Annotated in this window: 108 protein-coding genes, 2 tRNA genes and 1 other RNA gene (1 of these 111 cut by a window edge); 60 read left to right on the top strand and 51 right to left on the bottom strand. The window is 68.1% G+C overall.

Annotated features, from left to right (window positions below; genetic code table 11):
* Positions 1 to 1162 carry the 3' portion of an SDR family oxidoreductase gene (locus HYG95_RS11820; RefSeq protein WP_181698018.1) on the top strand. The gene continues 605 nt to the left of window position 1, outside the view, so only the last 1162 of its 1767 coding nucleotides appear in the window; the start codon falls outside the window, past its left edge; the stop codon is at positions 1160 to 1162.
* A 4-nt stretch (positions 1163 to 1166) separates the two neighbouring features.
* Here HYG95_RS11820 and HYG95_RS11815 read toward each other — a convergent pair whose 3' ends face one another.
* Complete coding sequence (locus HYG95_RS11815; RefSeq protein WP_067487148.1) at positions 1167 to 1673, bottom strand: hypothetical protein; 507 nt, start codon at positions 1671 to 1673, stop codon at positions 1167 to 1169.
* Between the two features lie 599 nt (positions 1674 to 2272).
* Between HYG95_RS11815 and HYG95_RS11810 the strand changes: the two genes are divergently transcribed.
* The 3 genes from HYG95_RS11810 (at position 2273) to HYG95_RS11800 (ending at position 4556) form a co-directional block, all read left to right on the top strand.
* Positions 2273 to 3277 (top strand): zinc-binding dehydrogenase, encoded by a 1005-nt coding sequence (locus HYG95_RS11810; protein WP_181698017.1) that lies wholly within the window; start codon positions 2273 to 2275, stop codon positions 3275 to 3277.
* 280 nt (positions 3278 to 3557) lie between these two features.
* Positions 3558 to 3631, top strand: a tRNA-Ile gene (locus HYG95_RS11805).
* Positions 3632 to 3929: 298 nt separating this feature from the next.
* Positions 3930 to 4556, top strand: coding sequence for a GNAT family N-acetyltransferase (locus HYG95_RS11800; protein ID WP_181698016.1), 627 nt, complete (start codon positions 3930 to 3932; stop codon positions 4554 to 4556).
* Here the strand turns inward: HYG95_RS11800 and HYG95_RS11795 are convergent.
* Positions 4542 to 5018, bottom strand: a complete 477-nt coding sequence (locus tag HYG95_RS11795; RefSeq protein WP_181698015.1) for a hypothetical protein — start codon at positions 5016 to 5018, stop codon at positions 4542 to 4544. The two genes, HYG95_RS11800 and HYG95_RS11795, sit on opposite strands and share 15 nt — an antisense overlap.
* 232 nt (positions 5019 to 5250) lie before the next feature.
* Here HYG95_RS11795 and HYG95_RS11790 point away from each other — a divergent pair, with 232 nt between their 5' ends.
* On the top strand, positions 5251 to 6477 hold the full coding sequence (locus HYG95_RS11790) for a VWA domain-containing protein (protein WP_181698014.1): 1227 nt from the start codon (positions 5251 to 5253) through the stop codon (positions 6475 to 6477).
* Between the two features lie 6 nt (positions 6478 to 6483).
* Here HYG95_RS11790 and HYG95_RS11785 read toward each other — a convergent pair whose 3' ends face one another.
* Positions 6484 to 6861: a MerR family transcriptional regulator gene (locus tag HYG95_RS11785; protein ID WP_181698013.1), complete on the bottom strand. Its 378-nt coding sequence runs from the start codon at positions 6859 to 6861 to the stop codon at positions 6484 to 6486.
* 65 nt (positions 6862 to 6926) lie between these two features.
* Between HYG95_RS11785 and HYG95_RS11780 the strand changes: the two genes are divergently transcribed.
* Together HYG95_RS11780 and HYG95_RS11775 are read left to right on the top strand one after the other, a co-directional pair.
* Complete coding sequence (locus HYG95_RS11780; RefSeq protein WP_181698012.1) at positions 6927 to 8027, top strand: alkene reductase; 1101 nt, start codon at positions 6927 to 6929, stop codon at positions 8025 to 8027.
* A gap of 133 nt (positions 8028 to 8160) precedes the next feature.
* Complete coding sequence (locus HYG95_RS11775) at positions 8161 to 8649, top strand: FBP domain-containing protein (protein WP_067487172.1); 489 nt, start codon at positions 8161 to 8163, stop codon at positions 8647 to 8649.
* A 163-nt stretch (positions 8650 to 8812) separates the two neighbouring features.
* Here HYG95_RS11775 and HYG95_RS11770 read toward each other — a convergent pair whose 3' ends face one another.
* On the bottom strand, positions 8813 to 9103 hold the full coding sequence (locus HYG95_RS11770; RefSeq protein WP_067487175.1) for a hypothetical protein: 291 nt from the start codon (positions 9101 to 9103) through the stop codon (positions 8813 to 8815).
* A gap of 204 nt (positions 9104 to 9307) precedes the next feature.
* On the opposite strand from HYG95_RS11770, the gene HYG95_RS11765 reads away from it, so the two are divergent.
* Entirely contained in the window at positions 9308 to 9601 is a 294-nt protein-coding gene (locus HYG95_RS11765) for a hypothetical protein (protein WP_067983960.1), read from the top strand.
* Here HYG95_RS11765 and HYG95_RS11760 read toward each other — a convergent pair.
* Entirely contained in the window at positions 9598 to 11274 is a 1677-nt protein-coding gene (locus HYG95_RS11760; RefSeq protein ID WP_181698011.1) for a TerD family protein, read from the bottom strand. The genes HYG95_RS11765 and HYG95_RS11760 overlap by 4 nt on opposite strands.
* Before the next feature lie 240 nt (positions 11275 to 11514).
* Between HYG95_RS11760 and HYG95_RS11755 the strand changes: the two genes are divergently transcribed.
* Complete coding sequence (locus HYG95_RS11755) at positions 11515 to 12300, top strand: carbonic anhydrase (RefSeq protein ID WP_181698010.1); 786 nt, start codon at positions 11515 to 11517, stop codon at positions 12298 to 12300.
* A 54-nt stretch (positions 12301 to 12354) separates the two neighbouring features.
* On the top strand, positions 12355 to 12840 hold the full coding sequence (locus tag HYG95_RS11750; protein WP_181698009.1) for a hypothetical protein: 486 nt from the start codon (positions 12355 to 12357) through the stop codon (positions 12838 to 12840).
* On the opposite strand, the gene pabB is transcribed toward HYG95_RS11750, so the two are convergent.
* Complete coding sequence (gene pabB / locus HYG95_RS11745) at positions 12837 to 14888, bottom strand: aminodeoxychorismate synthase component I (protein ID WP_181698008.1); 2052 nt, start codon at positions 14886 to 14888, stop codon at positions 12837 to 12839. The genes HYG95_RS11750 and pabB overlap by 4 nt on opposite strands.
* A gap of 39 nt (positions 14889 to 14927) precedes the next feature.
* On the opposite strand from pabB, the gene HYG95_RS11740 reads away from it, so the two are divergent.
* The 3 genes from HYG95_RS11740 to HYG95_RS11730 all read left to right on the top strand — a co-directional run bounded on the left by HYG95_RS11740 (position 14928) and on the right by HYG95_RS11730 (position 17798).
* Positions 14928 to 15968 carry a phosphotransferase family protein gene (locus HYG95_RS11740; RefSeq protein WP_181698007.1) on the top strand — a complete coding sequence of 347 codons (1041 nt, stop codon included), beginning with the start codon at positions 14928 to 14930 and terminating at the stop codon, positions 15966 to 15968.
* A gap of 71 nt (positions 15969 to 16039) precedes the next feature.
* Positions 16040 to 16564 (top strand): DinB family protein, encoded by a 525-nt coding sequence (locus tag HYG95_RS11735; RefSeq protein WP_181698006.1) that lies wholly within the window; start codon positions 16040 to 16042, stop codon positions 16562 to 16564.
* 103 nt (positions 16565 to 16667) lie between these two features.
* On the top strand, positions 16668 to 17798 hold the full coding sequence (locus tag HYG95_RS11730) for an NDMA-dependent alcohol dehydrogenase (RefSeq protein WP_181698005.1): 1131 nt from the start codon (positions 16668 to 16670) through the stop codon (positions 17796 to 17798).
* On the opposite strand, the gene aztA is transcribed toward HYG95_RS11730, so the two are convergent.
* Positions 17777 to 18475, bottom strand: coding sequence for a zinc ABC transporter ATP-binding protein AztA (gene aztA, locus HYG95_RS11725; RefSeq protein ID WP_181698004.1), 699 nt, complete (start codon positions 18473 to 18475; stop codon positions 17777 to 17779). The two genes, HYG95_RS11730 and aztA, sit on opposite strands and share 22 nt — an antisense overlap.
* Positions 18476 to 18523: 48 nt before the next feature.
* Here aztA and aztB point away from each other — a divergent pair, with 48 nt between their 5' ends.
* The 3 genes from aztB to aztD all read left to right on the top strand — a co-directional run bounded on the left by aztB (position 18524) and on the right by aztD (position 22823).
* Complete coding sequence (aztB, locus tag HYG95_RS11720) at positions 18524 to 20497, top strand: zinc ABC transporter permease AztB (RefSeq protein WP_181698003.1); 1974 nt, start codon at positions 18524 to 18526, stop codon at positions 20495 to 20497.
* A 233-nt stretch (positions 20498 to 20730) separates the two neighbouring features.
* On the top strand, positions 20731 to 21639 hold the full coding sequence (gene aztC, locus HYG95_RS11715) for a zinc ABC transporter substrate-binding protein AztC (protein WP_370465762.1): 909 nt from the start codon (positions 20731 to 20733) through the stop codon (positions 21637 to 21639).
* A 23-nt stretch (positions 21640 to 21662) separates the two neighbouring features.
* Complete coding sequence (gene aztD, locus HYG95_RS11710) at positions 21663 to 22823, top strand: zinc metallochaperone AztD (RefSeq protein ID WP_181698001.1); 1161 nt, start codon at positions 21663 to 21665, stop codon at positions 22821 to 22823.
* A gap of 90 nt (positions 22824 to 22913) precedes the next feature.
* On the opposite strand, the gene HYG95_RS11705 is transcribed toward aztD, so the two are convergent.
* A complete protein-coding gene (locus tag HYG95_RS11705; RefSeq protein WP_181698000.1) occupies positions 22914 to 24110 on the bottom strand; it encodes a serine hydrolase domain-containing protein in 1197 nt (398 codons plus the stop codon).
* Positions 24111 to 24141: 31 nt separating this feature from the next.
* On the opposite strand from HYG95_RS11705, the gene HYG95_RS11700 reads away from it, so the two are divergent.
* On the top strand, positions 24142 to 24957 hold the full coding sequence (locus HYG95_RS11700; RefSeq protein ID WP_181697999.1) for a serine hydrolase: 816 nt from the start codon (positions 24142 to 24144) through the stop codon (positions 24955 to 24957).
* 101 nt (positions 24958 to 25058) lie between these two features.
* The gene (locus HYG95_RS11695; RefSeq protein WP_181697998.1) at positions 25059 to 25586 is read left to right on the top strand and encodes a DUF3145 domain-containing protein; all 528 of its coding nucleotides are present in this window, start codon (positions 25059 to 25061) and stop codon (positions 25584 to 25586) included.
* A gap of 71 nt (positions 25587 to 25657) precedes the next feature.
* Here HYG95_RS11695 and HYG95_RS11690 read toward each other — a convergent pair whose 3' ends face one another.
* Entirely contained in the window at positions 25658 to 25915 is a 258-nt protein-coding gene (locus HYG95_RS11690; RefSeq protein ID WP_181697997.1) for a hypothetical protein, read from the bottom strand.
* Positions 25912 to 27384 carry a DHA2 family efflux MFS transporter permease subunit gene (locus HYG95_RS11685; protein WP_181697996.1) on the bottom strand — a complete coding sequence of 491 codons (1473 nt, stop codon included), beginning with the start codon at positions 27382 to 27384 and terminating at the stop codon, positions 25912 to 25914. The genes HYG95_RS11690 and HYG95_RS11685 overlap by 4 nt, the downstream gene beginning before the upstream one ends.
* A gap of 108 nt (positions 27385 to 27492) precedes the next feature.
* On the opposite strand from HYG95_RS11685, the gene HYG95_RS11680 reads away from it, so the two are divergent.
* On the top strand, positions 27493 to 28209 hold the full coding sequence (locus HYG95_RS11680) for a TetR/AcrR family transcriptional regulator (RefSeq protein WP_181697995.1): 717 nt from the start codon (positions 27493 to 27495) through the stop codon (positions 28207 to 28209).
* 24 nt (positions 28210 to 28233) lie between these two features.
* On the opposite strand, the gene HYG95_RS11675 is transcribed toward HYG95_RS11680, so the two are convergent.
* From HYG95_RS11675 to HYG95_RS11665, 3 genes are all read right to left on the bottom strand, one after another.
* Positions 28234 to 29898, bottom strand: coding sequence for an ATP-binding cassette domain-containing protein (locus HYG95_RS11675; RefSeq protein ID WP_181697994.1), 1665 nt, complete (start codon positions 29896 to 29898; stop codon positions 28234 to 28236).
* Positions 29899 to 30123: 225 nt separating this feature from the next.
* Entirely contained in the window at positions 30124 to 31011 is an 888-nt protein-coding gene (locus HYG95_RS11670) for a ribonuclease Z (RefSeq protein WP_181697993.1), read from the bottom strand.
* A gap of 66 nt (positions 31012 to 31077) precedes the next feature.
* Positions 31078 to 31251 (bottom strand): hypothetical protein, encoded by a 174-nt coding sequence (locus tag HYG95_RS11665; protein WP_181697992.1) that lies wholly within the window; start codon positions 31249 to 31251, stop codon positions 31078 to 31080.
* Positions 31252 to 31372: 121 nt separating this feature from the next.
* On the opposite strand from HYG95_RS11665, the gene HYG95_RS11660 reads away from it, so the two are divergent.
* The 3 genes from HYG95_RS11660 (at position 31373) to HYG95_RS11650 (ending at position 33104) form a co-directional block, all read left to right on the top strand.
* A complete protein-coding gene (locus tag HYG95_RS11660; RefSeq protein ID WP_181697991.1) occupies positions 31373 to 32134 on the top strand; it encodes a class I SAM-dependent methyltransferase in 762 nt (253 codons plus the stop codon).
* Positions 32135 to 32284: 150 nt separating this feature from the next.
* Positions 32285 to 32842 (top strand): RNA polymerase sigma factor, encoded by a 558-nt coding sequence (locus HYG95_RS11655; RefSeq protein ID WP_181697990.1) that lies wholly within the window; start codon positions 32285 to 32287, stop codon positions 32840 to 32842.
* Entirely contained in the window at positions 32835 to 33104 is a 270-nt protein-coding gene (locus tag HYG95_RS11650) for a hypothetical protein (protein ID WP_181697989.1), read from the top strand. Before HYG95_RS11655 ends, HYG95_RS11650 begins: the two co-directional genes overlap by 8 nt.
* A 33-nt stretch (positions 33105 to 33137) precedes the next feature.
* On the opposite strand, the gene HYG95_RS11645 is transcribed toward HYG95_RS11650, so the two are convergent.
* Positions 33138 to 34040 carry an aminoglycoside phosphotransferase family protein gene (locus tag HYG95_RS11645; protein WP_181697988.1) on the bottom strand — a complete coding sequence of 301 codons (903 nt, stop codon included), beginning with the start codon at positions 34038 to 34040 and terminating at the stop codon, positions 33138 to 33140.
* Between the two features lie 84 nt (positions 34041 to 34124).
* Here HYG95_RS11645 and HYG95_RS11640 point away from each other — a divergent pair, with 84 nt between their 5' ends.
* Positions 34125 to 34553 (top strand): hypothetical protein, encoded by a 429-nt coding sequence (locus HYG95_RS11640; protein ID WP_181697987.1) that lies wholly within the window; start codon positions 34125 to 34127, stop codon positions 34551 to 34553.
* A gap of 78 nt (positions 34554 to 34631) precedes the next feature.
* Positions 34632 to 35606: a non-homologous end-joining DNA ligase gene (ligD, locus tag HYG95_RS11635; protein ID WP_370465761.1), complete on the top strand. Its 975-nt coding sequence runs from the start codon at positions 34632 to 34634 to the stop codon at positions 35604 to 35606.
* Between the two features lie 23 nt (positions 35607 to 35629).
* Here ligD and HYG95_RS11630 read toward each other — a convergent pair.
* From HYG95_RS11630 to HYG95_RS11615, 4 genes are all read right to left on the bottom strand, one after another.
* Positions 35630 to 35701, bottom strand: a tRNA-Val gene (locus HYG95_RS11630).
* Positions 35702 to 35732: 31 nt separating this feature from the next.
* The gene (locus HYG95_RS11625) at positions 35733 to 36197 is read right to left on the bottom strand and encodes a peroxiredoxin (protein WP_181697986.1); all 465 of its coding nucleotides are present in this window, start codon (positions 36195 to 36197) and stop codon (positions 35733 to 35735) included.
* Positions 36198 to 36271: 74 nt separating this feature from the next.
* Complete coding sequence (locus tag HYG95_RS11620) at positions 36272 to 36694, bottom strand: DUF3052 domain-containing protein (protein WP_067487242.1); 423 nt, start codon at positions 36692 to 36694, stop codon at positions 36272 to 36274.
* Positions 36695 to 36812: 118 nt separating this feature from the next.
* A complete protein-coding gene (locus HYG95_RS11615; RefSeq protein ID WP_181697985.1) occupies positions 36813 to 37370 on the bottom strand; it encodes a hypothetical protein in 558 nt (185 codons plus the stop codon).
* 216 nt (positions 37371 to 37586) lie between these two features.
* Between HYG95_RS11615 and aceE the strand changes: the two genes are divergently transcribed.
* The 7 genes from aceE to HYG95_RS11580 all read left to right on the top strand — a co-directional run bounded on the left by aceE (position 37587) and on the right by HYG95_RS11580 (position 46565).
* Positions 37587 to 40448 (top strand): pyruvate dehydrogenase (acetyl-transferring), homodimeric type, encoded by a 2862-nt coding sequence (gene aceE, locus HYG95_RS11610; RefSeq protein WP_370465763.1) that lies wholly within the window; start codon positions 37587 to 37589, stop codon positions 40446 to 40448.
* A gap of 44 nt (positions 40449 to 40492) precedes the next feature.
* Positions 40493 to 41794 (top strand): CdaR family transcriptional regulator, encoded by a 1302-nt coding sequence (locus HYG95_RS11605; RefSeq protein ID WP_181698045.1) that lies wholly within the window; start codon positions 40493 to 40495, stop codon positions 41792 to 41794.
* Positions 41795 to 41921: 127 nt separating this feature from the next.
* Positions 41922 to 42836, top strand: coding sequence for an ACP S-malonyltransferase (locus HYG95_RS11600; protein ID WP_067487246.1), 915 nt, complete (start codon positions 41922 to 41924; stop codon positions 42834 to 42836).
* 82 nt (positions 42837 to 42918) lie between these two features.
* Complete coding sequence (gene acpM / locus HYG95_RS11595) at positions 42919 to 43218, top strand: meromycolate extension acyl carrier protein AcpM (protein ID WP_019046010.1); 300 nt, start codon at positions 42919 to 42921, stop codon at positions 43216 to 43218.
* A gap of 11 nt (positions 43219 to 43229) precedes the next feature.
* Complete coding sequence (locus tag HYG95_RS11590) at positions 43230 to 44480, top strand: KasA/KasB family beta-ketoacyl-ACP synthase (protein WP_067487248.1); 1251 nt, start codon at positions 43230 to 43232, stop codon at positions 44478 to 44480.
* 106 nt (positions 44481 to 44586) lie between these two features.
* A complete protein-coding gene (locus HYG95_RS11585) occupies positions 44587 to 46032 on the top strand; it encodes an acyl-CoA carboxylase subunit beta (protein ID WP_067487425.1) in 1446 nt (481 codons plus the stop codon).
* 77 nt (positions 46033 to 46109) lie between these two features.
* The gene (locus HYG95_RS11580; protein ID WP_181697983.1) at positions 46110 to 46565 is read left to right on the top strand and encodes a helix-turn-helix domain-containing protein; all 456 of its coding nucleotides are present in this window, start codon (positions 46110 to 46112) and stop codon (positions 46563 to 46565) included.
* A 76-nt stretch (positions 46566 to 46641) separates the two neighbouring features.
* On the opposite strand, the gene HYG95_RS11575 is transcribed toward HYG95_RS11580, so the two are convergent.
* Both HYG95_RS11575 and HYG95_RS11570 read right to left on the bottom strand, forming a co-directional pair.
* Positions 46642 to 47331: a nitroreductase gene (locus HYG95_RS11575; RefSeq protein ID WP_181697982.1), complete on the bottom strand. Its 690-nt coding sequence runs from the start codon at positions 47329 to 47331 to the stop codon at positions 46642 to 46644.
* Between the two features lie 195 nt (positions 47332 to 47526).
* Positions 47527 to 49338: a VWA domain-containing protein gene (locus HYG95_RS11570; protein ID WP_181697981.1), complete on the bottom strand. Its 1812-nt coding sequence runs from the start codon at positions 49336 to 49338 to the stop codon at positions 47527 to 47529.
* Positions 49339 to 49603: 265 nt separating this feature from the next.
* Here HYG95_RS11570 and HYG95_RS24820 point away from each other — a divergent pair, with 265 nt between their 5' ends.
* Complete coding sequence (locus HYG95_RS24820) at positions 49604 to 51598, top strand: N-6 DNA methylase (RefSeq protein WP_255495224.1); 1995 nt, start codon at positions 49604 to 49606, stop codon at positions 51596 to 51598.
* Here the strand turns inward: HYG95_RS24820 and HYG95_RS11555 are convergent.
* Both HYG95_RS11555 and HYG95_RS11550 read right to left on the bottom strand, forming a co-directional pair.
* The gene (locus HYG95_RS11555) at positions 51592 to 52209 is read right to left on the bottom strand and encodes a TetR/AcrR family transcriptional regulator (protein WP_181697980.1); all 618 of its coding nucleotides are present in this window, start codon (positions 52207 to 52209) and stop codon (positions 51592 to 51594) included. The two genes, HYG95_RS24820 and HYG95_RS11555, sit on opposite strands and share 7 nt — an antisense overlap.
* A gap of 313 nt (positions 52210 to 52522) precedes the next feature.
* Positions 52523 to 53038: a gamma carbonic anhydrase family protein gene (locus tag HYG95_RS11550; RefSeq protein WP_067487266.1), complete on the bottom strand. Its 516-nt coding sequence runs from the start codon at positions 53036 to 53038 to the stop codon at positions 52523 to 52525.
* Positions 53039 to 53223: 185 nt separating this feature from the next.
* Here HYG95_RS11550 and HYG95_RS11545 point away from each other — a divergent pair, with 185 nt between their 5' ends.
* Complete coding sequence (locus tag HYG95_RS11545; protein WP_181697979.1) at positions 53224 to 53823, top strand: hypothetical protein; 600 nt, start codon at positions 53224 to 53226, stop codon at positions 53821 to 53823.
* A 60-nt stretch (positions 53824 to 53883) separates the two neighbouring features.
* Positions 53884 to 54996 carry an alanine dehydrogenase gene (gene ald / locus HYG95_RS11540; RefSeq protein ID WP_067642215.1) on the top strand — a complete coding sequence of 371 codons (1113 nt, stop codon included), beginning with the start codon at positions 53884 to 53886 and terminating at the stop codon, positions 54994 to 54996.
* Here ald and HYG95_RS11535 read toward each other — a convergent pair.
* The 3 genes from HYG95_RS11535 to sigJ form a co-directional block, all read right to left on the bottom strand.
* On the bottom strand, positions 54993 to 55487 hold the full coding sequence (locus HYG95_RS11535) for a nuclear transport factor 2 family protein (RefSeq protein ID WP_181697978.1): 495 nt from the start codon (positions 55485 to 55487) through the stop codon (positions 54993 to 54995). The genes ald and HYG95_RS11535 overlap by 4 nt on opposite strands.
* A gap of 51 nt (positions 55488 to 55538) precedes the next feature.
* The gene (locus HYG95_RS11530) at positions 55539 to 56399 is read right to left on the bottom strand and encodes an SDR family NAD(P)-dependent oxidoreductase (RefSeq protein WP_181697977.1); all 861 of its coding nucleotides are present in this window, start codon (positions 56397 to 56399) and stop codon (positions 55539 to 55541) included.
* A 198-nt stretch (positions 56400 to 56597) separates the two neighbouring features.
* Entirely contained in the window at positions 56598 to 57536 is a 939-nt protein-coding gene (gene sigJ / locus HYG95_RS11525) for an RNA polymerase sigma factor SigJ (protein WP_181697976.1), read from the bottom strand.
* Between the two features lie 110 nt (positions 57537 to 57646).
* Between sigJ and HYG95_RS11520 the strand changes: the two genes are divergently transcribed.
* Positions 57647 to 58564: a cobalamin biosynthesis protein gene (locus HYG95_RS11520; RefSeq protein WP_181697975.1), complete on the top strand. Its 918-nt coding sequence runs from the start codon at positions 57647 to 57649 to the stop codon at positions 58562 to 58564.
* A 3-nt stretch (positions 58565 to 58567) separates the two neighbouring features.
* Here the strand turns inward: HYG95_RS11520 and HYG95_RS11515 are convergent, their stop codons facing one another.
* Together HYG95_RS11515 and HYG95_RS11510 are read right to left on the bottom strand one after the other, a co-directional pair.
* Positions 58568 to 59425, bottom strand: a complete 858-nt coding sequence (locus HYG95_RS11515) for an SURF1 family protein (RefSeq protein ID WP_181697974.1) — start codon at positions 59423 to 59425, stop codon at positions 58568 to 58570.
* Positions 59425 to 59928 (bottom strand): low molecular weight protein-tyrosine-phosphatase, encoded by a 504-nt coding sequence (locus HYG95_RS11510; protein WP_181697973.1) that lies wholly within the window; start codon positions 59926 to 59928, stop codon positions 59425 to 59427. Before HYG95_RS11510 ends, HYG95_RS11515 begins: the two co-directional genes overlap by 1 nt.
* Positions 59929 to 59972: 44 nt before the next feature.
* On the opposite strand from HYG95_RS11510, the gene cobC reads away from it, so the two are divergent.
* The 5 genes from cobC (at position 59973) to HYG95_RS11485 (ending at position 65355) form a co-directional block, all read left to right on the top strand.
* On the top strand, positions 59973 to 61154 hold the full coding sequence (gene cobC, locus HYG95_RS11505; RefSeq protein ID WP_181697972.1) for an Rv2231c family pyridoxal phosphate-dependent protein CobC: 1182 nt from the start codon (positions 59973 to 59975) through the stop codon (positions 61152 to 61154).
* Between the two features lie 95 nt (positions 61155 to 61249).
* Positions 61250 to 62365 (top strand): Nif3-like dinuclear metal center hexameric protein, encoded by a 1116-nt coding sequence (locus HYG95_RS11500; protein WP_181697971.1) that lies wholly within the window; start codon positions 61250 to 61252, stop codon positions 62363 to 62365.
* Positions 62366 to 62474: 109 nt separating this feature from the next.
* Positions 62475 to 63212, top strand: a complete 738-nt coding sequence (locus tag HYG95_RS11495; RefSeq protein ID WP_181697970.1) for a zinc ribbon domain-containing protein — start codon at positions 62475 to 62477, stop codon at positions 63210 to 63212.
* Positions 63213 to 63229: 17 nt separating this feature from the next.
* The gene (locus tag HYG95_RS11490) at positions 63230 to 64552 is read left to right on the top strand and encodes a bifunctional RNase H/acid phosphatase (protein WP_181698043.1); all 1323 of its coding nucleotides are present in this window, start codon (positions 63230 to 63232) and stop codon (positions 64550 to 64552) included.
* 98 nt (positions 64553 to 64650) lie between these two features.
* Positions 64651 to 65355, top strand: a complete 705-nt coding sequence (locus HYG95_RS11485) for a S1 family peptidase (RefSeq protein ID WP_243749924.1) — start codon at positions 64651 to 64653, stop codon at positions 65353 to 65355.
* A 62-nt stretch (positions 65356 to 65417) separates the two neighbouring features.
* Here HYG95_RS11485 and HYG95_RS11480 read toward each other — a convergent pair whose 3' ends face one another.
* Entirely contained in the window at positions 65418 to 66305 is an 888-nt protein-coding gene (locus HYG95_RS11480; protein WP_181697969.1) for an alpha/beta hydrolase, read from the bottom strand.
* Between the two features lie 36 nt (positions 66306 to 66341).
* Here HYG95_RS11480 and rnpB point away from each other — a divergent pair.
* An RNA gene (gene rnpB / locus HYG95_RS11475) (RNase P RNA component class A) lies at positions 66342 to 66750 on the top strand.
* Between the two features lie 61 nt (positions 66751 to 66811).
* Here rnpB and HYG95_RS11470 read toward each other — a convergent pair.
* Positions 66812 to 67177 (bottom strand): hypothetical protein, encoded by a 366-nt coding sequence (locus HYG95_RS11470; RefSeq protein WP_181697968.1) that lies wholly within the window; start codon positions 67175 to 67177, stop codon positions 66812 to 66814.
* Positions 67178 to 67571: 394 nt separating this feature from the next.
* On the opposite strand from HYG95_RS11470, the gene HYG95_RS11465 reads away from it, so the two are divergent.
* Both HYG95_RS11465 and HYG95_RS11460 read left to right on the top strand, forming a co-directional pair.
* Positions 67572 to 67904 (top strand): hypothetical protein, encoded by a 333-nt coding sequence (locus tag HYG95_RS11465; RefSeq protein ID WP_067487308.1) that lies wholly within the window; start codon positions 67572 to 67574, stop codon positions 67902 to 67904.
* A gap of 19 nt (positions 67905 to 67923) precedes the next feature.
* Positions 67924 to 69381, top strand: a complete 1458-nt coding sequence (locus HYG95_RS11460) for an RNB domain-containing ribonuclease (protein WP_181697967.1) — start codon at positions 67924 to 67926, stop codon at positions 69379 to 69381.
* A 156-nt stretch (positions 69382 to 69537) separates the two neighbouring features.
* On the opposite strand, the gene HYG95_RS11455 is transcribed toward HYG95_RS11460, so the two are convergent.
* The 4 genes from HYG95_RS11455 to panB all read right to left on the bottom strand — a co-directional run bounded on the left by HYG95_RS11455 (position 69538) and on the right by panB (position 72744).
* Positions 69538 to 70386, bottom strand: coding sequence for a CHAD domain-containing protein (locus tag HYG95_RS11455; protein ID WP_181697966.1), 849 nt, complete (start codon positions 70384 to 70386; stop codon positions 69538 to 69540).
* Between the two features lie 3 nt (positions 70387 to 70389).
* Complete coding sequence (gene pip, locus HYG95_RS11450) at positions 70390 to 71352, bottom strand: prolyl aminopeptidase (RefSeq protein ID WP_181697965.1); 963 nt, start codon at positions 71350 to 71352, stop codon at positions 70390 to 70392.
* Positions 71352 to 71726 (bottom strand): hypothetical protein, encoded by a 375-nt coding sequence (locus tag HYG95_RS11445; protein WP_370465760.1) that lies wholly within the window; start codon positions 71724 to 71726, stop codon positions 71352 to 71354. Before HYG95_RS11445 ends, pip begins: the two co-directional genes overlap by 1 nt.
* 160 nt (positions 71727 to 71886) lie before the next feature.
* Positions 71887 to 72744 carry a 3-methyl-2-oxobutanoate hydroxymethyltransferase gene (gene panB, locus HYG95_RS11440; RefSeq protein WP_181698042.1) on the bottom strand — a complete coding sequence of 286 codons (858 nt, stop codon included), beginning with the start codon at positions 72742 to 72744 and terminating at the stop codon, positions 71887 to 71889.
* 143 nt (positions 72745 to 72887) lie between these two features.
* Here panB and HYG95_RS11435 point away from each other — a divergent pair, with 143 nt between their 5' ends.
* The 3 genes from HYG95_RS11435 (at position 72888) to HYG95_RS11425 (ending at position 79016) form a co-directional block, all read left to right on the top strand.
* Positions 72888 to 74489 (top strand): alpha/beta hydrolase, encoded by a 1602-nt coding sequence (locus HYG95_RS11435; protein WP_181697963.1) that lies wholly within the window; start codon positions 72888 to 72890, stop codon positions 74487 to 74489.
* Positions 74490 to 74602: 113 nt separating this feature from the next.
* Positions 74603 to 75943, top strand: a complete 1341-nt coding sequence (gene glnA / locus HYG95_RS11430; protein ID WP_181697962.1) for a type I glutamate--ammonia ligase — start codon at positions 74603 to 74605, stop codon at positions 75941 to 75943.
* 61 nt (positions 75944 to 76004) lie between these two features.
* Positions 76005 to 79016, top strand: coding sequence for a bifunctional [glutamine synthetase] adenylyltransferase/[glutamine synthetase]-adenylyl-L-tyrosine phosphorylase (locus HYG95_RS11425; protein WP_181697961.1), 3012 nt, complete (start codon positions 76005 to 76007; stop codon positions 79014 to 79016).
* A gap of 59 nt (positions 79017 to 79075) precedes the next feature.
* On the opposite strand, the gene HYG95_RS11420 is transcribed toward HYG95_RS11425, so the two are convergent.
* Positions 79076 to 79279, bottom strand: a complete 204-nt coding sequence (locus HYG95_RS11420; RefSeq protein WP_056821080.1) for a cold-shock protein — start codon at positions 79277 to 79279, stop codon at positions 79076 to 79078.
* Positions 79280 to 79500: 221 nt separating this feature from the next.
* On the opposite strand from HYG95_RS11420, the gene HYG95_RS11415 reads away from it, so the two are divergent.
* Entirely contained in the window at positions 79501 to 80496 is a 996-nt protein-coding gene (locus HYG95_RS11415) for a hypothetical protein (protein WP_181697960.1), read from the top strand.
* A gap of 115 nt (positions 80497 to 80611) precedes the next feature.
* The gene (locus tag HYG95_RS11410; RefSeq protein ID WP_181697959.1) at positions 80612 to 83128 is read left to right on the top strand and encodes a DUF262 domain-containing protein; all 2517 of its coding nucleotides are present in this window, start codon (positions 80612 to 80614) and stop codon (positions 83126 to 83128) included.
* Here HYG95_RS11410 and HYG95_RS11405 read toward each other — a convergent pair.
* On the bottom strand, positions 83125 to 83382 hold the full coding sequence (locus HYG95_RS11405; RefSeq protein WP_181697958.1) for a hypothetical protein: 258 nt from the start codon (positions 83380 to 83382) through the stop codon (positions 83125 to 83127). The genes HYG95_RS11410 and HYG95_RS11405 overlap by 4 nt on opposite strands.
* A 94-nt stretch (positions 83383 to 83476) precedes the next feature.
* Between HYG95_RS11405 and HYG95_RS11400 the strand changes: the two genes are divergently transcribed.
* Together HYG95_RS11400 and HYG95_RS11395 are read left to right on the top strand one after the other, a co-directional pair.
* Positions 83477 to 84427: an endonuclease/exonuclease/phosphatase family protein gene (locus HYG95_RS11400; protein WP_181697957.1), complete on the top strand. Its 951-nt coding sequence runs from the start codon at positions 83477 to 83479 to the stop codon at positions 84425 to 84427.
* Between the two features lie 74 nt (positions 84428 to 84501).
* On the top strand, positions 84502 to 85953 hold the full coding sequence (locus HYG95_RS11395; protein ID WP_181697956.1) for a metallopeptidase: 1452 nt from the start codon (positions 84502 to 84504) through the stop codon (positions 85951 to 85953).
* Position 85954: 1 nt separating this feature from the next.
* Here HYG95_RS11395 and HYG95_RS11390 read toward each other — a convergent pair whose 3' ends face one another.
* From HYG95_RS11390 to HYG95_RS11380, 3 genes are read right to left on the bottom strand one after another with little or no spacing between them, the layout of a single operon-like run.
* Positions 85955 to 86416 (bottom strand): 6,7-dimethyl-8-ribityllumazine synthase, encoded by a 462-nt coding sequence (locus HYG95_RS11390; protein ID WP_181697955.1) that lies wholly within the window; start codon positions 86414 to 86416, stop codon positions 85955 to 85957.
* A 24-nt stretch (positions 86417 to 86440) separates the two neighbouring features.
* Complete coding sequence (locus tag HYG95_RS11385; RefSeq protein ID WP_181697954.1) at positions 86441 to 87274, bottom strand: alpha/beta hydrolase; 834 nt, start codon at positions 87272 to 87274, stop codon at positions 86441 to 86443.
* A complete protein-coding gene (locus HYG95_RS11380; protein WP_370465759.1) occupies positions 87271 to 88722 on the bottom strand; it encodes a M20/M25/M40 family metallo-hydrolase in 1452 nt (483 codons plus the stop codon). The genes HYG95_RS11385 and HYG95_RS11380 overlap by 4 nt, the downstream gene beginning before the upstream one ends.
* Before the next feature lie 100 nt (positions 88723 to 88822).
* Here HYG95_RS11380 and HYG95_RS11375 point away from each other — a divergent pair, with 100 nt between their 5' ends.
* Complete coding sequence (locus HYG95_RS11375; protein ID WP_067487348.1) at positions 88823 to 89569, top strand: DUF4191 domain-containing protein; 747 nt, start codon at positions 88823 to 88825, stop codon at positions 89567 to 89569.
* Between the two features lie 52 nt (positions 89570 to 89621).
* Here the strand turns inward: HYG95_RS11375 and HYG95_RS11370 are convergent, their stop codons facing one another.
* Positions 89622 to 90005 (bottom strand): YrdB family protein, encoded by a 384-nt coding sequence (locus HYG95_RS11370; protein WP_181697952.1) that lies wholly within the window; start codon positions 90003 to 90005, stop codon positions 89622 to 89624.
* A 39-nt stretch (positions 90006 to 90044) separates the two neighbouring features.
* Complete coding sequence (locus tag HYG95_RS11365) at positions 90045 to 90497, bottom strand: RDD family protein (protein ID WP_181697951.1); 453 nt, start codon at positions 90495 to 90497, stop codon at positions 90045 to 90047.
* Between the two features lie 253 nt (positions 90498 to 90750).
* On the opposite strand from HYG95_RS11365, the gene glnA (HYG95_RS11360) reads away from it, so the two are divergent.
* Both glnA (HYG95_RS11360) and HYG95_RS11355 read left to right on the top strand, forming a co-directional pair.
* The gene (gene glnA, locus HYG95_RS11360) at positions 90751 to 92187 is read left to right on the top strand and encodes a type I glutamate--ammonia ligase (RefSeq protein WP_067487357.1); all 1437 of its coding nucleotides are present in this window, start codon (positions 90751 to 90753) and stop codon (positions 92185 to 92187) included.
* Between the two features lie 185 nt (positions 92188 to 92372).
* Entirely contained in the window at positions 92373 to 94025 is a 1653-nt protein-coding gene (locus tag HYG95_RS11355; RefSeq protein WP_370465758.1) for a CocE/NonD family hydrolase, read from the top strand.
* On the opposite strand, the gene HYG95_RS11350 is transcribed toward HYG95_RS11355, so the two are convergent.
* From HYG95_RS11350 to HYG95_RS11340, 3 genes are all read right to left on the bottom strand, one after another.
* Positions 94022 to 95731 carry an alpha/beta fold hydrolase gene (locus HYG95_RS11350; protein ID WP_181697949.1) on the bottom strand — a complete coding sequence of 570 codons (1710 nt, stop codon included), beginning with the start codon at positions 95729 to 95731 and terminating at the stop codon, positions 94022 to 94024. The genes HYG95_RS11355 and HYG95_RS11350 overlap by 4 nt on opposite strands.
* 73 nt (positions 95732 to 95804) lie before the next feature.
* The gene (locus HYG95_RS11345; RefSeq protein ID WP_181697948.1) at positions 95805 to 96359 is read right to left on the bottom strand and encodes a TetR/AcrR family transcriptional regulator; all 555 of its coding nucleotides are present in this window, start codon (positions 96357 to 96359) and stop codon (positions 95805 to 95807) included.
* A 38-nt stretch (positions 96360 to 96397) separates the two neighbouring features.
* Positions 96398 to 97351, bottom strand: a complete 954-nt coding sequence (locus HYG95_RS11340) for a nitronate monooxygenase family protein (protein WP_181697947.1) — start codon at positions 97349 to 97351, stop codon at positions 96398 to 96400.
* Positions 97352 to 97485: 134 nt separating this feature from the next.
* On the opposite strand from HYG95_RS11340, the gene HYG95_RS11335 reads away from it, so the two are divergent.
* A complete protein-coding gene (locus HYG95_RS11335) occupies positions 97486 to 97782 on the top strand; it encodes a hypothetical protein (protein WP_181697946.1) in 297 nt (98 codons plus the stop codon).
* Here HYG95_RS11335 and HYG95_RS11330 read toward each other — a convergent pair.
* The gene (locus HYG95_RS11330; protein WP_181697945.1) at positions 97715 to 98296 is read right to left on the bottom strand and encodes a TetR/AcrR family transcriptional regulator; all 582 of its coding nucleotides are present in this window, start codon (positions 98294 to 98296) and stop codon (positions 97715 to 97717) included. The genes HYG95_RS11335 and HYG95_RS11330 overlap by 68 nt on opposite strands.
* Before the next feature lie 98 nt (positions 98297 to 98394).
* On the opposite strand from HYG95_RS11330, the gene HYG95_RS11325 reads away from it, so the two are divergent.
* Positions 98395 to 99057: a class I SAM-dependent methyltransferase gene (locus HYG95_RS11325; RefSeq protein WP_255495220.1), complete on the top strand. Its 663-nt coding sequence runs from the start codon at positions 98395 to 98397 to the stop codon at positions 99055 to 99057.
* Positions 99058 to 99128: 71 nt separating this feature from the next.
* Positions 99129 to 99770 (top strand): HD domain-containing protein, encoded by a 642-nt coding sequence (locus tag HYG95_RS11320; protein ID WP_181697944.1) that lies wholly within the window; start codon positions 99129 to 99131, stop codon positions 99768 to 99770.
* Between the two features lie 2 nt (positions 99771 to 99772).
* On the opposite strand, the gene nagB is transcribed toward HYG95_RS11320, so the two are convergent.
* The 4 genes from nagB to HYG95_RS11300 form a co-directional block, all read right to left on the bottom strand.
* Positions 99773 to 100552 carry a glucosamine-6-phosphate deaminase gene (gene nagB, locus HYG95_RS11315; protein ID WP_181697943.1) on the bottom strand — a complete coding sequence of 260 codons (780 nt, stop codon included), beginning with the start codon at positions 100550 to 100552 and terminating at the stop codon, positions 99773 to 99775.
* The gene (locus tag HYG95_RS11310; protein ID WP_181697942.1) at positions 100552 to 101835 is read right to left on the bottom strand and encodes an N-acetylglucosamine-6-phosphate deacetylase; all 1284 of its coding nucleotides are present in this window, start codon (positions 101833 to 101835) and stop codon (positions 100552 to 100554) included. Before HYG95_RS11310 ends, nagB begins: the two co-directional genes overlap by 1 nt.
* Positions 101836 to 102681: 846 nt before the next feature.
* Complete coding sequence (gene ptsP / locus HYG95_RS11305) at positions 102682 to 104346, bottom strand: phosphoenolpyruvate--protein phosphotransferase (RefSeq protein WP_181697941.1); 1665 nt, start codon at positions 104344 to 104346, stop codon at positions 102682 to 102684.
* Positions 104347 to 104352: 6 nt separating this feature from the next.
* On the bottom strand, positions 104353 to 105678 hold the full coding sequence (locus HYG95_RS11300; RefSeq protein ID WP_181697940.1) for a PTS transporter subunit EIIC: 1326 nt from the start codon (positions 105676 to 105678) through the stop codon (positions 104353 to 104355).
* Between the two features lie 174 nt (positions 105679 to 105852).
* On the opposite strand from HYG95_RS11300, the gene HYG95_RS11295 reads away from it, so the two are divergent.
* From HYG95_RS11295 to HYG95_RS11285, 3 genes are all read left to right on the top strand, one after another.
* Positions 105853 to 106083 (top strand): glucose PTS transporter subunit EIIB, encoded by a 231-nt coding sequence (locus HYG95_RS11295; RefSeq protein WP_067487390.1) that lies wholly within the window; start codon positions 105853 to 105855, stop codon positions 106081 to 106083.
* Positions 106080 to 106529 carry a PTS glucose transporter subunit IIA gene (locus HYG95_RS11290; protein WP_181697939.1) on the top strand — a complete coding sequence of 150 codons (450 nt, stop codon included), beginning with the start codon at positions 106080 to 106082 and terminating at the stop codon, positions 106527 to 106529. Before HYG95_RS11295 ends, HYG95_RS11290 begins: the two co-directional genes overlap by 4 nt.
* 223 nt (positions 106530 to 106752) lie before the next feature.
* Positions 106753 to 107808, top strand: a complete 1056-nt coding sequence (locus HYG95_RS11285; RefSeq protein WP_181697938.1) for a class I SAM-dependent methyltransferase — start codon at positions 106753 to 106755, stop codon at positions 107806 to 107808.
* Here HYG95_RS11285 and HYG95_RS11280 read toward each other — a convergent pair.
* Positions 107790 to 111134 carry a DEAD/DEAH box helicase gene (locus HYG95_RS11280; protein WP_181697937.1) on the bottom strand — a complete coding sequence of 1115 codons (3345 nt, stop codon included), beginning with the start codon at positions 111132 to 111134 and terminating at the stop codon, positions 107790 to 107792. The two genes, HYG95_RS11285 and HYG95_RS11280, sit on opposite strands and share 19 nt — an antisense overlap.
* Before the next feature lie 78 nt (positions 111135 to 111212).
* A complete protein-coding gene (locus HYG95_RS11275) occupies positions 111213 to 111467 on the bottom strand; it encodes a hypothetical protein (RefSeq protein WP_181697936.1) in 255 nt (84 codons plus the stop codon).
* A gap of 146 nt (positions 111468 to 111613) precedes the next feature.
* On the opposite strand from HYG95_RS11275, the gene HYG95_RS11270 reads away from it, so the two are divergent.
* Positions 111614 to 112231, top strand: a complete 618-nt coding sequence (locus HYG95_RS11270) for a hypothetical protein (protein ID WP_181697935.1) — start codon at positions 111614 to 111616, stop codon at positions 112229 to 112231.
* A gap of 12 nt (positions 112232 to 112243) precedes the next feature.
* On the opposite strand, the gene HYG95_RS11265 is transcribed toward HYG95_RS11270, so the two are convergent.
* Complete coding sequence (locus HYG95_RS11265) at positions 112244 to 112822, bottom strand: vancomycin high temperature exclusion protein (protein ID WP_181697934.1); 579 nt, start codon at positions 112820 to 112822, stop codon at positions 112244 to 112246.
* Between the last annotated feature and the right edge of the window lie 453 nt (positions 112823 to 113275).

Genomic DNA, 113275 nt, shown 5'->3' with positions numbered 1-113275 from the left:
GAATGTGAAGCTCGGTCCGACCTTCCGTCGCGACATGGTCGACGGGCTGCTCATCTACCGCGCCAATATCGTGCAGCGCCTGCTCGCCCCGCGCGAGCGTCGCACCACCGTGCCGGTCCAACTCATCGTCGCGGGCCGCGATGTCGCCCTGCGCCCGGCCGGTTACGACGACTCGCACAAGTGGACCGACCGGCTGTGGCGGCGCGACGTGCCCGCCGGGCATTGGGTGCCGTTCTCCCATCCCGAATTGCTGGCCACCGCCACCACCGAACTCATCGATGCTCTCTCCGGTGCCGGTATCTCGCGTGGGCTGGCGCGCGCCGAAGTCGGCCGCACGCGGAGGGAATTCGACGATCACCTCGTGGTTGTCACCGGTGCGGGCAGTGGCATCGGCCGCGAGACCGCGCTCGCCTTCGCCCGGCTCGGCGCCGAGCTGGTGCTCTCCGACATCGACGAGCTCGGCGCCAAACGGACCGCCGAACTGGTCGCTGCCGAAGGTGGTGTCGCCCACGCTTATCCGCTTGACGTGTCCGATGAAGACGCCGTGCGGGAGCATGCCGAGACGGTGATCGCGGCGCACGGTGTGCCCGACATTCTCGTCAACAACGCCGGTGTCGGACAGGCGGGCGGGTTCCTCGACACCCCCACCGAGGAGTTCGACCGGGTGCTGCGGATCAACCTCGGCGGCGTGGTGAACGGCTGCCGCGCCTTCGGATCGGCCATGGCCGAACGCGGCCTCGGCGGGCACATCGTGAACCTGTCGAGCATGGCCGCCTACAGCCCGCAACGCGATATGAGCGCCTACGCGACGAGCAAGTCGGCGGTGTTCATGTTCTCCGACTGCCTGCGTGCGGAACTGGCCGATCGCGGAATCTCCGTGTCCACCGTCTGCCCTGGCATCGTGCACACCAATATCGTTGCCACCACTCGCATCTCGGGTGTCTCGGCCGACGTGGAGGCCGCGACTCAGCGCAAGTTCGACAAGCTCTACGAACGGCGCGGCTACACCCCGGACAAGGTGGCCGATCAGATCGTACGTGCCGTGCGCGAGCGCCGCGACATCGTGCCGGTGACCCCGGAGTCGTGGTTGCAGTACCGGGTGAACCGGATCGCGCCCGGTGCGGTGCGTTTCGCGGCGCGCCGGATGAAACTGGTCAAGTAGGGGCTCACGCCCGGTGCAGTTGCCGCTCCACTGCGGCGACGTGCCGGGCGTCCACACCCCACGGGTTCTCCACACCGACCTGGCGGTCCAGATCCCACAGCACGCACGGCTCACCCGGTGCCGCGACCATCGACCACGCCACCACCGTTCGCCCGAGCTGTTCGAGCATCGGTCCCGCGTCGGTCGGTGTGTCCGCGGCGACGCCGTCGGGGAAGTGGTGCAGGAACCGGCCGTAGGCCCGATCGCAGAACCGGGCGTAGAGCTGGGTGCACAGGATGAAACCGTGCCACGCCTCGTCGACCGCGTGCGAGGGCATACCGATCACCTGATCGTCGCGCAGCGCGGCACCACAGCACCGCAACCATTGGCGCAGACCGGTTTCCACCAGATCGCGCGGCTGCCAAGGGCAGGTCTTGAAGATCGCGTCGGGAAAATCGAGGTCGGCGACGGTCCGATCGACCGTCGCCAGATCGACCGGTCGCCGACGAAGTCCGGGGATCGTGATGGCCATGCTTCACTGTAAGGCCCCTGGGCGTAGGGCTGCCGGGAACATTCCGGCGGGTTAGCCTGCACGTATGACCGTCCTGATCGTCCTGTTCTTCCTCGCCGCCGGCATCGGGCTGGTGGTGACGACGGTGGTCGTGCTCGTGCGGAAGCTGAGTCCGCCCCGGATCGACCCCCACGACCCGCGCTGGGTCGCCGGTGCGGCCGGTGCGGCGGGATTCTTCGACGGGACGCCTGGTCAGACGTGGACGAACAGTGGGTCGGGGTGTTCGGCCGGCTGGCCCGGGGATCCGGGTTCCGGGGGCGGGGGTTGCGGTGGTGGCAGTAGTAGTGGATTCAGTGGGGGAAGTAGCAGTAGCTGCAGTGGCGGAAGCAGTAGCAGCTGCGGTGGCGGTAGTAGTAGCAGTTGTGGCGGTGGGAGCAGCAGTAGTTGTGGCGGCGGTAGTTAGTGCCGGGTGATGCGCAGGCATCCGCGGCGTCGAGCGCCAGCTGTCGTCCAGTGTGGGTCGACAGTGCGTTATGTGACAGCGGTCTCAGCACCTTGACCTGAACTCTGCTTCAGGTTCGAAGCTTGTGGTGTCCCGGTGAACACCACAAGGAGTCACGATGCGTGCAGTGCAGGTCAAGGAATTCGGCGGAGTCGATGTGCTCGAGGTGCGCGAATTGCCCGCGCCGCGGCCCGGCCCGGGTGAGGTGCTCATCGATGTCGACGTGGCCGACGTGATGTTCCTCGATACCCGGCTGCGGGCGGGCTGGGGACAGGACTTCTTCCCGTTGAGCCTGCCGTACATTCCCGGCGGCGCGATCGGCGGTGTGGTGCGTGCGGTCGGCGCGGAGGTCGATCCCGCGTGGGTCGGCAAGCGCGTCGTCACTCAGACGGCGGCCAGCGGGATCGGTGGCGGCCTGCCCATCGGCGGGTACGCCGAGCAAGCGCTCGCACGGTCGGCCACGCTGGTGGAGATCGTCGACGGGCTCAGCACCGTGCAGGCGGTCGCGCTGGCCCACGACGGCCGTACCTCGCTGGCAGTCTTCGATCATGCAGGGGTGCAACCGGATTCGTGGGTGCTCATCACCGCGGCGGCCGGGGGCCTCGGCACACTGCTCACCCAGTTGTCCGTCGCGGCCGGTGCGAAGGTCGTCGCGGCCGCCCGTGGAACCGAAAAGCTGGCTCTCGCACAGCGACTGGGTGCCACCGCTGTTGTCGACTATTCCTCCGACGGCTGGGCGGAGCGGGTTCGCGAGATCACCGGCGGGGGAGCGGCGGTGGTCTTCGACGGTGCCGGCGGTGACATCGGTGGTCACGCGCTGACCGCGACCGCCGGCGGCGGCTTGTTCCTCGGATACGGCTCGGCCGCAGGCGACTTCGCCAACGGCGACACAGCGGCGGCGAGTGTGCGTCACGTCACGATTCGTGGCCTGTTCGACATCGTCGGCGGCGAAATCGACTGGCAGTCCATCGCCCGCCGCGCACAGTCGGCAGTGGCCGCCGGTGAGCTGGAAGTGGTGGTTGGCCAGGCATTTCCACTCGAGGAGGTCCGCCGGGCGCACGCCGTCATCGAGGACCGTTCCGCCCTCGGACGTACCGTATTGACGATCGGCGCGACAGTGTAACTTACCCTGCAGCACAACGGAATACACGTTAAGTTCAATATGTGCAGGGAATAATTGTCGCCGGGGTGACAGTAGCGGTCTTGTTGTTGGTAATCGGAGTCATCAAACTCGCCAGCAGTCCAGGGGGAAGTGTCAAGCAGCGCGACCGTTCGGACCGCGCACGCAGCGAACGGGAGAAGGCGAACCGGTCCTGACCGGTCCGGTCCGCCACCCCCCGCACGAGTGGTCAATCTCGCAACCCACCGGGTACCATGCGACTCGCCCGCGGAGACCGCGGTCAGGGGCGGTAGCTCAGTCGGTTAGAGCCGCGGACTCATAATCCGCTGGTCGTGGGTTCGAGCCCCACCCGCCCCACATTTGGTCCTTCACCAGCGGTTATGCTGCCTGGGACACCTGTTTGCGCGGACCGTGCCGGATGAGTTCTCGGCTGGGATCTGCAAGGTCCGACCTCGTCGAATATCGTTCGCGCATGTTTCCCCTGTGGCGAGTCGCGTATGTCAGAGCGGCCGTTCAGCAAGCGCCCTGGCATTCCGTCGCTCTCGGGCTGGCGAGTTGGATCGTCGTAGTCGGAGCGCCGGCGGTGTTCGTCGGGATCGTGTTGACGATCGAATCCGTTGCCGCTGCAAAGGGATTCGCTATAACCCTATGGGCGGTGCTCGTGGTGGGCGTCCTGCTTGTCGCGGGCGGGCTGTGGGCGTGGCGGGTCAGTGGGCTCGTCGACAAGGAAGTCCGGGCGCGCCACCACGGGCTGCGGGAGGTCGAGTCCGAGCGGCTGCTGGTGCGCCGACCGGTACCGCAGGACGCGGTTGCGCTCGCCGCCACGATCGATGCGGAGATGATCGCCGGCAACGGGTGGACCGAACGCGAGGCTCGGACAATGGTGAAGTCAGTCCGGTCGGGGCATCCGGTCGCGGGGCTGTTCGTCTTCGAGTCGCGGTCGGACCGGGCCCTGGTCGGTGGCGCGACCGTGCACCCGAGTGACAACGACCCGTCGTCGCGAACCCTCGGTTGGTGGATCGGGCCACGGCACCGGCGCGCGGGCTACGCGAGCGAAGCGGTGGCCGCGCTGGTCGAGGCGATCCATGACGCCGGTTTCGCCACCGTCGAGATCGGTACCTCCGAGTCGAATCTCGCGGTGCGGCGAATCTGCGACAAGATCGGCGCGACGGAAAAGTACCGGCGAGCACAACGGTTGCCGAACGGATCGCTCGTCCCGTCGATCTGGTACGAGCACCGTCAGGTGGTAACAGACGAGCCGTCTGTGTCACCCGCCGGATGACACACCCTCGCCCGTGACGGGATCGACGCCGTCGACAGCGCGCGTCAGACGTTGCGCCGCCTCGCCGGGATCGTGCACCGCCAACGCCTGGTTGACGATCAGCCAGTCCGCGATCTCCTCACCCGAGACATATTTGCGGAAGCAGTTGTAGATCGCGTAGTAGGCGAACTCGACCGGGTCGGGGAAGGCCAGATCGTCGTCTTGCAGCGCGGTAATGGGCTCGAGATAGCGGCTGCTGATATTCGCGAAGTCCACGCCGGCCCGAGCAGCCCCAAGGGCATCGATCGGAAGCTCGACGTCTACGTGGTGGCGCATCCCGACCACCGAGTCGCGGTAGCGAAGCGCGGAAGGCTTGCCTCGAACATAATCGGTCCACGTCGGAAGGACATCGGCACACAGCGACAGATGAACCTGCCGCCGGTGATCGGTTCCCAGCCGGAGGAAGCGCTCATTCGGTGTCATGATTCAGCCCGCGCCGTCGCCAGCAGCTCCCGCCACCGCACCATCAGCAGTTCGGTGTACTGATCCGCCGCGATCCGGACCGGCGTATTGCAGGTACGCGATGGTGAAATCCACCCTGCGCCTCCCGATCTCGAGGTCGAGTACTCATTCTACGTGCGTCGGCGGACCTCGTCCGTGGCTGACGGGTTTGGCCTAGGGTGTGGGGCATCGGGTGCGAGATGAGGGGCGTGCGATGGCTGCTGTGCTGGTGAAGGGGCAGAACCTAGGGCTGGCGGCGGGGGAGGTGGTGCTGTCGGTGCGTGGTGGTGTGGCGGCGGATCTGTCGGCGCTGCTGGTCACCGAGGTGGGCAAGGTTCGAACGGATGCCGACTTCGTGTTCTTCAATCAGCCCCGGGCCCAAGGGGTCCGTTTGGACGGGGCGACACTCCACGTCACGCCGGCCCAGGTGCCGGGTGACATCGCGCAGATCCGGGCGGTGATCACGGCCGACGGGCAGACCTTCGGGAGCGGATCGGCACCGGTCGCGGTTGTCGCCGATTGCGCTGGAAATACTTTGTGCGAGTACGTGATCGAAGGCCTGGATCGGGAAACGGTGGTGATCGCGCTCGAACTGTATCGCCGGGGTGAGCAGTGGAAGGTGCGCGCGGTCGGGCAAGGGTATGCCGGCGGATTCGCCGATCTGGTCACCGATCACGGGGTGAGTGTCGACGACGAACCGGAAGTCGTCGCGGCGCCGAGGACGGTGCCCGGCGAGCACGCGCTGTCGTTCGAGAAACGGCAGAAGCTGGATATGCGTAAGCAGGAAGTCGCCAAGATCCTCATCGACAAGAGCGCGTTCGGAACGCGGGCGCGGGTTGTGCTGGTGATCGACAAGACCGGCAGCATGCAGAAGATGTATCGCGCCGGGACCGTGCACCGGGTGGTGGAGCGAATGATCCCGGTCGCCACCCAGCTCGACGACGACGGCACCCTCGAGGCCTACCTCTACGCCCTGTCCTACGCGAAACTCCCGGACATCACCGTGGCCGATGCCGAGCGCTGGACGCAGACCTATCTGCACCTGAACGGCACCCACGACGGTATCGACTACGGCAGCCTCGGCGGACGCAACGACGAACTGCCGATCATGCGCGCGGTGATCGACACCCTGCACGGCAGCACCCGGCCCACACTCGTCCTGTTCTTCACCGACGGCGGCTTCGCCAAGAAACGCGAGATCGCCGCGCTCATGCGCGAGGCCGCCCACCTGCCCGCGTTCTGGCAGTTCATCGGACTCGGCCCCGCCAATTTCGGTGTGCTGCGCACCCTGGACGAACTCGACGGCCGGGTGGTCGACAACGCGGGCTTCTTCGCCGTCCCCGACATCGACCAGCTCGACGACGCCGAGCTCTACCGACACCTGCTCAGCGAGTTCCCGGACTGGCTGCGCGCCGCCCGAGCGGCCGGAATCGTCCGGTAACGGTGACTATTCCGCGGCGACGGGAATGTCCTCCGAGGCTCGGGCGATGACGTCGTCGAGGACGTCCCTGGAGCGGATCAGGTCGGCGATCGTACGGTCGATCCGGGCTCGTTCGGTGCAGAGTTCATCGATCAGTTCGGGCGTGGCGTTCTCGTTGGCCCGGCCGTCGGCGTCGCGGATGCAGCACAGGATCTGACCGATCTTCTTGCTGGTCAGCCCGGCCGCGTAGAGCTCCTGGATGTGGATCACCCGGTCCACGGCGAGATCGGGGTAGTCACGGTGGCCGCCCGGGGTTCGGTCAGAGGCAAGCAAACCCTGCTCCTCGTAGTAGCGAAGTGACCGTTCGCTGACGCCGGTCCGCGCCGCGAGCTCCCCGATTCGCATGCGCCACCAGGCCTTTCACACATCGACTTGAACTTCACACCAATGTCAAGTTTTACCGTATCCGCATGACGAAGAACGCAGTACCCAGCCTTTTCGATGCGGCCGTTCTCGGTGCTCTCGAACTCCCCAACCGGCTCGTGATGGCGCCGATGACGCGCAACCGGGCGGCCGAGGACGGTAGCCCGACCGAACTGATGGCGACCTACTACGCCCAGCGCGCCGACGCGGGTCTGATCATCGCCGAGGCGGCCAGCCCCAACCAGGTGGGCATCACGTTCGCGGGCATCCCCGGCATCTACACCGATGCCCACATCGCCGGCTGGCGCGGGATCACCGAGGCGATCCACGCGGCGGGCGGGCGGACCTTTTTGCAAGTGCAGCACGGTGGTCGCGTCGGGCATCCGGACAACAGCGGTGCCGTCCCGGTCGCCCCTTCACCGGTGCGGCTGTCGACGCCGATCCGCACCGCGGCGGGCTCGCAGGACGCGGTGGTTCCCCGGGAGCTGAGCATCGACGACATCCACGGCACCGTCCAGGATTTCGCCCAGGCGGCCCGCAACGCGATCGCGGCCGGGTTCGACGGCGTGGAGGTGCACAGCGCCAACGGCATGCTGCTGCACCAGTTCCTGTCCGACAACACCAACCAGCGCACCGACGAATACGGCGGCACCGTCGACAACCGCATCCGATTCACCGTCGAGGTGGTCGAGGCCATGGCCGCGGCGATCGGACCGGAGCGAGTGGGGGTGCGCGTCGCGCCCGGCGTCGGCGCCAACGACATCGTCGAATCCGACACCGAGGAGCTGTACACCGCGCTGGTCGCCGCACTCGGCGGTCGCGGCCTGGCCTACTTGCACGTGGTGTTCGCCGACCCACGGACCCCGGTGTTCGAGCGGATCCGGGCGGGCTGGGACGGTGTGCTGATCGCCAACCCGGTGCTCGGCTGGGGTTCGCCGTTGCCCGCCGACGGTGGCAGGTCCGCGGCCGAGGAACTGCTCGCCGCGGGCGCCGACCTGGTCTCGCTCGGCCGGTCGTTCCTGGCCAACCCCGACCTCGTCGCAAGGTTGCGCGACGGCGCGCCGATCAACCAGTTCCGTGAGGACTACTTCTACGGTGGCGATGCGACCGGCTACACCGATTACCCGGTCCTCGAATCCGTGGCGTGACCGGGCGGATGCCCCGGCGGCCGGATCGCCGCCGGGGCACGGAGGCCGTGTGAGCTGGAGAAACTCGGTTGTCAGCAGGTCGGCAACTCGTTAGCGTGGCTACGTTTTGTGTTCGACTACCGAGAGGAATGCGATGGAACCCATCACCGAACGCGAGATCAGAGCGTCGTTCGTCAACTGTTCGAAAGGCGACGCCAAACGTCTCAATGTTCCCCGTGACCTGGCCGAACGTCCGTGGGAAGATCTCGACTTCCTCGGCTGGACCGACCCCTCCTACGCGGGGCGCTGCTACATCGCCGTGCCGCGTGACGGCAAGCTGGTGAGCATCGCGCTGCGCCACGAGACGGGTGGTTCGGGCAAGACACAGATGTGTGCGCTGTGCCTCACCAGCCACACCGGCGGCGGGGTCTCGCTGATGACGGCGAACAAGGCCGGGGAATCGGGGCGGCGCGGGAACACGATCGGCAGCTACATGTGCACCGATCTCGCGTGCTCGCTGTACGCCCGTAACAAGAAGAAGCCCTCGATGGGCAGCCGATACCGCGAGGATCTGACCGTGGAGCAGAAGGCCGAGCGCGTGGTGGAGAACCTCTACGCGTTCGTCGACAAGCTCTACACCTAGCCACCCCGCCCGGCTGACAGAAAGGAGGTTGCTGCCATGTGCCGACACAGTAGAGCCCAGCTGAAGCGACCCGGGTCCTGTTGAACCACAACAGAACCCGGGTCGGGAATCCTTGCCGGTCGAGGCGGCCCGGTTCATCCGGACCGGCCCGAGCGGACAGGAATCAGATCATGGCGTTCATGATGGTGCCGCCGCTGGTGGCGACCACGCCGCCGATCATCGCGCCCGCGACCATCCGCGGTGACTGCATCGCGCCACCGGTCCACTTCTCCCAGGCGAACTTGCCACCCGCGTAGGTGATGGCGATGATGCCCGAAAGCAGCACGAACCACGTGAAGTAACGCACCATCTGCAAGAGCTTCTCCGACAGCGGCGGCGCCTCGGGTGTCGGATTGCCGATCTGGGCCAAGGTATCGGTGAAGACCAAGGTATCGGCGACAGCGGCCAGAATCATGTTTGCTCACTCGGTAACTCGGGGGAACGGCGATGAACTGCTGTGGCCGATGGTATCCCGTCCGGCGCGGCGTCGCAGCCACCCCCTCGACAGAACCGATCGGTTTTGTTGGTGCGCTGGGGGTTCGCGGCCGTATCCTGGAACTCGTCCGAATACGGCAGCGCTGGAACGTAGTTCGCTATACGCGGAAAAGGGGAGCAGGCTATGAGCATCATTCTGACGTCGATGGCCGACACCGTCACGACGTTTGCGCAGGTCGGCAACCCTACGCCGGAGGCGCCGCCGCTCTCGGACAAGATCATGCAGATGGTCCAGTACCTCACCTGGTTCATGATTCTGTCGGGCATTCTGGCCATCACCGTCGCGGGCGGAAAGTTTGCCTGGGAGAAGTGGAACGGCAGCGCCATGGAGTCGCCCAAGATGATCGCGGGCGCGATGATCGGCGGTGTGGTGGCCACCAGCGGCGGCACCATCATGAACGCGGTGCTCGGCAGCTAGATCCGCGCGCCCTTGGCCCGGTTGCAGGCCCGGCACAGGATCTGCAGGTTCGACGCGCTCGTCGCGCCGCCCCGGCTGAGCGGGATGATGTGGTCGAACTCCAGGTAGTGCCGGTCGCCGCATTCCACGCAGGCGCCACCGTCGCGCTGCCACACCAGGGTCTTCACATCCTGGGGAATGCTGCGGCTGTCGCGCTGACCCGGCGTGAGGACCAGGCGTTTGGCCACGCGCAACGCGCCTTCGAGCGCGGCCGCCACATAGTCGGGGTCGGCCACGCCGAAGGTCGCACCGCCGCGCGCGGAGGTCGCGGCCAGGACGACGGTGCCGTGTTCCGGATGCACCGAAACCACCCGGGACCAGGGCAGTTCGACGCCGGTGCCGTCGCCGACGAAGCGCAACTTCTTGGAACTGCCGATCAGCCTGCCCTCGGAGTGGCGTGGACCGCGCGCGAGCATCCGGATGTGCACGGCGGGCAGGTCCAGGTGGACGCGTTCGTCCGGGTCCAGGTGCAGGCCCGGTGTGTCGACGGCAGGCAGCTCGCCCGCACGCAGTCGTGACAGGGTGCGGCCCCGGTGCATTCGCCTGCGCAGATCGTCGACGATGGGGCCGCCCAGGTCGAGCTCACCGACGACGTGCTCGAACGCGTCCAGTTCGTCGGCGAACACCTCACCGTCGGCGAACGCGAACGCGACCATCCGCTCCACCTGGGTGAGGCCGTCCTCGCGCAGAAACGCCCTGCCCTGTTCCTCGTCGATGCGCTGGAACCGCAGTGACGCCCACACCTGTGTCCACTCCGGTGATCGGGTACCGGGGCCGGTGAGGACCCGCACGGCTCGGTTGCGCCAGTGGGTGAGGAACTCGTCGATCTCGGCGGCACACGTCTTGCACGGAGCGTGACCGCCGAACAACTTGCGGCGCAGCGTATTACCGCACCGGGTGCAGTGGCCCCTGGTCGGCGGGAGATGGGGGCGAACGCTCGATGTCCACTCGTCGCCGTCCCACCAGCGCAGGCGGTCGGGTGCGTCCGGGTCGGGATGCCAGTCGGCCAGGTCGGGGTCCGCCGGTGGCGGCGGCGGGGTATCGATGACGCGGCGGGTCAGGGCGGGCGCGCCGGACAGTTCGGCACCGGTCCGGCCGGTGCGGCCTTCGTCGGCTCTGCCCACGGAGGCCGGTTCGTCGACCGTGACGCCGAATTCGACGGCCAGCCCTCGCAGCCCGCCTGCCCAGCCCTGGCCGATCGCACGGAAACGCCAGCCACCGTCGCGCCGGTAGAACTCGCCGAACATCATCGCCTGGACGTCCTCGATGCTGTCGACGGCGAAGCGGGCGACCGGACCGTCGGCGGCGTGCACGGTGAGAGTGAGGTCGTCGAGGCGATCGAAGGTGGTGTCGTCCACTGATGCCGTGACGACGATGCGGGCGATATCGGCTTCGGTGCGGGGCAGGGAGATGCTCAGCCGAGCCGTACCCGGTTCGGGTTCCTGGTCGAGCGTGACCGCCTGCGAGGCGTGGCGAGGGGCGTTGAAGAAGACGAAATCGCGGTCGGTGCGGACCAGACCGGATTCGGTGACCAGGAGTGCGTGGGCGTCGACAGCCTGCGCTCCCCGCCATGAAACAACCACGGCGAGAAGCGATGTCGGTACCGGCGAATTCGCGCCCTTGCGTAGTTCCATGGTCCTCGCATGATGCCACGGAGGTCCGACACGGTTTGCCGGAGCGCCGCTCCGGCCACCTCGGTGAGTGTGAGCCATCTCGCAGGATCGGGCCTGGTTTCACCCATCCTCAGAGGTTTAGCGTTGGGGTCCGCTCGATAACGAAATCCGTTGTGATATAGGGATATTCGGTGCAAAGCGGACATTTTGGGGGCCGCCGCGTTCGGTGCCGACGGCCGAGCTGACGAGGAGCTGGTCGGTATGTCGAATGGTCACTTACTCACCCGACGGGGAGCACTTGCCGCGCTCGCGCTGCTCGCGGTGGCGGGATGCGGTGGGTCGGGGCAGGCAGCGCGCACTGACGTGCACTGGGATTACGACGCGGAAGGGCCCGACCACTGGGCCGATCTGGACAGCCGGTTCGTGACCTGCCGCAGCGGGCACGCGCAGTCGCCGATCGATCTGCCCGCCCATACGGAACTGCATCCCGACGAGCACATCGACATCGAGTACCGGCCGATGTCCTCGGTGCAGGTGGTGAACAACGGGCACACGATTCAGGCGAACGTGGCGTCCGGCTCGGGTAACCGCATCGTCGTCGACGGGAGCGCGTTCGAGTTGACCCAGTTCCATTTCCACCTGCCGAGCGAGCACACCGTCGACGGGGCGGAAGCGGCGATGGAGCTGCACTTCGTGCACGCGGACCGGGCAGGCAGGCTCGCGGTACTCGCGGTGCTGTTGCGCGCGCAGCCGGACTCGGCGCCGCTGGGGACGGTACTCGCGGCGGCACCGGATCGGATGGGTGCCACCAGGACGGTGACGAGCATCGATCCGCGCGGGTATCTGCCGACCGGGTTCGCCCAGTTCCGCTACGAGGGTTCGCTCACCACGCCGCCCTGTACCGAAGGGGTGCGCTGGATCGTGCTGCGCGAACCCGCGCCGGTCGCGATCGCCGATGTGGAGCACTATCGCGCGCTGTTCCCGCACACCAACCGCCCGGTGCAACCGCGATTCGGCCGACCGGTCGTGCTGGCCGGACAGAACTGACGGACACGGCGGCTCCTCCCTGCGCACGCGGCCGCCGTGGGGCACAGTGGAGACATGACGAACCCGAAGAAGCGGGGGCGCACGCCGCAACCACCACCGGTGCCGCCGCAGGCGCGCAGGGTGCCGGGCGCCGATCTGCTGTCGGCGGCGCAGGCGGCGGTCGGCGCGGCACAGTCGGCGGCGGGGCAGGCCATCGACGCGGCGCAGCAGACGGCGGGTTACGCCTTCGACGCGGCGGTACGGCTGCCACCGGCCTCGGCGCAACTCGCCGCGCAGCTGCCGGATCTGGTGGAGAACCTGTCGATCGCGGTCGACCGGCTCAACAGCACCATCGACCGCCTCGATCGCACGCTCGCCCTCGCCGACCCGGTGTTCGCCACCTACGACCGGTTGCTGCCCCGCCTCGAGGCGATGATCTCGCTGGGTGAGGACCTGTTCGGCGCCCTCGCGAAACTGCCGGGTGTGGGTCTGATCGGCCGCTTCACCGGGCGCGGCGGCGAGGAACCACCACCGGAACCGGAGAAGCGCCGACGTCGCTAGAGTGCGCGGAAGGTCGCCGCGGCCTTGAGGACCATCTCGGCGTACTCGTCCTCGGCGTCGGAATCGAGCACGATCGCCCCGCCGGCGCCGATGGTCCACTCGTCGCCGTGGCGCACCGCGGTGCGGATGACGATATTGAGGTCGGCGGTTCCGCCGAGCCCGAGGAAGCCGATGGTGCCCGAATAGATCCCGCGCGCCCGGGTTTCCAGCTCGTCGAGGATTTCCATGGTGCGCAGTTTCGGCGCCCCGGTCATCGACCCACCCGGAAAACAGGCGCGCACGCAGTCGACCACACCCGCACCGGGACGCAGAGTGCCGCGGACGGTCGACACCAATTGGTGCAGGGTGGAATAGGTTTCGGTGACCATGAGCGCGGGCACGTGCACCGAACCGATCTCGCACACACGCCCGAGATCGTTGCGCAACAGGTCGACGATCATCAGGTTTTCGGCGCGCGTCTTCGGGTCGGCGGCCAGCGCGTCACGCAACCGCGCGTCCTCGGCGGGTGTCCGGCCGCGCGGTGCGGTGCCCTTGATCGGCTTGCTCTCCACCATCCGGTCCCGGTCGACCTTGAGGAATCGCTCCGGCGACGAGCACGCCACCTCGAGACCGTCGAACCGCAGGTAGGCGGCATACGGCGCGGGATTGCAGCGGCGCAGGCGGCGGTAGAAGGCCAGGCCGTCGTCCTCGCCCGCCGCGACCACCACCGCATCGGTCAGGCAGATCTCGTACGACTCACCCGCGCGCAGCCGCTCCTGGCACACCGCGATATCGGCCAGATAGCGGTCGCGGCCGCGCACGAGATGCGCCTGGACCGCGTCGGGATCGGCGCGCACACGCAGGTCGACGGGATTCTTCCAGGTCGGCAGGTCGGCGAGGGCGGACTCGGTGGTACCGAGCCAATCCGCACCCGCCGCTTCGCTACCCGGATCGGTGAGAGCGAGTAGATGGGTGCGGCCCGCCACGTGGTCGACCACGACCAACCGATCGGCGAAAATCCACTGTGCGTCCGGGGTAGGGGAGCGGTGCACGGCCCGCGCCCCGCAATCGGCCTTCACCTCGTAGCCGAGATAGCCGACATAACCGCCCGCGAAATCGAAAGGCAGCAACGGTGTTTCGCAGTGCCTGGCGCGCAGTTCGCGGTCCAGGTAGTCGAGTACGGTGCCCGCGACGGTTCGGGTGCCCGCGCCATCCGTCACCGTGACGGCGCCGTCGCCTACCCGGTATCCGACGATCTCGGCGTGCGGTCCCGCCGCGTCCCCGAGGAAGGAGAACCGGTCCAGGCCCGGTTCGACGTGCTCGCTGTCGAGCCAGAACGCGGTCGCCGAGTCGCCGTAGCAACGCAGGAAGATCGCCTCGGTATCGATCGCCCGTTCGATCACCCTGTGCCGCAACACGAACCGTCTCGTCGGCGGATCCGACGGTACCTCGGGCCCTCGCACGACGACCGGCGCGGCCGCCGGGGTCCGAGCCTTGGTGAGATCGGCGAAATTGCGCAACAGCGCGGCCCCGAACTCGCTGGACACCGACTCCGGATGGAACTGCACACCCCACTGCGACCGCTCGCGGTGCCGCACACCCATCACCACACCGTCGCCCGTCGTCGCCGTCACCTCCAGCACGTCGGGCAGCGGGCGCAGCGCGGCCAGCGAGTGGTATCGCACCACCGTGAAGTCCTGCGGCAACCCGGCGAACAGGTCCCGGTCGTCATGAGCGACCCGATCGAGGTAACCGTGGCGCGCCTCGGGGGCGCGACCGACCTGTCCACCCGCGCCGATCACGATGCCCTGATGCCCGAGGCATACCCCGAGTAACGGCAGCTCGGCCTGCTCGAGCACCGCCGTCGAAATCCCCATGTCCCTGGGCCGATCGGGACGGCCCGGCCCCGGCGAGATCACGACATTGTCGAATCGGTCGAGGCCCAGTTCGCCCACGCTGCCCACCTCGTCGTTGCGCACGACGACGGGCTCGCTCCCGTTGACCTCACTGATGAGCTGGTAGAGGTTGTAGGTGAACGAGTCGTAGTTATCGATCAACAGCGTGCGCATCGTGGCCAAAACCCTACGCCGGACGCGGTTCGGGGCAGAATGTGCGCCATGGCTGTTTCGCAACCGGATCCCGCGGCGCTCGGACGTTGGATGGACGAGCAGGGCTTACCCGGCGACACGATCGGGGAGGTCAGCCCGATCGGCGGCGGCACCCAGAACATCATGATCCGCTTCACCCGGGGCGGCCGCGAATACGTCCTGCGTCGTGGACCCGAACACCTGCGGGCCAAGAGCAACGAGGTGATCGCCCGCGAATCCCGTCTGCTCACCGCGCTGGACAGCACCGAGATCCGCGCCCCACGGGTGATCGCCGCCTGCACCGACCCCTCGGTACTCGGCGCGGTCTTCTACCTGATGGAACCCATCCGCGGCTTCAATCCGCAGACCGAACTACCCGAGCCGCATGCGAACGACCCGGAGATCCGCAGGCGGATGGGGCTGTCGGCGATCGAGGCCATCGCGCGTCTCGGCACCGTCGACTACCTGGCGCTCGGCCTGGCCGACTACGGCCGCCCCGAGGGCTTCCTCGAACGTCAGGTGCCGCGCTGGCTGCGCGAACTCGACACCTACGCCGCCAACGAGGGCTACCCCGGCCCGCAGATCCCCGACGTGGAGCGGGTCGGCGACTGGCTCGACCGCAACCGTCCCGCCGACCCGTCACCGGGCATCATGCACGGCGACTGCCACCTGGCCAACATGATGTTCGACTACGACGGCCCCGAGGTGGCAGCCATGGTCGACTGGGAGATGTCGACCATCGGCGACCCCCTGCTCGACCTCGGCTGGCAACTGGCGACCCGCCCCGAACCCGGCACCGTCGGCGCCGGGCTGATGGGCACTCTCGGCACCGTCGGCGGCCTGCCGACGCCCGAGGAGATGATCCGCCACTACGCCGAATTCTCCGATCGCGACCTGCGCGCCGTCACCTGGTACGAGGTGCTGGCCTGCTTCAAGCTCGGCATCGTGCTCGAAGGCACCCACGCCAGGGCCTTCGCCGGCAAGGCGCCCAAGCAGGTGGGCGACTTCCTGCACGCGGTGACCCTCGAACTGTTCGAGAAGGCACGCAAGCTGATCGACTGATGCCCGGATCTCGACGATCATTGACTGAATATCAATGGACGTCAAGATTGCGACGCCATAGCCTTGGCGACATGATCGTGCCTGATACCAAGGACTGGACCTGGGTCCTCGAAAAGCCCTGCGAGGAGTGCGGTTACGACGCCGCGTCGATCGCGTTCGAGCAGGTGCCCGACCGGACGCGGGCCGCTGCCGCCCACATCGCGTCGGCGCTGAATCGCGACGACGTGCGCGCGCGGCCCGACGCGCAGACCTGGTCGGTTCTCGAATACGCCGCCCACGTGCGCGATGTCTGCCGCATCTTCGACACCCGGCTCGCGCTGATGCTGGACGGCGACGGCGCGACGACGCCGCGATTCGAGAACTGGGATCAGGACGCCACCGCCGTCGCCGACCGCTACAACGAGCAGGACCCGGCGGCGGTCGCGCAAGAGTTGTCCGCCGATGCCGAGCAGGTGGCCGCGGCCTTCGCCGCCGTGCCCGCGGATCGGCTCGACTGGCGCGGTGCCCGCAGTGACGGATCGCTGTTCACCGTGGCCTCGCTGGGCCGATACTTCCTGCACGACCTCGAGCACCACGTCCACGACGTGCACGGATAGAGAAATCTTCACCAGATTTCTAGAACGTGTTCCAGAATCGGCCGAAAGTTCGTAGGGTGGGAGCAGTCACAACGAGGCACTGCTTGGCGAGAGGTCGATCGTAATGAAGACGAAGGGCGCGATCCTGTGGGGCGTCGACCAGGAATGGTCGGTCGAGGAGATCGAGGTCGGCGACCCCGTGTCGGGGGAGGTGCAGATCCGCATGGAGACAGCGGGCATGTGCCACTCCGATCACCACATCGTCACCGGTGCCACGCCGATGCCCGGCTACCCGGTGATGGGTGGCCACGAGGGCGCGGGTGTGATCACCAAGCTCGGGCCGAACTGCCCGAGCGATCTGGCCGTGGGCGACCACGTCATCCTTTCGTTCATCCCGGCCTGCGGACGCTGTCCGTCATGTGTGTCCGGGAATATGGCGCTGTGTGACCTGGGTGCGGGATTGCTGATGGGACAGGCGATTTCGGACGGCACGTACCGCATCCAGGCGCGCGGCGAGAACGTCATCCCGATGTGCCTGCTCGGCACCTTCGCCCCCTACATGACGGTGCACCACACCTCGGTGGTCAAGATCGACCCGACCATTCCGTTCGAGGTGGCCTGCCTGGTCGGGTGCGGCGTGCCCACCGGCTTCGGTTCGTCCACCCATGTGGCCCAGGTCCAGCCGGGTGAGACCGTGGTGATCGCGGGTATCGGCGGCGTGGGGATGAGCGCGCTGCAGGGCGCGGTGCTCAGTGGTGCGTCGAAAGTCGTTGCCATCGACCCGAATCCGTGGAAGCGCGAGCAGGCGCAGAAGTTCGGCGCCACCCACACCTACGAGAGCATGGCCGCCGCGATCATGCCGCTGATGGATGCCACCGAGGGCCGGATGGCCGAGAAGGTCATCCTCACCATGGGTGAGATGCACGGCGACTACATCGAAGAAGGTCTGATCCTCACCGGCAAGGCGGGCATGCTCGTCGTCACCTCCATGGGCCGCATGGACGCGGGCGAGGTGAAGATGAACAGCTTCCTGCTCTCGATGCTGCAGAAGACGGTGAAGGGCTGCATCTTCGGCGGCGGCAACGCCCGCCAGGACGCGCCGCGGCTGCTGTCGCTGTACAAGGCCGGTCAGCTCAATCTCGACGACATGGTCACCCGCAGCTACTCCCTCGAGGAGATCAACCAGGGCTACCGGGACATGCTGGACGGCAAGAACATTCGCGGCATCATCCGCTACACCGAAGCCGACTGGTAGCCGAAGGTTCCCAGAACCTCGCCGGGTGGACCCCCGGCGAGGATTCTGCCGTCGCGCAACTGCAGGCAATGATCGGCGCGTGCGGCTTCGGTCGGGTCGTGGGTCGCCTGCACCACGGTGACCCCACCGGCCGCGATCTCGGTGAGCGCACCCGAGATCTCGGCGCGCGCGGCGTCGTCCAGTCCGGTCGCCGGCTCGTCGAGCAGAACCAGATCGGATTCTTGCGCCAACGCCTGGGCCAGGAGCGTGCGCTGACGCTGACCGCCCGAGAGCGTGTCCAGGCGCCGTGTCGCCAGCGCCGTGAGGTCCATCCGCTCCAGGCACGCCTGCGCGATCTCGCGGTCGGCTCGCGTGAGCCGCCGCCACAATCCCCGATGCGCCCAGCGCCCCATCGCCACCGCCTCGCGCACCGTCATCGGCAGCGCCGCGGGAATCGCGGTGTGCTGCACCACGAAGGCGGGTCGCCGGGTCGTCTCGCGGTGCACCGTGCCCGACCGGACAGGGACCGTTCCCGCCAGGACGCCGAGCAGCGTCGATTTCCCCGAACCGTTGGGTCCGACGATCGCGGTCACCTGTCCGCGCGGGATCGACGCCGTCACCTGTGACAGCACGGGCATGCGGCCGTAGCCGGCGGTGACGTCCTCGATGCGGATCGCCGGGTCTGCTGTGTGTTGCATCTCACCTCGTTTGAAACGATAATCGTTTTCAGTATATCGTCCGTTGCCATGGAGTGGCTGATCGCCCCGTTCGAGGTGGCATTCGTGCAGCGGGCGCTGTGGGGCGGACTGCTGGTGTCCTGCGTGTGCGCCCTGGCCGGAACGTGGGTGGTGGTGCGCGGCATGGCTTTTCTCGGTGACGCGATGGCGCACGGCATGCTGCCCGGTGTCGCGGTGGCGGCGCTGCTCGGCGGCAATCTGATCGTGGGTGCCGCGATCAGTTGCACCGCGATGGCTTTCGGCGTCTCGGTGCTCTCGCGGAGTAAGCGGTTCGCGGCCGATACCGCGATCGGGCTGTTGTTCGTCGGGATGCTCGCGGCCGGTGTGATCATCGTGTCGCGTTCGCAGTCGTTCGCCGTGGACCTCACGGGATTCCTGTTCGGTGATGTGCTCGCGGTGCGCACCGTCGACCTGTGGTACCTCGTGGCCGCCGTCGGGCTCGCGCTGGTTGTCGCCGTGCTCGGGCATCGGGCTTTCGTCGCGCTGACCTTCGATCCGCGCAAGGCGCACACACTCGGGCTGCATCCGAAGGCGGCGCACGTCGCGCTCGTCGGCCTGGTGACCCTGGCCATCGTCGCCTCCTTCCACGTGGTCGGCACGCTGCTGGTGTTCGGTCTGCTCATCGCGCCGCCCGCCGCCGCCGTGTACTGGTCGGACCGGATTCCGGTGGTGATGGTGCTCGCCGCGCTGATCGGTGGGTTCTCCACCGCTGCCGGGCTTGTCGTCTCGTGGCACGCGGGTACGGCGGCCGGGGCGACGATCGCCGCCGTCGCGGTCGGGTCGTTCTTCGTGTCGGCGGTCGTCTCGGCGCTGCGGGAGCGGTTCGGGAAGGTCGGTGTCGCCGCGTTGGCCGCGGTGTCGGTGGCCGGGTGTGCCGCGACCGAACCGGTGATCGTCGAGGAGCCGCCGCACGGGTATGTCGCGGGGGCAGAGGAGATGAGCGAGGCGCAGACCCGGCTGGTCGTGAGCGATCCGGCCACCGGTGACATCCGGGTGATCGATCTACTGACCGAGCAGGTCACCACACTCGCCGGACGCGAGAATGCCGCTGCATCAGAGGGCTCGGCCCTGGTCGGCGACGGTCGGTTCGGATTCCTGAGTGCCGGTGGGTCGGTGCGTGTGGTCGACAGCGGAGGATGGACCGTCGACCACGCCGATCACCGCCACTACTACAGCGCCCCGGTGCGTGAAGTCGGCAGTATCGCGGCGCCGGGTGCAGTTGTCGCCGCATACGGCGATCCGGCGGTGTCGACGGTGGTGCTCGATTCCGGTGCCACGCTGGTGTTCGATCGGGTGGCGCTCGGTGACGGGCAAGTCCGCGAGCCGCACCGGATCGACGGCATCGCGCTGCCGTACGGCGAGAAGCTGGTCGTCGCCGACAGCGCGGGGCGAGTGGATGTGCGCGGGCGCGACGGTGCGGCTGCTGAGCCACTGCCCGGCTCGTGCCCGCAGCCACGTGGTCAGGCCGTCACCCGGCGTGGAGTCGTATTCGGTTGTGCCGACGGGGCTTTGGTCATCGCCCAGCGTGACGGTGCGTTCGTCGCCGAGAAGGTTGCCTACCCTGAGCCTGGCGCCGATCGGGCGACCGCGTTCACCCATCGACCCGGCAGCACGACGCTGACCGCGCTCGCCGGACGCACCGGTGTGTGGACCCTCGACGTCCGCAAGAAGACCTGGAAGCACATCCCGATCGCCGACGCGGTCGCGGTGAACACGGCCGGTGAGGGGTCCGCGGTGCTCGTCCTCACCCGGGACGGTGTGCTGCACGGGCTCGACCCCGAAACCGGTTCGGAGACCGCACGTGTCGCACTGACCGGCCCGGTCGAGGGCGAGCCGGTGCTCCAGGTGGATCCGAACCGCGCCTATGTCAACGACATTCGTGGCCGAACCGTCCACGAGGTCGCCTACAACGACAACCTCCGTATCGCGCGCACCTTCCCGGTGGACATCGCGCCCGCACTGCTGGTGGAGACAGGTCTGTGAGTTACGAAGCAAGGGTTCGCGTCCACGCTGTGCCGGACGGTGCTGCCGGGTCTCACCTTTCGGAGACCGTGCTCGCCGGGGCCGAACCCATGCCCACTCGGTCGCACGCCACGTCGGGCAGTGGCGCCCGAAGGGCCGCTGCACGCGAATCCCGTTCGGTGCTCGGTCGCCGCGGCGCATCTCCGCGGTCACGGGTGTCGCCGGGGGCCGGATTCCGGGGTGCTCCTCGCGTCGTGGGTCTGGCGCTCGTCGTCATCGCGCTGCTCGCGTCGATCACCGCGTGCGGCACCGGCGGCGACCGCAGCGGAATCATGGTGACCACCAACATCCTCGGTGACCTGACCAAGGCCGTCGTCGGCGACACCGCCGAGGTGACGGTGCTGATGCAAGCGGGGACCGATCCGCATTCGTTCGGCATCTCCGCACGTCAGGCCGCCGATATCGAACGATCCGCACTGGTCGTGCACAACGGCCTCGGGCTCGAGGAAGGCGTGGCCCGGCACGTGCAGGCGGCCGCGTCGGCAGGTGTGCCGACGCTGGCGGTCGCCGAGCGGGCCGACCCGATCACCTACACCTCCGACGAATCCGCCGGTCAGCCCGACCCGCATTTCTGGACCGACCCGGCGCGGGTGCGCAAAGCCGTCGAGGCGATCAGCGCCGAAGTCATCGCGCGGGTCGACGGCATCGACGTCGAGACCGTGCGCGCCAACACCGCCCGCTACGTCGGCGAACTCGACCAGCTGGACCGGTGGATGACCGACCGGTTCGCGGCGATCCCGCCCGAACGCAGGCAGTTGGTCACCGACCACCACGTCTTCGGCTATCTCGCACAGCGATTCGGGTTCACCGTGATCGGCGCCGTCATCCCCAGCGGCACCACCCTCGCGTCCCCGAGCGCCTCGGACCTCGACGACCTCGCCACTGCCATCCGCACCGCCGGGGTGCACACGATCTTCGCCGATTCGGCCGCGCCCGACCGCCTTTCGCGTGTCCTGGCCGAGCATGCGGGCCTGCAGGTGCAGGTAGCCGCTCTGCACACCGAATCGCTCACCGAACCCGGCGGCGGCGCCGCGACCTATCTCGAGATGGCGCGCGCCAACACCGAGGCCATCGCCCGCGGCTTATCCGGGCCGACAACGTAATTCAACAAGAGATGGAGCACGACATGCACAGTCGGTCACGGGCCACCACGATGGTGGCCATGTCCGGGGCGCTCGCCTCGGTGGTAGCGCTCAGCGGTTGCGGCAGCGACGACGTCGAAACCCACGACCACGCCCCGGGCGCCGAACCGATCGCCCTCACCTACGACGGCGGCATCTACGTCCTCGACGGCCTGACGCTCGCCCAGGAAGGCGAGGTGAAGCTCGACGGCTTCAACCGGCTCAACCCCGCGGGCGACGACGACCACCTGATGGTGACCGTCAAGGACAGCTTCCGGGTGTTCGACGCCCACAAGGCGGAATTCACCGGCACCGAGTACGCCGCGAGCAAGCCCGGCCACGTCGTGCGGCACGCGGGCAAGACCGTGCTGTTCGCCGACGGAACCGGTGAGGTGACCGTCGTCGACACCGACAAGATCGACAGCGGCAAGCCCACCGAGGTGTACAAGGCGGCCGCCGCCCACCACGGTGTCGCCGTCGAACTGAGCAACGGGAACCTGCTGGTCACCCTCGGGACCGAGGATGCGCGGGTGGGCCTGGTCGCCCTCGACGAGGACCGCAAGGAGATCGCCCGCAACGAGGACTGCCCCGGTGTCCACGGTGAGGCCACCGCCCAGAACGAGACCGTGGTGGTCGGCTGCCAGACCGGTGCCGTGGTCTACCGCGACGGCAAGATCACCAAGGTGACCAGCCCGACTCCCTACGGCCGCATCGGCAACATGTCGGGCAGCGACGTCTCCCCGATCGTGCTCGGTGACTACAAGCAGGACAAGGAGGCCGAGCTCGAACGGCCGACCAAGATCTCGCTGGTGAACACGGCCGACGGCAGCCTGCGCCTGGTCGACATCGGCACCAGCTACTCCTTCCGTTCGCTCGGCCGCGGCCCGCAGGGTGAGGCGCTCGTGCTCGGAACCGACGGCAAGCTCTACGTCATCGACCCGGTCGCGGGCGCGGTCACCCGCACGATCCCGGTGACCGGTGCCTGGCAGGAACCGCTCGAATGGCAGGACGCGCGCCCGACGCTCTACGTCCGTGACGGCATCGCCTACGTCACCGAACCGGCAACCAAGCAGGTCCACCGCGTCGACCTCGCCGAGGGCAAGATCACCCAGTCGGCCACCCTCCCCGCCGCGCCCAACGAGATCAACGGGGTCTCCGCCCACTAGAGGCTGCCCGCGCTCGAGATCACCACGCTCTGTCGGCGTTCGGCTTTCGACCGATGCCGCCACCAGAGCGTGGTGATCGTCTGTCCAGGTTCAGCGTGTGGCGCAGTCGAGGACGGCGGTGCGGAGGTTGCGGCTGCGGACGTCGTCGAGGATGGCCATGCCGAGACGATTCATGGTGTAGCCGAAGCCGAGACCTGTTGTGGGGTCGGCGAATCCGAACGAGCCACCGAGACCGGTTGTGCCGTAGGCGCGTTTGTCCGAGCCGAAGCGGAAACTCCCGCGCGATTTGCGGAAGCCCAGGTGGTAGCGGCTCTTGGTGTGCAGGACGAGGTCGGCGGCGGGGACCGAGTCGACGGCCGGGGCGGCGAGCAGGTCGAGGACGTCGTCGCTGAGGGGGAGTGCGCCGGTGCGCCCGGCCGCCGCGCCGTAGATGCGGGCCAGCGCGCGGGCGTTGCCGACGCCGTTCATACCGGGCCATTCGATGCCGAGGAACTCGCGACGAGTGGCACGGGCGGGCGCGCCGGGGCGCGGATTGGTCAGCGCCGCATAGGAAAGCCCGCGTTTTGCGTACACCTCAGCGCCGATGCGCAGCGGGATGTCGGCGAGTTCGTAGCGCAGGATGTCGAGGCCCTTGGTCGCCGACAGCTGGGCGACGCGGTCGAGAGACTCGTCTTCGGGCAGCCCGATGAACAGGTCGGCGCCCACCGGTGCCGCGATCTCCTCGGCGAAGAAGCGACCGAGACTGCGGCCCGCCGCATCCACGCGGCGCAGCAATTCGCTCTGGTACAGGCCGAGGGTGAGCGCGTGATAGCCGTGCCGGGTACCCGGTTCCCACGTCGGCTTCTGCGCGGCGAGCAGGTCGGCCAGGCTCTCGCGGTCACCGAGTTCGCTCAGCTTCACGATCCGGTCCAGGCCCGACAGACCGGCCTGATGGTCGATCAGCTGGCGCACGGTGATCCGGTCCTTGCCGTGCGCGGCGAACTCCGGCCAGTACTTCGCGACCGGGGCGTCGTAGTCGAGCAGTCCACGCGAGACTGCGGTGGCGATGGTGAACGCCGACATGCCCTTCGACGACGAGAACACCGGGACGATCGTGTCGCGCTCCCAAGGAACCGCACGGGCGCGGTCGCGATGGCCCGCCCACAGGTCGACCAGCGGTTCGCTGCCCGCGTAGACGGCGACGGCGGCGCCGATCTCGCCGTGCGAGGTGAAATTGCGGCGGAAAGCGTCGGCGACAGGGCCGAAACCGGCCGCCACGTCGCCGTGAACTGATGGTGCGGGACTCATGGTGTCGTCGATCGTAGCTACGCTGCCGGATATGCGTTCGTTGGAGCAGGTTCAGCAGTGGCCGGTGGCGCACGCCGCGGCTGCCGTGGTCACCGTCGACGGGGTCCACACCACGGGTGAACTCGACCGGGTGTTCCGGCTGGCTTCGGTCACCAAGCCCCTCGTCGCCTACGCGGCCCTGGTCGCCGTCGAGGAGGGCGCGATCGAACTGGATCAGCCCGCGGGCCCGCCCGGATCGACCGTGCGTCATCTGCTGGCTCACACCTCCGGTGTGGCCTTCGCCACACCGGAGGTGATCGCGAAACCGGGTGCCCGCCGCATCTACTCGAGTGCCGGATTCGAACTGCTCGCCGATTTCCTCACCGAAAGCACGGGCATCCACTTTCCGGACTATCTGCACGAGGCGGTATTCGAACCACTCGGCATGCGCGACGCGGTTCTGGAAGGGTCGGCGGGGCATGCGGGACGCGCGAGCCTTCGTGACCTGACACTATTCGCCACCGAGTTGCTGACACCCGAATTGATATCTCGGCAAACACTCGACGATGCCACCTCCGTGCAATTCCCCGACCGCGACGGAGTGCTGCCCGGATACGGCTCCCAGCGGCCCAACGACTGGGGTCTCGGCTTCGAAATCCGTGACGGGAAAACACCGCACTGGACCGGTCATTCCAATTCGCCGCGCACCTACGGGCACTTCGGTCAGTCCGGGACCTTCCTGTGGGTCGACCCCGAAATAGGGGTAGCCACGATCGGTTTGAGCGACGAGAATTTCGGCGACTGGGCAAGAACCGCGTGGCCGAAATTTAGTGATTCCGTGATCGCAGAGACACATAACACGCAGTGAGGTAACACCCGCAACATCGCTCACTTCGCCTACACTCGCACCACACCAGTCCGACGGACCGTTGGGGAAGACGCTCCTTGTCGAGGCTGGAGGTGTTGGTAGTGCGCGCATCGAGTCAGTTCGCTGACGCGACGGCAGGTGTGGTCTACATCCACTCCTCGCCCGCCGCGTTGTGCCCGCACATCGAATGGGCACTGTCCACCGCGCTGTCCACGCCGGCGAAACTGCGCTGGACCGCGCAGCCCGCCGACGGACAGCTGCGCGCCAGCGGTGACTGGATCGGCCCCGTCGGAACCGCCGCCCGGATAGCCCAATCATTGCGTGCCTGGCCGGTTCTGCGGTTCGAAGTCACCGAGGACCCCAGCGAAGGCGTGGACGGCGAACGCTACAGTTTCGTCCCCGCCCTCGGCCTCTGGCACGGCTCCACCGGCGCCAACGGCGACGTGATGCTCGGCGAAATGCGATTACGCGCCCTCCTCCAAGCCGCCACCGAACTGAGCTCCTTCGACCTCGGCGCCGAAATCGATCGCGCCCTCGGCACCGCCTGGGACGAGGACCTCGAAGCCTTCCGCCAGGGCACCGACTGCACCGGCGCCGAAGTCACCTGGCTGCGCCGCCACGTCGGCTGAGCACCACTTCTTTTCGGCATTTCGGCGCCTGTGCCGGGACCGCCGCGCTCCTTGCCCCACAGCGTCTTCCATCAGAACTCGGTGGGGCAGTAGACGCGGCAGCGTGCGCCGGGACCGTGGGTGAGGCCGGGATAGCTGTTCACTCGGTGCCATGCGGCTGTGTCGGGGGTGTTCTCGATGAAGGCCTGATGCGCTTCCGGGGCGGTCCAGTCGGAGCAGTTGAGGACCGAATCGCCGTGCGTCGAGAGGTGCTGGGAGAGGAGGCCTTCGACGGGGTGGGATCGGAGTGCTCGGGTGAGGACGATGCCGGCGAGATCGGGGTGGTTCATCGTTGCTCCATATCGGTGAGGTCGTCGCGGAGGAAGCAGGCGAGAACGAAGGCCAGGGCAGCGCACAGACCCGCTGCCAGGAAGGCATCGGTGACGCCCGCGGTGACCGGGGCGCGCAGAGCGTGCCGGACCGGTTCGGGCAGAGTCGTGAGATCGGTGTGTTCGAGCTCGGGCAGCCCGCTCAGATGTCGTGCGTAGAGTGCGCCGAGCAGGGAAATGCCGAGGGAATTACCGAGATTGCGGGCCAGCATGGCGGTGGCACCGGCCGCGCCGATGTCGTCGAGGCCGACACTGTTCTGCGCGATGACAACGGTGAGCTGCATGAAACACCCCATGCCCGCACCCGTCGCCAGCATTCCGGCGACCACCGGCAACCATCCACTGTCGACGTCCAGTGACGCCAGGACAGCCATGCCGAGGGTCATCGCCGCCGCGCCGACGACCGGATACACGCGGAACCGCCCGCTCCTCGATGCCGCCGCCCCGACTACGGGCGCCACGACCAGCATCCCGCCGAGCAGCGGCAGCATCAGTAGCCCGGATCCGGTGGCCGAACGGCCCTGCGCGATCTGCTGATAGAGCGGCAGGAATGTCACCGCGCCGAACATCACCAGGACGCTGAGGAATCCGAGCACCACGGCGATCGTGAAATTACGTCGGCCGAACAGCTGCGGCGGAACAACAGGATCGCTCGCCCGCCGCTCCCAGCGCAGAAAGAACACCGCACCGACAGCCGTTGCCAGCGACAGCAGCAGCACCGGAAGTGAGGCCAACGCCCACGTGCGGCTGGCTGCCGAGGCGAGCACGGTGATGCCGACGATGCACACGCTGAGCGCCACCATCCCGACCACGTCCACGCGCACGGAATCCCGGGTGCTCGGCGGCAACCGCAGCTGCGTCACCAGCAGGATCAAGGCCACCGCGCCGAGCGGAAGGTTCAGGTAGAACGCCCACCGCCACCCGATGCTGTCGGCGCACCACCCACCGATCAGCGGTCCGCTCACGATGGCGAGCGGCATGATGATCGCCATCAGCCCCTGCACCTTCGCCCGCTGTCGCGGCGGGAACAGCACGCCGACGATCGCTATCCCGCCGACGAGCAACCCACCCGCACCCAGCCCCTGGAGCGCGCGAAACCCGATGAGCTGCGGCATGTTCCGGGCCGCCCCGCACAACGCCGACCCGATCAGGAAGATCGTGAACGCGGCGATGAAGACGTTCTTACGGTCGTAGAGGTCGCCGAGTTTGCCCCAGATCGGCGTGGTCACCGCCGTGGTGAGCGCGAACGAGGTGACCACCAGCGACAGATCCGCGAGCCCGCCGAGCTCACCCGCGATGGCGGGCAGCGCGGTGCCGACGATGGTGAAGTCGAGATTGGCGACGAGGAAGGCGATGACAAGCCCGCTCATCGCGGCGAATATCCGGGCGGGCGGACCCTTCTCCAGGGCGGTGGCGGGTTCGATCGACATGCCCAACTCCTGTGTACGTCGTAGACTGTGTGTACAACGTAGACTCAAGATTGCGGTGTACACAAGGCTGTTAGGGTGAGCCGGACCGTGACCACGAAGGAGTGAGCCTTGGCGAAAGCGGATGGGACCATCTGGGAGCGACTCGGTCGCTCGCCCGCCGAGCAACGCGCTCCGCTGAGCCATGACCGCCTCGCAGACGCCGCCATCGAAATGGCCGACCTGCACGGTCTCGACGCCCTGTCCATGCGCAAACTCGCCGAGCACCTAGGCGTCACCGCCATGGCGCCCTACCGCTACATCTCCGGCAAAGACGACCTCTTCGAACTGATGGTGGACACAGTCCACGCCGACATCGCCCTGCCCGCCACGGCGGGCGACTGGCGGGAAACGTTGGGGGCCTACGCCGAGCAGGTCCGCGAGATCACTTTGCGTCACCCTTGGCTCGCGCAGATCTTCGCGCGCCTGCCCGGCGTGCTCACCCCGCGCATGGCCGATATCGCCGAGCAGGTCCTCGCCTCCATGGACGCTGTCGATGCCGATGTCGACGCGAAAATGGCGATGCTCGCGGGCGTCACCGCTTTCACCCACGGTGCGGCCGCCGCGGAGGTGGCCCAACGTCAGTTGATGGCGCGCCGCGGCTGGACCAGCGACGACGACGTCCGCAGCGCCTACCACCCCTACATGGCCGAACTCACCGCCACCGGCCGCCACCCCCACCTGGTCGACTATCTCGTCGGCGGGTCCAACCAGGACACCGCCGAGTGGCAGTTCCGTTTCGGGCTGGAGTGCTTGCTCGACGGCATCGCCACGAAACTGCCTCGCTGAGATGTCGTCGGCGGCGGTGAGGGGTCATCGCGCCTCGACACGTATCGCGCGTCGACGCGGCGGGTCCTCAGGCACCACCTCGTCGGCCGAGTCGGGTAGTCGCAGGCGTGGCCAATCCGCCAGGTCGGCGAGCATCTGACGGTCGTGAGTGGCAACCACGACGGTGATGGGGGTGGTCGTGAGGGCGGTGGTCAGGTCGTCGACCAAGGCCGTCGAGAGGTGGTTCGTCGGTTCGTCGCAGAGCAGGACCGTGGGGTCGGCGGCCAATTCGATGGCCAGGTGGAGGCGGCGTTGCTGGCCCTGTGAGAGTCGACCGAGGGGCGTGCGGTGTGCTTGTTTCTCCAGCAGCCCGAAGCTGGTCAGGGAGGGGGCGCCGTCCGGGGTGTGGCGGGCGTAGATATCGCCGGCTGTCGTGGTGGGGTCCCATTCGGGTACTTCCTGTCCGAGAAGCGCGACGCGCGCCGTGCTGTGGAGGTGGACAGCACCTGTGACCGGGGCAAGTGTTCCGGCCAGCGCCGCGAGCAGGGTGGATTTGCCCGCGCCGTTGGGGCCGGTGATCAGGAGGCGGTCGCCTGCTTCGAGGATCAGGTCGATCGGTGCGTTCAGGCGGCCGGGGACGGTGATGCCTTCGCACCGTAGCGCCGGTGTTCCACGGCGGACCGAGAGCTCTGGAAAGCGCAGGCGCAGCGGGGGTTCCGGCACGGTGATGGTGTGGGCGTCGAGGTCCGACTGACGGCGTTTCAGCATCTGGACCAGGCCGGGGGCTCGGGACTGACGCTGATGCTTGCCGTGGCCCTTGTCCGGACGCCACCCGGTGCTGAGCCGGTCGCGGGCACCGTCCACCGCCTCCCGCAGTCGTGCGCGCTCGGCGAGCTGCTCTTCGTAGTCGTGTTCCCAGCGGTCCCGAGCACGGCGTCTGCCCTCCTGCCAACCGGCATAGCCACCGGCGAAAAGCTGAGGTCGATTGTCTGAGCTCGGGTCGAGATCGAGGAACTCCTCGGCGACCGCACGCAACAGGGCGCGGTCGTGGCTGACGACGACCAAGCCGCCGGGGTGGGCGCGCAGGCGGTCGGTGAGGAATTCGAGTCCCGCGCGGTCGAGGTGGTTCGTCGGTTCGTCCAGGAGCAGGATGTCGTGGGTCGCACCGAGCGGGCAGGCCAGACGGACCCGATAGCGTTGTCCCACAGACAATGTCGACAGCGGGCGGGATCGGTCGGTGCAGGCGTTCAAGGCGGCCAGGGCTATGTCGACGCGTCGTTCGGCGTCCCAGGCGTCGAGTCTCGTCGCGGCATCCAGGGCCGCGGCGTAGGCGTCGTCGGCGCCCGGCGCGTCCTCGGTGAGCAGCAGGGTGGCGGCGTCCAGATCGCGCAGGGCACGCTGGGCCGGTTCGATGGTTTCGGCGACCAGATCGCCGACCGTCTCGCCCGCGCGAACAGTGATGTTCTGCTCGGCGACGCCGACGGTGCCGACCCGGCTGACCGAACCGCTGTCAGGGTTCAGCAGACCGGCGAGAACATGCAGCAAGGTGGTCTTGCCGCGCCCGTTCTCGCCGACGATCGCCAACCGCGAACGTGCGGAGACGGTGACGGAGACGTCGGTCAGCACCGGGCGTGAACCGAGTGTGACGTGGATGGATGCGGCCCGGATATGGGCATGCGCACCAGCGGGCAGGGAAGGAGAAGTAGGCACAGAGAACTCCGCGGCTCGAGAAAGGAGCCGGGCAGCACGAAGAAACCGCCCGGCGGATGACCCGGGACGGCGGCGTCAGAAGGGAGATGGAATGCCGGTCGCCGCCGTCAGCGGAGCGACCAGGGCTTCATCATCGCGGTGCCTGTATACACGTCGGCGACGATACCGATCCGTGCCCGCGCTGCCAACGGGATTTCCGGCACGGCCGCCTTCCGGGTCGGCCGTTCATGGAGTGCGGCGGGCCGGAAGGGGGACGCGATCGAGGTCGTGGGCGAGGACGGCGCCGGGGAAGTCGGCCTGCTCCAGGAACGTTCGGTCGTCGGCCGCGGTGTAGCGCTCCGAGAAGTGGGTGAGCACAAGTGTTCTCACCCCACACGCACGGGCGACCTCGCCCGCCTGACGGGCGGTGAGGTGCCCGCGTTCGTGCGCCTGCTCGGTTTCCGAATCCAGGAAGGTGGATTCGATGATGAGCATGTCCACATCGGCCGCCAGCGCGAAGACGTTGTCGCACAGGCGGGTATCCATCACGAAGGCGACCTTCTGGCCCGGCCTCGGCGCCGAACACTCCTCGAGCAACGGCCCCGACAGTTCCCGCACGGCGGCACCGGAGATGCCGTGGTCGCGCAATTTCTCCGGCAGGAATGTGCGTCCGTCCGGTTCGGCCAGGCGGTAACCGTAGGTGGGGATGCTGTGCGACAAAGGTAGCGCGGTCAGACTGAACCCGTTGCCCTGTAATGTTTCTCCCGCACCGCTCACCGGGTGTTCGACGAGGGTTGGTGAGCCGTAATAGCTCGTCGCGAACTTCAGCCGCTCCCAGTACTCGATGCCTTCGGCCGGAAACACGGCGTGCACATCGTGGGGAACACCGTCGCGCCCCAGCCGCTGCACGATCCCCGGCACGCCGAGCGAATGATCCCCATGGAAATGGGTCACACACAACCAGTGCAATTCGGTAGCCGAAGCCCCCGCATGCGCCATCTGCCGCTGCGTCCCCTCACCCGGGTCGAACAGCACACCCCGCCCGTCCCACCGCAACAGATACCCGTTGTGATTGCGGCGGCGAGTCGGCACCGCCCCCGCCGTCCCGAGGACGATCAACTCCCGTGTCGACATCGCCCCATCCTCGCCGCTCCCGCCACCACTGTCACGTCGATTCCCCGACGACCTCACCCAGCTTCGTCAACACCTGCCGCCACCCTCGTTCGAGATTGTTCCGCTGCATGCGCTGCCCGCCATCAGCCACCGCTCGATGAGCGCCGGTTCGGTGAGCGTCCGCCACACCTGGTCGAGGGCTTGTGGATAGAACCTGCCCAACTCCACCTGGGACGGGTCGAGTTCGTTGTCGGTGCTCATCGAATGCCCCCTGTGCGTTTCGGCCGTAGCCCATATGGTGGCCAGCGTACGCACGTGGGCGGTGGTGAGATGGGATGGTCGGCCGGTACAACGCGTGGCTCGGCAGCCGAGGGAGGTCGGGATGGAACTGTTCGATTACGACGCTGAGTTGCGGTTGCACAATGTGCATCTGCGGGCGGCGGCGGGGGTGCGGGCGCGGGATCGGGTGCTCGATATCGGTTGTGGCGCCGGCGGAACCACGCGGGAGGCGGCGCGGGACGCTGTGCAGGGGGAGGCGCTAGGGGTCGACGTGTCGGCGGTGATGGTCGAACGGGCGCGGCGGATCAGCGTGGAGGAAGGGCTGGGCAATGTCGGGTTCGAGGTTGCCGGTGCTGAGGTCCACCCCTTCGCGGCCGGGGCTTTCGACCTGTGTATCAGCCGGTTCGGGGCGATGTTCTTCGCCGATCCGGTGGCGGCGTTCCGCAATATCGGGCGTGCGTTGCGGCCTGGTGGGCGGCTGGTGATGATGGTGTGGCAGGGCGGTGAGCGCAACGAGTGGGTGACGGTGTTCCGCCGTGATCTCGTCGCGTCGATGACCCGTCCCGGGCCGGGACCGTTCTCGCTGGCCGACCCTTCGGTCACCGAATCCGTCCTGACCGCAGCGGGTTTCGTCGATATCGGCTTCAGTGAGGTGCACGAGCCGGTGTACCTGGGTGCCGACGGTGCGGCCGCCTACAGCAACCTGCACTTGCTCACCGGATTCCGTGCCCATCTCGAAAGCCTCGAACAGGCCGAAGGCGAGCGAACCCGCGCACGGCTGCGGGAGGTGCTCGCCGCGCACGAGACCGATCACGGCGTGCTGTTCGATTCGCGAGCGTGGATTGTCACCGCGAAACGGCCGTGAATCCTTTTTCGCGTCTCGCACCTCTTATAGGTGTCCGCGCACCGTGCGGGGACGAAACGGAGGTTGTTGTGATCGTCGGAACCGGAATCGTCGTCGGCCTGGTGTTGATGTGCACGTGCGTGTACGCCCTGCGCCGCAAACGGGCCGGGCGTGACTGACTCGCGCTGGCCGGCCGAGGAACTGATCGTCTCCGCCCGCGACGGGGACGTGGATTCGATCGCCGCGCTGGTGTCGGGTTCCTACCCGAACATCCAGCGCTTCGCCCGAACCCTCTGTGCCACACCAGAAGACGCGGAGGATGCCGCTCAGGAAGCCCTCATCATCCTGTATCGCAAGATCGGGATGCTGCGGGCGTCGGGGGCGCTGGCGTCGTGGATGTTCCGGATCGTGCGCAACGAATGCCTGCGGCGGGCGCGGATCAGGCCGCAACATCCACCGGCGGAAGTCACCGTGACAGCTTCCGCCGAGGACGAAGTGCTGCGTCGCCTGGAAGCGGCGAGGGTGGCGGCCGCCGTCGCCACCCTGCCCGACGACCAGCGCCAAGTCCTGATCATGCGCGATATCCAGGGCCTCAGCGGTCGCATAGTCGCGGACGCGCTGGGCCTCAGCACCACCGCGATGAAATCGCGCCTGCACCGTGCCCGCGCGTCGGTGCGCCAAGCACTCCAGGCCCCGCCTGATCCACCTCCCGGAGGGAAGAATGTCTGACCAACCCGACTTCGCCAGCGCGTCACTGCCCCGCCACCTGACGCGTGGGGTCGTAGGCTTCGGCGCACTGATCGGCTCGATCGCCCTGCTGCCTCTCATCGGTGCGATCAGCCTGCTGTTGCTACCCGTCGGCGTCATCGCGCTGCGTGGCTGCCCGATGTGCTGGGCCATCGGCCTCGCTCAAACCGTCTCGCGGGGACGACTTCGCCGCTCCTGCGACAACGGGCAGTGCACGCTGACGGTCGCTAAGACGGCTGTGTAGTACCTGCCGACGCTGCGAAGGGCCGCGCCGAGATCAGACGAGCATCTCGGCGAGCCGGTCGGTGACCTGCACCACCCAGTCCGGCTCACCGTGCTCTCGTCCCCACAGCGCGGCTCGCACCGCTCGCACCTGCGCCCATCGGCGTGCCCGATCACGATCGATCCGGGCTGCCTCGCAATACATGTCGAGGCCGCGACGGAGGCCACGCTCCGGGTCGGCGCTGAACAGCAGGGGAGCGAAACGGTAGCTGCGGATCACGGTGATCGTGTCGTAGGCACGGTCACCGACGTAACCCTTGGGGTCGATCGCCAGCCAGGGCTCGCGGTCGCCGCGCAGGACATTGGCGTCGTGGAGGTCGCCGTGGACGAGCGTTTCGGGTTGGTTCGGGCCGAGTTCTCGCAGAGTGGCGAGGGCGGCACTCATGACGCGGCCAGGCAGCGGATTGCCTACTTCTTGTGCGGCAGCCGCTATTTCGTCGGGCCATTCGGCGACCAAGCGGCTCAGGCGTGGCAGAGCCGGCGGGGCTTCGACGGCCAGCCGCCACGACAATTCACCCAGTGCGGTCACGGCTTCGTCGAAGTCGGCTACCTCCGACAGCGATCCGCCCGGAGCACGCTCCAGCAACATCGCATAGTGCGCGGTGTCGCGTTCGAACAGCCGCACCGCGCCCGCGCCGTTCCAGGTGTCGAAGGCGGCGGCCTCGAAGTCGTTGCCGGGGTGGGGAAAGGACACCTTGATGACCGCAGCCGGGCGGTCTGCGTGGACGACGGGCAGCACGACCCCGACTTTTCCGTGCATCAGTGGCCCGTCCGGTCTGCAGGACCAGCGTTGCAGCAGATCCTCGAGCAATTGGGGGAGCGCGGCGACCCAGGCGCGGCCCGGTTCACCTTCGCGTCCGATGGTCTCGTGCGCGAAAGCCTCGGGGATTTCGATCATCTCGGTGCCTCCACGGGTTCACCGTAGGCCGGTACGGTCGGGTGTGGGGCTTCGGTACGCCCCCGTCGCTTGTGGGGGTTTCAGATGGGCCAGGTCGATGACCTCCGAACCTCGAATGTCGCCGATTCCGCGGCGCGGCGAGCGATGTGGGCTGCGGGTGCGGCCGGGTGTGCGCTCGGAGCGGTGCTGCTGGCTTGTTCGTTGCGGGTGATCGTGTCCGGTCTCGACTCGCCGTATCTGCTGATGATCTGCGTGGTGGGTGCCGTTCCCGGGCTGGCCGGCCTCGGCCTGCTGTTCGCCTTCCAGCAGGTTTTGCGTGGGAAGATCGCGGGGATCGGCGGGGCGGCTGTAATGCTGTTCGCCGTCGGCGTCCTAGTGACGCTCGGTTGTGTGGCAGCGATCAACTATGGGCCTTGGATCGCGAGAATCGTCATGGCCGGACTGGCGGGCGCGACGATCGCGACAGCCTTCCTCCTCCGTGCCGCCCACCGTGCCCTGCCGGCCGGTCGATAACGGGATTCGCCTGGTAGGACGCGCCGAGGATCTGCCGCGTGAGCGGAGCCCGCACTACGCCGGGAATAGGCTGATCATGTGGGGTTCACGGTCCCGGCACCGATGCTGGCCAAACCCGGACGGCCACCGCAGCCGCCAGGCGGCTGGTGCGCGGAAATGAAATGGGACGGCGTGCGCGCGATCGCCCATTGCACCCCGGCGGGGATCAGCTTGTGGAGCCGGAACCTGCGCGACATCACCGGCTCCTACCCTGAGGTCGTCACCGCGCTCACCGAGATCACCGATGGACGCACCCTGCTGCTCGACGGCGAACTCGTCGCGCCGGACGATCGCGGCGCACCTTCGTTCTCCCGGTTGCAACAGCGCATGCACGTCCAGCGGCCGACGCCCGCGCTGATCGAGCAGGTCCGCGTCGACTATCTCGTCTTCGACGTGCTCGGTGTCGACGAGGAGGTGCTGTTCGAGGACTCCTACCGCACCCGCCGCGCCGAACTGGCCGACCTGACACTCGACGACGGTGTGCGCGTGCGGGTTCCACCGATGTGGTCGCTGACCGACACCAGCGCCGAGGAGTTGTTGCGCGTGGCGACGGACTCCGGGCTGGAAGGAATCGTCTGCAAACACGGCGATTCGATCTACGAACCAGGCCGACGCTCCTCGGCCTGGACGAAAGTCGTCCTCAGACTCACGACCGAAGCCGTGATCGTCGGCGCGGTTCCCGGCAACGGCGCCAACGCCGCGACCTTCGGCGGTCTTGTCCTGGCCGCCCACACTCCGGAGGGTCGTCTGCGCTGCATCGGCGGCGTCGGCACGGGCTTCACCGCCGCCTCCCGCCGCAGCATCCGCGCCGCCCTGGACCAGGTGCGCCGCGAGACGACACCGCTCGACGATCCACCACCGGCACCGGTCGCCCGGACGGCCTGGTGGGTCGAACCGGTTTTCGTCGCCGATATCGAATATCGCGAGATCAGCGGTGACGGACTGCTACGGCATCCGAGCTTCCGCGGGATCCGCACCGACAAAACACCCGAGGAGATCGGGCTGCCCACCTGACCGTGGTGGTGTGCGACAAGATGTGGGCGCAGAGGGGATCGAACCCCCGACCGCTGGTGTGTAAAACCAGTGCTCTACCGCTGAGCTATACGCCCCTGCATCGCCGGTGGGACCGGCGGTGTCGGGTTATGAATCTAGCGCGGCCAGCGCTTTCTCCCAAGCCGCCTGGTCACGGGCCTCTCCGGGGCCGTTCATCTCCGCGAAAGTGATGTATCCGGACTTGTCGATCACGAAGGTGCCGCGGTTCGGGTAGCCGGATTTCTCGTTGAAGACGTCGTAGGCCTGGGCGACCGCGCCGTGCGGCCAGAAATCGGACAGCAGGGGGAACAGGTAGCCCTGTTCGGCTGCCCAGATCTTGTGGGTGGGTGGTGGGCCGACGGAGATCGCGAGGATCTCGGCGTCGTCGTTCTGGAATTTGGGCAGCTCGTCACGCACCTTGTACAGCTCACCCTGGCAGATGCCGGTGAAGGCGAGCGGATAGAACACCAGCAGGACATTCTTCTTGCCCCGGTAGTCCGACAGGGTGACGGGCTGGTTGTTCTGGTCTTTGAGCGTGAAATCCGGCGCGAGAGTGCCAACCTCTAGCGGCATAGGGGAGTTCCTGTCGTCGTGTCGGGTCTCAGCCGAGCGTTCTCGTCCGGCTGAGACCTTAGCGAACGGCGGTTTCAGCGCTGTTTGGACGGTGCCTTCGGCTGAACCAGGCGCGAGCCCGTCCAGCTGCCGAGGCTGATGGTTGATGTCTGGGTCAGGCCGGCCGTGGGTGCGGCTTCGGCGATCTCGCTCGGATCGACATGGCCCGGTTGACCGGTTTTGGGGGTGAGGACCCAGATGAACCCTTCGTCGGCCAGCGGGCTGATGGCATCCATCAGCTCGTCGGCCAGATCGCCGTCACCTTCTCGCCACCACAGCAGGACGGCGTCGACGACCTCGTCGGAGTCTTCGTCGACCATCTCGCCGCCCGTGATCTCCTCGATCTCGGCGCGCAATGCGTCGTCGGTGTCCTCGTCCCAGCCCAATTCCTGAACAACCAAGCCGTGAGAAATGCCAAGCTTCTGAGCGTAGTTCTGCGCGTCCGCCGCGGCGACCACGGTGGTGTCCTCCCTAAACTGCCGACAGTAAGATACGTGCAAGCGAACATGGTTATCGGCCGCAGCGCAAGCCGATCGGATGAATCGGTACCGTACGCCGCGTGTCGGCGACGTGAATTCAGCGCCGTGGGCAGGCCTGTTGTACCTCGGTACGCGCCTGATTGATTTTACGGCTCGCATCGTTGAGACCGCCCACCGGAGAGCTGTATGTCATCTTGCGTGTCTCGGCGGACAGCTCGCGCGCGGCGACGACATAGGCGGTGAACTTGTCGGCCAGCTCGGTCGGCAGGGCGCCCGCGGCGGCGGCGACACCGGACTCGACGGCCGTCGCGGCGGTGTCGAGCGCGCCTGCCGCAGCCTCGCGTTTGGCGGCGTAGTCGGGGGCGTTCTCGTCGTGGGCCTTCACGAAGTCGTTGTAGGCGGTGACGCCCGCACCGGTGGTGGTGGGGAACTGCCCGCAGTTGTCCTCGATGGCCTTGGTCCGGGCGGCCGCCGCGCGTGAGGACGCGGCCGCCGAGGACGACGCGGCCGCCGCGGTCTTGTAGGCGGCGACTTCGGCGGGATCGGTGGTCGGGTTACCGGTGACCTGCTGGGCGCACCCGGCGATCACCGAACCGGCGATCACCGCGACCGATGCACAGATCAGCCCGAGTCTGCGCGCGTGCGGCACCCTCATCGTCGAACCCGTTCCCTCTCACTTCACCGACCGGTAGGTCCATCGCGAATCTAGTGGATTTCCTGCTGAGATGATGACCTGGGCGACCCTTTCGGCAAGGATGGGGGTCGCCCGAACCTTTCGAGACGGGTGCTCCGCACACCAAGCGGGCAAGCCCGGGGACCGCGACGCCGACAAGCAGTTCAGCCCCCAGTACGAGGAGCAGATTTGACCGACCTGATCCACTCTGCAGCTTCTTCCGATTCGCCGAACGACCCCGCGCCCGGTGCCAAACCCACCGGGGAACGCGTGCGGGTGATCCGCGAAGGCGTGGCATCGTATCTACCCGATATCGATCCGGAGGAAACCAGCGAATGGCTGGAATCCTTCGACGAGATGCTCGACCGGGAAGGCCCGGGCCGCGCGCGTTATCTCATGTTGCGGCTGCTCGAACGCGCCGGTGAGCGTCGCGTGTCGATCCCCGCGCTCACCTCGACCGACTACGTCAACACGATCCCCACCGAGAACGAGCCGTGGTTTCCCGGTGACGAGGAGGTGGAGCGTCGCTACCGCGCCTGGATCCGCTGGAACGCCGCGATCATGGTGCATCGCGCGCAGCGTCCCGGAATCGGTGTGGGCGGGCATATTTCGACGTATGCCTCGTCGGCGGCGCTCTACGAGGTGGGTTTCAACCACTTCTTCCGTGGCAAGGATCATCCCGGCGGCGGCGACCACATCTATATCCAGGGCCACGCCTCGCCCGGCATCTACGCGCGCGGGTTCCTCGAGGGGCGCCTGAGCACCGACCGGCTCGACGGGTTCCGGCAGGAATACAGCCACGGCGGCCTCGGCAAGGGTCTGCCGTCGTACCCGCATCCGCGCCTGATGACCGATTTCTGGGAGTTCCCGACGGTCTCGATGGGCCTTGGCCCGATGAACGCGATCTACCAGGCCAGGTTCAACCACTACCTGCACGATCGCGGCATCAAGGACACCTCCGACCAGCACGTGTGGGCCTTCCTCGGCGACGGCGAGATGGACGAACCCGAGTCGCGCGGCCTGATTCAGGTGGCCGCCAACGAGGCGCTCGACAACCTGACCTTCGTGATCAACTGCAACCTGCAGCGCCTCGACGGACCGGTGCGCGGCAACGGCAAGATCATCCAGGAACTCGAGTCGTTCTTCCGCGGCGCGGGCTGGAACGTCATCAAGGTGGTCTGGGGCCGGGAATGGGACGCGCTGCTCGGCGCCGACCGCGACGGTGCCCTGGTGAACCTGATGAACACCACCCCCGACGGCGACTTCCAGACCTACAAGGCCAACGACGGCGCCTACGTGCGCGATCACTTCTTCGGCCGCGACCCGCGCACCAAGGCGCTGGTCCAGAACATGTCCGACAACGAGATCTGGAACCTCAAGCGCGGCGGCCACGACTACCGCAAGGTCTACGCGGCGTACGCGGCGGCGATGACGCACAAGGGCCAGCCGACGGTGATCCTGGCCAAGACCATCAAGGGCTACACCCTCGGCAAGCATTTCGAGGGCCGCAACGCCACCCACCAGATGAAGAAGCTGACGCTGCAGGACCTCAAGGACTTCCGCGATCTGCAGCGCATCCCGATCTCGGATGCGGAACTGGAGAAGGACCCGTACCTGCCCCCGTACTACCACCCCGGTCAGGACGCGCCGGAGATCCAGTACATGCAGGCCAGGCGCAAGGCGCTCGGCGGGTACCTGCCCGAACGGCGAAGTGCGGCAAAGCCGTTGACGCTGCCGGGCGACGAGGCCTACCGCTCGGTGCGCAAGGGCTCGGGCAAGCAGAACGTGGCGACCACGATGGCGCTGGTCCGGTTGATGAAGGAACTGTTGCGCGACAAGGAGATCGGCAAGCGCATCGTGCCGATCATCCCGGACGAGGCGCGCACCTTCGGCATGGACTCCTGGTTCCCGTCGCTGAAGATCTACAACCGCAACGGCCAGCTCTACACCTCCGTCGACGCGGAACTGATGCTCGCCTACAAGGAGAGCAACGTCGGCCAGATCCTGCACGAGGGGATCAACGAGGCCGGGTCGACGGCCTCGTTCACGGCGGCCGGCACTTCGTACGCCACGCACGGCGAGCCGATGATCCCGCTCTACATCTTCTATTCGATGTTCGGTTTCCAGCGCACCGGCGACGGCCTGTGGGCCGCGGCCGACCAGCTGGCCCGCGGCTTCGTCCTCGGGGCGACGGCCGGGCGCACCACGCTCACCGGTGAGGGTCTGCAGCACAACGACGGGCATTCGCTGCTGCTCGCCTCGACCAACCCGGCCGTGGTCACTTACGATCCGGCGTTCTCGTTCGAGATCGCCCACATCGTGCGCGACGGGCTGCGCCGCATGTACGGCGGCGGCAACCCGGATCCGGGCACGCTGCCGGGCACCCATCCGCAGGAGACCGGGACCTTCGGCGGAGAGAACATTTTCTACTACATCACGCTCTACAACGAGCCCTACCAGCAGCCGGCCGAGCCCGACGACCTCGACGTGGCCGGCTTGCTCAAGGGCCTGTACCTGTACCAGCGCGGTGAGGAGGGTGAGGTGCGCGCCCAGATCCTGGTCTCCGGGGTGACCGTGCCCGCCGGTCTGCGCGCCCAGCAGATCCTGGCGCACGAATGGGATGTGGCGGCCGACGTGTGGTCGGTGACCTCGTTCGGCGAGTTGCGCAAGGAAGCCGTCGAGAAGGAGATCCACGCGCTCAAGCACCCCGATGCCGACCCCGGCGTCGCCTACGTCACCGAGGCGCTCGCCTCGGCGCGTGGACCGGTGGTGGCCGCCACCGACTGGATGCGCGCGGTTCCCGATCAGATCCGGCAGTGGGTGCCCGGCGACTACATCACCCTCGGCACCGACGGGTTCGGCTTCTCCGACACCCGTCCCGCCGCCCGCCGGGTGTTCAACGTCGACGCGGAGTCGATCGTCGTCGCGGTGCTCGAAGGCCTGGTGAAGGACGGCACCTTCGACAAGGCCAAGGCGGTGGAAGCGGCCGCGAAATACCGCATCGACGATGTGTCCGCCGCGCCGAAGCCGAGTGCGGACGCACCGGAGGAACTGGCGTAGCGGACTATTGGACTGTGGAGCGCAAACCGCCGCGGCCCCGTCGGATCACCGAGGGCACAAGCACGCACGAGGTCTACCTGCCGACCGGGGCGCTGTCCCCGAACCGGCAGACCCGTGACCCGCTGCCCGACACGCTGCTGCGACGGGTCAAGCAGTTCTCGGGCCGGCTGTCGACCGAGGCGGTCGGCGCGATGCAGGACCGGCTGCCGTTCTTCGCCGATCTGGACGCCGCTCAGCGGGCAGGCGTCCAGATGCTGGTGCAGACCGCGGTGGTGAACTTCCTGGAGTGGTTGCAGGATCCCGAATCCGACATCCGCTTCAGCCTGGACGCCTTCCAGGTGATTCCGCAGGATCTGGCGCGGCGGCTCACGCTGCGCCAGACCGTGGACATGGTCCGGGTGGCCATGGACTTCTTCGAACAATGGCTGCCCGCCCTGGCCCGCAACGACCGCCAGCTGGTCGCGCTCACCGAGGCGGTGCTGCGATACGGGCGTGAGCTCGGTTTCGCGGCCGCCTCGGTGTACGCCAGCGCGGCAGAATCGCGCGGCGCCTGGGACACCCGCCTCGAGGCGCTGGTGGTCGACGCGGTGGTCCGCGGGGACACGGGCCCGGACATGCTCTCCCGGGCCGCCACGTTGAACTGGGACGCCACCGCACCGGCAACGGTGCTCGTCGGCACCCCGCCGCAGGACCAGGGTGTGTCGACGGTCGGCGCGGTGCACACCATCGCGACGAGGCACGGTCGTGCCGCGCTCGCGGTGGTGCAGGGCGCGCGGCTGGTGATGGTGGTCAGCGGACACCTGGGCGACGCGGGGATCGGTTCGCCGTTCCTGTCGGATCTGCTCGCCGAGGTGTTCTCCGACGGTCCGGTGGTGATCGGCCCGACCATGCGCACCCTCGGCGCCGCGCACGCCTCCGCCATCGAGGCACTGGCCGGAATGGAGGCCGTTGTCGGGTGGCGGGGCGCGCCAAGGCCCGTTCACGCCTCGGAGTTGTTACCGGAACGGGCCCTGCTGGGCGATAGAGCTGCGATAGAGGCGCTGAACGAGTATGTTGTCGTCCCGTTGGCGTCGGCCGGATCTTCGTTGTCCGACACATTGGACGCCTACCTGGATTGTGGCGGAGCAGTAGAAACGTGCGCGCGTCAGCTGTACGTCCATCCAAATACTGTCCGGTATCGCCTCAAGCGAATCGGCGAGGTGACCGGACGTGATCCGCTCAATCCGCGCGACGCGTATGTGCTCCGGATCGCGGCCACAGTGGGCCGTTTGACACGAACGCATAACGAATCATCAACTTCTGTCACGGAAACCCCGTCAACCCCAATGGCGCAGGACCCCCTGTAACGGGATTCGTGAATCGGTCGATCCGGACGCCCCACCTCGGATTTTGTGGGACCCCTACAAAACGCGTTCCAAACCTTCATTCGCGCCGACATCTCGTGCGGCGGGGGTCACAGTGTTTTCTTAGGGGGTGATCGCGTTGTTCACCCCTGGACAGGGGTCCCAGACACCCGGCATGCTCACGCCCTGGCTCGCACTCCCCGGTGCGGCTGATCGCCTCGAGCTGTGGTCGAAGGCCGCCGGCCTCGACCTGGTCCGTCTCGGCACCACCGCGACGGCGGAGGAGATCGTCGACACCTCGGTGACGCAGCCGCTCGTGGTCGCGGCCGCACTGCTGGCCTTCGCCGAAATCGCCCCCGAAACCCTTCCTGCGGATACGATCGTCGCCGGGCATTCGGTCGGCGAATTCGCCGCGGCCGCTGTCGCGGGCGTCATCACCCCGGACGAGGCCGTCGGCCTGGCCGCCATCCGCGGCCGGGAGATGGCCAAGGCGTGTGCGCAGGAACCGACCGGCATGTCCGCGGTGCTCGGTGGCGACGAAGCCACCGTGCTCGCACGGCTCGCCGAACTCGATCTCGTCCCGGCCAACCGCAACGCGGTCGGCCAGATCGTCGCGGCGGGCCGCCTGGAAGCTCTGGCGGAGCTCGCCGCGAACCCGCCGGAGAAGGCACGGGTCCGCGCATTGCCCGTCGCCGGTGCGTTCCACACCGCTTTCATGGCCCCGGCACAGGCAGCTGTCGCCGATGCCATCGCCCAGATCTCGCCGAGCGACCCGATCCGGACCCTGCTGTCGAACTTCGACGGACAACCGGTCACCTCGGGCGCCGACGCGATCGACAAGCTCGCCGCGCAGGTCACCCGACCCGTGCGCTGGGACCTGTGCACCGAGACCGTCCGCGCGGCGGGCGTCTCGGCGGTGGCCGAACTGCCACCGGCGGGCACCCTGGTCGGCATCGCCAAGCGGGAACTGAAGGGCACCCCCAACCTCGCCCTCAAGACTCCCGAAGACCTCCCCGCGTTGGCCGGACTCACCTCCGCGGGCTAGCTTTCCCCCGGCGGTCGCGCACGACGAAGTGCGTCGGCTGTTCAAGACCCTACAAATGAGAAACAAGAAGGGAGCCACCAAAGTGGCCGCTCTGACCCAGGAACAGATCGTCGAAGAACTCGGCAAGATCATCGAAGAGGTTACGGGTATCGAACCCTCCGAGGTGACCATCGAGAAGTCCTTCGTCGACGACCTGGACATCGACTCGCTGTCCATGGTCGAGATCGCTGTGCAGACCGAGGACAAGTACGGCGTCAAGATCCCCGACGAGGATCTCGCCAGCCTGAAGACCGTGGGTGACGCTGTCTCCTACATCCAGAAGCTCGAGGCGGAGAACTCCGACGCCGCCGCGGAGCTCAAGGCCAAGTTCGACGCCGAGTAGAGGCTGAACCAGTGACCACTCCTTCCACCTTGAACGGGAATTTCCCCAACGTCGTCGTCACCAGCATGGCGGCGACCACGTCGATCGCGGGTGATGTCGATGCGACGTGGAAGGGACTCCTCAACGGTGAGAGCGGAATCGACGTTCTCGAGGATTCCTTCATCGAGGAATACGACCTGCCGGTGCGTATCGGCGGTCACCTGAAAGTCAGCCCCGACACCCTCCTGAGCCGGGTCGAGATCCGCCGTATGGCGTATGTCGAGCGCCTGGCGACCGTGCTCGGTCGCGAGGTGTGGAAGAACGCGGGCAGCCCGGAGGTCGACCACGACCGCCTGGGTGTCGCGATCGGTACCGGTCTCGGTGGCGGCGACGCGTTGATCGACTCGGTCGACAAGCTGAAGAACGGCGGCTATCGCAAGATCTCGCCGCTGGCTGTTCAGATGGTCATGCCGAACGGTCCGTCGGCGGTCGTCGGTCTAGAGCTGAAGGCCAGGGCGGGAGTGGTCACTCCGGTCTCGGCGTGCTCGTCGGGTTCGGAGGCCATCGCCAACGCGTGGCGGATGATCGTGATGGGTGACGCCGACATGGTCGTCACCGGTGGCGTCGAGGGCTTCATCGACTCGGTGCCGATCGCGGCGTTCTCCATGATGCGGGCGATGAGCACGCGCAACGACGACCCCAAGGGTGCTTCGCGTCCGTTCGACAAGGATCGTGACGGTTTCGTCTTCGGCGAGGCAGGCGCGCTCATGACGATCGAGACCGAGGAGCACGCGAAGGCTCGCGGTGCGACCATCCACGCGCGTCTGCTGGGTGCGGGCATCACCTCCGACGGTTTCCACCTGGTCGCTCCCGATCCCGAGGGCACCGGTGCGGCCAGGGCGATGACTCGCGCGATGCAGACCGCCGGTCTGACCAAGCGCGACATCACCCACATCAACGCCCACGCGACCGCGACTCCCATCGGCGACACCGCCGAGGCGAACGCGATCAACTTGGCGGTGGGTAACCACGCTTCGGTGTACGCGCCGAAGTCGGCACTCGGTCACTCGATCGGTGCCGTCGGCGCCCTCGAGTCGGTGCTCACTGTGCTCGCGATTCGGGACGGCATCGTTCCGCCGACGCTGAACCTGGACAACCAGGATCCGGAGATCGATCTCGATGTGGTGCACGGGGAAGCCCGTCGCCAGGAAATCGAGTACGCGATCAACAACTCCTTCGGCTTCGGTGGGCACAACGTCGCGCTCGCCTTCGGTCGGGCCTGACGCACGGATTTCCCGGTGGGGGGTCGGCCAACTGAATGGTTCGACCCTCCGCCGTGATCCGGCGGAGGCCGAGAGATTTTCGACAACGAAGGTAGGAGTGGACGCGATGACCATCATTGCTCCCGCGTTTCAGGATTCGGTCACCGACCCGCGTGACCCGCTCGGCCGGCTCCAGCGCTTCTTCGACCCCGGCACGATCCTGCCGCTGCATCCCCGCGACCGCTCCGGTGTGCTCGCCGCGATCGGCGAGGTCGACGGTGTTCGCACCGTCGCGTACTGCTCCGACGCCACCGTCATGGGTGGCGCGATGGGCGTGGAGGGTTGCAAGCACATCGTCGACGCGATCGACACAGCTATCGAATCCGGCATCCCCGTCGTCGGCCTGTGGCACTCCGGCGGCGCACGCCTGGCCGAGGGTGTCGAGGCGCTGCACGCGGTCGGGCTGGTCTTCGAGGCCATGGTCCGCGCGTCCGGGCTCGTTCCCCAGATTTCGGTGGTGCTCGGCTTCGCCGCCGGCGGCGCCGCCTACGGCCCCGCGCTGACCGATGTGGTTATCATGGCGCCCGAGGGCCGCGTGTTCGTCACCGGTCCCGACGTGGTCCGCTCGGTGACGGGCGAGAACGTCGACATGGAGACCCTCGGTGGTCCCACCACACACTTCAAGAAGTCCGGCGTCTGCCATATCGCCGCCGACGACGAGGCCGACGCGCTGCACCGGGCCCGCAGGCTGGTGTCGATGTTCGCCGAGCAGGGCGAGTTCGACCTGGTCGCGGCCGCGCACGGCGATGTCGACCTCAAGGCGATGATGCCGGAGTCGGCCAAGCGCGCCTACGACGTGAAGCCGATCATCCACGAGCTGCTCGACAATGTGGAGTCGCCCGACGGCGCGACCGAGTCGTCGTTCGAGGAGCTGCAGGGTGGTTACGCACGCAGCATGGTGACCGGTCTCGGCCGCCTCGGTGGGCGCACCGTCGGTGTGCTCGCCAACAACCCGCTGCGTCTCGGTGGCTGCCTGAACTCCGAAAGCGCCGAGAAGGCCGCGCGTTTCGTGCGGTTGTGCGATGCGTTCGGTATTCCGCTGATCGTGGTCACCGACGTTCCCGGTTACCTGCCGGGTGTCGGTCAGGAACTCGAGGGTGTGGTGCGCCGCGGCGCCAAGCTGCTGCACGCCTTCGCCGAGGCTCGCGTTCCGCGCGTCACCCTGGTGACCCGCAAGATCTACGGCGGCGCCTACATCGCCATGAACGCGCGGGCCCTCGGTGCCACCGCCGTGTTCGCCTGGCCCGGTTCGGAAGTCGCCGTGATGGGCGCCAAGGCCGCGGTCGGCATCCTGCACAAGAAGGCGCTGGCCGCCGCACCGGAAGAGGAGCGTGAGGCGCTGCACGAGCGGCTCACCGCCGAGCACGAGCGGATCGCGGGCGGAGTGGAACGCGCGGTCGCGATCGGCGTGGTCGACGAGGTGATCGACCCGGCCAAGACCCGCAGCACCCTCGCCGCGGCGCTGGCCTCGGCGCCTGCCCGCAAGAGTCACCACAAGAACATCCCGCTGTGAGCTGACCGGAAACGGCCGCCCCGTCGTCGAGGCGGCCGTTTTCCTGTCCACGCAGTGCCGCGGCGCATAATGGCAGGGTGCGTTATGAGGAGCTTGCCGATGCCCCGTGTTCCATCACGCGGCCACTGGTGATCCTCGGTGACCGCTGGACCCTGCTGATCCTGAAGTACTGCTTCGCGGGTGTCCGCCGGTTCAATGCCTTCCAGAGCGCGCTCGGCATCTCCCGCAGCCGCCTGCACGACCGACTCGATCGCCTCGTCGAGCACGAGATCCTCGTCAAACGCCCCGTCGACGACGGCGCCTACGAGGAATACCGCCTCACCGAAAAAGGCCACGCCATCTACCCGATCCTGATGGCCATCCGCGACTGGGGCGACACCTACATGGCCCCCGAAGGCCCACCGGTCGAATACCGCCACCACGACTGCACCGGCGAAGCCCACGTCCACCTCACCTGCGATGCGTGCCACGCCGAGGTCACCGCTCGCGATATCGAGCCGCAGGCGGGCCCCGGCATCACCGGCGTCGCCTGACTGGTCAACCGATCACCACGCTTTGGTGGCGTTGCCTCTCGGGCGATGCCGCCACTAGAGCGTGGTGATCTCGAATTCAGGAGGTGTGCCAGGTGACCTGGTCGTCGAGGGGCGCTCGGGCGGTGCGGAAGCCGTTGATCGGGTGGTCGGCGTCGGGGTACCCGAAGGAGACGCCGAAGACGACCTTGCGGGTGTCGGGGATGTCGAAGTACTCGTGGATGAAAGGGGAGTAGGAGGCGAGGGCCGCCTGCGGCGCGGCGCCGAGGCCGAGAGCCTGGGCGCCGAGCAGGAAGTTCTCCAGCCACAGCCCGCAGTCGATGGCGCCGTACACGCCGAGGTCGGCCTCAGAGGTGACGATCGCGACGTGCGGTGCGTCGAAGAGTTCGAAATTGCGGACCATCTGACGCATGGTCTTCTCGTGGTCGCCTTTGACGATGCCGACGCTGTCGTAGAGCTGGAATCCGCAGGCGCGCCGCCGCTCACGGTAGACGCCTTCGTAGGCGGCCGGGAATTCGAAATCCGGTGTGTTGGCGGCGGTCTGGATGTGGGCCAGCAGTTCCTTGCGGAACCGGTCGGTGCCGTCGCCCGCGGTTACGACGATCTGCCAGGGCTGGGTGTTGCACCACGACGGGGTGCGCTGTCCGAGGGCGAGGAGTTGTTCGATCGTGGCGCGGTCGACCTGATCGGGTTTGAACTGGCGGCAGGTCCAGCGTTCGTCGGCCAGGCGCCGTAGAGCGGCGAAATCGGGGTGATCGGTCGGCGCCATCGCGCGGCTCCCTCGGTAGGTCGTGAGAACTAGTCTCATTTTGAGACCAATTTAGCAGTCGGGGCGGAAACGCGGAACCCGCCCGCGCCACGAAGATTCGGGCGGGGGCGGGTTCTGATCGGCGAGTCCGTCGGCGGCCGACCGTCATGGCCGCCGACCGGCGCGGCGGGGGCGCGAGATGGGATCCGGGAGGGATCAGGCTCGGCGGCGCACGACCACGACCACGGCGACGCCGATACCGACGAGCAACACAATGCCCGCGCCCACCAGTGCGTACCGAGTCCACGGGCGGGTGGTGGCCGTTGATCCGTCCACTGTCACCAGCTGGTCCTGGCTCTGCTCGCCGAGCACGTCACCGCCGCCGCGATAGGCCGGGCCGGGTTCGGCAGTGCCCGAGACGCTGACGTCGAGTTGCACCGGCGTCGGCGGCATCGCATCCGCGCCCGAGGGCTGGCCGACCTTCACCGCGAGATAGTGCCAGCCCGCGATCGCCTGCTGTTTCACCGCGGAGTCGGACTGCTCGCGATTGGTGTAGCGGACCGGAACCGACTCCACCGACAGCTCGGCACTGGATCTGCCGGTGTAGGCGTTGGTGTCGGTGGCGATCTCACGGCCGAGCGGCGAGTACAGCACGGTCTCCACGTTCGCCGCCGAGGTGTTGTTCGCGCCGCCGGTCTCGGCGAACTGCACGCGATAGGCCAGCCCCTGTCCCCAGTCCAGGCGGACCCGGTAGAAGACGAACTCACCGGATTGCAGTGTGTCACCGAACTTTCCGCTGCCGGGCAAGGTCGCCGCGACGGTGAACGAGCCACCGCCGGTCACCGGCTGGACCGGCCCGCCCGGGTCGGTGAAGGTGACGGGTGTCGGGGTTGCCGCAGGCCCGGGGTCGGTGACGCCTGGTTCGATGCCGATCAGGATCTCCATCGGCAGGCGAGCGGGCGCACCCGTCGAGGCCAGGTCCCAGTTCACCTCGAAGTAGTAGCGGCCGCCACCACTGCAGGTGCCGCCTGCCTCGGCGGCGCCGTCGAACGTGGTGGCGACGGTGAGGGCGACACCGTCGCTGGAGCGGGTTTCGAGCTCGCGTTCGCGCATCCCGCAATCGGTGCCCTCGCGATCGCGCACCCGCAGTTCGAGGGCGTTCATGTCCTCGGTGGTCGAGACGTCCTTCGCGCGGGGAAACGACACGATGCCGGTGAAGTGGGCGGTGGCGCCCTCGGGCACATCGACGGCGTAGTACCGCTTCTCGTGCTGACCGATCGTGTCGAGGTACTGGCCCACCTTCGCCACCGGCGCCGAACCGTACTCGGTGGAGCCGGTGATGGGTGTTCCGGTGGCCTGGTAGCTACGCAGGGCGGTGGAACTCACGCGAGGCAGGACGCGTTCGAGGGCGGCGCCGTCGGCGGCGTCGGTGTATGTGCCGCCGGTCGCCTGAGCCATGCAGGTGAGCTGAGCGCGGGCCTTGTCGTCGACGGCGAAACCGATCGCGTGCACGACGAGATCGACGCCCGCGCGCTTCAGTTCGGCGGCGACTTCGCACGGGTCGGGCGGTGCGCACGTGTCGTCACCGTCGGAGACCAGCACGATGGAGCGCGGCCCCGAATCGGGCAGCGCGTCGGCGGCCTGGCGCAGCGCGGTGCCCATCGGCGTCCAACCGCGCGCCTGGATGCCGTCGACGGCGGTGGTGAGCGCGGCCTTGTCCAGGGTGTTCGGCTGGTGCAGCACCTGCACATCGCGACAGCCCTGAGTCTTCTCGGCCTCGGTGTTGCCGGTGCCGGTGCCGTAGGTGGTGAGGCCGACCGAGGCCTGCGCGGGCGCCGAATCCACGAAGGTGCGCACCGCCTGTTTGGCCGCGTCCATCATGGTCCCGCCGCGATCCGGGCGTTCCATCGAGCCCGAGGCGTCGAGGATGATCATGGTCGGCGCGTATTCGGCGGGATCCGCCTGCGCCGGTACGGGCAATAAAACGAGAGCCGCCGCAGCGATCGCGGCGGTGCGGAATTTCAACATAGCGAGCCGACCCTACCGCGAGTCCCCGCCCCGGTCCTGACCCGATTCCCACGGGCGCGGCCGGGTCACACCATGCACGAAGAGCCATCGATGACGCGCAGTCGGGCCGAGTGCGGTTCACGCCGGTGGCAACCCACGCAGGTTCCCCGCAACGCGGCGAGGAGGCGTCGACGCTGCGCCGGTTCGGGGCGGCCGACTGTGGCCGGGGGCGATGGCAGCCCGCGCCTGACGCGCAATCGGGGCGTGGCGGGGCACAATCGGACTCATGGCGTTGCAGTCCCGCGATGCGCAGGAGCGCAAACGGCACGGCAGGCACTACACCCCGCCGGAGCTGGCGCGGTTTCTGGCGCGCCGGGCGCTGCTGTACGCCCCGTGCGGCGCCGAGTTGCGGGTGCTCGACCCGGCCTGTGGGGACGGGGAGCTGCTGCTCGCGGTGCATCGGGAGATGGTGTCGTGCGCACCGGGTGTCGCGGTCCGGCTCACCGGGTACGACCTGGACCGTGCCGCCGTCGGTGAAACGGTGGCGCGGGCCGCGGCCGAGGGGGTCGAGATCCACTGCCGGGCAGGGGATTTCCTGGCGAAGGCGCCGCGTCTGGCGAAGGGCTCCTTCGATCTGATCATCAGCAACCCGCCGTATGTGCGCACGCAGCAGCTCGGCGGGGCCACCGCGCAACTGCTCAGCCGAAAATTCGGGCTCCGTGGGCGTATCGATCTCACGCATCCCTTCGTTGCCTTGGCGCCGCGTCTCCTCGCGCCGGGTGGCGTGCTCGGATTGCTCTGTGCCAACAGGTTTCTCACCACCCGAGCGGGTGCCAACCTGCGCCGCATCCTGACCGCCGACCTGACCCCGGTCGAGCTCTACGACCTCGGCGACACCAAACTCTTCTCCGCTGCCGTCCTCCCCGCGATCACCATCGCCACCAGATCAGCCGCGAGCGTCGCGCATGCCCGCGTGTTTCCCGGCGAAGACACGATCCCAGCCGGTGACGGTGCGAGCGGTGTAGGCGCCGACAACGCGCATCAGAACCGCGGAACGCGCGCATATGCCGCAGCTTCCACCTCGGCGTCCAGCACTGCGACGGGGGGCACTGCGGCAGGCGGTGCTGCGGCGTCCGGCACTGCGGCGGGCGGTGCTGCGGCGCCCGCGATCGTGCCCAGAGATTCCCTGTCCGCCGGCGGATTCGCGAAGCGAAGCGATCCGGCGAACGTTGCCGAGAGCTCGGCCGGTTGCCGGTACGTCTCCGTCTATGAGCGAACTGGCGACGAAACAGGCTGCGGTACAGAGCTGTTCGACGCGCTAGCCGGGGAGACCGACTGCCTGGTCGGTGCTGGGGGACGCGTATTCGCGGTTGAAGTGGGGACGTTGGCATCGCAGGGGCGGGAAGCGGCGAACGGGCCGTCGGCCGGCCAGGTGATCAGTGATCACGAACGTCCGCACGGGGAGACGGTCTGGCGGATGTCGCGCCCGGCCGTCGACCGTTGGCTCGACAAGATCGCCGACCGAACCTGGCACACCTTCGGCGAGACGGCGCGAATCCGGGTGGGTATCAAGACGACCGCCGATCGGGTGTTCATCTCCGACCGCTGGGACGACCTCGACCCGACGCCCGAACGAGAACTGCTGCAGCCCTTGATCACTCACCACGACCTCGAACGGTGGCAGATCAAGAAGGATCGTGGCACCAGAGTGCTTTACCCCTACGACCTGCGGCAAACACGGCGCACCCCGGTCGATCTGGCCGAATTTCCCTGCGCAGCAGAGTATCTGCGCACCCATGAGGAGGCGCTGTCCGGTCGACGCTATGTTCTCGACGGCGGCCGCAAGTGGTACGAGATCTGGGTACCGCAACGACCACACCTGTGGGGCGCGCCGAAACTCGTCTTCCCCGATATCAGCGAACGGCCCCGCTTCGCCCTCGATCGTTCCGGTGCCGTGGTGAACGGCGACTGCTACTGGATCTCGCTCACCGACCTCGACGCAGGCAAGTCCGCGACCGACTTGGCGTATCTCCTGATGGGCGTGGCGAATTCGGCGCTGGGCCTGCGGTTCTACGACGCGGTCTGCGGCAATCGTCTGTATTCGGGCAGGCGACGCTGGATCACCCAGTACGTCGCCCGGCTGCCCTTGCCAGATCCGGGCAGCCCGGCCGCGGTCGAGATCGTGCGTCGCGTGCGCGAGCTCATGGAGGGCGGTGTGCCGGTATCCGATGCCGCCGTCGACGAGGCAGTCGCCGAGGCGTTCGGGGTGCCCGCTCAGTAGGTGGGACGGATGCCGACCATCGGCAGCAGGGTGCGGCGGGCGAATTCACGCCCGGCTTCGGCGTCGTCCAGCGGGATCAGCCCGTCGGGTGTCAGTGCCAGCGACAAGGCGAGCCGGGCCATGATCTCGGCGACCAGGTCGGGGTCGAAGTTGGGGGAGCCCGCCTGCACCTCACGCAGCTTGTCGGCGAGGTATTCGCGCCCCACCGCCAGGATGGGACCGGCGTCGGTGGTGAGTTTGGGCAGGATCATCTCCGGCTCGGTGCCGAGCAACCGCCGCAGCAGTTCGTTGCCCGCGATGGTCGTGACGAAGGCGACGAAGATCTCGACCAGCCGGTCTTCGGGTTCGGTGACCGCGCGGACCCGCTCATCGATCTCGCCGACATAGCGCTGCGCCTCACGCACGCCCACCGCTTCGACCAGGTCGTTCTTGGACTCGAAGCGTCGGTACAGGGTGGCCGGGCTGATGCCGGCGCGGCGCGCTATCTCGCCCATGCTTGTCCGTTTGATCCCGAAATCCAGAAACGCCGACAGTGCGCTGTCGAGCAGTTTCTCCCCGTCGGTGACGGGTTTTTCCAGGATCCGCGCGAGGATGGTCGAGACAGTGGGCATCAGCCCATTATCCCCGTGGTGGGAGATCCAGCGCGACCATCTCTTGCTCGATCGCGTTCGCCGCGAAATGCACACCCCGGGAACGTAATTCGTGAACACGGCACTGAAGTGCCTCGATACCGCCTGGTTGTGCCGCGATATCGGCCACGCTGAGCCTGCCCCCGGATCGGTGCACACCTACCTGCGCGTATGCCACCGTGATACCTCCTGCCCCGCGTACCGGTGCCGACCCTGAAGACTCGGTGGACCGGTCGCGATACGCAGGGCAAATGTTATCAGGTTTCCCTACTGGTCATTTGCTCAGTGTGATGCGTCACAACACTTCGGCGTCCCGATGTGTGGCGAGATTGTGTAGGTACACAGCGGCGTTGAGCTTGATGCCGTCCTGCTGTGCCTCGGTGAGCTCGCGACGCACCTTGCCCGGCACCCCGGCGACCAGCGACCCGGGCGGAATCTGGGCGCCCTCGGGGATGAGCGCGTTGGCCGCGATGAGGGTGCCCGCCCCGATCACCGCGCCGTTGAGCACGGTGGCGCCCATGCCGACGAGCACGTCGTCGCCGATGGTGCACCCGTGCAGAATCGCGTTGTGCCCCACCGACACACCGGAACCGACGGTGAGCGGGAAACCGGGATCGGCGTGCAGCACGCACCCGTCCTGGATGTTGGTCCGGGCGCCGACGGTGATCTGTTCGAGGTCCCCGCGCAGTACCGCCGAGTACCAGACGCCGACCTCGGCGCCCAGGCGCACCCGTCCGATCACGGTCGCGTTCGGCGCGATCCATGCTGACTCGTCGATCTCGGGCGCGAACCCGCTCACCTTGATGATCATGCGGCGATTATCGCGCTGCGCGTCGGCACCGGGCGCGGCGGGCAGCGCGGCACCGACTCTCGGGCGCTGTGGCCCGGGGTCGGCGCGTTGACGCTCGATTCCCCGCTGTAACGCGAAAACCGTTAGCGACCATAAGAATTCGAGTCGCCGCGACAGTCGTGGGACTTCGTCCGGAGGAGAACGCAGTGTTGCTGCACAGATGGACGGGTATCCGGTTGCGTGCGATGTCGCGCCTGCTGTCGGCGCTCGTCGTCCCGGTGCTCGTGGTGAGTGGATGCTCCTCGGAAGGCGGCGGCGCCGACGGGACCCCGGTACCGAGCACGTCGGTGACCGTGACGACGTCGGCACCGACGAGTACGCCGGCGACATCGACGAGCGCACCCGCTGCCGCGACCGACCCGGGCGTACCGGGCCAGGATGCCGGTGGTCCTGCCGCCCCGGCGCCGCAAGCGCCCGGGCAACCAGCGGCAGCGCCGCCCGCGCAGGCCGAGATCCCGCCCGGGCACACCTGTGTGCCCGGGCCGGAATGCGGTACCGACAGCTGCGGGCCGGGCGAGTGCGGCGAGACAGGGCCGGGGTGCCCGCCGGGCGAGCGGTTCTGCGGAACCGACCAGTGCGGACACGGCAACGAATGCGGGCAGACCGACCCGCCGACCACGACCGCCGCACCCGTCACCACGACGCCGCCACCGGCGACCACGACCGAACAGCCGCCGTCGACATCCGCGACGGCCGGCGCGTCGGAGACCACGTCGAGCCCGGTGGTCGCGGCGCCTGCCGGGTAGGGGTCCGGACACGCCTCGGATTCGACTGCGGCCCGTCGAAACAGGATCTAGTCTGGGTGAATGACGGCAACGGGCGTAACTTCCGGTGTTCCGGCCGAGGTCAAACCGCAAGAATTCCGGGTCGCACTGACTCCGGCCGGCGCCGCGGAGCTCGCCGCCCACGGGCACGAGGTGCTCGTGCAGGCGGGTGCGGGCGTCGGCTCGGGCTTCGCCGACGACGACTACCGGGCCGCCGGTGCGCGGATCGCGGTCGACGCCGACCAGGTGTGGGCCGAATCCGACCTGGTGTTGAAGGTGAAAGAACCCATCGCGCAGGAGTATTCGCTGATGCGGCGCGAGCAGGTGCTGTTCACGTATCTGCATCTGGCCGCGTCGAAGGACTGTACCGACGCGATCCTGTCGTCGGGGATCACCGCCATCGCCTACGAGACGGTCCGGGCGGCCGACGGTTCGTTGCCGTTGCTCGCGCCGATGAGCGAGGTGGCGGGCAAGCTCAGCGCCCAGGTCGGTGCCTATCACCTGATGGCGCCGATGGGTGGGGAAGGCGTGCTGCTCGGCGGCGTGCCCGGGGTTCGGCCCGCCGACGTAGTGGTGCTCGGCGGTGGCGTGGCGGGCACCAACGCGGCGAGCGTCGCGGTGGGAATGGGTGCGCGGGTGAGCGTGCTCGATACGAATCTGGCCCGGTTGCGTGAACTCGACGCCCGGTTCGCCGGGCGGGTCGGCACCCTGGCCTCGCACGCCCTCGAGATCGAGAAGGCCGTGCTCGCCGCCGATCTGGTGATCGGGTCGGTGCTAGTGCCAGGGGCCAAGGCGCCGAAGCTGGTGTCCGACGAGCTGGTCGCGCGGATGCGGCCGGGGTCGGTACTCGTCGACATCGCCGTCGACCAGGGCGGTTGCTTCGAGTCGACCCGCCCGACGACGCACGCGAATCCCACCTTCCCCGTGGGGAATTCGCTCTTCTACTGTGTCGCGAACATGCCCGGCGCTGTCCCGCACACCTCCACCGTCGCGCTCACGAACGCCACCCTGCCCTACGCGCTGGCCATCGCCGACAACGGCTGGCGTGGGGCGTGCACCGCCGACCCTGGTTTGTCGGCCGGGCTCACCGCGGTCGACGGGAAGTTGCTGTCGGCGGAAGTGGCCGCCGCGCACGGGTATTCGCTCGGGGTCTAGGGCTCCGCGAAGATTCCCTCGGTGATGACGGAGTCCGCCAGGAGCGGGCGGGTGATCGACCAGCGCTCCGTGAAATGACTGCGTGACATCTTCCAGCGGCCGTCCTCGATCACGTAGTCGTCGTCGTAGTCGCCCGTCGAGACGAACTCGGTGTTGTCGATCAGATTGACCTGGCGGAATCGCAGGGTCCATCGGCCTGTCGCGGTGCGTTCCCCGGTGACGGTGATGTCGGGGTGGATGCCGTGATGCATGTCGAGGACGACGTGTTTGCCGTCGACCTTGTGCAACGCGATGCGGGTGAAGATCTCGACCAAGGGGCCTGCGTCGTCGAAGGTGCCGATACGGCCGTAATCTAGGTCGGCGCCGGACCGGATGAAGCAGTCCCGCATCGTCTTGGGGTCCTTGTTGTCACAGGCTCGCCAGTACCGGTGCTTGAGTTGTTTGATCGCTTCGATCTGTTCGAGGGTGTCGATGCGTTGTGCGAGATCCATCGGTTGCCTGCCCGGGTGTGGTGTGATGAGCGAGTGGTCGGGTTCGCGAGGTCAGTCGACGACCGCGTCGGAGAACACCGGAGGGTTACCGAGGAATGGCCGGTGCGAAGGTGGTTGCTGGCCCCGGGTGTCCTCGACGCCGAGTTCCTGTGCGATCTCGGCGCCGATGAGCACCCGGCCGGTACGGTCCATCAACTTGGGATCGCGCGCGAGGGCATCGATGACACGACCGGTGAATTCCGGCGATTCGGCTGTCGCGGCAAGACCGTCGTAGGCAGCTGGATTCGCGGCGAACGCGGCCAGCGTGCGCTCGGTCGCGAGCAGACCCATCCAGATCGAGACGACCGCCACGTTCCACGGACGGAAGTCGACGGCCATATCGTGCGCCATCTTGTCTACCGCCGCCTTGCCCGCACCGTATGCGGGCCCGTGCATGTAGCAGGTGCCGCCGAACGACGACGTGTTCACGACCAACCCCGCGCCATTGGCCACCAGCAGCGGTGCGGCGTAGTAGGTGGCGACGTAGCTCGAGCGCATACCTACATCCAGCAGGTCGAGCAAGGTCAGCGGCTTTTCCCAGAACGGCCCTTTCTCGGTCAGGCCGTCGGGTACCGCGAGAGCGTTGTTGACCAGGATGTCGAGCCGTCCGTGCTCGTCGCGAAGACCCGCGAAGAAGGACTCGACCTGGGCATCGTCGGAATGGTCGAGCACTACGGGCACGCCGTGGCCGCCGCGGCGGGTGATCTCCTCGGCGGTCGCGAACACTGTGCCCGGCAGTGGGGAATCGCCTTCGTTGCGCGTTCGCCCGGTGACGTAGACCGTTGCCCCGGTTTCCCCCAGCGCGAGCGCGATGCCTTTGCCCGCGCCGCGACTGGCGCCGGTCACCACCACGATTCGTTCCGAACCCACCATCGACTCCCTACATTGCCCGACCGGCCACTCCGTGCGACACCTTCCACTACTGAACCGGACGGGCCGGAAGTACCACAGGGATCTTCCCGGTAGCCGGGAAAGGTGACGACCCGGCGACCGGAAAGCCCTGTGTGTGCAAGCCATCCGCTCAGCGAAGTGGAGCGACGACTTCGCAGGTGACGTCGCGCAGGTGTGCGCCTAGTCCTCGGCGCGACCCATGTACCAGTCGGGTGCGCCCTCGGTCGGCAGGTCGCGCAGCTTGTCGGGGTTGCGGACCACGTTGATGGCGACGATGCGGCCGTCGTCGACGACGAACGAGAAGACACCGATGTGGTTGCCGTCGAACACCACCAGCCCCGGTGTGCCGTTGACGAGCACCGCACGGCCCCAGGCATCCGTCGCCGACGGCGCGTGGTACCAGCCGAGCAGCATCTTGGCGATGAGCTCGGCGCCGCGCACGGGCTGGCGGATCGCGGGCACCTTGCCGCCACCGTCGGCGGTGAGCACCACCTTCTCGTCCAGCACGCCGAGCAGCGAACTGAGGTCACCCGAGCGCCAGGCGAGGGCGAACGCCGAAACCACCTTCTCCTGTTCGGCGGGCGACGCCGGGAATCGCGGCGTGCCGCTCTCCACGTGCTTGCGCGCACGCGAGGCCAGCTGACGCACCGCGGCCGGGGTGCGCCCGACCACCTCGGCGACCTCCGGGCCCGACATCCCGAACACGTCCTGGAGTACGAAGGCCGTGCGTTCGGCGGGTGAGAGCGATTCGAGCACGACCAGCAGTGCGGTGGTGACCCGTTCGTCCTGGGAGATGCGGTCGGCGGGATCGTCCATGGTGCTGACCTCCGGTTCCGGCAACCACTCGCCGATGTACTGTTCGCGCCGGGCCCGCGCGGACCCGAGCTGGTCGAGGGCGAGCCTGCCCGTCACGGTGGTGAGCCAGGCGCGCAGATTGTCGATCTCGTCCGCCTTGCCCGCCTCGTGCTGCCGTTGCAGCCGCAACCACGCCTCCTGCACCACGTCTTCGGCGTCGGCCAGGCTGCCGAGGGTGCTGTAGGCGAGCCTGCGCAGGTAGGCGCGGTGCTCCTCGAAGCGTCGCGCCAGTTCCGCACGGTCGAGGTTCGCGGTGTCGGTCATCGTGCCAGCCGTTCGGTCGAGAGTGGGCGGTCGCCCAGGATGCTGTCATGTAGACGACGAAGCAGACGCATCCGGTGTGACATCGCTGCCCCACCGGTTAACCTCGCCCGGTGCACAAGGGGATTTCGACCGCCGCGGGACTGCTGCTCGGTTTCGCACTCGACCGGGTCTTCGCCGACCCGCGCCGCTGGCATCCGGTAGCCGGATTCGGTACGGCGGCAGCGGCATTGGAGCAGCGAACCTACGCCGACACCCACCGCGCCGGAATCCTGCACGAGACCGTTGCGGTCGGCTCGGTCCTCGCGTTCGGTGCGGTAGCCGCGCGCGGCGGCCTGCTCGCGACATCCCTCGCCACCTGGACCGTTCTAGGCGGCCGCAGCCTGGCCCGGGCCGGCCACGACATGGCCGACCGGCTCGACGCCGGCGATATCGACGCCGCCCGCGAACTGCTGCCCTCGCTGTGCGGACGCGACCCCTCGGTCCTCGACGCCGACGGATTGGCCCGCGCCGCATTGGAATCCATCGCCGAGAACACCTCCGACGCCACCGTCGCACCGCTGCTGTGGGGTGCCGTGGCCGGAGTGCCCGGGCTGCTCGGATATCGAGCGGTGAACACGCTCGACGCGATGATCGGCTACCGCAACGACCGCTACCTACGCTTCGGTTGGGCAGCCGCCCGCACCGATGACATCGCGAATCTCGTCCCCGCCCGACTGACCGGACTGCTCACAGTGGTGCTGGCCCCCCTCGTGGGCGGCAACCCCGGGGAGGCCTGGCAGGCCTGGCGGCAGGACGCGCGCAAACACCCGAGCCCCAACGCCGGAGTCGTCGAGGCATCGATGGCAGGTGCTCTCGGAGTCCGACTCGGAGGCCGCACCCAATACCGCTACGGAGCAGAACTACGCCCGACACTGGGAACCGGACGCGCCCCCGAAACCGAAGATCTCCGCAGAGCCGTCCGAATGTCGGAAGCAGTACAGATCGGAGCCGTAGCAGTCAGCGCCACGCTGGCATTGCTGCGCAGGTGAGCGTCAGCGAGTGCGGCCGTACCGATCGGCGAGACGCGCTTCCGTAGTGCTCTCCTCAGAAGTCGAAGCAATCTGATCGGACACCTCGGGCCCACCCTCTCCACGCTCCCGCCGCCGAGCCCGCATTTCAGCGAACACGAAATACCCGAGCCCGAGCGGAGCCATCACACCGAAGGCCAGCCATTGAAGGCCGTAGGACAGATACGGCCCCGCATCCAGCTGTGGAAGGGGAACAGGCGTGAACGCCCCCGGCTGCCCCTCGGCAAGCTGAAGATAACCACCCTTATCGGTCCCGGTAGGGATTGCCGTCAGCGGGATACCGAGAACAGTGGATTCCTGAGTGGTGTCGACGGTATACACCTGGCGGAACCCGTCCTGCGTGCTCGGCACTTTGTCCGGGACGACCCCTTCGGACGCACGGACCCGCGCTTCGATGCGCTGAGTCCCACCCGGCGGTTCGGCAATCGCAGGCGGCCGCGTCCCGTCGACAGCCGCGACCAGACCACGGTCGACGAGCACTGTACGACCATCATCGAGCCGAAACGCGGCGAGAACCGCATACCCCGGCGCACCGTCCAGGTGGCGCAACCGGACGAGCACCGTCGAATCCGGCAGGAAGGTCCCGGTGGCGATCACCTTCCGCCACTCGGTATGGGTACCGGGATCACCGGCGAGGATGTCGGTAACAGCCACCGGCTCGGCCTGCACCGAGTCGGCGATCAACTGATTACGGTGCTCGGTGCTGCTGTTCTTGTTCAGCTGCCAAGGCGCGAGGATCGTGAAACACAGGTAGGCGAACGCGACTACGACGAGCGCCAGAATCAGCCAGCTCGGTCGCAGCAGAAAGGTGAGTTTGCGCATCAGCGTCGCGCGGCGGCCGGGTCGCGGGCCTCGAGTTCGGCCCGCACCCAGTCGAGCAGGCCGGGGACAGCGGCCTCGATCTGGTCGCGGACCAGGTCGAAGTCGGTCTGGTCGCCGTAGTACGGGTCGGGCACGTCGACTCCGTCGGCGGCGGGGTCGAAGCTGCGCAGCAGTCTGCGCTGTTCGGTGGGGACGCCTCGGTGGGCGAGTTCCCGGTCGTGGCTGGTGTCGAGCACCACGATCAGGTCGGCGTCGCGATGTTCGTCGCCGAATGTGGCGGCGATGTGTTCGGCGGCGTACCCGGCGTGGCGCAGGGTCGCGGCGGTGCGCGGGTCGGCGGGGTCGCCGACATGCCACGATCCGGTGCCCGCGCTGCTCACCCGCACGCGGTTCGCCAGACCGGCACGGTACAGATGCGCTTCGAACATCTTCGCCGCCATCGGCGACCGGCAGATGTTCCCTGTGCAGACGAAGGTCATGTGCAGCTCTCCCACGGCTCCCATTGTCGCCGGTAGGGCCGAGGCGGCGCCACGTAGGGTGTTCAGTTGTGTTCGAGGACTCGGTCGACCCCGCGATGCTGCGCCACCACGGCGACGTGGAAGCGCGCCCGGGCATGCTCGATTTCGCGGTGAACGTCCAGGGCACCGCCCCACCGGCCTGGCTACGCGACCGCCTCACCGCCCGCCTCACCGACCTCGGCCGCTACCCCGACGCAGGCGAGGAACTCGCCGCCCGCACGGCCGTCGCCGCCCGCCACGGCCGCACCCCCGACGAAGTCCTGCTGCTGGCAGGCGCCGCCGAAGGCTTCGCGATGCTGCCCCGCCTGCGCCCCCGCCTCGCCGCCGTCATCCACCCGTCCTTCACCGAGCCGGAACTGGCCTTGCGTGAGGCAGGCGTTCCGGTGGCCCGCGTCGTCCTCGAACGTCCGTACACCCTCGACCCCGCCCAGGTACCGGAAGAAGCCGACCTGGTCGTCCTGGGCAACCCAACCAACCCCACCTCGATCCTGCACCCCGCCGAAACCATCCAGGCCCTGCGCCGCCCCGGCCGCATCGTCGTCGTAGACGAAGCCTTTGCCGACGCGGTCGCCTACCTCCGAGCGTCGGCGGGTTCGTCGACTGCACGACCCGAGGTCGGTGGCGCCGCGACCCAGCGTGTAGTGGCCGGTGGCGCTGCGCCCCTGAGTGCGGATGCCGACGCAGTCCCCGGTGCGGTACGTCCGAAGGGCATCAGTGGTGAACTCGAGTCGCTGGCCGGGCTGAGCGCACCGGACGTCCTGGTGCTGCGCAGTCTCACCAAGACGTGGGCGCTGGCCGGTCTGCGCTGCGGATATGTACTCGGTGCTCCCGAGGTGCTGGCCCGGCTGACCGAGGGTCGCCCGCACTGGCCGCTGGGCACCCTGCAGCTCGAGGCGATCCGTGCCACCGCCGAACCCGCCGCCGTCGCCGAATCCCACCACCTCGCCCAGCGCATCGCCGCCGACCGCGACGCCATGATCGACCGTCTCACCGCGCTCGGCATCGACGTGCACACCCCGGCCACCGGCCCGTTTCTGCTGCTGCGCGTCACGGACGGCGCCCTGGTCCGCAAGCATCTCGCCGACCGAGGCATCGCCGTCCGCCGCGCCGACACCTTCCCGGGTCTGGGCCCCGACTATTTGCGCGTCGCCGTGCGCGGCCGCGACGAGGTGGATCAGCTGATCGACGGGTTGCGGGCCGCGCTGTGGTGATGCCGATTCCTCACGGGGGCCTTGTGCGATCAGGGCGAACGAATGTCGAACCTGCCCACGACGGCGCAGGTCTCAGCGGAGCGAAGGAGGCGGCGGTGACCGACCTGGCCGAACTGATCGGGGTGCTCGACGCGGCGTACCCACCGAAACTGGCCGAATCGTGGGATTCGGTCGGCCTGGTGTGTGGTGATCCGGCGCAACAGGTTTCGAAGGTGCTGTTCGCCGTAGACGCCACTGCCGCCGTCGTAGACGAGGCGATCGCTTGGGGCGCACAGGCTTTGGTCGTGCATCACCCCCTGCTGCTGCGCGGCGTCGACACCGTGGCGGCGAATACCCCGAAAGGCGCCCTGCTGCATCGGTTGATCCGCTCCGACTGCGCACTGTTCTCCGCGCACACCAACGCAGATTCCGCCGACCCCGGCGTCTCCGACGCGCTCGCCGCCGCCGTCGGCCTCACCGTCACGGGCCCGCTCGACCCCAAACCGGTTGCCCCGATGGACAAGTGGGTCATCCAGGTGCCGCAGACCCACACGGCCGCTTTGATGTCGGCGCTGTTCGCGGCAGGCGCGGGAGCGATCGGCGACTACCGCGAGGCGGCCTGGTACACCTCCGGTACGGGCCAGTTCCTGCCGGTCGACGGCGCGAACCCGGCCATCGGCGCGGTCGGAACCGTCGAGACCGTCACCGAGGACGCGATCGAGGTCGTCGCGGCGCCGTCCGCGCGCACCGCTGTCCTCGCAGCCCTGCGCGCGGCCCACCCCTACGAGGAACCGGCCTACCACGTCACCGAACGCGCACCCCTGCCGTCGTCCCTCGGCATCGGCCGCATCGGCGAACTCGCCGAACCCGAGACACTGCGCGAGTTCACCGCCCGCGTGGGCAACGGTCTACCGCGCACCGTCTGGGGTGTGCGGGCCGCGGGCGACCCCGACCGCACGATCAAGCGGGTGGCCGTCTGCGGCGGTGCGGGCGACTCCTACCTCGACGCCGCCATCCGCGCGGGCGTCGACGCCTATCTCACCTCCGACCTGCGCCATCACCCCGTCGACGAACACCTCCGCCGAGGTGGCCCCGCCCTCGTCGACGCCGCCCACTGGGCCACCGAATTCCCGTGGTGCGCCCAGGCCGAATCCGTCGTCACCCGGGCGCTGCCCGCCCTCACCACCCGCGTGTCGACCCTTCGCACGGATCCGTGGACGGTCACGGGCTGAGTCACCGCACCCCGCTCGGTCGCGGATCCGGGTCATGGCGTGTTCGCCTCGTGCGGCGCGGTACGGTTGATCGATCCATCCGTCCACCGTGTTCAGGAGTTCGTGCCCGTTGAATGTCGAACCGTCGGTCCAGTCCAAGCTGTTGCAGCTCGCCGCTGTCGATGCCGAGCTGACGCGGATCGCGCACCGGCGCACCGCGCTGCCCGAGCAGCAGGAGGTCGCGCGGCTGGCGGCCGAGCGCAACGGCTACAAGGACGCCGCGGTCGCGGTCGAGATCGGCATCGACGACCTGGATCGTGACATCCGCAAACTCGAGGGTGAGGTCGAGGCGGTGCGCAAGCGCGAGGACCGCGACCGCGCCATGCTCACCGCGGGCTCCGTCGCCGCCAAACAGCTGTCCGAACTCCAGCACGAACTGGGCAGCCTGGAACGCCGTCGCGCCGTCCTCGAGGACGAACTGCTGACCGTGATGGAGCAGCGTGAGGCGATGGCCGCCGACCACGACCACGCCGGTGCCCGGCTCAGTAAGGCCGACCAGGACCTGGCCGACGCCGAACGCCTGCGCGACGAGGCGATGGCCGACCTCGAGGTCGCGCAGCAACGGTGCGAGAACGACCGCGCCGCCCTGATCGGCCTGTTCCCCGGTGAACTGCTCGCCGTCTACGACAAGCAGCGCGCCGCCCACGGTGTCGGTGCCGCCCTGCTGCAGGCCCGCCGCTGCGGTGCGTGCCGTATCGAGATCGACCGCGGTGAGATGCAGCGCATCGCCAAGGCCGCCCCGGATGCGGTGGTCCGCTGCCCCGAGTGCGGCGCGATCATGGTGCGCACCAAGGAATCCGGACTGTGACCGCTGGGCCGGTTGGTGTGCGTGAGGTGATCGTCGAGGCCGACGGTGGTTCACGTGGCAATCCCGGCCCGGCCGGTTACGGCGCGGTCGTCTTCGCCGACGACCATGTGCGCGTGCTGGCCGAGCGCAAGGAATACGTCGGCGTCACCACCAACAATGTGGCCGAATACCGTGGGCTGATCGCGGGTTTGGAGGCCGCGACCGAACTCGGTGCGCGGGTGGTGACGGTGCGCATGGACTCCAAGCTCGTCGTCGAACAGATGTCGGGCCGCTGGAAGATCAAGCACGCCTCCATGATTCCGCTCGCCGAACAGGCACGCCGGTTGGTGGCCGGTTTCGAGCGCGTGAGCTTCACCTGGATCCCGCGCGCCGAGAACTCCCACGCCGACCGGCTGGCGAACGAGGCGATGGACGACGGCGCCCTCGTCGGCACCGTCCGCGAGTCGCTCGCCGCGGGCTACGCACCGGGAGATCAGGTCGCCCTCGGCGCGGCGGATGATCGAGCCGCAGCTGAGGTGGAGCCGAGCGTCGTCGCCGGCGACGAAGCATCGACTACTTCGGGCGTAACCGTGACCCCGGCCGGCGACAAGGCCGCTGTCACACCGACGGGCGAGCAGGTGGCTGTCACGCCGACAGGTGAGCAGATCGTCGTCGCTGGCGCGGACAAAACGGAATCGCCTGCCGCCCAAAAGGTTTCCACCTATTCCCCGGGCTGGACCGGCGCCATCGGCCGTCCCACCCGCCTGCTCTTGTTGCGCCACGGCCAAACCGAGCTGTCGGTGCAACGCCGCTACTCCGGCCGCGGCAACCCGCCCCTCACCGACCTCGGCCGCGAACAGGCCGACCGCGCCGCGAAAATGCTTGCCGCCAAAGGCGATATCGCCGCCGTCGTGAGCTCACCGTTGCAGCGGGCTCGTTCGACTGCCGAGGCCGCCGCCACCGCACTCGATGTGCCCCTGCGCATTCTCGACGGCCTCATCGAAACCGACTTCGGCCAGTGGGAAGGACTCACCTTCGCCGAAGCGGCACAGCGGGATCCGGCGCTGCACGCGGACTGGCTTGGCGATCCGTCGATCCCCGCGCCCGGTGGCGAGAGCTTCGACCAGGTGCGCGAACGGATCGAGGGTGTGCGCCGCGACCTGGTGGCGCTATATCCCGGCGAGAACGTCGTCGTGGTCAGTCACGTCACCCCCATCAAAACCTTGCTGCAGCTGGCGCTCGGGGTCGGCCCGTCGCTGCTGTACCGGTTGCATCTGGACCTGGCGTCGCTGTGTATCGCCGAGTTCTATCCCGACGGTGGCGCTTCGGTGCGCCTGGTCAACGACACTTCCTATCTCTGAGGTGGCCCCGTGTCACCCGGGCGCGGTACGGTCGCCCGGGTTCGCGATGCGCGTCACGTCGACGCATAGCCGGTCGCGGCCGTCGAGAAAGGTACTTGATGAAGTTTCTACGGATGGCGGCGTTCGCGGCGGCCATCGCGGGGGCGCTCACCACGTCTGCCGGTGTAGGCAGCGTGTCGGCTGATCCGAGCGTGGTGCTCGGTGCCGGTTCGGGCATCGTCTTCGACAACAACTCCGGCTGTTCGCTCACGGCCATCGGCCACGACAACGCGGGCCGGCTGGTCGGTCTCACCGCCGGGCACTGCGCGTCGACCGGTGCCAAGGTCGGCGCCGAGCAGGCGCTGCACGCGGGCGTGATCGGTACCGTCGCCTTCTCCGACGACGGCGACTACCTGGATTTCGCTGTGCTGCAACTGGATGCGTCCAAGGTGGTGCCCACGCGCACGATCGGCCAGACCACCGTGGCAGGCCTCGGCCCCGCACCGGCACCGGGCTCCACCGTGTGCTCCGACGGCCGGACCAGCGGCCGCAGCTGCGGTGTGGTGTGGGGTGAGCTCGAGGGCAACTCGATCAACCAGTACTGCTCGCAGCCGGGCGATTCCGGTGGCCCGGTCGTTGTCGGTGACCGGCTCGTCGGCATGAACCAGGGCAGGCTCACCGGCCTCGGCCCCGTGGACTTCGACGTGCCGTGCACCAACGGCGCCAACCCGATCCACTCGCCCGCCTACTTCCAGCCGATCGAGGTGATCCTCGATGTGGTGAACCGCGCGGGTGGGGTCGGCGCGGGCTTCCAGCCGATCTGATCGCCGCACGAAACGCTCAGGGGCGCAGCATCATCACGATGCTGCGCCCTTTTCATGCGTTGTCAGGGGCGCAGGATCGACACCAGGAAGTCGGTCTGGTCGCGCACGACCTGTTCGAAGACGTCGTCGAAGTACACGTCGAAGTGGCCGACCGGGTATTCCTTGACCACCGCGTGTTTGGTGCGTGCGGCCGCCTTGCGGGTGGGGCCGGACGGTGCGACGGAATCGTTCTCGGCGATCGTGTACAGCACCGGGACCTTCAGCGACTTGGCGCGTCGGCCGGGAGCGTCGAACAGGGTGGAGAAAGCTACGCGGGCACCGACTTTGGGGTCGTAGGTCGAGCTCTCCTCGGCGAGCCTGCCGAAGCCTTCGGGCACATCGGAAGCACTCATCAGGGCGGCGGCGCGTTTACGGCCCGCCAGGCGGATGCGAATCGGCTTGCGGCGCAACGGGCCCAACAGCAGATCGGTCATGGCGACGGTCGCCACCTTGGTCAGGCTGATCGGTCCCTTCGCCCGCGCCGACGCCCAGCCGCTGGTGAACGGCACCTGGGCGACCACGGCCGCCAGGTAGTCGTCGTCGGGAGCGACGGAAAGCACGTGCCCACCACCGAAAGACGTGCCCCACAACGCGATCCGGGTGGCGTCGAAGCCGCGGATGCTACGCGCGTAGGCGATCGCGGCCTTCCAGTCCTGACGCTGCCTGGCGATATTGAGCACCTGGCGGGGCGCACCCTCACTGGCGCCGAAATGCCGATAGTCGAAGGCCAGCACCCCCATTCCCGCCGCGACGAACCGCCGCGCATACCGATCCAACCCCATCTCGCGGGTCGCCCCCAGCCCGTGTCCCATGATCACCAGCGGACGCGGCCTCGGCGCACCATCGGGGAGGTAGAGCCATGCGGCGCATTGCTGGTCACCCGATGGGAAACTGACGTCGACACGTTCCATGACTGATAACCGTACCGAGTACCATGGCGGAGCGGACGAGTCGGCCGGGCGACCGCGGTGACGGGAACGGGCACATCGGTGTCGCCGCCCGCCACCGAGGAAAGTCCGGACTCCACAGAGCAGGGCGGTTGTTAACGGCAACCCGGGGTGACCCGCGGGACAGTGCCACAGAAAACAAACCGCCGCACAGCAATGTGCGGTAAGGGTGAAACGGTGCGGTAAGAGCGCACCAGCGCCCCGGGTGACCGGGGCGGCTAGGTAAACCCCGCCCGGAGCAAGGTCGAAGGCCGCACCGGCAACGGTGCGGCTGCGCAGGTGTTCGAGGGCTGCTCGCCCGAGCCTGCGGGTGGACCGCTCGAGGCACCCGGCGACGGTGTGTCCAGATGGATGGTCGCCCCCCGGCGCGAGCCGGGGACAGGATCCGGCTTACAGGCCGGCTCGCCCGCCCAGGAAACGACGAAGGCGGCGGTCCCGTACGGGACCGCCGCCTCGTCTGTCCGGGGACTTCAGCACATCAGCTTGGCCATGTCGTAGACCGCGCGCGCTTCCTGCTCCGTGGCCGAAACGGAGCCGTTGGTCGAGCTCTTCACGATTCCGGCGATGGTGTCGGCCTCGGCCTTGCCCGCCTTGATGTCGGAGCACGTCTGGTTGAGCACCCCACTCACCGCTAGGTCGTCACGGTCGGCGGCCAGCTTCGGGAAAGCGTTGCGATAGCTCACCACGAACATGCCGGCCTTACCGGGATCGACCTGAACGGCCGGGGTGGTGGTGGTTGCGGGGGCTGCGGCGGTGGACGAGTCCTCGCCGCAACCGGTCAGAAGCAGGGCGAAGACGGCGGTGCCTGCCGCGAGGGCGGCGGTAGTTCTACTCACGCAGCGGGATGCTAGCGGCCCAGGAAACAAGGCGCCTCCCGTCAGGTTAACGGGAGGCGACATGTTGATTCGTGTGACAGTGAGTCAGGCCGGGTTGATCATCAGCACCTGGGCCCAGTAGGTGGCCTGGTCAGGCCCGAGGATCGGCAACAGGTAATCGTAAATCAGCGACGACATACGCTCGGAACTCCCATTTATCGACGTGGGTGCAACACTTTTCCGGCTTGTGCCGGATGTGCCGTCGCCACAGTAACAATTCGTGCGAGACGCGCGACGGGGCGGTGAATATGCGCGGGAACTCGTCGGGAACGTGAGCGAGGTCATAGAGTGTTGCCCGTCGGCAGGGCCCGTTGTGCGGGCTCACACATCGATCGCGGAAGCAGGTCACATTTCCATGCGGGTAGTTCGTTCCATTGTCGCCGGTGCATTGATCGCCGGAGCCGCCGCGGTGCTCACCTCGATGGGTGCCGGTTCGGCGGGTGCGGTCGCGGTGACCCCGCTGCCCGGCGGGGTCCAGGTCGACCTGAGCCCGGCCGATACCGCCTGGGTGCACCAGAACAAGTTCGGCCGGACCGTGGCCGGTCTGCCGCATCCGTCGGCGGCCTCGTTCGGTCAGGCGCTCGACGCGGCGGCCGCCGTGTCGTCGTCGGTGCCGGGTGGCCGGGTCACCTTCACCGTGTACGGCCCGTTCGATCAGCTCAACGGCACCATGCTGGCACTGCAGTAACAATCGCTACGCTGCCAGGATGGAACTCCATCAGCGGATCGTCTCGGCGCCGGTAGATTTCGGCGCCATCCGTTCCGAATTCGGGCTGGCCTCGGACTATCCGGCCGAGGCTGTCTCCGAGGCCCGCGACGCGGTCGACGCGTTCGCGGGCACCCGGGTGGACCGCACCGACCTCGAGCTGGTGACCATCGACCCACCGAGCGCCATGGATCTGGACCAGGCGCTGCACCTCGAACGCACCGCGACCGGTTTCACCCTGCACTACGCCATCGCCGATCTCGGCGCGGTGATCGTGCCCGGCGGTGCCCTTGCCCGCGAATCCGAATCACGCGGCCAGACCTTCTATCTCCCCGACGGCACCGTGCCGCTGCATCCGCCCGTGCTGTCGGAGGGGACCGCGAGCCTGTTGCCCGGTGTCGACCGGCCCGTCGCGCTGTGGACCATCGAACTCGACAACGACGCCGCGCTCCTTCGTTTTTCGGTCGAGCGTGCCCTGGTGCGCTCCCGTGAACGCTTCGACTACCAGCAGGTCCAGGCCGCCGCCGACGCCGGAACACTGCACCCCTCGCTGGCCGCGCTGCCCGAATTCGGTCGGCTGCGGATCGAGGCCGGTCTCGCGCGCGGTGCGATCTCGCTGCGCCTGCCGGCCCAGGACGTGGTGCGCCACGGCGACAACTGGCGCCTCGACCTGGAACCGCGCACCGCCGCCGACGACTGGAACGAGCAGGTCTCCCTGCTCACCGGGATGTGCGCGGCACGAATCATGCTCGATCACAAGGGGACCCGGCTCGGTCTGCTGCGCACCATGCCGCCACCGCCCGACTCCGCCGTCGCCTCGATGCGCCGCACCGCCGCCGCCCTCGACATCGCCTGGCCCGACGACCTGCCGGTCGGCCGCATGCTGGCGGGCCTTGACCCCAACACTCCCTCCGGGCTGGTCCTGATGTCGGAGGCGACCACCCTGCTGCGCGGCGCCGGCTACACCCTGCTCGCCGACCTCGACGACCCCACTGCCGACCAGCTGACCCACAGCGCCATCGGCGCCCCCTACGCTCACGTCACCGCCCCGCTGCGCCGCCTGGCCGACCGCTTCACCACCGAGATCTGCCTGGCGCACTGCGCGGGCACCGAGGTACCGCAGTGGGTGCTGGACGGCCTGGCGCCTGCCGCGGAAACCCTGCGCCGCACCGATTCGCTCGCCAACAAGGTCGACCGCGCGTGCGTCGACCTCACCGAGGCCACCATCCTCGGCCCGCGCGTCGGCACCGACTTCGCCGCCCTGGTCCTGCGCGAGGCCAACGGTTCGCGCGACGCGGAGATCTTCGTCGCCGAACCCCCGATCCTGGCGCGCTGCGCGGGCAAGCCACCGGAAGGCGAACGCGTCTCGGTGCGCCTGCGTACCGCCGATCCCACGACGAGAACCATCGAATTCGCCTATACCGCCGATGGGAACGGCGCGCCCGCCGGCATCGAGTGAGCCCTGGCGCGCGTCGAGGTCGACGCGCTGCCGACGTTTTCGAACCCGCTGCGACCGATGGGGCATCGATCCTGTACGGCGGCACAGCCTTTCGGTCGACACTCAGTTCGGCATGCCGTGGCCGGTGTCGTGAGTGACAGCCGGGTTCGCCGGTGGTCAGTCGGTCGAGATGAACGCCGCGGCAGCGGGATAACCCGCGATGGCCCGGCCCGCCGCGGCTTCCTCGGTGTCGGCGAGGAGTTCGTAGACGGTGGCGTCGGTGGAATCGCCTGCGGCGGCGAGGATGGCTGCGCGGGATTCCACGGCGTCGCGGTGGTCGCCCAGGACCGATTGCAGGCGTTTGGCGCGGGTGCCCAGGTCGGTGGCGTCGGCGCCGAGAACCTCGCCCGCAGCTTCGCAGGAATAGCGTAAACGCTTGGCGCCTTTGCGGATGTCGTGCAGCAGTTCCACGCGGTCGGCGGGGGTGGCGCTCGGCTCGGCGAAGACCAGTTTGCGTAGGCGTTTGCGGTCGCGGCCGAGCACGCGCGCGAACACGTCGTCCGCGTCGTCGCCGGCGAGGGAATCGTCGAGCGGGGGATCGGTGCGCCACGTGGTGAGGACCTCGCGCAGGGCCGCGTACCGCTTACCGTCGAGAGCGGTGAGGATCTCCTCATGGGCCTGGGCGTAGGCGTCGTCGGCGGCGCCGACGAGGCGGCGGGTGACCTCGGTAGGCACCTCGCCGAACCCGTCGAGCAGTTTCGCGAACCGCTCACCTCGAACCTCCGCGTCGCGGGCGACCCCGAGCAGTTCCGCGAGCCACTTCAGCTCCGTCACCGTCTCGGCGGCGGCGTCGCTGTCGAAAAGCTTGCGGTAGGAACGCAATACGCTGCGCAACCGGCGCGTGGCCACCCGCATCTGGTGCACCGAGTCCTCGGCGTCGGCGCGGACATCGGGTTCGGCGGCGAGCAGCCGGTCGATGTCCTCGCGCAGCGCCGCGACGACGGCGGGTCCGGCTTCGATCGCCATGGGTCAGTCTCGCTTCCCGAACAGGTCGGTCGCCTCGACCAGGTGGTGGGTGATGCCGGGCTCGTGCGCGGTGTGCGCGGCGTCCTCGACGATGTGCAGGGTGGAGCCGGGCCACGCGTTGTGCAGTTCCCAGGCGCTCACCGCGGGGCACACCACGTCGTGGCGGCCCTGCACGATCACTCCGGGGATGTCGGCGATCTGATGGATGTCACGCAGCAACTGTCCCTCGTCGAGGAATCCGCCGTGCCGGAAATAGTGGTTTTCGATGCGAGCGAAGGCGAGGGCGAAGCGTGGCTCACCGGTCTCGGCGACCCGATCCGGGTGCGGCAGTAGCGAACTTGTGGCGCCTTCCCACGTCGACCAGGCGACGGCGGCACCGAGCGCGATCTCCGGATCCGGCGAATGCAGCAGCCGGTGGTATACCTCGACGAGGTCGTCCCCGCGCTCCTCGGGCGGCACCGGTGCCAGGAATTTCGCCCACTCGGCGGGGTAGATGTTGCCCGCCGCGCCGTTGTAATACCAGTCGATCTCCTTGCGCCGCAACAGGAAGATGCCGCGCAACACCAGCTCGGTGACCCGCTCCGGATGCGCCTGGGCATAGGCGAGGCCGAGGGTGGAACCCCACGACCCGCCGAACACCTGCCAGCGTTCGACACCGAGGTGCTCGCGCAGTGCCTCCATGTCGGCGATCAGGTGCGGTGTGGTGTTGAACTCGAGGCTCGCCCCGTCGGCGATGTGCGGCACCGACTTTCCGCACCCGCGCTGATCGAACAACACGATCCGGTACACCGCCGGATCGAAGAACCGGCGTTGCAACGGACCTGTGCCGCCGCCGGGGCCGCCGTGCACGAACACCACCGGCTTGCCGTCGGGGTTGCCGCTGACCTCCCAGTACACCGACTGGCCGTCGCCGACGTCGAGGAGACCTTTGTCGAACGGTTCGATCTCGGGGTACAGGGCGCGCATCAGAACGCCAATCCCGCGGCGAGGTCGGGCAGGTCGAGTGCGGTGAGCGTTTCGGTGCGCACATCGGGGCAGGCCTCGGTCGTCACCCGGTCGATCATCGCCTTGTCGGCCAGCACGTGCCCGTTGATGCCGCCGTTGCGCAGCGCCCACTCGTGCACCATCGTGTTCAGCGCGAGCCGGCCGAGGGTCGGGCCCTGCACCCGGAAGTTCGACAGCTCCGGGCGGATCATGTCGCACAACTGGCTCGCCGAGGAGTCGCTGATCTCCAGCGTGGTGCTCGGCGTCGCCGTCTTGGTGGTGGTGGCACCGGCGGTCGTGGTCGTCGCGGACCCGCTGGGCGTGACTTCCGCACCGCCACAGGCTGTCAGGGTCACGGCGGCGAGAACACCAGTGACAACGAGCCCGGGACTGGTCTTCCATCGGCGATGCATGCGTACCTCTTCGAGTCGGCTGTTTCGACTCCGAGTCTGCCATCTCGCCGTCGGCCGCGCCGCTGCCCGACCCCGCCGGACGGCGAGGCCGGGTGCGCGCGGATCAGAAGCTGTGTTCGGGTCCGGGGAAGGTGCCCTGGCGCACCTCGTCGGCGTAAGCGGCTGCGGCGGAACGCAATTCGTCGCCCACATTGCCGAACCGCTTCACGAACTTGGCCGTCTTGCCGCTGGTGTAGCCGGCCATGTCCTGCCAGACCAGCACCTGGGCGTCACAATCGGCGCCGGCGCCGATTCCCACGGTCGGGATGGTGAGCTTGCGGGTGACCTGACCGGCCAGCTCGGCGGGCACCATCTCCATCACCACGGAGAAGGCACCGGCCTCCTGCACCGCGATCGCGTCGGCGACGAGCTGCTCGGCACCGTCGCCGCGACCCTGCACCCGGAAACCGCCGAGTGTGTTCACGCTCTGCGGGGTGAAACCGATGTGGGCCATCACGGGAATGCCCGCGGCGGTGATGAGCGCGATCTGCTCGGCGACCCGCTCGCCGCCCTCCAGCTTCACCGCGTGGGCGCCACCCTCCTTCATGAAGCGGGTGGCGGTGGCCAGCGCCTGCTGGGGCGAGGACTCGTAGGTGCCGAACGGCAGGTCGGCGACGACCAGGGCGTGCGGCGCACCGCGCACCACGCCACGGACCAGCGGGATCAGCTCGTCCACGGTGATCGGCACGGTGGTGTCGTAGCCGTAGACGACGTTGGCGGCGGAATCGCCGACCAGCAGGACAGGGATGCCCGCCTCCTCGAACAGGCGGGCCGAGGAGTAGTCGTAGGCGGTCAGCATCGACCAGCGCTCACCCTCGGCCTTCATCTGCTGCAGATGCTGGACGCGGGTCTTGCGGCGAGGCTTGGAGGTGGTAGCGGGAGCGGCACCGTAGGCAGGGCTCTGCTCATCGGATACGGACATCATCGTCCCTACTTTCGTCTGGTTCCTCGAGGCCCGTAGCGGGTCCCCGGGTTTTTCTGACGCATCCAGTGTGCCACCTCGCCCCGAACCGTTTTAAGGGCGTGGCCGGTGGGATCGGTCACACCCGCGCTTCGGTTACCGTGATGGCGAGCCCGTTCGGGTGCGTCGTGTTGCGCCGCCCGGCGCGGAAAGGTTGGCCAACTGTGCAGCGAGGCAGGCTCGTCGTTGTTCTCGGCGCGATCTGCGCGCTGGTCGCCACCGGATGCGGATCCGGCAGCGACAGCGCCACCCCGCCCACTCCGCTGCCGCCGTCACCCCCCGGGCTGAACGATTTCTACGAACAGCGCATCGACTGGGGTTCCTGCGAGGAGTTCGGCAGCCCGGAGGAACGGTTGCCGCCGAGCACCCAGTGCGCGCGCGTCACCGTGCCGATCGATTACGCCCGGCCCGACGGTCCGACCGCGCAGATCGCGTTGTCGCGCATCCCGGCCAGGGGCGACAAGATCGGGTCGCTGCTGATGAATCCGGGCGGGCCCGGCGTCTCCGGGTTGTCGATGGTCACCGTCGGGCACCGCACAGAGCTGGCCGAACGATTCGACCGCATCGGTTTCGATCCGCGTGGTGTCGGCTCCTCGCTGCCCGCGATCGTATGCCTGACCCCGCCCGAAGCCGATGCCGAACGCGCCGAACCGCCCACCGACAACACCCCGGCGGGCATCGCCGAGGCCGAGGCCGAGAACCGCGAATACGCCGGCCGTTGCGCTGAGCGCTCGGGCATCGACCTGCTCGGCCATGTCGGCACCCGGGAAGTCGTCCAGGACATGGACGTGCTGCGCTCGGCCCTCGGTGACGCGAAACTGACCTACCTCGGCTACTCCTACGGCACCCGCCTCGGTGCCGCCTACGCCGAGAAGTACCCGCAGAACGTGCGCGCGATGGTCCTCGACGGCGCCGTCGACTCCTCCCAGGAACCCGTGCAGGAGTCGCTGCGCCAGGCGGCGGGCTTCCAGGGCGTGTTCGACGCCTACGCCGCCGACTGCGCGAACAGCGCCGACTGCCCGCTCGGAACCGACCCGGCCGGTGCGGTGGCCCGCTTCCGGCAACTCGTCGACCCGCTGCAAGCCGCCCCGGCCCGCACCGAGGATCCGCGCGGCCTGAGCTACAACGACGCCATCACCGGCGTCCAGCAGGCCCTCTACAGCGACGAGATGTGGCCACTGCTCACCCGCGGCCTCACCGAACTGCAGGGCGGCACGGGCGACACCCTGCTGCAACTGGCCGACCTCTACGACGGCCGTCGCGCCGACGGCACCTACGCCAACACCCAGGACGCCTTCAACGCCATCCGCTGCGTCGACGACCCGCGCATCACCGACCCCGCGGTCGTCGCGCGCCAGGACACCGAATACCGCAGGGCCGCACCATTTCTCGACGACGGCAAGGGCACCGGCGCGGCACCCCTGGAACTGTGCGCGTCGTGGCCGGTGTCGAACACGAGCGAACCGCACCGGATATCGGCGCCCGGCGTGGCGAAGATCGTCGTCGTCTCCACCACCGAGGACCCGGCCACCCCGTACCAGGCCGGTGTCGACCTGGCCGAGCAGCTCGGCGCCGCGCTCGTCACCTTCCGGGGCAACCGGCACACCGCCGCCCTCGTCGCCGGTGACCGGTGCCTCGACGACGCCGTCATCGCCTACCTCACCGAACTCGCCACGCCCACGCCCGGACTCACCTGCGGCGGGTGAGACCGCGCACACCGCCCGGTCACGCCACGTGAGAAGTGCGGACGATGTGACGTAATAGCAAACGAGTCGGCGTATGTAACACGGATTTAACGCCGGGTGCCTACGCTCGCCGTATGGATCGCCAGAAGGAATTCGTGCTGCGGACGCTCGAAGAGCGGGACATCCGCTTCGTACGTCTCTGGTTCACCGATGTGCTGGGCTACCTCAAGTCCGTCGCCATCGCCCCCGCCGAGCTCGAAGGCGCCTTCGAGGAGGGCATCGGCTTCGACGGGTCGGCCATCGAAGGCTTCGCGCGCGTGTCCGAGGCGGACATGGTCGCGCGGCCCGATCCGTCGACCTTCCAGGTGCTGCCCTGGGCCAGCTCCAAGGGCCATCAGCATTCGGCGCGCATGTTTTGCGACATCACCATGCCCGACGGTTCGCCGTCGTGGGCCGACCCGCGCCACGTGCTGCGCCGTCAGCTCAACAAGGCCGCCGACGTGGGCTTCAGCTGCTACGTACACCCTGAGATCGAGTTCTTCCTGCTGGAGAACCAGCTCCGCGACGGCTACGAGCCGATGCCCGCCGACAACGGCGGCTTCTTCGACCAGGCCGTGCACGACTCGGCCCCCAACTTCCGCCGCCACGCCATCGACGCGCTCGAGTCGATGGGCATCTCCGTGGAGTTCAGCCACCACGAGGGCGCGCCGGGTCAGCAGGAAATCGACCTACGGTACGCCGACGCGCTATCCATGGCCGACAACGTGATGACCTTCCGCTACCTCATCAAGGAGGTGGCGATCGACGAGGGTGTGCGCGCGACGTTCATGCCCAAGCCGTTCTCCCAGTACCCCGGTTCGGCCATGCACACCCACATGAGCCTGTTCGAGGGCGAGTCCAACGCCTTCGCCGACCCGGACGACCCGAACAACCTGTCGAGCACCGCTCGCTCGTTCATCGCGGGCATCCTCGAGCACGCCCCGGAGATCAGCGCGATCACCAACCAGTGGGTCAACTCCTACAAGCGCCTCATCCACGGCGGCGAGGCTCCCACGGCCGCGTCCTGGGGCCGTTCGAACCGCTCGGCGCTGGTCCGCGTGCCGATGTACACGCCGAACAAGTCGTCGTCGCGGCGCGTCGAGATCCGTAGCCCCGATTCGGCCTGCAACCCCTACCTCACCTTCGCGGTGCTGCTCGCGGCCGGTCTGCGCGGCATCGAGAAGGGCTACAACCTGCCGCCCGAGGCCGAGGACGACGTGTGGTCGCTGACCGACGCCGAGCGCCGCGCGATGGGCTTCCGCTCGCTGCCGGGCACCCTCGACGAGGCACTGCAGGCGATGGAGCGCTCGGAGCTGGTCGCCGAGACCCTCGGCGAGCACGTCTTCGACTTCTTCCTGCGCAACAAGCGCCGCGAATGGGCCGACTACCGCAGCCAGGTCACCCCCTGGGAGCTCAAGGAATACCTCAGCCTGTAATTCCTGCGCCGGGGGATCCGGCGTGACGCTGTCGTTGCCCGGACCATGTAAGTTTTGACGCATGGTTCGGCCACCGACTGCCCGCTCCACTGTTCCCGGCGTAGGTCGGCTCGGGTTACTCGAACCCACCGCGGCGGACTCCCTGCACCAGCTCGGCTGGGACAATGTCGACGGCGTGCCCGTGCTCTGGGCGCTGTCACGTTCGCCCGACGCCGATCTGGCCCTGTCCACCCTCGTGCGGTTGCGCGAAGCGCTCGGAAACGAGTGGGGCGAACTCGATTCGGCGATCCGCTCGGAAACGACGCTGCGCGGCAGGCTGTTCGCGCTGCTCGGTTCCTCGACGGCGTTCGGCGATCACCTCGTTGCCGTACCGCAGCGCTGGAAAGTGCTGCGCGCCAGTCGGCTTCCGGATCGCGACGAACTGATCGCCGACCTGCTCGACGCCGTCGACGCGAAACCCGAGACCGGCCCCAACGCGGGCCCCATGCTGTTCCGGGCCGGTATCTCCGGTCCCGAGTCGATCGCGTTGCTGCGCGACCGGTATCGCGATCAGCTCATGCTCCTCGCCGCGATCGACCTGGCCTCCACCGTCGAGAACGAACCGGTGCCGCCGTATCAAGTGGTCGGCAGGCACCTGTCGGATCTGGCCGACGCCGCGCTCACCGCCGCCCTGTCGGTGTCGGTGGCGCGGGTCTGCAAGAACGGCGAGGTTCCGGTGCGCCTCGCGGTGATCGCGATGGGCAAATGCGGTGCGCGCGAACTGAATTACGTCAGCGATGTGGACGTGGTCTTCGTCGCCGAGCCCGCCGACGCCACCGCCACACGCTTGGCCGCCGAGATGATGAGCGTCGCGAGTTCGGCCTTCTTCGAGGTCGACGCCGCGCTTCGCCCCGAGGGCAAGGCCGGTGCGCTGGTGCGCACCCTCGATTCGCATCTGGCCTACTACAAGCGCTGGGCCCGCACCTGGGAGTTCCAGGCCCTGCTGAAGAACCGGCCGATGACCGGTGATCTCGAACTCGGACAGCAGTACCGCGACGCGCTCATGCCGATGGTGTGGGCCGCCTCCGAACGCCCCGACTTCGTCGCCGACGTGCAGGCCATGCGCCGCCGGGTGGAAGACCTGGTGCCCGCCGACCTGCGCGAACGCGAACTCAAACTCGGCGCGGGCAGCCTGCGAGATGTCGAATTCGCCGTGCAGCTACTGCAATTGGTGCACGGGCGGGTCGACGACTCGCTGCACGTCACCAATACCGTCGAGGCGCTCACCGCGCTCGCGGCGGGCGGGTACGTCGGCCGCGACGACGCCGCCAACCTCACCGCCTCCTACGAATTCCTCCGCCTGCTCGAGCACCGCCTGCAACTGCAGCGGCTGAAACGAACACACACCCTGCCCGCCGCCGACGACGAGGAAGGCATGCGCTGGCTGGCGCGCGCCGCCCACATCCGGCCCGACGGCCGTCAGGACGCGGTCGGCGTGCTCGACACCGAGATCCGCCGCAACGCGGTGCGGGTGCGCCGCCTGCACGCCAAGCTCTTCTACCGGCCGCTGCTCGACGCGGTGGCCCGGATGGATTCCGACGCGCTCCGCCTGAGCCCCGACGCCGCCGTGCGCCAGCTCGCCGCCCTCGGTTACGCCGCCCCGGAGAACGCGCTCGGGCACCTCAAGGCGCTCACCGGTGGAGTGTCGCGTAAGGGCCGGATCCAGGCGCTGCTGCTGCCGACACTGCTCGAATGGCTCGGTGACACACCGAATCCCGACGCGGGCCTGCTCGCGTACCGCCGGGTGTCGGAGGGGCTCGACGACCAGATCTGGTTCCTGCGTGAACTGCGCGACGAGGGCGCCATCGCCCAGCGGTTGATGATCGTGCTCGGCTCCTCGGAGTACCTGCCCGATCTGCTCATCAACGCCCCCGAGACCATCCGCATGTACGCCGACGGCCCCGGCGGGCCACAGCTGCTCGGACCGCAACCCGAGGACGTGGCGCGCGGCATCCAGACCGCCGCCGCCCGCTACGACGACCCGAAACGCGCTGTGGCGGCGGCTCGTTCGCTGCGCAGGCACGAACTGGCCAGGGTCTCCTCGGCCGACCTGCTCGGCATGCTCGACGTGCCGCAGGTGTGCGCGGCGCTGTCGTCGGTCTGGGTGGCCGTGCTCGAGGCGGCGCTCAGCGCTGTCATCCGGGCCTCGGAAGCCGAGCGTGGCGCCCCCGCGCCCGCCGACATCGCGGTGATCGGCATGGGCAGGCTCGGCGGTAAGGAACTCGGCTACGGTTCCGACGCCGACGTGCTGTTCGTGTGCGATCCACGCCCCGGCGAAGACGAGACGACCGCGGTGAAGTGGGCGACCAATGTCGCGGAGAACGTGCAGCGGCTGCTCGGTGCCCCCAGTGTCGACCCGCCGCTGCAGGTCGATGCGGGCTTGCGCCCCGAGGGGCGTCAGGGCGCCCTGGTTCGCACACTCGCGGCCTATCAGGCCTACTACGCCCAGTGGGCTCAGTCGTGGGAGGTGCAGGCGCTGCTGCGCGCACACCAGGTGGCGGGGGATCAGGACCTGGGTGTGCGATTCCTGCACGTCATCGATCCGGTGCGCTACCCGGCAGGCGGGGTGTCGCCCGAGGCGGTGCGCGAGATCCGCCGTATCAAGGCGCGCGTGGATTCCGAGCGTCTGCCGCGCGGCGCCAACCCCGCCACCCACACCAAACTCGGTCGCGGTGGCCTGGCCGATATCGAGTGGACGGTGCAACTACTGCAGCTGCGGCACGCCCACGAGGTGCCCGGCCTGCACAACACCTCGACACTGCAGTCGCTCGACGTGATCGAAGCCGAGGGCATCCTCGAGCCGGAAGACGTTGCGCTGCTGCGGGAATCGTGGCTCACGGCGACGGCGGCCCGCAACGCGCTCGTGCTGGTGAAGGGCAAGCCGACCGATCAGCTGCCCGGTCCAGGCCGACTGCTGTCGGCGGTGGCGCGCGTGGCCGGCTGGCCCAACGACGACGGCAGTGAATTCCTCGACAACTACCTGCGCATCACGCGCCGGGCCAGGGCCGTCGTCGAGCGGGTCTTCGGGGTATGAGGACATGAGAAAGGCCCCGCACCAGTGGTGCGGGGCCTTTCTACAGCATCACGCCGAAATCAGATGGCGCGGACGTCCTGAGCCTGGGGGCCCTTCTGGCCCTGACCGACCTCGAACTCCACGCGCTGGCCCTCTTCGAGCGACTTGAAGCCCGAGCCGCCGATGGCCGAGTAATGCACGAAGACGTCGGGGCCGCCTCCGTCTTGGGCGATGAAGCCGAAGCCCTTTTCGCCGTTGAACCACTTAACAGTGCCTTGAGTCATGTTTTTAAAAGTCTTTTCCGTAGGTGAGCCACGGCGATCACTTGCGATCAGCCCAGTCTCAGCGTCCAAGTATGCCACACTCGTCAGCAAACCGCGCATCCGACTGCATCACACCACCGTATGGGCGGAGTCTGCGGAAATCCCCGGGCGTGTCGCACGCGGTTTCGGTCATCCTTCGGCCTCCCTCACCAACCGTCGCGAAGTGTGCCAATCTGGGCACCATGGACATCGACCTCGCCATGCGGGTACTCGACGCACACGTGGCCTTCGAGAAGCAGCGGCTGCGCGATCCCGCGGGTTTTCTCGAACTGATCACCGAGGAGGTGGACGGCGCGCTCGCCGAGGCCGACGTGCTCACCCTGGCCGAGGCCGTCACCCGCGAGCAGATCAAGGCCGTCGCGCACAAGTACGCGGTGCAGTTCCCCGTCGAGGGCGCCATCCCCGAACTCGTCGGTGAGGTGGCCGCGCGGTTGTACAACCATCGCGTCAACGACGAGATCGAGGTCGGCGAGGTCGTAGACACCCGCCACTTCGACGACCTCGTCGACGCGATCGCGGGCATGGAGGTGACGCACCGGGTCCTGCGCATGGTGCTGAACAGTCCCGTCACCGTCGACGCCTGCGTGGAGGCCGTGCAGCGCGCGGTGGTGACCGCGGTCGACGACGGGCGCCATGTGGAGGGCGGCGGGCTGGCCGCCTCGCTACGTGGTGCGCTGTCGCGGCTGGCCGAACCGGCGATGCCCGTGATCGAGAACGGCGTCGGGCGCATCACCCGCACCGGTGCGCGATTCGTGTTGCGCGGCAACAGCAACGACGCCGACGAGGTACTCATCGACACCGCCCGCGAGACCTGGCGCAAGCACGTCGGCGATTCGGTCGGCACCTTCCGAGAAGTGGTCTCGGCCGACGACGTCGAGGACATCGTCGTGCTCGCCTTCGAGTTCTGGCGCTCCTTCCGCGACACCGACTACTTCCACGCCCTGCTCGACGAGGGCATCGACCACGTCTTCGACAAGTACGGCGACACCGCGCTCACCGAACTCCTGGCCGAGCTCGGCGTGAGCCGCGCCGACATCATGGAGGAGGCACTGCGTTTCGGCCCGTCGGTGCTCGAAAAGCTCGACGAACGCGGCTATCTCGACGCACTGTTGCGACGCAGGCTCGCACCGTTCTACGCCTCGGCGGAGTTCCGTGCCGCGGTGGCCGGGACCGGGTAGCGCGGCACTCGACCTGCCAGTCCTGTTCGGGCGCTGGGATGTCGGAGCCTGTCGGTACGATCCGTGCGACGATGGGGCGGTTCGCCGCTAGGAGGAACGCGATCGAAAGGCTGTCGTGACACGTCTGTCCACCCTGCTCGACCAGATCGATTCCGGGGCCGTGCTGCTGCCGGAGTTCCAGCGCGGGTACGTGTGGAACCGCGATCAGGTGCGTGGGCTCATGCGGTCGCTGTACCTGGGTTACCCGGTCGGTGGCTTGCTGGTGTGGGAGACAGGATCCGACGACATCGCGGTGCGCGGCACGGCCACCGGCTCGGGCCTGCGGCAGCTGCTGCTCGACGGCCAGCAGCGCATCACCACCCTCTACGGCATCGTGCGCGGGAAGGCGCCGTCGTTCTTCGAGGGCGACGCCGTCGCGTTCACCGGCCTCCATTTCGATGTCGAGCGTGAGCTTTTCGAGTTCCAGGTGCCAGGTCGTGACATCAGTCCGGCGTGGATCGATGTCACCGAACTGTTCGCGCTCGGCCCGATGCACTACATGTCCAGGTTCCCCGACGAGTCGCCGGAAACGCTGGCGCTGTACCTGGACCGGTTGAACAAGCTGCGCGAGATCACCCACCGCGAGTTCAATGTCGAGACCATCACCGGCTCGGATCGCACGGTCGACGAGGTGGTCGACATCTTCAACCGGGTGAACTCCGGCGGCACCAAACTCTCCAAGGGCGACCTGGCGCTGGCCACCCTGTGCGCCCAGTGGCCGCAGGCGCGCGGCAACCTGCGCGATCACCTGATCCGCTGGGACAAGGACGGCTACACCTTCACCCTCGACTGGCTGCTGCGCAACGTGATCGCGGTCGGCAACGGGCGCTCCCATTTCGACGCGCTCGGCGACCTCGAACCCGCCGAATTCGAGCTGGCGCTGAGCGAGTCGGCGCGTCAGGTCGACACCTTCCTCGACACCGTCGCAGGCAGGCTCGGCCTCGACCACGACCGAGTCCTCATGGGCCGCTACGCGATTCCGGTCATCACCCGGCTGCTTTTCCTCAACGGCGGGCAGTTCGACAACGACCTGCACCGCGACCGGGTGCTGTACTGGTACATCCATTCGGCGCTGTGGGGCCGCTTCAGCGGGTCGACCGAGACCTTTCTGCAGCAGGACTACGACACCCTCGAACGCGGCGGTATCGACGCGCTGATCGCCTCGCTGGAACGCCTGCGCGGCGGCTCGCTCGACCTGTGCGCCGACGACTTCGCAGGCGCAACCCGTGGTTCGCGTTTCTATCCGCTGCTGTATCTGCTCACCCGGGTGGACGGATCGCGCGATCTCGGCACGGGAACCGAACTCGGCATCGAACAGTTCGGCGACCGCACCCCGGTGCAGGTGCACTACCTGTTCCCCAAAACCCTGCTGCGCGAATACGGCTACGAACGCAACGAGATCAATGCGATCGCCAACTTCTGCTTCCTGAGTCCCGGCTCGGAAGCCGAAGTGGGCGAGCGTGAACCGGCCGACTACTTCGCGGAGATGGAGCGGCGCAACCCGGGCGTCCTCGCCTCGCAGTGGATTCCCACCGACCCCAACCTCTGGCGCGTGGAGAACTATCGCGAATTCCTGCGCGCGCGGCGCATGCAGCTGTCGCGGGCGGCCGATACGTTCCTGGAGAAGCTGCGCACGGGCAACCTGCACCGGCCGACGCTGCTGACGGTCGGCGTCGCCGGTGTGACGGTCGGCGACCCGGCCGTCGACCAGGTGAACGCCCTCGTGGAGGACCTCGTCGCCGACGGCTTCGGTTTCCCGCTGCTCGACAGCGAGGTCTCCGACCCCATCACCGGCCGCGAACTCGCGGTGGCGGAGGCGTTCTGGCCCGAGGGCCTGCAGCCCGGTGTCGGGATGCCCGTGGTGCTGCTGCTCGAACCGGCCGACGCCGACCTCACCCGCTTCTCCCAGCTGGGCTACGCGGTGTTCACCTCCGTCGACGCCCTGCGCGGCTACGTGGAGAACCTGCGTGCCGAGGCGTCCGGCGCCCCCGGCTTCGACGGTCCCGCCGCCGATGTGGCCGCGCTGGCCGAACGGCTGCCCGCCACCTGGGTCGGCAATTCCGAACTGGTCTGGTTCACCTACTCGTGGGCGCTGCTCGAGCAGGACCGGGCGAGCGGTCCCGAGGTGGTGGAACTCAGTCCCGAACAGGTCGCGTTGCGCTACATCGCGCTGTGGGCGCTCACCCGCACCTTCTACATCCACGCCTTCGACCAGGGCAACCCCGGGGAATGGCGCTACTACCTCGGCGACGCCATCGGCCCCAACCCGCTGATCCCGCGTGAGTGGCTCGCCGAGCGGGCGGTCCAGTCCGGTGCCCTGGCGCCCGGTGCGGTCCCCGGTGACGAGGACATCGCGATCGCCCTGGTGCACGGCGTCATCGATACCGTCGACGAGGTGGCCAACGCGCTCACCCACATCCTGGGCGGGCCGGGCCTGTTCGCTTCGCTCTGGGCCTCGGCGGGCGCGGCCGAACACTACGGTTATCCGCTGTCGACCGATCAGATCAACGACCTCATCAATCAGGTCGTCAACGATCCGGCGTCGCGAAAGATCCAAGCCTACAACTGGATCGAAGCGGGCATGCCCCTCTAGTCCGGTGCGCCGGTCACGCGCTGGAAGGTCGTGACGAACTCGCGCAGGGCATCGGGGTCGGCCGTTTCCACGGTGATCGGGGTGCCCGCGCGTACGTCGAGTTCCGGCCAGCAGACGGGCAGGACCGGCAGCTGCACGGTCCGGGTACCGACGGTCATGGTGATCGCGGGGGTGCGGCTCGTCGCGACGGTCATCAGGTTCTCGACGGCCTGCTCGGTGAGCTGCCCGGCGGCACTGAATTGTTCGATGTACACGGCCACCTCCTTCTCGGCGGCCAGTGTATGCCCCTCAGAGAATCCTCAGAGGCACCACAGCGAGGCCCGATGCGTGCCCGCTTAGGCTGCTCGCATGATGCGTGAATGGATGGATCGAGCACTGCTCGTCCTGGGGTGGGGCGCAGTGATCGCGGCGGTGGCCGGGATCGTGTTGCACGTCGGGAACTGGCAGCAGAAATCTTTGGTCTTGCTGGCTTCGGGGGCGATGTGGCTGATGCTCGGCGCCGTGGTGGGGGTGGTGTTGCTGCTGCTCGCGCGCGGTTGGCGCAGTGCCGCCGTCGGGGCCGCGGTGCTGGTGGGGGCGGGCGCGCTGGTCGTGCCGTCCTACGTTCCCGAGGCGCGCGCCGCCGACGGGCCGGAAGTGGTTGTGCTGCAGTCGAACATCCTCTTCGGCAAGGCCGACCCGAAGGCGGTGGTCTCGACGGTGCGTGACAACGACGTCGACCTACTCACCGTCGAGGAACTGACCTTCGACGCGATCACGGCGCTGCGCGCGGCCGGGCTGGAGGAGCAGCTTCCGCACGTCTACCTCGAAGCGGCCCACGCGGGCGGCGGCGGCACCGGAATCTACAGCCGCTACCCCTTGCGCGACACCCGGAAATTCGACGGATTCGTGATGAGCAACCTGGGTGCGACCATGGAACACCCGCAGCGCGGCCCGATCTCGGTGTTCGCCTTCCATCCGATGCCGCCGAACCTCGACTTCGTGGCGTGGTCGAACGAGATGCGCCGGGTCGACGAGATCCTCGCCGCCACCAGCGCGCCCGCGATCGTCGGCGCGGATTTCAATGCGACCCAGAATCATTCGGCCTACCGGGCACTGCTCGACGGCCCGTTCGCCTCGGCCGCCGACCAGACCGGCGACGGCATCCTGCTCACCTACCCCGCCGACCGCCGCTGGGGTCCGCTGCTCGGTATCGACTACGTGCTCGTCGCCGGTGGCGTCGCCGAAGACGTTCGTACACTGACCCTTCCGGGTACCGACCACCGCGCTGTGCTCGCCACGCTCCGAATGGACCGCTGACACTTCTGGATTACCATGTGAGCGCTCGACAGCGGAGGCTTCGTGTCCGCGTCATTTTCCGGGGAGGACAGCGTATGAGAAGACATCGGTTCGGCGTGGCCGTGGCCGCGGCACTGATGAGCGTGGGGGTGCTGGTCACCGGTTGCTCGACGGCGAACACCGTCGCCGGCGACCAGGCGGTACCTACGCAGGACAACCCGTGGGAGGTGGCGGGCGCGACCTCGAGCGAGGGACCGAGCGGCCCACGCCCGGGTGTGCCCGACACCGACAAGAAGGCCGAGAACACCGACAACGGTGCCATCGACAAGCTCGCGATGAACGCGATCGCCGACATCGAAGAGTACTGGCAGGGGGAGTATCCCAAGACTTTCCGCGGCGACTTCAAGCCCGCCTCGAAGTACATCTCGTGGTCGGCGCGTGCCTCGGAGGCCGAGTCGGTGGAGTTCTGCTTCGGCAGTACCTACAAGCTGGTCAACGCGGCCTACTGCCCGCTCGACCACACCATCGGCTGGGACCGTGAGGTGCTGTTGCCGCTGCTGGTCGACAAGTACAAAGAGATGTCGGTGGTGATGGTGCTGGCCCACGAGTACGGGCACGCTATCCAGGCGCAGGCAGACCTGCTGCGCGGGTTCCTGATGGACGGCCTGGTGAAGGAACAGCAGGCCGACTGCCTGGCCGGTGTGTTCCTCCGCCATGTGGCCGAAGGCAATTCGAAGCACTTCACCCTCAACACCACCGACGGCCTCAACGGGGTCCTCGGCGCGACCGTCGCCGTGCGCGACCGCGACCCCAACGATCCCGACGCCATCCACGGTTCGGCGTTCGAGCGGGTCACCGCGGTGCAGATGGGTTACACCGACGGCGCCAAGGCGTGCAAGGCCATCGACAAGGACGAGATCGCCAAGCGCCGCGAGGGACTGCCGGTCACCTTCGAGGAGGACGAGCGCGACAAGCAGTTGCCGGTGAACCAGGAAACGCTCAGCACGCTCGCCACCCAGCTCGGCAAGTCGATGCCGGTGCAGAACGTGCCGAAGTTCGACTACAGCGGCGTCACCCGCAACTGCGCGAAAACGACCACGACCGAACCGGTCTCGTACTGCCCGTCGTCCAACACCATCGGCACCGACGTGCCCGCCATGGCCAAGCGGGCCGGAGAAGGCGCGAGCGGTAAGGAGGAGCCGCTGTCGGCGGTCGTCACCGGCGACTACAACGCCGCCGTGGTGTTCGTCTCCCGCTACGCCCTTGCGCTGCAACAGGATCGGAAGGTCTCGCTGACCGGCGCGGCCACCGCCGGCCTTCGCACGGCCTGCCTGTCGGGTGCGCTCACCACGAAACTCAGTGAGCCGGGCAGTGATCCGCGACTGTCGGCGGGTGACCTCGACGAAGCGGTCTCCGGCCTGCTCGCCGACGGCCTCGCCGCCGGCGACGTCGACGGCAAGGTGGTGCCGAGCGGATATCAGCGCCTCGAGGCCTTCCGCACCGGCGTCCTGCAGGGCGAGCAGGCCTGCTGGACTCAGTTCCAGTAGGTCAGGAAACCGGCAGCGATCGGAGGGAGCTGAGGGTGTTCGCCACCGCGCGGGCGGCCTCGGCTCCCTTCGTCACGAAGTGGTTGGTGTAGTAGTCCACGTGCTCGCTGTGCTCGTGGAAGTGATGCGGGGTGAGCACCACCGAGAACACCGGCACGTCGGTGTCGAGCTGCACCCGCATCAGTCCGTCGATGACCGCCGAGGCGACGAAGTCGTGGCGGTAGATGCCGCCGTCGACGACAAGGGCGGCCGCGACGACGGCCTCGTAGCGGCCGGTGGCGGCCAGGCGCTTGGCGTGCAACGGGATCTCGAAGGCACCCGGCACGTCGAACACCTCGACCACCGCCGGGTCGAAGCCCAGACCGGCGTACTCGGCGAGGAAACCCTCGTGTGCCTTGGTGACGATGGAGCTGTGCCAGCTGGCACGGATGAAGGCGACGGCGCCCGGAGTGGTGTTTCCCATGGTCGGAGTCTACTAGCCGACAAGTTACTTGTCGGTAATATGGGTCGTGAGCCAGTCGACGACGTCGCCGATCACCTCGTCGCGCTCGGGTTCGTTGAAGACCTCGTGGTAGTAGCCCGCGTAGCGGCGCACAGTCTTGTCGGTCGAGCCCGCGTCGCGTTCGAGTACGTCGGAGCTCGACGGCGCGGCGATCACGTCGCCGGTGCCGTGCAGTACGAGCAGCGGTGCGGTGAGCGAGCCGAGGCGTTGTTTCACCAGGTCGGCGTGACGCAGGATTTCCACGGCGGTGCGGGCGGGCAACTTGCCGCGGAACACCAGCGGGTCGTCGTCGTAGGCGCGAACCACGTCGGGATCGCGGCTGATCTGCGACGAATCCAGTTTCAGCACACCGAGATTCGGGGCGAACCGGGTGAGCAGTGGTGCGGCGGCCCGCTGCACCGGGTTCCCGAGCGGGATGTCGAGCGGCGGCGCCGATACCACCACGCCGGTCACGTCGAGGGGCGAGCGGGTAGCCAGGTGCAGCACGACGAGAGCGCCCATCGAATGCCCGAGCACAAATCGCGGCAGCCCAGGGTTGGCGGCGCTCGCGAGGTCGAGCAGGCTCGCCACATTGTCGGCGGCGGCGTCCATCGAATCGATGTTGGCGCGACGACCGCCCGACTGCCCGTGCCCGACATGGTCGAGGGCGTACACCGCGAACCCGGCCTCGGCCAGCGCGGCGCCGAGGTATTCGTAACGGCCGGAGTGTTCGGCCACGCCGTGCACGAGCGTCACCACCGCGCGCGGTGTCTCGGGTCGCCATGCGCGCCAGACGATTCGGCCGCCGTTGCCCGCGAAGTCACCGGTCTCGGTTGTCATTGCTGCGTTCCTGTCGGCTCGGGCGCTGTCCGGCCGGTCGTGGCCTGCTCGGGTGCGTCGCTCGACGCGAGCCACTGGATCAGACGCCGATTGAATTCGATCAGCCGAGCGTAGTTGAGCCGTGAGATCCGCTCGTCGGTTCCGTGGATACGTTCCAGGTCTTTGGCGTCGAGCACAATCGGCGCGAAGTTGCAGCGCGTTTCGACCAAATCGTCGTAGTGGCGGGAGTCGGTCGCACCGGGCACCAGGCCGGTCGTCGTCACGATGCCCGGCACCAAATCGGTGGCGATGTCGGCGATGACGTCGTAGGCAGGTCCGGCGCCGCTGACCTGCGACGGTTCCGACGTGGGGCCGACGAGCTCGACCGTCACGCCGTCGTCGCCGATCACCCGGCGGCAGTGCGCGAGGACGGCCGCGACCGAATCACCGGGCAGAATACGGAAATTCACCAGCGCCTCCGCGCTCTGCGGCAGCACATTGGCCTTCACCCCACCCGCGATCACCGTGGGTGCCGTCGTCGTGCGCACGAGCGCTTCCGTGCTGGGAGCCAGTGCCATGATCCGGGTGAGCAGTGGTGCCGCGAGCCGCGACAGCACCTCGGAATCGGTGAGCCCGAGCAGCTTGCGGCGTGGCCCGGGCAGGGCCACGCGCATCCGGGCGAGCATGTCGGCGATCACCGGCGTCAACCGCAACGGCATCGGCCGGTCCTGCACCCGGGCCACCGCGCGAGCCAACCGGCCCACCGCGGTCTGGCGCCCGGGCATCGAGGAGTGCCCACCGGTCTCGGTCACCGAGAGCCGCACCGTCGCGTAGCCCTTCTCGCCGAGCATGATGCTGGCCACCGGGCGGTCCACTCCGTCGGCGACGCCGTCGGTGATGACACCGCCCTCGTCGAGCAGCAGATTCGCGTGCACGCCGAGATCGCGCAGGTGCTCGGCCATGCGCACCGCGCCGCCGTCACCGAACACCTCCTCGTCGTGGCCGAAGGCCAGGTAGACCGTGCGGCTCGGCCGGATGCCGTTCTGCAATGCCCACTCGACGGCCTCGAGAACGGCGAGCACCCGGCTCTTGTCGTCGATCGCGCCCCGGCCCCAGATGAACTCGTCGTCGACCACACCGGCGAACGGCGGATGGGTCCAGCGTTGTGGGTCGTCGGCCGGGACCACATCCTGATGGGCCAGCAGAATCGCCGACACACCCTCCTCGACGCCCGGCCAGCGGTAGAGCCTGCTGCGGCCGAACAGGGTGAGCTCGAGTTCGGCGTGGGTCAGCGGGAACGCGGACTCGAGGTGCTCGGCCAGGCGGGCGAACTCGGCGTCGGCGCTGCGGGCGGGATCGTCGGTCGAGACCGTCGCGCAGCGCAGGGCCGCGGCCAGCCGTTCGGCCGCCTCGTCGTCGGCACCGTCGGTGACGGGGGAGTGGGCACTGTTGTCGGTGATCGGGCGCACCTGCGCCATTCTCGCCGGACACGCGGCCGAAAGTGCGGCGAATCGTCGCGAGTGTCATGCGGTCCGACCGGCGCGCGACGGTGCATCTAAGCTGAACACCATGGCAGGAGGCAAGGGCGGCAAGCCGTCGAAGGAAGCCAAGGCCGCGGCTAAAGCGGCCCGTAAGCAGGCATCACGCGAACGTCGTCAGCAGTTGTGGCAGGCGTTCAACATGCAGCGCAAGGAAGACAAGGCGCTGCTGCCGCTGATGATCGGCGCACTCGTGGCCACGACGGTGGTGTTCTTCGTCATCGGCCTGATCTTCGACATGCAGTGGTTCCTGCTGCCGCTCGGTCTGCTGCTCGGTGTGCTGTTCGCCTTCATCATCTTCGGGCGGCGCGTGCAGAAGAACGTCTACCGCAAGGCCGAAGGCCAGGCGGGTGCGGCGGCGTGGGTGCTGGAGAACCTGCAGGGCAAATGGCGGGTCGCCAACGGCGTGGCCGCGACCACCCAGCTCGACGCGGTGCACCGCGTGATCGGTCTGCCGGGCGTCATCTTCGTCGCCGAGGGTTCGCCGCAACGGGTCAAGTCGCTCATCGCGCAGGAGAAGAAGCGCACCGGGCGCCTCATCGGTGACACCCCCATCTACGAGGTGATCGTCGGCAACGAGGAAGGGCAGACCCCGCTCAAGGATCTGCAGAAGTTCCTCACCAAGTTGCCGCGCAATATCGATGTCAAGCGGATCGACCAGATCGAGGGCAGGCTCTCGGCCCTCAGCTCCCGCAGCGGCGGTCCCGCGATGCCGAAGGGCCCGATGCCCCCCGGCGCGAAGATGAAGGGCATGCAACGCGCCATCCGTCGCCGCTGATCCACCCCGTCGCGAGCCCGTCACCGTGCAAGGTGACGGGCTCGCCGCTTTTTCAGGCCTGGGGCGTGCGGCCGGTCAGCAGCCACAGGACACGGTCGTAGGACAGCAGGTGATAGCCGACGAGAACAGCCGCCGAGATCAGCGCCAACCGGGGCAGCGCCGCTGCCCATAGCGCCGCGGCCCCGCCGAAGAGCACAGCGAGCTCGACGCCGAGCCGCACCGGACCGGGGACGGCAACCGGCGCGTCACCGCTGCGGCTCGGGTCGTCGGGGACCGCGAGCGTGCCCCACAGCACAGCCGCCGCGACCGGCAGCACCACGACGAGCAGATATCGCCACGGGGAGTCGAAGGCGCGCCAGCCGAACACTCCGAACGAGGTGATGGCGATCAGTTCGAGGAGAAAACGTACGGCCAGTAGGGCCGGATTCAGTGACACGGCCTGATCGTATTGCCGCGCCGCACGCCGCGCGCTCGATCAGCGGGCGTTGACCAGGGCGGTGCCGGTGGCCTGGTCGTGCATGCCGCGACCGTCGGCATCGGTGAACAGCGCGGGCACCACGAAGAACACCAGCACCTGCCGGGCCAGCGCGCGCACGAACCCGACCGGCACGGGCGCATCGATGCGCGCCACCCGCATCCGCAGGAAGTACTGGCCGGGGGTGAACCCGAACAGCGTCACCGCGAGCACACCGATCACGAACCACACCAGCAGCGGCACCGACGACGACGCGAAACTGCCGGTGATGACGGCCGCGATGCCCACCGCGATGAACCAGTCGACGAACAGCGCGACCACCCGCCGCCACGTCGGGGCAAGCGACCCCGCGCCCTCGCGAGGCAACCCGTAGAGCTCGCCGGGGTAACCCGAGGTCTCGTCGTCGCCTTCGGTGGGATTGCCCGAGAGCCATGTGCCGGTGATGCGCGCCATGAGTTCCAGGATAGAGCCGGGTCAGCACCCGCTCCCGACCGCATTGACGGAGGTCACGTGAGCGCGCGCGGGTGGAGATGGCAGGATTGGGCGTGCAGGTCGCGCCCGGATGGCAGACATCACCGTCGCCCGGCATGCGCGTAACACTGGCGAAACACAGCCTTGACTGTAGGGAAACACCGCGTCCATAACGTCAGGTCGCGACGAACCCACGCATCGTGACGGGCTGGGAACCGATCCGTAAGGAGAACAAGTGACGTTCAGCACGGCCGAAGAGGTCATCCAGTACATCAAGGAACAGGACATCGAGTACGTCGATATCCGTTTCTCGGACCTTCCCGGCGTCCAGCAGCACTTCTCGATCCCGGCCAAGGCGTTCACCGCCGACCTGGCCGAAGAGGGTCTCGCGTTCGACGGTTCCTCGGTGCGTGGCTTCCAGTCGATCGACGAGTCGGACATGCTCCTGCTCCCCGACTTCAGCACCGCCCGGATCGACCCGTTCCGTGCCGCGAAGACGCTCAACCTGAACTTCTTCGTGCACGACCCGTTCACCCGTGAGGCCTACTCCCGCGACCCGCGCAACATCGCGCGCAAGGCGGAGGAGTACCTGCGTTCGACCGGTATCGCCGACACCGCGTACTTCGGTGCCGAGGCCGAGTTCTACATCTTCGACGGCATCCGCTACGGCTCGGGCATGAACGGCTCGTTCTACGAGATCGAGTCGATCTCGGGCTCGTGGAACACCGGCAAGGAGTTCAACCCGGACGGCAGCCGCAACCTGGGCTACAAGGTCCGCAACAAGGGCGGTTACTTCCCCGTCGCCCCGTACGACCACTACGTCGACCTGCGCGACAAGATCTCGACCAACCTGCAGAACGCGGGCTTCGAGCTCGAGCGCGGCCACCACGAGGTCGGCACCGCCGGTCAGGCCGAGATCAACTACAAGTTCGGCACCCTGCTGGGCGCTGCGGACGACCTGCAGCTGTTCAAGTACATCGTGAAGAACACCGCGTGGCAGGAAGGCAAGTCTGTCACCTTCATGCCGAAGCCCCTCTTCGGTGACAACGGCTCGGGCATGCACGTGCACCAGTCGCTGTGGAAGGACGGCAAGCCGCTGTTCCACGACGAGGCCGGCTACGGCGGCCTGTCGGATCTGGCGCGTCACTACATCGGCGGCATCCTGCACCACGCCCCGTCGCTGCTGGCGTTCACCAACCCGACCGTCAACTCCTACCACCGTCTGGTGCCGGGCTACGAGGCCCCCATCAACCTGGTGTACTCGCAGCGCAACCGCTCGGCTGCCGTGCGTATCCCGGTGACGGGCAACAACCCGAAGGCCAAGCGCATCGAGTTCCGCGCGCCCGACTCCTCGGGTAACCCGTACCTGGCCTTCGCCGCCATGATGATGGCCGGCCTGGACGGCATCAAGAACAAGATCGAGCCGCTGGCTCCGGTCGACAAGGACCTCTACGAGCTGCCGCCCGAGGAGGCCAAGAACATCCCGCAGGCCCCCACCAGCCTCGCGACGGTCATCGACCGCCTCGAGCAGGATCACGACTACCTCACCGAAGGCAACGTCTTCACCGAGGACCTGATCGAGACCTGGATCCAGCTCAAGCGCGACAACGAAATCGCGCCGGTGAACCTGCGTCCGCACCCGTACGAGTTCGAGCTCTACTACGACGTGTAAACCTGACCTGTGCGAACGGGCCTGATCGGCCCTTCGGTTCGCAGCTGGTACGCAGTTCGAAAGTCCCCTCCGGCACCGTCGGAGGGGACTTTCGTCTGTGGTGGTCCGCCGCCGGTGACCGGTCGATTGTGCGCCCCCGGATGTCGGGGCTGGACGGGGTGGGCGGTAGCGGTCATAGTGCTCGGGTGCGATGGGGTGTTGTGGTGGCTCGGGCCGTGGTCGGCGTGGCGTTGATGTTCGGTGTCGCGGCGACGCCGGTGTCGGCGGATGAGCCACCGATCGAGGTCGAGTTCAGCTGGACGCAGGAGTATTTCACCGCTGCCGATGGCACTCGGTTGCACGCGGATGTGTTGCGGCCCGCCGGGTTGGCGGCTGACGCCCGCACCCCTGTTCTGCTGACGGCGAGTCCGTACCGTGCGCACCTGGCGTACCTGAGCGTGCCGCGCCCGGGTGGTGGCCCGTCGACGGAGAATCTGCCGGTCGAGTGGGCGCTGCGCGCGGGGTACACCTATGTGATCGTGGATTTGCGCGGCTTCGGCGGGTCCAACGGCTGCCCTGATTACGGCGGGCCGGGGGAGCGCTCGGATGTGGTCGCGGCGGTCGAGTGGGCGGCGAGCAGGCCGTGGTCGACCGGCCGGGTCGGCATGGTCGGCACCTCCTATGAGGGCTGGACCGGGATGATGGCGCTGGCCGAGAAGCCGAAGGGGCTCGCGGCGGTCGCGGCGTTCGCGCCGGTCGTCGACCCGTATTCGTACCTGTACATGCAGGGCACCTCGTGGAAGTTCGGTGGCAAACCGCTGACCGAAGACGGTGTGCGCCCCGCCGACATGGCAGGCGGCGAGCACCTGGCCATCGCGTCGACCCCCGGACACTGGGCCGACAGCGACGAGTACAAGGCCAACGCCGTCCAGATGACCCAGGCCTGTACTGACAGTTACCTCGGGCTCACCATGAACCACAACGGCTCCGACCCCGGCTGGCGGGAGCGCGACATGGTCGAGGACCTGCGCGGCAACACCACTCCGCTGTTCCTCGGTCAGGGCTTTCTCGACGCCAATACCCGCGCCGACCGGGTCATCGAGGCCTGGGAAGCGCGGGGCCCGGGCGAGCATCGTGCCTGGTTCGGACAGTGGGGCCACTCCGATTGCCGGGAGAAGTGCGGCACACCGCATTTCGCCGCCGAACTGTACGCATTCCTGGACCGGCACGTGGCCGGCGCCGACGTCGAGGTGCCCGGCCCGCCGGTCACCGTCGGCCAGTTCGACGGCGGGTGGCGCAGCGAAGACGTGTGGCCGCCGGTCGACACGCGGCGCACGACGGTCCAGTTGCGCACCGGAACCTACGTCGATCGCGGTCTGCTGCCCGGCGCCGACCGGGAGATCTGGTCCATCTCGGATCCGCTCACCCAGCCGGTGCACCTGGCGGGCCGCCCCACCGCATCCCTGACGCTGTCCGGCCCGCCCGAGGCGACGGTCGCGCTCGAGCTCTACGACATCGCACCCGACGGCCGCGCCACGGTGATGAGCCGGGGGATCGCCCCGGTTCGCACCGAAACGCAGGTCCGACTGCTGTGGCAGGACGCGCGGTTGGCTGTCGGGCACCGGCTGGGCGTGCGCATCACCGATGTGGTCGACGACGTGTGGTCGCATACGCCGACCAATGCGCGCGTCACCGTCGAGGCGGCGCGGGTGGAGCTGCCGTTGCTCACCGTCGCCCGCGAGCTGAACCTGTCCGGTGGTGTGCCGACCTGGCATGCGCGGTGGCGTGGTGCCGAAACCGTCGAACTCGGGCAGGCACTGCTGAACGATCCGGCCGTGCGAGTCGAACTACCTGCTTAAGGGCGCTGGGCGACAGCCATTTCCGAGCCCTTGATCACGCGGATGACCTGGTCGGGATGGGTCAGCTGCGGGTAGTGCCCGGCACCGGCGATGGTGGTGACCCGGTGGGTGGTCGGTTGGGTCAGCGGGTCGTCGGCACCGACGACGATATCGACCGGAACCCGGACCTCGGCGAGTTGCGCGGCCAGGTCGGCACGGTATCGGTCCGGGCGTACCGACCGCATGATCGCGAACGTTCGCTGGGCGACTCCGTTGCGCCGCAGGCCGGCGACCGCCGACTCGATCGCCGCACCGTTCGGAATGCCGAGGTGCGCTGCGAGTTTCGCGGCCGGAAGCCGCTTCGCGACAGCGGCAGCGACGGGCGAAGCGGTGATCCACGGCAGCTGGGACTGGAGGAACCAGGGTGCGATCAGCACCAGTCGCGAAACCCGGTCCGGGTGGCGGAGCGCGTATTCGACAGCCGCGCCGGCGCCGAGTGAATGGCCCACGAGCACGGGTGTGCTGTGTACCGGCGCGAGGAGGTCGTCGATCCACTCGGCGGTCGACATCCCCGATGGGGCTGAGCGGCCGAGGCCCGGAAGATCCGCGGCGAGGACCGAACCTTCCAGTGCGTCGGCGAGACCGGACCAGGAATCGCTGTCGAGCGGAATTCCTTGCAGCAGCACATAATCAGGCTCGGTGTGGTCACCACTGAGCCACGTTCCCGCTCGGAAACCGGAAGCCGACGTCCCCTCGACGGCTCCGTTGCGAGTGGCGACGATCCGGTCGGCGTAGGCCCGCAGTAGATCACCCACCGGTGGTTGTTCGATTCCCAGCCGTGCGGCGACTTCGTCGCCTGCGGAAGTGTCGTATCGGTCGTTGCTGACGAACGACAGCGTCTCGGGATCGGTCCCCGTGAGCGCCCGGGGCAACCGCCGCAACAGTTCGGCGGGGACGGTGAAGCGCGGTGCGCGGACACGCAAGTGGTCGGCGACGAGTCGAATCAGCTCGGGAAGATTCGGCGTCGTGGCGTCGAGGATCGGGTAGGAACGTCCGGCTGTGTCGGGCAGGGTGGGCAGGCCGACGATGAAACGGGTGAGGTAGTCCAGGTCGACGACCGGGATGAACGTGTCGGCCGACCCGGGCAGGACGGGCAGCTTGCCGCGCCACAGCAAGTCGATCATGTCGGCCGGCCCGAAGTACTGCCCCGGACCGACCACGCTGGACGGGTTGGCGAAGGTCAGCGGAATGTTCTTGTCAGCAGCCACTTTTCGCAGCACAGCATCGGCTTCGACCTTCGAGGCCTCGTAGGCGCCGGAACGGTAATCGGTGTGTCCGGCCTCGGCGCGGTATCCGGTGATGTGCACGATACGACGCAGATCCGGCTGCCGCGCTGCCCATTCCAGCACGTGCAACGCACCGTCGAGATTGACCCGACGGGCCACGTCGGCGTCGAGCCCGAACTTCATCAACGCGGCCGCGTTGTACACATCGCGTACCCCTTCGATCGAGTCGCCCAGTGCGAGATCGGGTTCGGCGATATCGGTGGTGGTGATCGTCAGGTCTGCGGTGTCCACGCCCTGTTCGGCCAGCCATGTGGACAGGCGGCGTTCACTCCCGGCGCGCACAGCGGCTGTGACGGTGTGCCCGGTGCGCAGTAGTTCCGCGACCAGTGAGCGGCCGATGAATCCGGCAGCCCCGAAAACGATCGAATCGGTATGAACCATGATGTCCTACTTTCAGTAGACCGACTGGCATATTTTGTGGTCATAAGAGAACCCCGCTGCGGGCGCCGCGGGGTCAGACGAGGAGGTCGATGGTGTCGGCCAGTTGATCGAGGGGTCGACGATCGCGGTGCGCTCTGGCCAGCACCAGTCCGCCCTCGATCAGGGCGAGCGACGCCGTGGCGAGGCGTTCGGGCTCGGGGTGGCCTAACGCGGTCAGCCGCTCCCGGATGGCGTCCTCCCACAGGCGGTAGGTGTCCGAACAGGTCTGTCGCACAGCGTCATTGGTCGACGCGGTATCCAGCGCCACGGCCGCCACCGGGCAGCCGATGGTCCAGTCGGAGGCCTCGAGCTGATCGCCGAGCAGCCGGAGCATGGTGTGGGCGAATTCTCGCGCGTCGGCCGCCTCGATCGCGCGGATCAGCTGCGCCATCTCGGTGCCGCTGTCGGTGAGTGCCGCCGAGATCAGTTCGTCCTTGCCGCCGGGGAAGTGGAAATACAGCGACCCGCGTGGCGCTCCGCTGTCCTCGACGATCTGCTTCAGACCGGTGCCGAAGTAGCCGCGTGATTCGATCAGTGACCGAGTGGTCCTGATCAGTTTGCACCGGGTTTCGGCTCCTTTTGCGCCCACGAGACAAAACTAGACCGGTCAACATATTTTCGCAAGGATCAGTCTGCCGTGAGCAGTTCCGCGGCTTCAGCGCAGAGGCGCGCGATCGTTTCGGCGACCGGTTCCACATGCGTGACCAGCCCGACGCCCTGCCCCGCGTCGACCGGCGCGATCCGTGGGTCGTCGGCGGCAATGGCGGCGCGCAGATCGTTGACATCGGGCGGGTTCTCGTCGCCCTCGGCCCTGGTCCACGGATCGGTGAATTCGTTGCGCAGCACCCGCGCCGGATAGATCGGCGGCCACGGCAGGTCGAGTGCCTCGTCGAATTCGGTGGTCACCACGGTGCTGGTGGAGTCGGCGGCAAGCATGGCCCGCCGAGCGTTCTCACCGAGCAGCGACTCCTCCGCGGGTGCGAGACAGGTCCCGAGCCACGCACCCGACGCGCCCGCGGACAGCACCGCGGCCAGCGTCCGCCCGGAACCGATGCCACCTGCTGCCAGCACCGGCACGCTCGCGATCTCGAGGACCGCGTCGAGCAGCGGCATGAGCGCCAGTCGGTCGGCGCCGTGCCCGCCGCCTTCGCTGCCGCGCGCGACGATCACGTCGATGCCTGCCTCCTGTGCTCGGTGCGCGCCGGGCACGTCGTAGACCTGCGTGATCGCGAGAATGCCCGCCGCTTGTACCTCGGGCACCCAGGAGAAGTCCGTTCCGAAACTGATCGACAGTGCACGTGGCCGGGCGGCGAGAGCGGTGTCGAGCAGGTCGGCTTCGCGTGTGCGTACCCAGTCGACCAGTCCGATCCCCACCGGGGCGCCGCCTGCCTCGCTCAGTTCGCGGCGCAGTGCCTGCGCCGATCCTGCACTGCCCATCCCGATCATGCCGAGTCCACCCGTCTCGCACACTGCGGCCGCGAGCCGTCCACCCGCCGCGCCGCCCATCGGCGCGTTCACGATCGGGACCCGCAGCCCGAGCGAGCGCGACCAGGCGGTGGACAGGACCGGATCGGGGGTCATCGGCGCGGCTCCTCTCGTCCCGGACGGGCGCCGGGCGCGGCAGTTCCCATCATGACAGCCCGAATGAACGCGACCTGTCGGCCAGCGCGCGTATGTTCGACGGCACTGCCGCATCGACACCAACGGGGGTCCGGATGACGATCAGAGATCGACTGGAACAGGCGATCACCGAACTGCCGACGGTCTTCGGCGAGCCAACCGACACGGCCGATGGTGCCACCGTCATCACCGTCGCTCGCGGCGGCGGCTTCGGCAGGCCCGCGCAGCCCGTCGGTGTCTTCGTCATCCACGAAGGCCGGGCGCACTGGTCACCCGCGGTCGACGCCAATCGCATTGCCCAACTGGGGGAGTGGATCGGTCTGCTCACCGGCGTGATCCTGGCGCTTGCCCTGTTGCGCCGTCCGCCGTGGCCGGATCTGCGCCGCCACTGATCCCGTTCACCACCAGCTGCTCGAACTGCTGCCATGCCCGCGCGGCAGGCAGCGGATCGGCCGGGTCGATGATCTCCGCGGTGAGGCCGAGCAGTCCCCAGGACACGAAGGCGACAGTGGTCGCCGGCCATTCTTCGAACAGTTCGGCGATCAGGTCCGCCAATCCGCGCCGGTAGGCATGGATCACGGTGGTCGCCGCCTTGGGCCCGACCAGCGGCCGGTACACCTCGGGATACCGGCCCGCGAGCTGGAACAGCACCCGCAGCCGGCCGAGCGGAGAGGCCCCGGCCGCGGTGTTCGCGATTTCGCGGCGCAGGAATTCGGTGCAGCTCACCAGCAGCAGGTCGTCTTTGCCCCGGTAGTGGGCGTAGAAGGTGGACCGGCCCACGTCGGCGCGTTCGATGATGTCGCTCACCGTCACCCGCTCGTAGCCACGCTCGATCATCAGCTCGATCAGCGCGCGGTGCAGGGCGTCGCGGGTGCGCCGGACGCGGCGATCGGTGTGCTCGGACATCGTGCCTCCCGGACGGATTTCCCGGATCTGTGCGGAAACGGACAGATCGCCATATCTTGCGCCTGGTCGCGGCCACGACCTCGCCCGACCATGGGTTCATGACAGGAAATCAGCTTCTCACTCCCATGTTCGTCGACGACGGCGACGGCCTGCTCATCGCGGGCCTGCGCCGCTACAACGTATTCACCAGCGTGTTCTTCCTCGGCAGGCATCGCGCGCTACTCACCGAGCTCGTCACAGCCGCAGGTGTCCGTACCGGTGACCGTGTGCTCGATATCGGCTGCGGCCCAGGGAAACTCGTCCGCACGCTCGGTATCGCCACGGGCTCGACCGGTGCCGCTGTCGGTGTCGACCCGTCGGCGGCTGCCATCGATGACAACCGGCGGCGCGATCGCACTCCTCATCACCGCTACGAGCAGGGGCCCGCGCAGCGATTGCCTTTCGGCGATGCCGAATTCGATGTGGTGACCAGCACTTTCGTCATGCATCACATCCCGGAGCAACACCGTGCGGAGGCGCTGGCGCAGATGTGGCGTGTGCTGCGTCCCGGTGGTCGGTTGCTGCTCGCCGATGCCTCACCGTCGCCACGGATGCGCCGATTGCTCGCACCGATGTTCGGCGGCTTCGACGCTGTCGATATCCGCCGCTACCGCGAGCAGCTGGCCGCCATCGGATTCACCGAGCTCGGCTACACCCAGAGCCGTTATCAGACCGGCATTCTCACCTGTGTGAAACCCGCACCCGGCACCGCTCAGCGCTGATCGGCCCGACTTGTCGGTGCCCTCGGCTAGGGTCGGGGCAACAGGATCGCAATCGAGCACGGGGGTGTCGCATGGAGTTCGATCAGCGCGAAGCGCAGGCACGGGAATTCGCCGTCGCGGCGCACGGTGACCAGCGTTATGGGGAGCGGCCGTACGTCACCCATCTCGCGGCCGTGCGCGGCGTCCTCGACGACTTCGGCTTCGGCGGCGATCTCGCGGTGGCGGCTTGGCTCCACGACGTCATCGAGGACACCCCGGTCACCGCCGAAGAGGTCGAATCCCGTTTCGGACGTGCGGTTCTCGATCTCGTCTGGGCGGTTACGGGGGTGGGTCCAGACCGCAAGGCCCGAAACCTGGACGCCTACACCAAGATCGCCGCCCACCCTCGCGCCGTGATCCTCAAACTCGCCGACCGCACGGCCAATGCCCAGGCGAGCCCACCCGCCTCCAGCTGGATGGGCATGTACCGCACCGAACACCCCACCTTCAAAGCGCATCTCGGCGGATTGCTCGCCGACGACCCGACGGTCGCCCGCATGTGGGAACGTCTCGACCGCCGATTAGACCCCGAGGTGGCCGCGCCGTCCGCGCAATGGGCCGAGATCGACCGGCTCGTCGCGGCGGGCGAACACGCACAGGCGGTGGCCGCCGTGCGCGCCGCCTTCGAGTGCGACCCGGGTGAAGCCGAACGCATCCTGGCCGAACGCGCCTGACCTCAGAACGACTGCCACACAGGCTTGTTCGCGAGGGCGTATTTGTAGTAGTCGGCCAGCTTCAGCTTGCTCGCGGCGGCTTCGTCGATCACCACGGTGACATGCGGATGCCACTGCATCACCGAGGCCGGGCAGAATGCCGACAGCGGTCCCTCGGCGGCGGCCGCGATGGCATCGGCCTTCCCCGCGCCGAGGGCGATCATCACCAAGTGCCGGGCTTCGCAGATGGTGCCGAGACCCTGGGTGAGGACATGGTGCGGGACGTCGTCGGGGCCGTCGAAGAACCGGGCATTGTCCCGGCGGGTCTGTTCGGTGAGCGTCTTCACCCTGGTCCGTGAGGTCAGCGACGAACCGGGCTCGTTGAAACCGATGTGCCCGTCGGTGCCGATGCCGAGCAGCTGCACGTCCACCCCGCCGGCGGCGGCGATCGCGGCGTCATAACGCCTGCCTTCGCCCGCGATGTCGCCCGCCTCCCCGTTCGGGCTCAACACACGCGCAGGATCGAGGTTCACATGATCGACGAATTCCGACCGGATCACCGAGAAATACGACTGCGGATGGCTTTTCGGCAGCCCGACGTACTCGTCGAGGAGAAATCCGCTGGCCGCGGTGAAATCCAGATCGCCGTCGCGGTAGCGGCGCGCCAGTTCCCGGTAACTGCCGAGCGGCGACGACCCGGTGGCCAGGCCGAGGATCGCATTGCCCTGGCGCACATAGCCGCCGACGATATCGGCGACCGTGGTGGCCACTTCGTGTTCGTCCGCGCGGATCACGATTTCCATCAGCTTCCTTCCGTTCCGGCGACGAACACCCGCCGCACCTGCCATTGCCGATCGACCACGAGCACATCGGCCCGTGCACCCGCCCGCAACGTGCCGCGCTCGGCCTCGAGTCCGAGCACCCGCGCAGGCGTGCGCGTGGCAGCCCTGACCGCATCGACGAGGGGGATACCCGCATGCTCGACCGACCACCGCACCACCTCGAGCAGTGTCGCCGTGCCGCCCGCGATAGCGCCCGGCGAACCGTCTTCGGTGGCGAGCCGGGCGATCCCGTGCCGCACCTGCACATCCAGGGCGCCGAGCCGGTAATCACCGTCGCTCATCCCGGCGGCCGCCATCGCGTCCGACACCAGGGCGATCTGGTCGGCGCCGACGGTGTCGAACACCATCGCGACGGTCTCGGGCGCCAGATGCACACCGTCGGCGATCAGCTCGACAACCATCTCGCCGCGGCCGGCGGCGGCCAGGCAGGCGGCAGCCGGTCCGGGCCTGCGATGATGCAACTCGGGCATCCCGTTGAACAGGTGGGTGGCGGTGATCGGTTCGCCACCGACCCGCACTGGCCCGCCGGTTTCGGTTCGGGTCGCTCCGGAGCTTTCGGAGGGCCGCGGAGCCGTACCGGGGCTTCGTCGTGCGGATGCCGGCTCGGTTGTTCCGCGCGGGTGGACCCACTCGGCGATCCGAGCCGACGTCGTCGCCGCGTCCGCATCGGTATGCCCCAGGCTCGGCAGCACACCGTATTCGCGCATCGCGGCGAGCAATTCGGCGAAGTGCGCGGTTTCCGGCGCCAGCGTCATCGACCGGACGGTCCCGCGCGACGCCCGGTAGATCCGCTCGAACAGCACCGGATCCCCGGCAACGATGGCCGCCGGATCCTGCGCACCACACCGCACCGCATTGATGAACGGCCCCTCGAGATGAACCCCGAGCAGTTCCCCGCCGTCCACCAGATCCGCCAGCACCGCCGCCTGCTCGACCAACACCTCCGGCGCCGCCGACACCAAGCTGCCGAGCAACCCGGTGGTGCCGTGCGCACGATGATGCGCCGCCGCAACCCGCGCGCCCGCCCCGTCAGCATTGGGAAACCCGAACCCGGCCCCACCGTGGCAATGCAGGTCGATCAACCCGGGCAGCACAAGGTCATCTGTAGCCTCTGGAAGTTCCTGCGGGCGTGGATAACTCGTTGCCTCACCAACCCACGTAATCGTCGCCCCATCGAATTCGACCACACCATCGGCAATTTCACCCGCACCCGCACCGACGACACACCCCCGCAAGGCAGTCATGCCGACCCACCTATCCCTCTCCCGATACCGCCGGATACCGGCCTGCCCACAACCGCCGCACCCCGCGGGCCGATGATCGACCAGCGCGCCGGCAGCGGCCCGACCATTGGCAGCGTCACTGCCCGGTATGCGCCGACCACCATCCCCGCCACTGGCCCGACCGCTGAAATCCTTGCTGCCGGAAGCTCGGCTGCCAGGGCCGCGGCCAACGGTTCGACTGGTTGCACCGTTACTACCGGGAACTTGCCCGCCACTACCGTGAGCGGGTGTCCCGCGACCGCTGGTTGCGCGATCGCGGACAGCCTTGCTACTGGAAGCTCGGCTGCCACGACCGCGGCCGGCGCCCCGGCCGATGGCATCGTTACTGCCGGGGACATGGTCGCCACGACCGAAGGTGGCGTCCCGGCCGGTGACGCAGTTGCCACTGGTTCGGCTGCCACAACCGCCGCTGGCCGCCTGGCCGGTGGCACCGTTGCTGCCGGGAGCGTGCCCGCCATGACCGCGGGCGGTTGTCCCGCGACCGTTGGTGGTCCGATCGGTGACAGCATTGCCACTGGTGGCATGTCCGCCACGCCTACGAACGGTTGCCCGGGCGAAGTCGTTGCTACTGATGGCCCGGCGGCTACCGCCGCTGCAGGTTCGACCGGTGGCACCGTTGCTGCCTGTGGCCCGCCCGCCCCGCCCGGAGGCGGCGGCCCTGCCGGTGACTTGGTCGCAACTGGAGGCCCGATCAGGGAAATCCCCGCTGCCAGGGGGACGGTTGCCACCACGCTGTCGGCGGCCGAACGTCGCACGCCGCGCGCAGCCGCCGCGACCACCGAGCCGCTCGACCCCGCCGTCACCACCTCATACCCGTCCAACGATCGCCGCGACCACCTCACGTGCCGTCTGTGGCCCACGCGCAGCGCACGCCGCGTCGGCTGCTTCCTGACAACGTTGAATGTCGATCCCCGCCAAGGCGGCTCGGACGGCGGGCAGGGCAGGTACCGACATCGACAGGCTCGTCACCCCGAGCCCGACCAGCACCGGGGCGAGCAGGGGATCCGACGCCGCCTCACCGCATACACCGACGGACTTGCCCGATGCCGTTCCCGCCGCGCCGACCATCGCGATCAAATCGAGCACCGCGGGCTGCCAGGGATCGAGGAGCTGCGCGAGGCTGCCCGCCATCCGGTCCGCCGCACAGGTGTACTGGCTGAGGTCGTTGGTACCGATGCTCACGAAGTCCAGGTGCGCGAGCAGATCGGCCGCCCGCAATGCCGCCGCCGGAATCTCGATCATCGCCCCGACTTTGCGCACCCCGGATTCCCTTGCCAGCGCCGCGAATCCGGCGGCCTCGTCGGCGGTGGCGACCATCGGCGCCATCACCCACAGATCGGCGCCGGTCGCCTCACCCGCACGAGCCAGCGCGGTGAGCTGGGTGGCCAGTGTCTCCGGGAACACCGACCCGATCCGCAACCCACGCACGCCGAGCGCCGGATTCTCCTCGGTCCCGAGATCGAGGAACGGCAGCGGTTTGTCCGAGCCCGCGTCGAGCGTGCGCACCACCACGCGGCGGCCCGCGAACTGTTCGAGAACCGCTGTGTAAGAGGCGGTCTGCTCGTCCAGCGTCGGCTCCGAGGCCTTGCCGAGGTACATGAATTCGGTGCGGAACAGGCCCACACCCTCGCTGTCGACCGGCGCCGCCTTCACCGCGTCGTCGACCGTGCCGATATTGACCAGCAGGTGCACCGGGGTGCCGTCGGCGGTGCGCCCCGGCCCGCTGGCCGCCGCCAACCGCGCCTTGTCTGCGGCCGCTTGCTCTGCCGCCGCCTTCTGACGTTCAGGGCTCGGGTCGATCACCACCTCACCGGTCGAGCCGTCGAGCAGCACCGGTGCACCGTCGACGAGTGCGTCGGTCTGCGAGCAGTTCACTACGGCGGGCAGGCCGAGCGATTTCGCCAGGATCGCGGTGTGACTGGTAGGCCCGCCTTCGCTGGTGAGCAGGCCGACCACATCACTGCCGCCGAGCATCGCCGTGTCGGCAGGCGCCAGATCGCGCGCGACGAGCACGAACGGAAATCCCGGCTCGGGGATACCCGGCATCGGTTCACCGAGCAGCACCGCGATGGTTCGCCCGCCGATATCGCGCAGATCGGTCGCGCGTTCGGCCATGTACCCGCCCAGCGCCTCGAGCTTGGCGCAGAACCCCTCGAACGCCAGATGCACGGCGTGCGCCGTCGGCATTCCCGCTTTCAATTCCTTCTCGGCGGCGGCGACGATGCCCGGGTCACGCGCCATCGTCGCCGACATCGAAAGGATCTCCGCCGCAACACCGTCCACGCGCGACGCCCTGGCGGCCATTTCGTCGGCCACCCTCGCGAGCGCCGCCTTCACCCGGGCCAGTTCCTCGTCGGGTGGCCCGCCGACCGGGTCCTGCGCGGAGGTCTCGAGCTGCGAACCGAATCGCAGCCACGGCGCACACACCACCCCGGGACTGACCCCGAGCCCACGGATCACCTGTTCCGGCATCGGGCGTCACTCACCTTCCGGCTTCTTGTCCAGCTTCGTCTCGGTTCCATCGTTTCGAGTATCGTCGCTGTCCGCCGCTACGGGTTCGGCTTGTGCCTCGGCCACGCCGGAGACCTCCTCATCGGTCTCCGCCTCGCGGCCGGGTGTGCGCAGGTTCCACTTCTTGATCACGAAGCTGAACAGCAGGTAGTACACCAGCGCGTACCCGAGCCCGATCGGGATCAGCAGCCACGCATCGGTCGCCTTGCCGAAGTTCAGCAGATAGTCGATGGCGCCTGCCGAGAAGGTGAACCCGTCGTGGATGCCGAGCGCGTTCACCAGCGCCATCGACGTACCGGTCAGGATCGCGTGCACCACGTACAGCGGCCACGCCACGAACATGAACGAGAACTCGAGCGGCTCGGTGATACCGGTGACGAACGCGGTGAGCCCGGTGGAGAGCATGATGCCGCCGACCAGCTTCTTCTGCGAGGGCCGCGCATGGCGCCAGATGGCGAAGGCAGCGGCGGGCAGGGCGAACATCATGATCGGGAAGAAGCCGGTCATGAAGGTGCCCGCGCTCGGGTCACCCGCGAAGAAGCGGTTCAGATCGCCGCGCACCAGCTGACCGGAAGCATCGGTGTAATCGCCGACGAGGAACCAGACCGTGGAGTTCAGAATGTGGTGCAGTCCGGTGGGAATCAGCAACCGGTTGGCCGCGCCGTAGATACCGCCACCGACTACCGAATTGTCCGCGACCGCCTCACCGACCCAGGTGAGCGCCGAGTTGAACGCCGGATACAGGAAGGCCATCGCGACACCGACCACCAGACCGGTGACGGCGGTGAGGATGGGCACCAGTCGTCTGCCGTTGAAGAACCCGAGGAAATCGGGCAGCTTCGTGCGATAGAACCGCTGCCACAGGATCGCCGAGAGCAGACCCATCACGATGCCGCCGAGCACGCCGTAGTTGATGAGAGCCTGCGCGCCCTTGGGGTCGGTCTTGCCTTCCAGCACGATCGGCGACATCGCCTCGAACACGCCGTTGATCACCATGTAACCGACCACGGCGGCCAGTGCGGTCGACCCGTCGGCCTTCTTGGCCCAGCCGATGGCGATGCCCACGGCGAAGATCAGCGGCAACCAGGTGAACACCGCCTGGCCCGCCGCCGAGATCACCGACGCCGCGCTTTCCAGCGCGGAGAAGCGGCCGAGTAGGTCGTCCTGGCCGAGACGCAACAGGATGCCCGCCGCGGGAAGCACGGCGATGGGCAGCATCAGGCTGCGGCCCAGGCGCTGCAATCCCGCGAATGTCTTGGATTCTTGCTTGGGGCTGTCGGTAACGGCAGTCATGTCGACCTTCTTCGTCCAGCGGTTGTGAACCAGTGGCTCTGACGGGTACTGTCCGGTCATAACCAGTTGTCAGTTTGACCAGGTGGCCGTCGGATGTCAACCGTGAAATATGACGTGGCGCACAACCGAGGCTCCCATACTGGAACCGGCTACCACCGCGGAAAGGGAGAACACATGTCCAAAGCGGAAGCGATCGTCCAGGGCCTGGGCGGCGCGGAGAACATTGTCGAGATCGAGGCGTGCATCACCCGTTTGCGCACCGAGGTACGCGACGGCGCCAAGGTCGACGAGGCCGCGCTCAAGGCGGCAGGCGCCCACGGTGTCCTCAAGTCGGGCACCGTCGTGCAGGTCGTCGTCGGCCCCGAAGCCGACACCCTGGCCGAGGACATCGGGGACATTCTGTGAACGTCACCGCCCCACTCGCCGGCCGCGTCATCCCGCTGTCGGAAGTTCCCGACCAGGTCTTCGCCGATCAACTGGTCGGCTCCGGCGTGGCCATCGACCCCGACCGCACCCGAGGCCCCCTCACCGTCACCGCCCCCATCACCGGCAAGCTCCTCAAACTCCACCCCCACGCCTTCGTGGTCTTCGGCGGCGGCGTCGGTGTCCTGGTCCACCTCGGCATCGACACGGTGAAACTCAAAGGCGAAGGCTTCACCCTCCACGCCACCGAAGGCGAAACCGTCGAGACCGGCACCCCCATCGTCACCTTCGACCCCACCGAGATCGCCGCCACCGGCAACCCGATCATCTGCCCGATCGTCGTAATGGATTCCCCGAAGAACTCCATCAATCCCGACACGATCGACACAGTCGTGGAACCCGGTGCACCCCTGTTCGATACGCCTTAGTTGGCTGCAGCGGGGACGACAGCAGCGCAAGCGACTGGTCCGAGAAATGAGCTCAGGCCTCCTGACGACTCCGACTCTCAGAACTCCGCTCAATCTGTCGCAAACAGGCGGCAATCGACCGCGGTGAGATCGAATCGTTGGGCGGGCGGTGAACCGCGACGTTTCCTTGTCCGTTCTTCTTTCAGCAGGCTGTTCCAGCCCGCCTCGAATCAGGAGGACCCAAGTGAGCGCAGTGGAGCAGACCAGTGAGCAGTTCGCGCAGCGATTGTTCGAAGCGGCGCTCGGCACGGTCGACATCCTGGCCATCCATCTGGGCGACCGGCTCGGCTGGTACTCGGCGCTGGCCTCGGGCCCAGCCGACGCGGCCGAGCTCACCGCCCGCGCCGGCGGCGATCGCCGATACGCGCGGGAATGGCTCGAACAGCAGGCGGCGACGGGCATCCTCACGGTGACACCAGACGGCCGCTTCGCCCTCCCGCCGAGCGTGGCCGAGGTGCTCACCGATACGAACAGCCTGGATTACCTCGCCCCGCTCGCCCGGATGCTTGCCGGCGCGGCGGTCCAGCTGCCCGCCCTGGTGCGCGCCTATCGCGACGGCGGCGGTGTCGGTTGGTCCGAATACGGCACCGACGTGCGTGAATCCCAAGCCGACATGAACCGTCCCTGGTTCGAACACCGCCTGGCCGCCGACCTCGCCACCGTCCCCGACATGCATGCCCTGCTGTCTACCCCCGGTGCGCGAGTCGCCGATATCGGCTCGGGTGGCGGTTGGTCCTCGATCGCCTTGGCCCGCGCCTACCCCGACCTGCGGGTCGACGGCTACGACATCGACCAGCCGTCGATCGCCATGGCCACCACCAATGCCGCCGCCTTAGCCGACCGCGTCCATTTCCACCATGCCGACGTCACGGCCGACCTCCCGGAAGCGACCTACGACGCCGTCTTCGCCTTCGAATGCGTGCACGACATGCCGTACCCGGTCGAGGTGCTGTCGGCCGCACGCCGTGCACTGCGTCCGAACGGGGTGATGATCGTGATGGACGAGGCCGTCGACCCGGACTTCGCTTCTCCCGCAAGCGATGTCGACCGCCTCATGTACGGCTTCAGCCTGCTCATCTGCCTACCGGACGGCATGGCACACCCAGGTTCGGCGGGCACCGGAACTGTGATGCGCGCCGAGCAGCTGGGGGAGTACGCCCACAAGGCGGGCTTCACCACCGTCGACATCCTGCCGATCGAGAATTTCGGCTTCTGGAGGTTCTACCGGTTGACGGTCTGAGCGACCAGCTGATCGGACTCGGCAGGCCAATGCCGGGCGAGCACGTCGAAATACCGCTGGCTGCTCCACAGTCGATAGTTGCCGATCACGTACACCCGCCGCCGCGCCCGCGACACCGCCGCGTTCAGCACATTCGGGTTGGCCGCGGCCCAGCGCCGCGAACCGCCCGCGGCGGGTGAGGTGCCGAGTACCAGCACAACCACCTCGGCCGAGTTTCCACGCATGCCATGGATCGTGCCCACCTGGGCGGCGGCGAACTCGTCCCCGAGCACCTCGCGGGCGACCCGCCGCGCACCGTCGGCGACATCGCGAAAGGGGCTGACCACCCGGATGTCGTCGTCCGCGACCCCGTCCTCCCGCAACTCCGTCAGCAAGGCACCGAGCGCCTCACCTTCACCGGGAATCCAGTTCCCTTCGGCGCGTGCGGATCTCACATCGATCCACCGATCGTGTCCGGGGAAGTCGGGCCGCTCGGGCGTGCCGAAGACGAGCAGGTCGTCGTCGTAGGCGATCCGGTGGGTCAGCTCGAAGATCGGCAGATCGCTGCGCCGATGCACCCGCAACGGCGTTCCCACCCACACCGGCCGGTCGTAATCAGCGGGTGTCAGCCAGGTCCCGAACCGCACGCCACGATCTGCCGCCTGCCGCGCCGAGGCCAGATCCGGCATCCACTCCGCATCGAGCCCGTACTGGCGAACCAGGGCCTCCTGCGCCGAAGTCGGCAGCGTCACAACAGGTCCCAACTGACGATGATCACCGACGATCACCGCCCGGCGCGCGCGCCACAGACCCCCCGCCACTGCCTGCGGTGCGGCCTGGCCGGCATCGTCGACGAACAACCAACCGAGCGCCTCACGCCCCAGCCCGGCGAACAACTTGGGCAGCGCGGCGAACGTCGTCGTGAGCATCGGCACCGCGAGAAACAGCGTCTGCCAGGCGGCCGCGATGGTTTCCGCCTTCGGTGTCACCGCGAGTTCGTCACGGATCAGCGCGATCGCCACGATCAGGTTGTCGCGCACCCGGGGCGCGGCGTTCAGCAGCAGCGCCCGATGCAGCCGCAACGCCGAGAGGAAGAGCTCGCGCCGAGCCGTCGAGTACTGCTCGTCGGCCCACGGATTGCACAGCTGGAACTGCTCGTCGTCGGCCGCGACATCACCGAAAGGAATCGTCTCCGACCAGTTCTCGCGCGCCGCTTCGATGATGTCGAGTGCCCGTGCCCGCCGCTCGGTCAACGCGACATGGTCACGGATGAGGGTGCGCCCGTGCTCGGCCGCCTGCGCCCACTGCTCACGCGCATGGTCGACCTCGCCTTGCCTGCGCCGCATCTCCGCCTCGGCGTCGTGGCGTTCGCGCAACAGCTCGTTGGAGCGCGCACTCCACCGCCGCCCCGCCCGGAACCCGGTCGACAACGACTCCGCGAACCCTGGCTTACGCCCGCCGTGCTCGGTGAGCAACGTGCTGACCCGATGATGCGTGGCCTGCGCCGCGCGCAGCAGTTCGGTTGCCTGCTGATGCTGCGCGCGCCAGTGCGCGTGTGCCGCATCGGCATTGGCGATCTCCGCCGACAATGACAGCAAGTCGTCGTTCATCGCAGGCAGCTCGGCGACCGCGTCGGCCACGTCCTGACGCTGCTGTGCGAGCGTTCGAACATGCTCGCGCCTGCTCTCGAAGTCGCGCACGGCGGTCTGCCAGTCGGGCACCGAATCCGGATCCGCCTCAGCCTGTTTGAGCAAATCGAGCATTCCCGCCGAACCGGCCTGCGCCTTGCGTTCGGTGGCGAACCGGTCGCCGAACCAGAACTGCTCCCCGAAGGTTCGTCTCGCGCCGCCGAGAGCCGAGGCGATCAACCCCCACGCAGGTTCGCCGCTGACGAATTCGGCCAACTCGCCGAAGTGGTTGATCCGCACATCGGAGTCGATGGCATCGCGGTGCTGGATCTCGGCCACCACATCGGCGGCGCTCCGGTCGCTGCCGGTGGCGAGCACCACCTCGAACCCGGTCATCTCGGGTGCGAGCCGGTGCGCGCCGACGGTGTAGTTCTTGGCGACCTGCACCTGCTCGGTGACACCGGTGAACACATCCATCGGGTCGTCGAAAGTGGCCAGCCGCTCGGCTCTTTCGACCACGATCGCCGCGAGCAGGTCCCGCAGCATCGTCGTCGTTCCGGTGCCCGGCGCGCCGTGCACGGCGAAAATCCCTGCCCTGTCACGGAGTTCGGTCATCGCCTGGTCTACCGCGAACTGCTGGCCCGCGACGAGCGGATCACCCGGCCACCGCCCGTCCGGAACACGCTGGGGCAGCAGCCCCTCGACCATCACGTCCTGTCGCTGACGAACGTCGATCCGCTGATCTATGGGCAAGGTTTCACTCGCCGCGAGGTAGTCCCGCAGCGCCGCCCCGACGTCCCCACGCTCCACCGCCGCAGCGAGCGCACGCAGCTCCGAGCCCAGTCCGCTGTTGAGCCGATCTTCGGCCGCCGTGCTGTCGGCATCCCTGGCCGCGACCTGCACACACGCCACCCGCACCCCACCGGCGCGTAATTCGGACCGGATCGAGAGTGCCCCACACAGATCCCCCGCGAACGTCTGCAACGCCCGCCCGGTCACCAGTGGCGTACCGGATTCCTCGTTCGCCATGACGCCACGCACGAACGCGGCGGCCGACATCCCCGCCAGCCCCGGCGAAACGACACCGTCCGCACCCGCCGCGATCAGCGAGGCGCCGACGCCACGACCGACCACATCCAAGGCGCGCCAGCGCGGGCCGGGATCGTCGGCTTCCGGATCGACGCTCGGTACCTCGGTGGTCAGCAGGTCGAACGCGGCGGTGAATGCCGAGGAATCGTGCTCGAACCCGTCGGCCCAACCCGGATCGGTGGGGCCGGGGGAGCGCAACCGGTTGATCGCCCACGCCAGCCCCGACAACGTCGCCGATCCCTCGACGACCATGCCGTCGTCGCTCAATGTCACCGCGAAAGTGGCTGTGGTTCCGGACTGTCGCGCGTCCGCCTCCAGCCCGTCCCGCCCGAAGGCGCGCACCAGCGATTCACGCGCGCGCCCCACTTCGAACAGCCCGCCGAACACCACGAACTGCCATACCCGGCCCGGTTGCAGCGCCGGGAGCGCGGTGAGATCTTCCCACGGTGCCGGTTCGTCGGCGCCGAGTTCCACCACCAGCGCACCGGTTTCGCGGCAGACGCCGACCTCCGGTACCAGTTGCGGACCGAACAGTTCAACGGTCCGCCAGAAACGCACGAGCCGCGCGGCATGCTCGGACCCGTTCACGATGCACCCCATTCCGTCGGCCAGCATGCTGACAACTCGCACCACGGTACGTGATGGCGCGTGCACGGGCACGGTAGGCCGATGGTCCCGTCGTCGTCGACGAGACCATCGGCGCTGGTCCTACAGGCGCGGCAAGCACCCGGCGGCCCGAAGCCGCGCCGCCAGCGAAGAATTCACCATCGCACTCGATCCGCCCCCACCGGTGAGCGCCACCAGCACGTCACCACCGAGCCCGGCGCCGATCGAACAGCCGAGGACGTTGACATCGATGTAGATGTTCTCCTTGGCCTCCGGTTCCGCGACAGCCGAACCGGCCCCCACCGCCGTCGCGGCCACGACGGCCAACATGATCCCAACAGCTTTGACGATGCGCACTAGCTCTCCTCGAATTGCGGTGATCGGAATCGGCCCATCCGGTCGCGGACCGACGAGAGGGTTGACCGAAGCCCCACCACAGAAACCTCGAGTCCGGTCCATATTTTGCGTTGACGGCCGAACCACCGGAACCGCACGCTGAACCCATGGACGAGTTGAACCGCGCCGCAGACCTGTTCGCCGTCGGCGCGCTGGACGAGTCGCTCCTGACGATGATCGGCGCCGAGGCTGTGGCCCGAGGGTTCGATTCCCCGGCGCTGATCGAACTCGCCTGCCTGCATCGAACCGATTGCCGCGACGCCCCGGAACTGTTCCGCACTGCGCTCGCCGAACTCGAGATCGTTCACCTCGGGGGTTGGCGCGAACGGGAGGTAGCTGTCCGGCTCAGGCGCGCGAACCGCAACGCCGCGGCCTTACTGGCCGACGAAGGAGACGCCGACGAGTGCCTTCGCCTGATCTTCACCGATCTGTTCGAGCTGACGATGCGTCCCGTGCCCGAACCACCGGAGTTGGAGGAACTCGCCTGGGACTTCTACACCATGCAAATCAGCCTGGAGGACGGCCTGGATGCCGCGATCACGTGGGACGAGATCCGCACAGGATGCCGAAACCTCCTGGCGGGCCCTCCCTATGCGCCTGTGTACCCGCGGGCCGGCCGGGTGAATGAAACCTCGCCCGAGCCGCACATCCCTGCGGAAACACCCGACCCTCCGACGCTGCTGGATCGACTTCGCGCCGGGCTCGCGGCAATCCTGCGCCGATAACCCTTCGGCAGATCAGCGCAAGATCATCTCGACGACCGCCTTGGGCGCCGCCAACCACTCCCGGATGTTGTTGCGCACCTCGGTGGCCCGCCTGCACTCGCAATAGGCGACCACCCCGTCGGCGTCGATATCCGCCGCCCGGCACAGCGCGACCGCCCGAGGCAGATGCTGGTACTGGCTGACGATGATCGCGCGCTCCACCCCGAACATCGACCGCGCCCGCTCACACGTCTTCCGCGTGGACAGGCCCTCCCCATCCGCTCGCACGATGCCCGGATCGACTCCGTGCTCGAGAAGATAACGCCGCATCGACGCGATCTCGTCGCCGGAAGTGCCGCCGGCATCCCCGGACAGCAGGATCTCGCGCGCCTTCCCCGCCGCGACCAATTCGATCGCCACATCGAGGCGCCCCCGCAGGTACGCCATCGGCGTCCCGTCCGGCGCGACCCGCGCACCGGGAACAATGACAACCGGAACAGTGGGCGCTCCGGCCACATCACTGCGATGCCCCGCCGACAACATCCACATGGCCGCATTGGCACAGACCGTCACCAACACCACGCCACTGGCCAACACCGCGCCGGCCTTCATAACGCGGCGTAACCGCCGCCGACTTCCACTACGTTCCTCGCTCAACGCGCGACCCTCCCTTTGTTGTGGTTCGAAACCCGGCCTGACTAGGGAATTTGACATCGGAATTCCAGCCACGTAACTTTATTCCAGTCAGAGCGACACGGACACCGACCCGGTGCCGAAGAGCTGGTCCGTCAGGGCCGCTACGGTACTGGGAAACGAGGTAGGACGATGAGCGCCTGACCGATCATGTGTTCAGGGTTCTTCCGGATTTGCGTCCGGTCGACGCTCTGAGCTACAGTACGAACCCTTGCCTCACTGAAACCCTTCACCGGGTGGATGTTTGTGCGTGTGTTCTTTGAGAACTCAATAGTGTGTCGATGAATGTCAGTGCCAATATTTTTATTGGTTCCAGCCTTCGCGTACCCCCCGGTCGTGGGAGGTTGGACATTTTGAACAACAGCGAATCTT

The organism is Nocardia sp. GTS18 (genome assembly GCF_013839555.1).
In the GTDB taxonomy this organism is placed as follows: domain Bacteria; phylum Actinomycetota; class Actinomycetes; order Mycobacteriales; family Mycobacteriaceae; genus Nocardia; species Nocardia rosealba.
Note: the sequence above shows the minus strand (reverse complement) of the source record. Positions and strands in the feature narration are given on the sequence as shown.

Bases quoted from the DNA above. Each gene is read 5' to 3' on its own strand.
- HYG95_RS11350 (WP_181697949.1), bottom strand. From the start codon at position 95,731: ATGGTTCATACCGATTCGATCGTTTTCGGGGCTGCCGGATTCATCGGC.
- HYG95_RS11660 (WP_181697991.1), top strand. From the start codon at position 31,373: ATGGAACTGTTCGATTACGACGCTGAGTTGCGGTTGCACAATGTGCAT.
- HYG95_RS11650 (WP_181697989.1), top strand. From the start codon at position 32,835: ATGTCTGACCAACCCGACTTCGCCAGCGCGTCACTGCCCCGCCACCTG.
- HYG95_RS11795 (WP_181698015.1), bottom strand. From the start codon at position 5,018: ATGACACCGAATGAGCGCTTCCTCCGGCTGGGAACCGATCACCGGCGG.
- HYG95_RS11530 (WP_181697977.1), bottom strand. From the start codon at position 56,399: ATGGTGGGTTCGGAACGAATCGTGGTGGTGACCGGCGCCAGTCGCGGC.
- HYG95_RS11295 (WP_067487390.1), top strand. From the start codon at position 105,853: ATGTCCAAAGCGGAAGCGATCGTCCAGGGCCTGGGCGGCGCGGAGAAC.
- HYG95_RS24820 (WP_255495224.1), top strand. From the start codon at position 49,604: ATGGCGTTGCAGTCCCGCGATGCGCAGGAGCGCAAACGGCACGGCAGG.
- aztD (WP_181698001.1), top strand. From the start codon at position 21,663: ATGCACAGTCGGTCACGGGCCACCACGATGGTGGCCATGTCCGGGGCG.
- HYG95_RS11515 (WP_181697974.1), bottom strand. From the start codon at position 59,425: ATGCGCAAACTCACCTTTCTGCTGCGACCGAGCTGGCTGATTCTGGCG.
- HYG95_RS11335 (WP_181697946.1), top strand. From the start codon at position 97,486: ATGACGATCAGAGATCGACTGGAACAGGCGATCACCGAACTGCCGACG.
- HYG95_RS11465 (WP_067487308.1), top strand. From the start codon at position 67,572: ATGCGGGTAGTTCGTTCCATTGTCGCCGGTGCATTGATCGCCGGAGCC.
- HYG95_RS11810 (WP_181698017.1), top strand. From the start codon at position 2,273: ATGCGTGCAGTGCAGGTCAAGGAATTCGGCGGAGTCGATGTGCTCGAG.
- HYG95_RS11775 (WP_067487172.1), top strand. From the start codon at position 8,161: ATGGAACCCATCACCGAACGCGAGATCAGAGCGTCGTTCGTCAACTGT.
- HYG95_RS11770 (WP_067487175.1), bottom strand. From the start codon at position 9,103: ATGATTCTGGCCGCTGTCGCCGATACCTTGGTCTTCACCGATACCTTG.
- HYG95_RS11435 (WP_181697963.1), top strand. From the start codon at position 72,888: ATGGCGAGCCCGTTCGGGTGCGTCGTGTTGCGCCGCCCGGCGCGGAAA.
- HYG95_RS11310 (WP_181697942.1), bottom strand. From the start codon at position 101,835: ATGACTGCCTTGCGGGGGTGTGTCGTCGGTGCGGGTGCGGGTGAAATT.
- HYG95_RS11765 (WP_067983960.1), top strand. From the start codon at position 9,308: ATGAGCATCATTCTGACGTCGATGGCCGACACCGTCACGACGTTTGCG.
- HYG95_RS11485 (WP_243749924.1), top strand. From the start codon at position 64,651: ATGAAGTTTCTACGGATGGCGGCGTTCGCGGCGGCCATCGCGGGGGCG.
- HYG95_RS11340 (WP_181697947.1), bottom strand. From the start codon at position 97,351: ATGACCCCCGATCCGGTCCTGTCCACCGCCTGGTCGCGCTCGCTCGGG.
- panB (WP_181698042.1), bottom strand. From the start codon at position 72,744: ATGTCCGTATCCGATGAGCAGAGCCCTGCCTACGGTGCCGCTCCCGCT.
- ptsP (WP_181697941.1), bottom strand. From the start codon at position 104,346: ATGCCGGAACAGGTGATCCGTGGGCTCGGGGTCAGTCCCGGGGTGGTG.
- pip (WP_181697965.1), bottom strand. From the start codon at position 71,352: ATGCGCGCCCTGTACCCCGAGATCGAACCGTTCGACAAAGGTCTCCTC.
- HYG95_RS11535 (WP_181697978.1), bottom strand. From the start codon at position 55,487: ATGGATCTCGCACAACGCATCGACACCCTCGAACAGATCGAAGCGATC.
- HYG95_RS11575 (WP_181697982.1), bottom strand. From the start codon at position 47,331: ATGGCGCCGACCGATCACCCCGATTTCGCCGCTCTACGGCGCCTGGCC.
- HYG95_RS11270 (WP_181697935.1), top strand. From the start codon at position 111,614: ATGGACGAGTTGAACCGCGCCGCAGACCTGTTCGCCGTCGGCGCGCTG.
- HYG95_RS11385 (WP_181697954.1), bottom strand. From the start codon at position 87,274: ATGACAACCGAGACCGGTGACTTCGCGGGCAACGGCGGCCGAATCGTC.
- HYG95_RS11365 (WP_181697951.1), bottom strand. From the start codon at position 90,497: ATGGCGCGCATCACCGGCACATGGCTCTCGGGCAATCCCACCGAAGGC.
- HYG95_RS11625 (WP_181697986.1), bottom strand. From the start codon at position 36,197: ATGCCGCTAGAGGTTGGCACTCTCGCGCCGGATTTCACGCTCAAAGAC.
- HYG95_RS11700 (WP_181697999.1), top strand. From the start codon at position 24,142: ATGCGTTCGTTGGAGCAGGTTCAGCAGTGGCCGGTGGCGCACGCCGCG.
- HYG95_RS11265 (WP_181697934.1), bottom strand. From the start codon at position 112,822: ATGAAGGCCGGCGCGGTGTTGGCCAGTGGCGTGGTGTTGGTGACGGTC.
- HYG95_RS11585 (WP_067487425.1), top strand. From the start codon at position 44,587: ATGACCATCATTGCTCCCGCGTTTCAGGATTCGGTCACCGACCCGCGT.
- HYG95_RS11690 (WP_181697997.1), bottom strand. From the start codon at position 25,915: ATGAACCACCCCGATCTCGCCGGCATCGTCCTCACCCGAGCACTCCGA.
- nagB (WP_181697943.1), bottom strand. From the start codon at position 100,552: ATGGAAATCGTGATCCGCGCGGACGAACACGAAGTGGCCACCACGGTC.
- HYG95_RS11570 (WP_181697981.1), bottom strand. From the start codon at position 49,338: ATGTTGAAATTCCGCACCGCCGCGATCGCTGCGGCGGCTCTCGTTTTA.
- HYG95_RS11400 (WP_181697957.1), top strand. From the start codon at position 83,477: ATGATGCGTGAATGGATGGATCGAGCACTGCTCGTCCTGGGGTGGGGC.
- HYG95_RS11705 (WP_181698000.1), bottom strand. From the start codon at position 24,110: ATGAGTCCCGCACCATCAGTTCACGGCGACGTGGCGGCCGGTTTCGGC.
- HYG95_RS11375 (WP_067487348.1), top strand. From the start codon at position 88,823: ATGGCAGGAGGCAAGGGCGGCAAGCCGTCGAAGGAAGCCAAGGCCGCG.
- HYG95_RS11790 (WP_181698014.1), top strand. From the start codon at position 5,251: ATGGCTGCTGTGCTGGTGAAGGGGCAGAACCTAGGGCTGGCGGCGGGG.
- HYG95_RS11510 (WP_181697973.1), bottom strand. From the start codon at position 59,928: ATGGGAGCCGTGGGAGAGCTGCACATGACCTTCGTCTGCACAGGGAAC.
- HYG95_RS11740 (WP_181698007.1), top strand. From the start codon at position 14,928: ATGTGCGCCATGGCTGTTTCGCAACCGGATCCCGCGGCGCTCGGACGT.
- HYG95_RS11750 (WP_181698009.1), top strand. From the start codon at position 12,355: ATGACGAACCCGAAGAAGCGGGGGCGCACGCCGCAACCACCACCGGTG.
- HYG95_RS11815 (WP_067487148.1), bottom strand. From the start codon at position 1,673: ATGGCCATCACGATCCCCGGACTTCGTCGGCGACCGGTCGATCTGGCG.
- aztA (WP_181698004.1), bottom strand. From the start codon at position 18,475: ATGCAACACACAGCAGACCCGGCGATCCGCATCGAGGACGTCACCGCC.
- ald (WP_067642215.1), top strand. From the start codon at position 53,884: ATGACGGCAACGGGCGTAACTTCCGGTGTTCCGGCCGAGGTCAAACCG.
- HYG95_RS11730 (WP_181698005.1), top strand. From the start codon at position 16,668: ATGAAGACGAAGGGCGCGATCCTGTGGGGCGTCGACCAGGAATGGTCG.
- HYG95_RS11415 (WP_181697960.1), top strand. From the start codon at position 79,501: ATGGACATCGACCTCGCCATGCGGGTACTCGACGCACACGTGGCCTTC.
- HYG95_RS11300 (WP_181697940.1), bottom strand. From the start codon at position 105,678: ATGACTGCCGTTACCGACAGCCCCAAGCAAGAATCCAAGACATTCGCG.
- HYG95_RS11425 (WP_181697961.1), top strand. From the start codon at position 76,005: ATGGTTCGGCCACCGACTGCCCGCTCCACTGTTCCCGGCGTAGGTCGG.
- HYG95_RS11760 (WP_181698011.1), bottom strand. From the start codon at position 11,274: ATGGAACTACGCAAGGGCGCGAATTCGCCGGTACCGACATCGCTTCTC.
- HYG95_RS11640 (WP_181697987.1), top strand. From the start codon at position 34,125: ATGGGCCAGGTCGATGACCTCCGAACCTCGAATGTCGCCGATTCCGCG.
- HYG95_RS11320 (WP_181697944.1), top strand. From the start codon at position 99,129: ATGGAGTTCGATCAGCGCGAAGCGCAGGCACGGGAATTCGCCGTCGCG.
- HYG95_RS11390 (WP_181697955.1), bottom strand. From the start codon at position 86,416: ATGGGAAACACCACTCCGGGCGCCGTCGCCTTCATCCGTGCCAGCTGG.
- HYG95_RS11665 (WP_181697992.1), bottom strand. From the start codon at position 31,251: ATGAGCACCGACAACGAACTCGACCCGTCCCAGGTGGAGTTGGGCAGG.
- HYG95_RS11755 (WP_181698010.1), top strand. From the start codon at position 11,515: ATGTCGAATGGTCACTTACTCACCCGACGGGGAGCACTTGCCGCGCTC.
- HYG95_RS11685 (WP_181697996.1), bottom strand. From the start codon at position 27,384: ATGTCGATCGAACCCGCCACCGCCCTGGAGAAGGGTCCGCCCGCCCGG.
- sigJ (WP_181697976.1), bottom strand. From the start codon at position 57,536: ATGACCGACACCGCGAACCTCGACCGTGCGGAACTGGCGCGACGCTTC.
- HYG95_RS11330 (WP_181697945.1), bottom strand. From the start codon at position 98,296: ATGTCCGAGCACACCGATCGCCGCGTCCGGCGCACCCGCGACGCCCTG.
- HYG95_RS11670 (WP_181697993.1), bottom strand. From the start codon at position 31,011: ATGTCGACACGGGAGTTGATCGTCCTCGGGACGGCGGGGGCGGTGCCG.
- HYG95_RS11325 (WP_255495220.1), top strand. From the start codon at position 98,395: ATGACAGGAAATCAGCTTCTCACTCCCATGTTCGTCGACGACGGCGAC.
- aztB (WP_181698003.1), top strand. From the start codon at position 18,524: ATGGAGTGGCTGATCGCCCCGTTCGAGGTGGCATTCGTGCAGCGGGCG.
- HYG95_RS11455 (WP_181697966.1), bottom strand. From the start codon at position 70,386: ATGGCGATCGAAGCCGGACCCGCCGTCGTCGCGGCGCTGCGCGAGGAC.
- HYG95_RS11460 (WP_181697967.1), top strand. From the start codon at position 67,924: ATGGAACTCCATCAGCGGATCGTCTCGGCGCCGGTAGATTTCGGCGCC.
- HYG95_RS11735 (WP_181698006.1), top strand. From the start codon at position 16,040: ATGATCGTGCCTGATACCAAGGACTGGACCTGGGTCCTCGAAAAGCCC.
- HYG95_RS11395 (WP_181697956.1), top strand. From the start codon at position 84,502: ATGAGAAGACATCGGTTCGGCGTGGCCGTGGCCGCGGCACTGATGAGC.
- HYG95_RS11480 (WP_181697969.1), bottom strand. From the start codon at position 66,305: ATGGAACGTGTCGACGTCAGTTTCCCATCGGGTGACCAGCAATGCGCC.
- HYG95_RS11780 (WP_181698012.1), top strand. From the start codon at position 6,927: ATGACGAAGAACGCAGTACCCAGCCTTTTCGATGCGGCCGTTCTCGGT.
- HYG95_RS11615 (WP_181697985.1), bottom strand. From the start codon at position 37,370: ATGAGGGTGCCGCACGCGCGCAGACTCGGGCTGATCTGTGCATCGGTC.
- pabB (WP_181698008.1), bottom strand. From the start codon at position 14,888: ATGCGCACGCTGTTGATCGATAACTACGACTCGTTCACCTACAACCTC.
- HYG95_RS11645 (WP_181697988.1), bottom strand. From the start codon at position 34,040: ATGATCGAAATCCCCGAGGCTTTCGCGCACGAGACCATCGGACGCGAA.
- HYG95_RS11550 (WP_067487266.1), bottom strand. From the start codon at position 53,038: ATGATCATCAAGGTGAGCGGGTTCGCGCCCGAGATCGACGAGTCAGCA.
- glnA (WP_181697962.1), top strand. From the start codon at position 74,603: ATGGATCGCCAGAAGGAATTCGTGCTGCGGACGCTCGAAGAGCGGGAC.
- HYG95_RS11420 (WP_056821080.1), bottom strand. From the start codon at position 79,279: ATGACTCAAGGCACTGTTAAGTGGTTCAACGGCGAAAAGGGCTTCGGC.
- HYG95_RS11555 (WP_181697980.1), bottom strand. From the start codon at position 52,209: ATGCCCACTGTCTCGACCATCCTCGCGCGGATCCTGGAAAAACCCGTC.
- HYG95_RS11785 (WP_181698013.1), bottom strand. From the start codon at position 6,861: ATGCGAATCGGGGAGCTCGCGGCGCGGACCGGCGTCAGCGAACGGTCA.